Genomic DNA, 107,985 nt, shown 5'->3' with positions numbered 1-107,985 from the left:
ATCCGCCACCTCATGGAGGAGATCATGAAGTCCGCGTCCACCAAATGGCCGGTCTACAGCCCCTTCGCCCGCGAACACTACGGCCGCGGCAAAGCAGAAGGCATGGCCGAAGGCAAGACAGCGGGCCGGACAGAGGGCAAAGCGGAAGAGGCCGCCAGATTGCTGCTGCTCGTGCTGGACGCCCGCGGCTTCACCGTCCCCGACGGTATTCGCGCTCAGATCACCACCTGCACCGACATTGCCCAACTCGAAACCTGGGTCACCCGCGCGGCCACCACCCAGACCCTCCAAGACCTATTCAACGAACCAGGCTGACCGCGTCCAAAAGAGCGACCGCGGCGGGGCTCGCCGTAGAGCGACGGGCCCGCGAAACGCGCGCGAATAAATCGGTTGCGGCGCGCGCCGCACACAAACCGAAAACGATCTTCAGCGATTCTCCAGGCCGACCCGGCGTCCCGAGGCGGTGGGCGACACCGGATAGTCGTCGATGATCATGGAGTTGTAGAGGCGGGCGCTCTTGGTGGTGAGACGGACGAGGGCGCGGCTGGGCCCCGCGGGCAGGGCGGAGATCAGGCGAAGGCCCTGGACCAGTCCCCGCACACCGAGGCGGGACGTGGGGACCAGGGTCTTCGCCGCGCTCAGCGCGACGGCGCGGCTGCCGCGTACGTGCTCCGTCATCGCGCGCTCGTAGGCGGGGAATGCGCGCTCGTGGTCACCGCCCGCCCGCGCCAGCTCCCCGGCGAGGACGTACGCGCCGACGATGGCCAGGCTGGTGCTGCCACCGACGGCAGGGCCGGGGCAGTAGCCCGCGTCGCCGACGAGCGCCACCCTCCCCCGCGACCAGGTGTCCATGTGGAGCTGGGTGATCGAGTCGAAGTAGAACGCCGGGGTGCGGTCGAGCTCGGCCAGCCAGCGGTCCACGTCGGCGTGCAGGCCCCTGAACGCACCGCGCAGCAACTCCTTCTGCCGGGGCACGTCGCGGCGGGAGTAGTCGAGCTCGCGCTCGCTCCGGAACAGGAACATCGCCCGCGCCTCGCCGAGGTGCCGCGCGCCGTACATGCCGGCGGTGCGGCCGACGCCGACGTGCATGAGGAGCTCGCCGTCGAGGTCGGCGGCGTTGGGCAGGGTCAGCACCCCGAGGTAGGCCCCGATGAATGCGCTGAAGCGGGACTCGTCGCCGAAGACGAGGCGGCGCACGTTGGAGTGCAGCCCGTCCGCGCCGACGACGAGGTCGAAACGGCGCGGCGCGGTGTTCTCGAACCGCACCTCGCCGTCGGGCGAGATCGCGGTGATCGAGTCGCCGAAGATGTACTCGACGTCGTCGCGCGTGGCGTCGTAGTAGATCTCGCTCAGGTCGTCGCGCATGATCTCGACGTGCCGGCCTTCGGTGGCGCCGAAGATCTTGGAGAGGTCCACCCGTACGGGACGCCGCGCGCCCTCCCCGTACGCGGTCATCCGGTTCGCGCCGGTGGCCCGCTCCTCGACACGCGGGAGTACGCCCATCTTCTCCGAGATGTTCATAGCGGGCCGGAACAGGTCGACCGCGTGGCCGCCGGTCTTGCGCAGAGTCGCCGCGCGCTCGACGACGGTGACGGAGAAGCCGTGCCTGGTGAGCCAGTACGCCAGCACCGGCCCGGAAACGCTCGCGCCGGAGATGAGAATCCGCATGTGCACGCTTCCTTTCTTAACGATAAGTAAGCGTAACATGGCTACTTACCTATCATTAAGTCAGATAGACTTACGGCATGCCTCGTCCCTCTGACACCAAGCAGCGGATCCAGGACGTCGCCCGCGAGCTCTTCGCCCAGAAAGGCGTGCAGCGGACCAGCCTTCAGGAGATCGCCGACCAGCTGGGCATCACCAAGCCGGCGCTCTACTACCACTTCTCCTCACGCGAGGACCTGGTCCGCAGCATCGTGCAGCCGATCATGGAGGAGGAAGAGGCGTTCCTGACGGGCCAGGAGGCACTGGACGAGGTCGACCCCCGCGCCCTGCTGGAGGGCTACTTCGACTTCCACTACCGCCACCGCGAAGCGATGGTGCTCATGCTCAGCGAGTTGACCACGCTCGCGGACCTGGGCCTGATCGACCTCGTGCTGGACTGGCGCAGGCGGCTGACGAAGCTGCTGCACGGCCCCGAACCCACACTCGAGCAGGCCACCCGGGCCGTGATCGCCTTCGGCGGCCTCCAGGACTGCACGATCCAGTTCACCGACGTACCGAAGGACGAGCTCCGCCAGGCGGCCGTGGACGGCGCCTACGCGGCCCTGGGCATCTCGCCGCAGCGCGAAGCCTGACGAAGTCGACTGCCTGGCGGCTACGAGGATTTGATAGCAGCGAGGTAGGCCGCCTTCAGGCGCTCGCGAACGCTCGGTGATCGCGCTGGGGAATCGGAGCCAAGGTGCGAGTGGCGAAGCTCGTCCATGAACTCTTGCCAAAGCGCGGGGCCGCCTTGTTCGAGCAGCTCGGCACGAACGCGCAGCGCGCGGCTCGTGGGCCGGTGGCGAAGCCCCCAGCTGCCGAGCTGCGCGAACACTGGTACGAGTTGGATCGCGGGTTCGGTCAGGCTGTAGCGCGCCCGCTGGCCGGCTCGCGCGTCCTCACGGGTGAGCAATCCCAACCCGACGAGTCGCTTGAGTCGGTCGGCGAGAATATTTGACGCGATCCCCTCTTCCGAGCCGGCCTGCAGCTCTCGGAAATAGCGGCGGTCTCCGAAGACGATGTCGCGGAGGACGAGCAGGCTCCAGCGATCGCCGAACACCTCGACGGTGGCGTTGATCGGGCACCCCGACCGCGGCTCATACACTTCGCCCATAGTGCTTGCAATCTACCACCACCCGGTACTACGGTCTCAAACCGGTTGCAAACCACAAGCGGAAGGGGCCACCCGTGCTGAAGCAGGTCGCGGAGGGTGTGCTGATCCACGAGAGCGAGTTCTGCCAGAGCAACGCCGTTGTCGTGCACGGCCGGGCCGGCGTGTTGCTCATCGACCCCGGGGTGCAGGGCCACGAAATGGCCTGCCTCGCGAACGACCTGTCCAATTCAAGCCAGACCGTTGTGGCAGGCTTCTCGACGCATCCGGATTGGGATCACCTGCTCTGGCACCCCCAGCTCGGCGCGGCCCCTCGCTACGGCACGGCCCGCTGCGCGGCCAGTGTCCGGGATCAGCTTTCCGACCCGGATGCGAAGGCCCACATCGCCGACCACCTGCTTGAGACGGAAATCGCCGGACAGGTACCGCTGGACCTGCTCGGCCTCATCACCGCCCTGCCCGCCGAGACGGCGCAGATCCCATGGGATGGCCCCCAAGCCCGGATCATCGAGCACCAAGCGCACGCACCGGGCCATGCGGCGCTGTTCATCGAGGAACGCGGGGTTCTCGTCGCCGGCGACATGCTCTCTGATGTCCTGGTTCCGATGCTCGACCTGAACGGCACCGCTGACCCGATCGAGGACTACCTAGCAGCGCTGCGACTGCTGGAGAGCGTGGCGGGCGACGTCGATGTCCTCGTCCCTGGGCACGGGTCAGTCGGCGGAGCTGATCAGGTACACGCGCGGATCGAGCGGGATCGGGCGTACGTGCTCGCCTTGCGTGAGGGCCATGATCCCAGTGACCCGCGGATCGGCCCATCGGCCAAGCCCGGCTGGGAGTGGGTAGGCGATGTGCACAACGGGCAAGCCCAGCGCCTCGCCCGAAGAAGCGAACGCGACGGGACGCCCGGCTAGCGATCCGCTTGCGGAACCGGCCCGGCGTCCCCGAACGCCATGCCGCCTCCCAGCAAGGGGACCGGCCATATTCCTCACTCGGTGAGGGTCATGGCGGAGAGGATGTCGCGTAATCCTCTGCACGCGGCCCCGTACACCGACACCACCGCGGAGGTACGCCCCTGGGCGGGCGCAGGGTAACGGCGAGAACGTCCGGGCGCCGCGACAACGAAAGGCCGGGCAGTAAAAGGGCCTCCCTTGCCCAACGAAAGGCCACGGGCGCTGATGCTGAAATCCGGGCGTCAGCGGTGCCACAGTCCTATTATCCGGCGAGGAGATGGTCGAAGTTGCCGTCCTTCATTCCGTCTATCAGGGCGCGCATTTCTTCCTTGTCGAGGAACACCTTTGGTCCCTCGGGGTCCTTCGAGTCGCGCACGACCACCAGATCGCCATGCTTGTGCAGCCCCGCGTCATCTGGCACGAAGACTTTCCCGAACTCGGCGCAGGCCCCACCGTTGTTGCTGAATCTCGACTTGCACCACTCGACCTGGGACAGGTCGACGTCAACTCCAGTCGCGTCGCTTGTGTCGCTCATCAAAGATCCTTTCCCACCTGGGCAATGAATGCCAGGCTGTCCTCGACCGACAAAGACTTCGCTCGTAGGTGGTTAAAGACCACGTTATACCCTTGGACTACGGCAGGATCCTCCAAATATCGGGCATCCGACTGACTCTCCAGATAGACCACCGGCGGCCAGGGGTCAGGAAACTCGATCGCGATGAACGAGCCGTCCATCGCGGCATGTGACCCGGTCTCAAAGGGCAGGACCTGCAAGGTCACGTTGGGTCGCGTACTGATCTCCATGAGGTGCCGCAACTGAGCCTTCATCGTGGCCCGGCCACCGACCATCCGCCGTATGCATGCCTCATTCATGATCGACCACAGCTCCAGCTCATCCGACGTGGTCAGACGATCCTGGCGGGCCAGGCGAAATTCAATCTTGCGCTCGATGTCCTCGGCGCTGACGGCAGCAGGCGCCGTCCCTAGGTACGCCCCGTAGTAGTCGGCGGTCTGAAGCAGTCCAGGAATGAGTTCGGAGTCGTAGTGATTCAGCCTGGACGCCGCCGACTCCATACCGACGTAAACCTCAAACCACTCGGGGATCGCCCCCTTGCCCTTGTAGCTCTGCCACCAGCCGCGCTTGCGGGCCTCGCGGGCCAGCGTTAGCAGGAATTGCCGCTGTTCGCCTTCGACCTCGTACAGATCGAGCATCACAGAGACGAACGCCTTGCTGGTTGGTCTTGTCCGCTGAGGAGAGGGGACAGCCAGGCTGGCCGACGAGATGGGTTTGGGGGCTTGGGTGTCGGCGCACACAGGTGTGGGCGCGCGTAGGGCGACAAGCCCGCATGGAACGCGGCGCAATTAAATCGGTTGCCGCGGGCGCCAGACGAGGCATAGGGTCAGTGACATGCGCTTTTACCTGTAATTCGTTGGGGTTGCCAATACCCCGGCCACTCGGCCCCGCCCAGCGGTGTGTATGCCCGCCGACCTCGTCCAGACGCGGCAGCTGAGCTTGTCGACCGGCCCTGGCCGCGTCGTGAATTACGTAAAGGAGCTTCCTCATGCGAGTACGTTCAGGCAAGAAGAAACACGGTAAGAACCTCCCCGGGCAGGAGACGCCGCCGGTGCCCCGGCAGATGCCGAGGATGCCGCAGCGGCCCATCGCGCCGCCCAGGCGGATCCCGCCCAAGGGACGCTAGTCCACTACCGGGATGGTAGTAAGTGCGGCGCGCGACCCAACGCCATGGGCGCGCCGCACACAACCCGCGGTGCCCCGGCCCCTCGTTCGAGGGACCGGGGCACCGTCGTTTCAGCACTACCGGGCAGGTTAGAGGCGCTCGATGATGGTGACGTTGGCCTGGCCGCCGCCCTCGCACATCGTCTGAAGGCCGTACCTGCCGCCCGTACGCTCCAGCTCGTGCAGCAGTTTGGTCATCAGGATCGCGCCCGTGCCGCCCAGCGGGTGGCCCAGGGCGATGGCGCCGCCGTTGGGGTTGACCGTGGCCGGGTCGGCGCCGAGCTCCTTCATCCACGCCAGCGGCACCGGCGCGAACGCCTCGTTGATCTCGGTGACGGCGATGTCGTCGATCGACATGCCGGCCTTGTCCAGTGCCCGCCGCGTCGCCGGGATCGGCGCCGTCAGCATGTACACCGGGTCGTCACCCATGAGCGCGAGCTGGTGGATGCGGGCGCGCGGGGTCAGCCCGTGGTCCTTCACGGCCTGCGCCGAGGCGATCAGCACCGCGCCCGAGCCGTCGGAGATCTGCGACGCGGTGGCGGCGGTGATCTGGCCGTCCTCCTTGAGCGTCTTCAGCCCGGCCATCTTCTCCAGCGTCGTGTCCGCCCGTGGCCCCTCGTCGTCGGAGACGTCGTTGATGGGCGCGATCTGGTCCTTGAAGTAGCCGTTCGCGATGGCCTTGGCGGCCCGCTGGTGGGATTCGAAGGCGTACCGCTCCAGCTCCTCGCGCTTGAAGCCCCACTTCTCACACATCAGCTCCGCGCCGCGGAACTGCGAAATCTCCTGCTTTCCGTACCGTTCGACCCACATGTCGCCGAACGGGAACGGCATGCCCTTCTCCAGCGCGGCCGTGATCGACGAGCCCATGGGGACGATGCTCATCGACTCGACGCCGGCCGCCACGACCAGGTCCTGGGTGCCGGACATGACGCCCTGCGCGGCGAAGTGGATCGACTGCTGCGAGGAGCCGCACTGCCGGTCGATGGTGACACCGGCCGTGGTCTCCGGCAGTCCCGCCGAGAGCCAGGCATTTCGCGCGATGTCCATGCTCTGGGGGCCGAACTGCATGACGCACCCCATGATGACGTCCTCCACCGCGGTGGGGTCGACGCCGGTGCGGTCGATCAGCGCCTTCAGCGTGTGAGCGGCCAGGTCAGTGGGGTGGACGGTGGAAAGGCCGCCCTTCTTCTTGCCGACCGGGGTGCGGACCGCCCCGACGATGTACGCCTCTGCCACAGTGCCTCCTGAAACCGAGCATTGTTCGGTTATTAGGGAGAGACTACAACAGAACGATGCTCTACGCCCCGTCACCCTGGGGGCAGAAGGTCCTCCGCCGCGTCGATCCGGAACCGCCACCGGTCCACGATCAGCCCGTTCAACGCGTCCGCCAGACGCAGCGCGAGCGCGCCGACCTTCTCGGGGTCGTCGCCGCGCAGCTCGATAGCGGTCAGTTCGGTGGCGAAGGGCAGGAGCTCCTGTACGGCGGGTGGACGGCCCTTTTCCGGGACCACGAGGACCCGTATGTCGCCGACCGTGTAGAGGAAATCGTCCGGGTTGATGTCGTCCGGCTTGATGTCGTCGCCAGGAGCAGCGGTAACCTCGGCGACTTCAGCGGCTTCGGTGGCTTCGGTGGCTGCTTCAGTCTCGGCGTCGGCGCTCGCTTCAGCTTCAGCGTCAGTTTTGGCGTCGGTTTCGGCTTTCGCGTCCGCGTCGGTTTCCGTGTCGGCGGTCGCACTCGTACCGGTCTCCGCGGGCGTGGCGTCGGCAGTGGTGGTGTCCTCGGGTGCGGTGGCGTCCGTAGCGCTGTCGTCGCTGTCGGTCTCGTCACCCACGTCGGCCTTCGGGCTGTCGTCGAGGCCGCTCAGCACCGCCCGCAGCTCATCCGGCGTCGGCCGTTCCGGAAGGATCACCGCTGGACCGCCACGATCGCTGTCGGCGGGGTCGGTCACCTCGCCCCTGCACACGGCCAGCCCGCCGAGGCGGAAGGCGATCCCCTCGGCCAGGTAGCGGTCGAAGTAGTCGAACGGCAGCGGGCCCTCCGCCACCACCCGGCAGGCCCACACCTGTTCCAGCTCGCCGCCCACCAACTCGGGGTCGGCCTCTACTGGAGCGTGCACCCGGACGTCCACCGCCACGATGTCGGCGCCGTCCTCGCGGGCCTCCGGGTCTGCCAGCCGTACCAGTCGCAGGAGATCTGCCTGGCTCGGTTTGGCGGGCAACGCCGCCGTCGGGCCAGTACGCAGTCTCCGCTTAGCCATCCAGCCCATGACGCGCCTCCGCGTTCAGCCTCGATAGGAGCTTGTCATCGTCGCATAGACGATGATGTTGTCGGTGTAGTGACCGATACTGCGGTTGTACGTGCCGCCGCAGGTGATGAGGTGGAGCTGGGCGTTGTCGTTGGGCTGGTTGCCGTAGACGCGCTGGGTGGGGAACGTCTTCTTGCTCGCCTGCTCGACGCCGCCGACGGTGAACACCGCGGTTGTACGGTCCTGCCGCTTGACCTCGATGGTGTCGCCGTTGCGGATCTCGTACAGGCGACTGAAGACGGCACTGCGCGTCCGGGTGTCCTTGTGCCCGAGCATCACGGCCGGACCGGCTTCGCCGGGGGTGGACATGTTGCGGTACCACCCGACCAGGTTGGGGTTGTCGGCCGCCGGCACCTGGATCGTCCCGTCCTTGGCGAGCCCGAGGGACTCGACCGGCGCGTTGATCCCCAGCCGCTTGATCACGATCCGCTGCGGAGTGGACGGTAGCATCGCAGGCGCCGGGTCCGGCAGCGGCAGCGGCGGCGGCGCCGTGGGGGCCGCCTTGAACAGGGCCTGCGCCGGCTGTCCCGTCGTCTTGCCGTCGGGCTGCACGGTGACGGGCAGCGTGTCACGCTGGCTGGCCAGGCCGTACTCCTCGGGCGAACGGAGCACGATCAGCAGCCCGGCCACCACGGTCACCACCCCGGCCACGGCGGCGAGGATCAGCACCGACCTGAGCACGGTGCTGCCCCTGTCCTGCGGCGGTTCGCCCCCGTAGGGGTACTGTCCGGCCACCTCGATCAGCCTCTGGTGGCGGAACGGCGACGCATGACGAGTCCTCCAACGCCGGCGGCGAGTATCAGTGCGGATCCGGTCAGCACGACCATCCTGCCGTCGGGACCCATGTCACCGCCACCACCTGTGTCTGCTCCGGCCTTGGGGGTCTTGGAGCTCTTGGTGGTGGTCTTCGTCGCCGTGGGGGTCTTGGTGACGTAGGCGGTGTGCGTCTTGGTGGGCTTGGGGGTGGGAGTGGGTGTCGGCGTGGGGGTCGGGGTGGGGGTGGTGCTCGGGGTGGAGCTGCCGGTCGGGGTGCCAGTGGGGGTGCCGGTCGCGACGGTGATCAGGGCCGCAGCGGCGGTCGCCTCGGCCTCGGAGCCGGCCCTGACCGTGCAGGTGTACCGGGTAGTCGCTGTCGTGCCGCTTGTGGGGCCCACCTGTAGGACGAAGTCGTCGGGCACCACAGCGATCACACCGGTCGCCTTGGGCGTGAGCGAGATCAGGACCGGTGGAATGGGCATCGTCGCTGTGGGGGAAACGGCGCCCGGCGTCATGGAGGCGCCAACTGACCGTGTCTCGGTCGGACTGGGATTCGGTGTCCCGGTGACGATCACTGTCGCCTGGATGACCACGCGATCCGCAGCGGCGATCGAGGATGATGCTGTGAGCGATGGAGTGGCGAGTGGCTGGCCAATCTTCCACGTCACCACCGCTGCGGAGCTGGGCACTGGTGCGGTCAGCGGCCCTTGCAGGTCCATCTCGAACTTGTAGTCGGTGCCCGTGCCCGTGCCCGATGTGCACGTATAGGTAACCGGTTTCGGCGCGGCCGCGGAGGCCACCGCCGGAACGACCCAGAAGATACCCGCACCCGCTAAGGCCAGGCCAGATGCCTTGAGGGCGAGGCGGTGCCTCGCCTTGGAGGTCAGCACTGTCCTTCTCCATTTCAGCGCGCAGTATCAACAGGCGTACCAGAATCCCAGCCGTTGGTCACGGTCAGGTAGCGATGATACGAACTCTCCCTGTGAAGTTCGCGTAAACCCTACAAGCAAGCACTTGCCACCCTTACCCCTTCTTCTTGGACAGGGTGGCGTACACGATGATGTTGTCCGTGTAACTGTGGGCCGTCTTGTTGAAGACGCCCCCGCAAGTGATCAGCCTGAGCTGCGCGTTCTTCGTGTTCCCGTAGACCCGAGCCGTCGGGAACGAGGACTTGCTGACCTGCTCGACTCCACTCACCGTGAACCGCGTCACCTTTTTGTCCGACCGGTACACGTAGATCTGGTCCCCCTTGGCCACCTCGGAGAGCCGGTAGAACACCGCCGCGCCCTTCTTGGTGCTCACGTGGCCGTTGATCACCGCGGGCCCGAGCTCGCCCGGGACCGGCGAGAACTTGTACCAGCCCGTGAGGCCGGGCTTGGTCAGCGGCGGGGTCGTGAGGTTGCCCTTGAGGTCGACGGTGACCGAACCGATCGTGGCGTTGACCTTGATCTTGGGGATCTTGATGCGGACCGGCGCCGCCTTCTTGGTCTTGGTCTTGGCCGGTGGGATCGGCGCGACGACCGGGGCGGCGGCCAGCGGCGGCGGCGCGTCGAGGCGGGCGGGGGTGAGCGGCACGTTCTTGCCGCCAGGGCCCACGGTCGGGGGCAGGACGAAGGCGCCCGCCGCGTTCTGGATCTGGACCGTGTCGCCCGGCTGGGCCTGCGGCCCGGGACCCGAGCCGTCGTCCACCGGCGGCGCCAGCGACAGCAGGCCGACCATGATGGCGCCCACCCCGCCCAGCGACCCGGCGATCAGCAGCCCGGGAAGCGCCCTGTTCAGCAGCGGCTTCTGCTCGGTCATGACTCAACTCCTCCGGCATGCTCGGCCTTGCGCCGCCGTAGCAGCAGTCCTCCTGTGGCGCTGCCCATCAGCAGCATCGAGCCGCCCGCGATCAGCCCGTACGACCCGCCGCCCGGCGGCTCGGGCGCCTCACCGGAGTCGACCCCGCCCTTGGGTGTCTTGGCGACCTGCGCCTTGACGTACTTGGTCTTGGTCGTGGTGGGTTTGGGGGTAGCCGTGCCGGTGCTCAAGGTTCCCGGCACCACGCTGACGAGATTGCGGTCCACGCCCGGGTCCACGTGCGGGATCGTGGCCGTCGGGCTGCTCGACGAGCTGGCCGAGCCGGTCGGCCTGGGTGTGGTCGGCGTCTCAGAGGGATTGACCGTCGGAGAGACCGTCGGGGAGACCGTCTCCGTGGGCTTCGTGGGCTCCCGGACCGTGACGATCACCGAGACCGGCCCGCTGATCAGATGGCAGGTCGCGCGGTGGAAGCCGGTCTGCGTCCGCACCATGGTCGAGACCTTGAAGGCGTCGAGCCAGACCGGACTCGCGGACGCGCTCACGATCTTGACAACGTGGCTGCCGTACGCCAGGGTCGGCGACTTCCACAGGGTGTGGCCACCGTCCATGTTGGAGTTCCGCGGCTTGTCGTTGCCGTCTCGCGACGGGTTCACCGTGGCCCGCTTGGTGCCGTCGAGGTAGACATCGACCGGGCCCGCAGTCTTGTCCCACGGGCCGATGTACTCCACCTGGGTGCCGACGAACGCCATCTCGGCCGAGGCGCCCAGCGTGGTGGTCTCGTGCAGGTCGTTGTGCTCGTGATTCTCGGAACCGGGAAGGTCGTCGCGCGGAGTCCATGACCCGTTGTAGACGATCTCCAGGTCGCTCGGATTGTCGGTCTCGTTGCCGTCGTTGACGACGACGCTGCCGTCCGGCGGCGTGAAGTCGACGACAATGTCCTTCGGCGACACCTTGATCGTGCCCGCCTTGTTGATGAGCCCGGGGTCGGTCAGCGCCTCGGGGAGCGCCAGTTCGTTATCTGGCCGCAGCTCCTCCGTCTGGTCGGCGGAGCCCTTCGGCTTGAGAATGCCCTGCCAGCTGCTGTCGAGCTCGACGTTACCGACCGCGTGCAACAGGGCGCCGGCGGGGAAGTAGCCGGGCGACTGGAGCCGGGTGTCGTCGGCGTAGTCGAGCTTCCAGGTGAAGTTGAGCGGATCGCCGACGACGAGGTCCGTGGCGAAGTTGAGCCGGGTGGTCAGCCGTACGGGATCGCGCCGGACGATGGAGTTGGGCGTGTTGGCCGTACACCGATATTCGACCTGGAGATCGGCCGGAGCAGCGGACGCCGAGGGAACGTGCAGCGCCATCAGCCCTACGGCTGCGGGTAATCCGACCGATGCGGCGATCAACGCCTTACGCCACCGACTCACGGCACACTCCGATCAACACAGTAAGCCGAAGGTCGATCTTAGGGTCGATATCCGCCGAACACCGCAACTACCGGCACTTGTGATGAACCCGTGTCCGCCCCCCGCAAACCGGCAACAGAATCGTATTCTGTCCAGCACGACCACCCCCGCTTGGAGGCGACTGATGCGGCGAGACCTCTTCGACGAGGAGCACCTGCTCTTCCAGGAGACCGTGCGCGAGTTCATGGCCCGTGAAGTCGTGCCACACCACGGCCAGTGGGAGAAGGACGGCATCGTCCCGCGTGATGTGTGGAAGAAGGCCGGGGAGATCGGCCTGTTCGGGTTCTCCGTCCCCGAGGAGTACGGCGGGGCCGGTGTCACCGACTTCCGGTTCAACGCGGTCATCGTCGAGGAGATCATCCGGCATGGCGCGTCAGGGCTCGGGTTCGGGCTGCACAACGACATCATGGCGCCGTACCTCGTGGACCTGACCGACGAGGAGCAGAAGCGGCGCTGGCTGCCCGGGTTCGTCAGCGGCGAGCTCATCACGGCGATCGGGATGACCGAGCCGGGCGCCGGGAGCGATCTGCAGGGGGTCAGGACCACCGCGGTCCTTGACGGCGATCACTACCTGGTCAACGGGCAGAAGACGTTCATCACGAACGGGATCAACGCCGACCTCGTCGTGGTGGTCGCCAAGACCGACCCCGCGGGCGGGGCGCGCGGCACCACGCTGCTGGTCGTCGAGCGGGGCATGGAGGGGTTCGGGCGAGGTCGCAATCTCGACAAGATCGGGATGAAGGCGCAGGACACGGCCGAGCTGTTCTTCGAGAACGTCCGCGTCCCCGTGGCCAACCGGCTCGGCGCCGAAGAGGGCCAGGGCTTCTTCCAGCTGATGAACAACCTGCCGCAGGAGCGGCTGTCCATCGCGGTGGCGGCGGTCGCGGCGGCGGAGACGGTGCTGGAGCAGACCATCGAGTACTGCAAGTCCCGTCAGGCTTTCGGGCGAAATATCGGGTCCTTCCAGAACACCCGGTTCGTCCTGGCGGAGCTGGCCACCGAGACGGAGATCGCCCGTCACTACGTGGACAAGTGCATCCGGGCGCTCAACGCCAAGGAGCTGACCGTGGTCGACGCCGCCAAAGCCAAGTGGTGGACCACCGAGCTCCAGAACAAGGTCATCGACCGCTGCCTCCAGTTGCACGGCGGCTACGGCTACATGATGGAGTACCCGGTCGCCAAGGCGTGGATCGACAGCCGCGTCCAGAGCATCTACGGCGGCACCACCGAGATCATGAAGGAGATCATCGGGAGGTCCTTCGGGTTCTAGAACCCGGACGCATGACGCCCTCCAACCGAGGAGGGCGTCTTCGTCCGTGGTCAGCGTTGCCAGACGTCGTAGTTTCTGTTCTGGTACAGGTACGCCGGCGTGAACGAGCACCGGTAGGTGTCACCGGACTTGCGAATCAGGCCCTGGTGGATGCCCATGGCCATGCCACCGTGATACCAGGGGCCGCCGCTGTCGCCGCTGGCACAGTCGGTCGAGTTCGAGACGACCATGTGCCGCAGCGAGTTGACCGAGACGTTGCGGTAGCGCACGCTGGTGCAGACGCGCCCGCTGATCTTGCCGAACTTGCAGGCCGTGTCGCCGACCGCCGGCATGCCTGAACGGGAGTCGGCGTAGCGCTTCTTGCTGAAGTCGTAGTAGAAGGTGCGCGTGGGCGTAAAGCCGCCGGTGTCGTAATACCCGATGTCGCCCCACTTCCCCTGATGGGACCAGATTTCCATGACGCCCGTCGATCCGCCGTCGGCACTGTGATTCTTGTACGTGCTGAACTCGGTGGAACCGCAGTGCCCGGCCGTGCCGATCCGCTTGGTGCTGGTAGTGACGTACTTGAGGTTGAACCCCGCGGTGCATCCGGTCAGGTAGCCGCCACCACGGAGGTAATCGTCCTGCGGGACCGAGGCCGGCATGGAAGAGACCTCGACCTCGACCTTCATGCCCGTGCTGACAGTCCGTGCGGACGCGAGCCGGTCGCGTACGGCGGCCTGCTCGGCTGTCGGCATCTCCGCATCGCGCAATTCCGCGGAGACATGAATCACGCCGGTCTCGATCTCGTAGTACGTGCTCGCCCCCGCGACCGCCGGGTCCGCCATCGCGGCGACGTGCGCGTTCTCCGAAGCCGCCGCCAGCTCCGCCTCCGAGAAGCCTCGCCCGCCGACCAGCCGTACCTCTGCGGGGAGCGTCTTGGCGAGCGCGACCGCCTGCTCGGGGATCGCGTCCTTGAAACCGAACCACGCGCTGGAGCCGTCCTCGGCCCGGACCGCGCCGGAGAACTCCTGCGGGAACGCCTCCTCCAGTTCGGCCGCGACCTTCCGGTAGGCCGACGTCCAACCATGCCGATCGATCGTCTCGGCGAAGCCGGTCCCGGTGTCCCGCGCGAGGGCCGCGAGGTCGTCCAGCTCTATCGCTGACAGGTCGTCGACCATGACGTCGGGGATAGTCGCTCTGCCATCGGGCTGGTTCGCCCAAGCCGTGGGTGAGGTGGCGGCGGTCTCGGCGACGTACGCCTCGACGGCCGCCTCAAGAGTGCCGCGCTGGTTGGCGGCCGCGCGCTTGATGCCGTCCAGGGTGGGGCGCTTGATCTGGGGCTGGGTCTCCAGGGGCAGGACGATCGTGTCGTCGGCCGCCGCGGCTGGGGCATTCGCTCCGACAAGGGGGGTAACCACCAGGGCGGCCACTGCCATGACGCGGATCCACTGTTGACCACGTAATAAGTGCACGGTTGCCTTCCTCGGCAAAGAACGGTCAAAGATCGCCAAGCGTGTCGGGTTCGTCAGGCTCATGTCAAGATCAGCAGCCGGTGAGCCACGCGGGAAGCGCCCCGACACCGCATACTGGTCAGCATGTACGGCGGCCTGATCCTGCTGGTTTTCCTGGCGTTGCTGTTCGCCTGGGGGCTCAACAGCGTGCGCCGCGTGTTGCGCCTGGGGCCGGTCGGCTACGCCGGGGTGATGATCGTCTTCATCATCGTCATGCTGCTCATCTATGGCCAGACCTTCCGCTAGCCGGGAAGCTAGCCGGGGAGCCCTTCGACGAAGCGGGTGAGGAGCCGCGCGAACTCCGCGCGCTCCGCGTCCGACCATCCCGTCATCGCCTCGGCGAACGCCGCCTGCCTGCCGCGATGCGCCTGCTCCAGTGCGATCCGGCCGGCGTCGGTCAGCACGAGCAGCGCCCGGCGCCCGTCGGCCTGATCCGCCCGCCGCTCGACCAGGCCGGCCGCGACGGCCGCCGCCACCAGCCTGCTCGCCCTCGGCTGGTCGACCGAGAGCGCCTCGGCCACCGTGGAGACGGTGGCGGGCGCGCTCGCGGACTCGATCACGTCAAGCACCTCGAACTCCGGGCCCGGCGCGCCCTGCAGCCGCGCCAGCGCGCGCCTGCTCTGCCTGCGCCTGATGGCGACCATCGCGCGCTCGACTGCGGCAATTTCATTGTCATCGTACATATATTTGCTATTATACATCCATGAACCGAAGAATTGGCTTCCTTCTCCAGCATGTCCACGCCCTCCTTGAGGACACGATGGACCGCGCACTCCACGACCATGAGCTCTCGCGCCGCCAATGGCAGGCGCTCAACGCCGTGGCCGAGGGCGATGACCCGTACGAGGCGCTGAAGGCGTTCGACGGCGTCGGCGACGCGGTGCGCGAGCTGACCGCCAGAGGATGGATCACCGGCACCACCCTCACCGACGACGGCAAGGCGACCCACGCGGCGGTCCTCGCTCGCGTGCTGGAGTTCCGGCAACTCGCCACCCAGGGCGTGAGCACGCAGGACTACCAGACCACCCTCGCGGTGCTGAACCAGATGGCCGCCAACCTGGAGGCCGCCTAACCGCCGCTGCCCTCCAGCAGCACCCGAGCCACCAGCCCCGGATCGTCGCTCATCGGCACGTGACCGCAGCCCTTGAGCAGCTTTACCCGCTGCCCCGACCACCTGGCGGCGCGTACAGCCTGGCGGCGCGGCAGCAGCCGGTCGTGCTCGCCCCAGGCGATCGTGATGGGCGACTTGGGCGGCGCGGGCGGCATCACTCCGGCGAACGCCTCCAGGGTCTCATCGAAGCCGGGCGCACCGCCCAGCGCCTGGGTGGCGGCGATCAGCGCCGTCGGCGACAGCCGGGACGGATGGGCCACCAGAAGCCCGGCCGACAGGGCCCGGCCAAGGGGGTTCTCGGCCAGCCCGATGCTCTGCTCAGGCGGCAGAGACCTGGCCGTGGCCCGCAGCGCGCGCAGCACCGACCGGCAGTACAGCAGCTCGGAGCGCGACCAGAAACCCGCGGGCGACAGCGCGGTCGCGGTGCGGACCACGCCGCGCGAGGCCAGCTCCAGCGCGATGTAGCCGCCGAGGGAGTTGCCCGCGACGTGCGGCTCGCGCACACCGAGCAGCGCGCAGAACGCCTCGACCGCGTCGGCGAGCGACTCCGCGGTGTACGGCGTGCCGTCGGGCAGGCCGGGTGAGACGCCGAAGCCGGGCAGGTCGACGGCGATGACGGTGCGTGAGGCGGCGAGGCGGTCCATGACCGGCAGCCATGCCTGCCAGTGGTGCCCGATGCCGTGCAGGAGGATCAGTGGCTCGCCGGTGCCGCGTCGTTCGAAGGCCAGGTCCATGGCGTCGAGCCAATCACTCAGCGGCTACGGGTGGGAATCTCGAACCAGACCGCTTTGCCTTCCCTGGTGGGTCTCGACCCCCAGCGCCTGGCGAGTTGGTCCACCAGGTAAAGGCCCCGTCCGCCCTCGTCGTTCTCCCCCGCGCTGCGGATCCGCGGCAGGCGCAGGTCCTGGTCGAACACCTCGACCCAGACCGACTCCTCACCTCTGCGCAACCGCAGCGTGAACTCCTTGTCGCTCACCACTTCGTCCTCGAAGCCGGGTACGTCCCACGACTCCTCGAACGGCAGCGGCGGCCCCTCGACGACCAGCTCCCTGCGCGGCACGCTTCCGTGGGCCGCGTGGAGCACCACGTTGGTGACGACCTCGGAGACGAGCAGGCAGGCCAGCTCGGCGCGCTCCTCGGGGACGTTCCAGCCGCCGAACGCCTCGGAGGCCATCCGGCGCGCCTCGCCGACCATGATCGGCTGGGCCGGGAACGTGCGCTCCTCGACGTCGAGGTCCGACTCGCTCGACCGGACCACCAGGATCGCCATGTCGTCGTCGATCTCGCCGGGCACCGCGACGGTCGCCGCGTCGGCCACCCGCTCCACCTCGGCGTCGGCCATCTTCGCCAGCTTCTCACAGAGGACGCCCAGCGTCTCCTCGTCGCTCGGCATCCGGCCGTCGCGGCCGGGGCGGCGGTCGACCAGGCCGTCGGTGTAGAGGAGCAGCGCCGCGCCGGGTGGCAGCGTGCGCGTCTCCTCCTTGTAGACCAGGTCGGCGTGCAGGCCCTTGGCGCGTACGCCCAACGGCTGGCCGACCTCCTCGATGTCGAGCTCGACGCACTGGCCGTCGACGAGCAGCAACGGCGGCGCGTGCCCGGCGTTGGCGAACGACAGCTGCCGCGACCAGGCGTCGTAGACGAGGTATTGGCAGGTCACGATCGGCGGGACGCTGATGTCGGCGCCGCTGTCGTCCTTCTCGGGAGTGGCGATGATGCGGGTCCACTCGTCGAGCCTGGCCAGGATGTCGGCCGGTGACTTGTCGTCCTGCGCGAAGGCCCGCAGCGCCGCCCTGAGCTGGCCCATGATGGCCGCGGCCTTGGCGCCCCGGCCCTCCACGTCGCCGATGACGATGCCGACGCGACCGGCCGACAGCGGGATCACGTCGTACCAGTCGCCGCCGACCTGGGTCTGGATGCCCTGCCCGTGGGAGGCGAGCGGCGCCGCCGGGTAGTAGCGCACCGCGATCTGCAGGCCGTCGAGCTGGGGCAGCGCGCGCGGCAGCAGGTGCTTCTGGAAGGACTCGGCGGTGTGCCGCTCCTCCTCGAACAGCAGCGCGTTGTCGATCGCGAGCGCGACCCGGGTGGCGATGGCGCCGACGAAGTCGCGATCGAAGGCGTCGTAGTGGGGGCTGCGGCGGTCGGTCAGGTTGGACAGCCCGAGGTACATCAGGCCGAGAGTCTCGCCGCGTACGCACAAGGGGGCCACGATGGCGGAGGTCATGCCGACCTCGCCGCACAGCTTGGCGCTGCCCTCGCTCGGCGACGGAAAGCTGCTGACGGCGAAGTCCTCGACGAGGATGGTCTCCTGGCGGCGCAGCGCGGTGTCGGCGTAGTGGGAGGCGGGGTAGCGGATCTCCGCGCCCACGGGCTTCCAGGTGCCGGCCGGTGGGCTCCAGCCCTGGACGTGCTGCGAGACCCGCCGGACCAGCCGGTCGCCCTCCATCAACTCGATGAAGCAGTGGTCGGCGAACTGCGGGACGAGCATCTCGGCCACCCGCTTGAGCGTCTCCTCGACGTAAAGAGAGCCGGCCAGCCGTTCGCCGATGCGCTCCAGCAGGCCGAAGCGGTCCTTCTCCCGCTCGTTGCTGCGCAGTGCCTCGCGGGCGGTGACGACGATGCCGGTCACCGACCCCGAGGGGTGGCGCAGCGGCACGGCCTGGGCGCGGACGTAGACGATCGTGCCGTCACCCCGCCGCACGTCGAAGGTGCCCTCCCACACCCCGCCCTTGAGCACATGCTTGGTGAGCTCGATGGCGAGCGGGTGATCCTTCTCCATGATGCCCAGCGACAGCATCGAGGTGTCACGTGACGACTTCGACGGGCGGCCGAAGAGCTTCTCGGCGAACGGGTTCCAATAGAGGAGATTGCTGAAACGGTCGGTCACCACGACCGCCATCTCGGCATGATCAAGCACGGATTCGGCCGCCAGATGATCAGCCTCTTCCTGGGACACATCCCCCCAACGCTTCATCCGGAGACCACTCCTAGGGAGGGCATGTGCGCAATGCGAACCACGGGCACTCCTGCAACAGCGTCGACCGGCCGGGAGTGGAGGGCCTCCCAATAGGGATTCAACCAAGGAGTAGCGGGCGAGTCAGCGCCTGGAGACGAAAACATGCGCGGCAACGTCACGCGGAAGCTCCGCGAGAGTGTCGTTCGCGTCACCGTCACCTGTCACCCGCACACCGTCGTCGCTCGCCGCGAGCGTCACCTCGCGTCCGGGTTGTATCCCAACTTGCTTGAGTTTAAGCATCACAGCAGGATCGCTTTGCACTTGTTCGCTAATTCGCCGCACGACCACGGGTATATCTCTTGGTCCGGCGAGGTCGGACATGGACGTCAAGAGGCTGGGGCCGCCCTCGACGGGCTCTTTGGCGCCCAGCTCGCCCAGCCCGGGGATCGGGTTGCCGTGCGGGCAGACCGTCGGGTTGTGGAGCAGCGTCACCAGCCGGGTCTCCACGGACTCGGACATCACGTGCTCCCAGCGGCACGCCTCGATGTGCACGTCTTCCCAGGGCAGGCCGATCACCTCGGTCAGCAGGCACTCCGCGAGCCGGTGCTTGCGCATCACGCGCGTGGCCAGGGTGCGCCCGAGGTCGGTCATCGACAGGTGGCGGTCACCTTCGACGCGGACCAGGCCGTCGCGCTCCATCCGGGCCACGGTCTGGCTCACGGTGGGACCGCTCTGCTGGAGCCGCTCCGCGATGCGCGCGCGCAACGGGACGATGCCCTCCTCCTCGAGCTCGAAAATCGTGCGGAGGTACATCTCCGTGGTGTCGATCAGGCCGTGTGCGGTCAAGGCTCCTCCCAACTGAATGCTACGCCGGTCAGGGCATGGACTGGACCCGTCGGCGACGGGCACAGAAGTCACACGGGAACCCTATGGGGAGAACGAGCGACGATGGTGATGGACGACAACACCGGGGCAGCCCGGTTCCTTCCCGACCGCCTCGATCTCGCCGCGCTGCGGCGGGCCGCGGCCGGGTGTCAGGGCTGCGACCTGTTCAGGAACGCCACCCAGACCGTGTTCGGCGAGGGCCCGGCCGGCGCGCGGTTCATGCTGGTCGGTGAGGAACCTGGAGACCAGGAGGACCGCCAGGGCGCGCCGTTCGTCGGCCCCGCGGGACGCGTCCTGGATCGAGGGCTGGAGGAGGCGGGCATCGAACGCGACGACGTCTACGTGACGAACGCCGTCAAGCACTTCTCCTTCACCCTCAGGGGCAAGAGGCGCATCCACCAGAAGCCGACGGCCGCCGAGATCGACGCCTGCCACCCCTGGCTGGCCTCCGAGCTGGCCGTGGTCCATCCGAAGGTGGTCGTGGTGCTCGGCGCGACCGCCGCGCGGGCGCTGCTCGGCAAGGACTTCCGGGTGACGAGGCAGCGCGGCGAGCCGGTCCCGCTGGGCGAGGCGCTGGCGGTCGCCACGATCCACCCGTCGGCCGTGCTGCGGGCTCCAGACCGGGACGAGGCGTACGCGGGCTTCCTCGCCGATCTCAAGGTGGCCGCGCGCACCGCCTGATCCCCTCTCAGGGGGCCGCGCGCATCGCCTGGTCCGCGCGTACGGCTAACCGGCCCGGTAGTTCCGGAAGCTCGGCACCGACAGCCCGACGATCAGGACCGCGACGGCGCACGCCAGCCCGCCGCCCACCCACGCCCACGTCAGCCCGAACCACACGGCCGTCAGCCCGGCCCGCAGGTCGCCCAGGCGCGGCCCGCCCGCCACGACGACCATGAACGCCCCCTGCATCCGCCCGCGCATCTCGTCGGGAGCGTGCAGCTGCAGGATGGACTGCCGCCAGACCGACGAGACCATGTCGGCCACGCCCCCAACGGCCATCAGCACGACCATGAGCCAGAGCTGCTGGGCTAACCCGGCCGCGGCCACGCTGAGCCCCCAGAGCGCGATCGTGACCGTCAGCGCCACCCCCTGGCGGCGTACCCGGCCCACCCAGCCGGAGCCGAGCGCGCCGAGCACCGCGCCGATGGCCATGCCGGCCGACAGCCAGCCGAGCGCGATCGGCGAGCCGTCGAAGCGCTCGGACACGGCCTGCGGGATCAGCGCCCTGGGGAGCGCGAACACCATCGCGATGATGTCCACGACGAACGACATCAGCAGGACCGGCCCGGTCGCGATGTAGCGCAGGCCGTCGATCACCGAGCGCCAGCCGGGCCGCTGGATCTCGCCCATGGGGAGCAGCCGGGGCAGCCGGATCGCCGCGTACAGGCTGGCCGTGAAGAGCACCGCGTCGATCCCGTACGCCAGCGCGTAGCCCTGCCAGGCCAGCAGCACGCCCGCGATCATCGGCCCGATGATCGCGCCGAACCCGAACACCAGCGAGTTGAGCGCGTTGGCGGCGGGCACCAGCTCGGCGGGCAGGATCCTGGGGATGATCGCGCCGCGGGCGGGCGAGGTCATGGCGAACCCGGTGGCGCTCACGGCCGCGGCGAGCAGCAGCAGGTAGACGTTGCCCAGGCCGAGGAGGGCCTGGGCCAGGATGAAGAGCGTCGCGCCCCAGGAGATGAGCGAGCTGGTGATCAGCAGCCGGCGCCGGTCGACCGCGTCGGCGAACGCCCCGCCCCACAGCCCGAACACCATGAGCGGGAGCAGGTTGGCCAGACCCAGCAGGCCGACCCAGAACGAGGACTGGGTGAGGTCCCAAACCTGCTTGCTGACCGCGACGACGGTCACGCCGATGCCGATGTTGGCGATGGCCTGACCGGACCAGAGGCGCCGATAGGTGGGAACGGCCAGCGGCCGTATGTCTATGAGATGACGCTTGACCAACTCCCCGATTGCCACTTAAGGCACATTAAGGGGCAAGCCTCTCCAGAACCCATCCGGGGCGGGTTCGCCGGTAGCGCAGCCTGTCATGCATCCTGTCAAGCTGCCCCTGCCAGAACTCCACCTCCAGCGGGCTGACCCGGAACCCACCCCAGAAGTCGGGCACGGGCGGATGTTCCGGCCACCGGGCGGCGAGCTCGTCGTATCGGGCGTCCAGCTCCTCCCTGGACCGCACGACCGCGGACTGACGCGAGGCCCAGGCCCCGATCCGCGAGCCGTACGGCCTGGAGTTGAAGTAGTCGGCCGACTCCTCGTGCGAGAGCCGTACGACCGTGCCCTCGATCCGCACCTGGCGGCGGATCGGGTGCCAGGGGAACAGCAGCGACGCGCGGGCGTTCTCGGCCAGGTCGCGGCCCTTGCGCGACTCGTAGTTGGTGTAGAAGACGAACCCCTGCTCGTCATAGCCCTTGAGCAGGACGGTCCTGGCGCTCGGCCGGCCGCCGGCCGAGGCCGTGGCCAGCACCATGGCGTTCGGTTCCGGCAGGCCGGCCGTGAGCGCCTCCTGGAACCAGGTGGCGAATTGGGTGATCGGATCGGCGGAGAGATCGGCTTCGAGCAGCGGCTCGCCCTCATACGTACGGCGAAGCCCCGCCAGCGCGGGCGGGCGCGAGGTGGCATCCACGAGACGGTATTCTTGCGCGCTTGGTGGCAGATCCCACACAACACTCCCTACCAGCGGCTTTCGCGTTCCGGCGGGTCCGGAGACCGACCACGGGCGGGTAGGGGGTTAAATTGACCCGCCGGTATCTCGACATCAAGGCATTGCCGCAACATGGCAAGAAAGGGAGGCGGCCGAGAATGTCCGACTTCAAACCCGGCCTCGAGGGCGTTGTAGCTTTCGAGACCGAGATCGCGGAACCGGACAAAGAAGGGGGCGCCCTTCGCTACCGGGGTGTCGACATCGAGGAGTTGGTCGGCCGTGTCCCCTTCGGGCACGTCTGGGGCCTGCTGGTCGACAACAAGTTCCAGCCGGGCCTGCCCCCGGCGGAGCCGTACCCCATTCCTGTCCACTCAGGTGACATCCGCGTAGACGTACAGAGCGCGCTGGCCATGCTGGCCCCGGCCTACGGCTTCAAGGCGCTCCTCGACATCAGTGACGAGGAGGCCCGCGACCAGCTCGCGCGCGCCTCCGTGATGGCGCTGTCCTTCGTGGCGCAGTCGGCGCGCGGCCTCGGCCTGCCGATGGTGCCGCAGAGCCGCGTCGACGAGGCCAAGACCATCGTCGAGCGGTTCATGGTCCGCTGGCGTGGTGAGCCCGACCCCAACCACGTCAAGGCCATCGACGCTTACTGGACCTCGGCCGCCGAGCACGGCATGAACGCCTCCACGTTCACCGCCAGGGTCATCGCCTCCACCGGCGCCGACGTGGCGGCCGCGCTCTCCGGTGCCGTCGGCGCCATGTCCGGCCCGCTGCACGGCGGTGCTCCGGCCCGGGTGCTGCACATGATCGAAGGCGTCGAGCACCTGGGCGACGCCAAGAAGTACGTGCAGAGCGAGCTCGACAAGGGCAGCCGGCTGATGGGCTTCGGTCATCGCGTCTACCGTGCCGAGGACCCGCGCGCGCGGGTGCTGCGCCGTACCGCCAAGGAGCTCAACGCGCCTCGTTACGAGGTCGCCGCCGCTCTGGAGCAGGCCGCGCTGGAGGAACTGCACGCGCGCAAGCCCGACCGGGTGCTCGCCACGAACGTCGAGTACTGGGCGGCCGTGGTGCTGGACTTCGCCGAGGTGCCCTCGCACATGTTCACCTCGATGTTCACCTGCGCCCGTACGGCCGGCTGGGCCGCGCACATCCTGGAGCAGAAGCTCACGGGCCGCCTGGTCCGCCCGAGCGCCAAGTACATCGGCCCGGCGTCGCGTCCCCTCAGCGACGTTCCCGGCGCCTCCGAGGTCGTCGGCATCATCTGACGTCTCGATCCCGCTGTTCGTACGGCTGCCGCGTTCTGACGCGGCAGCCGTACTTCATTTCGGCTGCGAGTCGGCGGTGTCGGGCAGGCCGGCGCACACGGCGTCCTTCGGGGGCGGCTCAGTGGCGTCCAGCGAGCCGCAGCGGACGACCGGCTTCGGGTTGCCCGCCCGCGCCACGTCCACCTTCATGATCGCGAAAGCCTTGTCGACCGGGGCGTGCAGATCGGCGGAGCCGAAGTCGATCTTCCCGCTGGAGCCGTTCCAGACCCGCCGGGTCAGCCGGTACAGGATGTCGCCCCGGCTGGGCAGGCCGCCGCCCTCCTGCGCTCCGGCCCGGTAGGCGGTACTGGCCGCCTGGTAGAGCACGTTGGCCGCGTCGAAGGTGAGGATGAGGTTGTCGTCGGAGGACTTCGGGTGCGCGCCCGCGAGCAGGTCGCTGATGAACGCGGTCTGCTTGGTGGCGCTCTGGTTCCACACCGCCCGGTGCGCCAGCGCCACGTAGTAGACCTCCATCTGCTTCATGTGGGCGATCTCACCCGCGTGGTCGGCCATCGCCCTGACGACGTCGTCGCCCGCGAGCACCTTCGCGTCCTTGCAGCCGCTGCCCTCTATCGAGGCCAGGAAGCCCAGGAACTCCGAAGCCCGCCCGGCATAGAGGAACACGTCCGGTTCGAGGCCACAGGCCGCCACAGCGGCCTCCTGGATGCCGCCCGACTCGACGTTGTAGTCCTTCGGCTCCTTGACGGCGATGCCCTGCGCCTTCAGCGCCGTCTCGAAGTCGTCGGCCAGGTTCTTCGTGTACTGGTCGGTGATCGATTCGTCCTGGACGATGACCGCGGACGGCTTGTCCACGTCCGCGAGCAGCATGCGCCGGGCGAACCGCGCGCCCAGCGTCGCCTCACGGAAGTTGGTCGGCCCCACCTGGAAGTAGTAGGGGGACGGCTGGCCGGGCCGCTTGCCGTCGGCGGAGTCGCCGACGTAGCCGATCCGGTCCGCCGTCGCCGTGGTCGCCACCATCGGGATCTTCGCCAGGTGCAACTCCTCGATCGCCTGGCTGACCCCCTCCACGCTGCGCGGCAGGCCGATCACGCCCATCACGTGCGGGTCCCGCGCGGCGAGCTCGGTGATGAGCTGCGCCGTACGGCGGCCGTGGCGGAAGTTGTCACCGGCGTTGGCGATCAGCACCTGCAGCCGGGGCGTGGTGCTGGCGGTCCGCTGCTGCTCCTCCACCGCCTCCAGCTCGGACACGGCGGCCGACAGCCGGATGTCGTTCGCCTCCGTCTTGGTGATCGAGAACTCGCCGAACAGGACCACACTGACGTACCGTCCCGAGCCGATGGCGTAGCCGTTGTTCGCGTCGATCTTCTTGACCAGGTCCTTCACGGCGCCGTCGAAGAGGTCGTCCGGCGTGGCGCCGGCGGCGTTCACGATGCCGACGCATTCGGTGCCGCTCCGCTCCGCCCATTGCAGGCCGCCGCAGTGCGCGGCCCTGTCTCGCTGCACCCAGAAGACCAGGGCGAACGGCAGGACCAGCAGCAGCCCTATGGCCGTCCAGTAGGCCAGGGCCCGTTTCCTGCGCGGCAGCACCGGCGGGTACTCCCCGACGGCGGGCACGTCCGTGGCCCGGATGCCGATCCGCAGGTCAGGGACGCGGAACCGGGCCGCGGCCCGCCACCGCCCGACGACCTCGGGCAGCCGGCCCAGCTCCGCGGACCCGATCGGCGGTCCGGGCGGAACGGAGGACACGGCCGCCAGCACGACCATCGGCGGCAGCAACCCGGTCGTCCTGGTGGTCTCCTCCACCAGCCGCAGGAACCGCGCGTTGACCCCGTCGGGATCGACGACCTCGATCAGCAGCAGGGCGTACAGCCCTCTGCCCCAGCTCGGCCACGGGATGATCCACTTCTTGTACGCCTCGCGTAGATCGCGCATCAGCGCGTGGACCAATAACCGCTCGACGTCCGTGTCGTCACGCTTGACATCCGCGTCGTCATCCGCGCCCTTGGCGTTGGCCAGGCGAAGCGCGTACTTGGCGGGGCCCTCGAACGGATCCCGTCGGATGTACGGCTGATTGCGGAGCCAGCCGGTGAACAGCGTCCCCCTGATCGAGAAGAAGGCCTGGCCGGTGGTGCCGAGCGCGGCCACCAACAGGCCGAGCACCCACGGGGCGAGGCCGACGAGGTCGGCGGGACCGTTGAACCACCAGACGGCCAGCGTGCCGACCGGCACCCAGGTCGTCGCGGCGCGCGCCAGGAAGTCGGCCGAGGTCCTGCGCCCCCGGTCGCTGTCGCGGCTGCTCCGCTGCCAATCCTTGAGCCGTTCCTTGAACATCCGGTAGCCCGTGTGCGTGCCCGGAGCCGGCAGCCAGTCCTCGGACTTGTTGCCCGGCGGCGGCAGGTGCCGCTGCTTCCTCGCCCACAGCACGAACTGCGCCAGCGGGAAGCGCGGCGGCGGCAGCAGCGACCCGCCCACCGGCTTGCCCAGCTCGCCCTGCTCCCCCGCCAGAGCCTCCACGAGCGCCTGGATCGACTTGTGCTCGCCCTCCTTGACGTGGGCGTAGGGCACCGCGTCCTCGAACGGCTTGGCGAGCAGCTCGGCCGCGGCGAGCGCCTCGGGGCCCGTCACGAGCACCGTGGGCAACGGCGGATCGGCCCGCCAGAACACCGGCCGGCGAATCAACGCTTCGACGACATTCCGCAGATCGGCCACCCGGACTCCTCCAGCCGGTCCCCACCCGTGTTGCCGGACCAACGAATGATCGAGGGAAATGGTTCATCTGAATGGTGGCACGGAGACCCGGTCCTTCAGGGCCGGGAGAAAGCGCCACCCTTTCTTTCGAAAACAGTATGGAAAGTCTCGGTTACGTTCGGTAATATGTGCGGTGGGTGAGGCCGCTGTGACAGGAGGTGCGCGATGGCGATCCGCCGCTCCGCCACCAAACGCCAGGGCCTGCCCACGATCGTGCAACTGCGGCTCACGCCCACCCCGGCTCAGGCCGACTCGCTGGCCGCGGCGGTGCTGTTGTGCAATCAGGCGGCCACCGTCGTGTCCCGGCTGGCGTGGCAGCACCGCGTCTTCGCTGTGGTGGAGTTGCATCGGCTGGCCTACTACGAGGTGCGGGCGCGGGTGGCCGGGCTAGGCGCGCAGGCGGCCGTGCGGGCGATCGCCCGGGTCGCGGGGGCGTATGCCAACCGGCGCGCTTCCAAGAAACGCGCTCACATCTTCCGCCCGCACGGTGCTGTGCCTTATGACGCCCGGCTGATGAGCTGGAATCGTGACGCCCGGATGGTGTCGCTGTGGACCCCCACCGGCCGCGTCACCGTGACCTTCACCGGCCGACCGGAAGACCTCAAAGCCGTGGACACGCTGCCGGTGGGCGAGGCCGACCTGATCTGCCGGCGCGGCGTGTGGCTGTTGCAGGTCGCACTCACTCTGCCGATGCCGGTGGTGTGTGAGCCGGTCGGCGGCTTCGTGGGAGTGGATCAAGGGGTGGCGAACCTGGCGGTCACCTCCGATGGTGCGGTGTTGCCTGGCTCCGCCTTGCCGGGGCCGGTCGGCGATAACGGCCACGTTCGCACCCTGCGGGAGCGGCGCCATCGCCAACGCCGGCGCCTGCAGAGGAAGGGGACGTCTGCGGCGCGGCGGGTGCTGCGCCGCCTGTCCGGGCGTGAACACCGGATGATGACCGACCTCAACCACCAAATCAGCACGTTTGTGGTGCGTGAAGCCGAACGCACCGGCCGCGGCGTCGCTCTGGAGGACCTTCAGGGCATCCGCGATCGGGTAAGGGCTCATCGGTTCCAGCGGCGCACCCTGCACAACTGGGCCTTCGCCCAGCAGATCACCTTCACCCGCTACAAGGCCACCCGAGCCGGGATCGCCTTCCTCCTGGTCGACCCCGCCTACACCTCGCAGGCTTGTCCGGACTGCGGGTACATCAGCCGGGCGAACCGGCCGGCGCGGGGCCGGTTCGTCTGCCAGAGGTGTGGCCTCGCTGGGCACGCCGACCACATCGCGGCCCGCAACATCGCCACACGCGGCATAGCGGGCTGGGCTGCCATCAACCAGCCACACGCTACCGGCCTCCCCTCAGCCAGACGGGACCGAGAGAGCAAACCACCAGATTCAACCGGTGGTAGTTGATCCTTTCTCAGGATCCGGACCCGGGTCCAGGCAAGCTCCTCGGGTAAGTACCCTTGGTCAGGTGGCTGACATCGTGATTCCCGCTGACATCAAGCCCGTCGACGGCCGCTTCGGCTGCGGGCCCTCGAAGGTTCGCACCGAGCAACTGGCCGCGCTCGCCGCCTCCGGCGCGAGCGTCATGGGCACCTCGCACCGCCAGAAGCCGGTCAAGAACCTGGTCGGCCGCGTACGCGCCGGCCTCATCGACCTGTTCGCGCTCCCCGAGGGCTACCAGGTCGTGCTGGGCAACGGCGGCACCACCGCGTTCTGGGACATCGCCTCCTTCGGGCTCATCCGGGAGCGGTCGCAGCACCTGTCGTTCGGCGAGTTCTCCTCGAAGTTCGCCACCGTCGCCAAGAAGGCTCCCTGGCTCGGCGAGCCGACGGTGATCAAGTCGGAGGTGGGCACCTACCCGGCCGCGGTGGCCGAGGACGGCATCGACGTCTACGCGCTCACCCACAACGAGACCTCGACCGGCGTGGCCATGCCGATCGAGCGGGTCGGCTCTGACGACTCCCTGGTGCTCGTGGACGCCACCTCCGGTGCGGGCGGCCTGCCGGTGTCCATCGACGAGACCGACGTCTACTACTTCGCCCCGCAGAAGAGCTTCGCCTCCGACGGCGGCCTGTGGATCGCGCTCATGTCGCCACGCGCCCTGGAAAGGGTCGAGGAGATCGCCGCCACCGACCGCTACGTGCCGGAGTTCTTCAGCCTGCCGGTGGCGATCGACAACTCCAGCAAGGACCAGACCTACAACACCCCGTCGGTGGCGACGCTGTTCCTGCTGGCCGACCAGCTCGACTGGATGAACGGCAACGGCGGCCTGGCCTGGACCACCGCCCGCACCGCCGACTCCGCCCAGCGCCTCTACACCTGGGCCGACAAGACCTCCTACACCACGCCGTTCGCGGCTCCCGAGTTCCGCTCGCAGGTGGTCGGCACGATCGACTTCTCCGACGATGTGGACGCGGCGGCCGTGGCCAAGGCGCTGCGCGCCAACGGCATCGTCGACACCGAGCCCTACCGCAAGCTCGGCCGCAACCAGCTGCGCGTGGCGATGTTCCCGGCCATCGACCCGGCCGACGTCGAGGCACTGACGGTCTGCATCGACTACGTGGTCGAGCGTCTTTGACCCGTCACTTGGTCGAGCGCTTTTGACCCGTACGGCGCTCTAGCTCGTCCAGCAGGGCCAGGGCGTCCTCCTCCTCGACGCTCTGCGCGAACCTCGCCAGCACCGGCAGCCGGTCGGTGCTGGCCGCCAGCGCCTCCAGCATGAGCCGCGTGACGTGCTCGTCCCTGGAGTAGGCGGCCGCGTACTTGAAGGCGTTACGGTACGGCGTGCGGACGAGCAGCCCCTTCTTCACCAGCCGTTCGGCGACGGTCTGCACCGTGGTGTAGGCGAGTTCGCGCACCTCGTTGAGCGTGGCGAGCAGCTCGCGCACCCGCATCGGCTTACCGGCATCCCACAGCACGTCCATGATCGCGCGCTCCAGGGATCCCAGGTTCGCCAACAGACCAACCTCCGGCTCGGTGAGTTAGGAAACATTCTTCCCTAAAAGGCCCGCGCGCGACCAGGGCTGATCTCCCTTTGCGCCCAGTTGTGGCGACATATCCTCATGTGACAGGGGTTATACCGGATGAGTATGAGCAGGCGGCCCACTGGCCTGGGCTACCTGATGTTCGCCAGCCGCTGGCTGCAGGTCCCCCTCTACCTGGGGCTCATCGTGGCCCAGGGGGTGTACGTCTGGCAGTTCATGGTCGAGCTCTGGCACCTGATCGAAGGCGTTCTCCACGGCGGCGGCAAGGACCTGGAAGTCACGGTCATGCTGTCGGTGCTGGGCCTCATCGACGTGGTGATGATCTCCAACCTGCTCATCATGGTCATCGTCGGGGGCTATGAGACGTTCGTCTCGCGCATCAACCTCAACGAGCACCCCGACGAGCCGGAGTGGCTGTCCCACGTCAACGCGAACGTCCTCAAGGTCAAGCTGGCCACGGCCATCGTGGGCATCTCGTCCGTGCACCTGCTGCAGACGTTCATCAAGGCCCAGACGATCGAGGACAGCAAGATGATGTGGCAGACGATCATCCACCTGGCCTTCGTCCTGTCGGCCATCGGGCTGGCGCTGATAGATCGCCTGCTGTCCTCCTCCCCGGCCGAACGGGTGCACAGCTCCTAGAGTCGTGGCCGAGGGTCCCTGGAAGGGACACCCCTTCGGCGGGGAGAAGGGCGAGCGTTCGTGGATACCGCGCCGGCTACTCGCCGGTTACCGGGTTCTTCCTGAGGTGCTTCTCCGTGACCAGCAGTCTCACCGTGCCGGCCTGCTCGGGCTCGGCGGCCCAGACGTACCAGTGGTCGCCGACCTTGGCCGACTGGTCCCGGCCCATGCCGAAGCCGTTACCGTCCGGGTTCGGCTCAATGATCCGGAAGACCACCCGCAGCCCTCGCCTGCGCGCCTCGGCGGCGACCTTGCCCACGGTCCGCCCGTCGGCGTCGTAGCCTTCGAGCATCTCGCCCTTCCTGCCGGCCTCCGCGAAAGCCTGGTACTTCTCTCCGGGCTTGGCCGGCCGACCCAGGTAGAAGACACCCCGGCCCTTGAATCCCTTGCTCACCGTGGCAGTGAGGAAGCAGCCTTCCTGGTCGAGCGTGCATCCCTCCGGCTTCAGACCACCGCCGAGCCTGTCGGCCCGGGTGGTGCCGGCGAATCCGTAGCGCACGATTTCGCCCACCCGAGTCGGTGAGGCGGGTATCAGGTCCACGCCGATATTGAGGCCCAGCGCCTGGAAGCCCTCGCCGTACAGGGCGTGGTCGGCGAACGGGTCCTTGATCCTTGCGATGTACTCGTCGCCCCGCAGTTCGATGTCGATGGCGGTGTTCGCGTACGAGGTGGCGGTGCCCGGGATCCGCTCCAGCAGGACAGGCCCCATGACGGCGGCGGCGGCGAGCGCGGCGGTGGCGGCCAGCCCCACGAGCAGGCGGCGGGCACGGCGTGATCTCGGCGCCCGCCGCCCAGCGGCTGCGGCAGCCGTTGCGGTTGCGGTTGCCGGGCCTGGCTTCTCTTCGACGATGGCCGCCAGCAACGCACGGGCCCCCGCACCGGACGCTTGGCCGGCCAGCCGCTCGTCCGTGACCCTGGCGAGTTCGCTGATCCTGGCGAGTTCACCGGCCTCGGCCAGTTCGCTCAACTCGTTCATCTGGACTCCACGGGGAGACGGTTGACGGAGACGCCCGCGCCGGCCAGCGCCTTGGAGAAGCGCTTGCGCGCGCGATGGAGCCTGATGCGTACGGCGTTGCGCGAGCAGTCGAGGACCTTGGCGAGCTGGGCGTGGTCCAGCCCTTCCCAGGCGACCAGCGACAACAGCTCGCGATCGTCCTCGTGCAGCTCCTTGAACGCCTGCGCGATCGCGCCCAGCTCGACGCTGCCCTCGGGCGAGTGGGCGTAGAGGTCGGCGATGTCGGCGTCGAGCTCCACGGTCCTGGACCACCGCCTGACCTGGCCGCGCCGCTGGTTGGCCAGGACGTTCCTGGCGATGCCGTACAGCCAGAGCCTGGCCTCCGCGTGGGGCGGCAGGGCGTCGACGCGGCGCCAGGCGATGGCGAACGTCTCGGCGACCACGTCCGCCGCGTCCTCGGGAGAGTCGCAGCGGCGCAGGGTGTATCCGAGAATCGGCTCGTACGTCTGGGCGTACACGGCCTCGAACCGGCGTCTTCGGTCGTCATCCACCGGCGGTTCCCATGGTGGCCTCCTCATGCGGGGTTGCGGACACCCCTTACATGTCTGAGGCCGTATCGGCATTTCACCCTGATTTTGCGAGCATCAGGGTGAGCGCCGTTCTACACCACTTCGCGCTTGCGGCGCACTCGACGTCGCGCCCGTTTGGGCGTGTTACACGTCGGTTGACGCCGGCTCGTGACGGACCTGGCGACCCGGCCGGGCGGGCTCACCGGTCGGCGGCGCCCAGCACCCAGGCGCTCGCGTCATCGGCCGATCCGGGCGCGTACATGCCCTGCAAGGCGACCGTGTACTCCTCGCGGGAGATGCGCCCGTCGCCGTCGGTGTCGACGCGGTCGAAGAAGCCGTTGGACGTCTCGGCGGACTCGCCGGCCGCCACGTACAGGCGGGCGAGCTCCTCCCGCGAGATCGAGCCGTTCCCGTCGGCGTCGATGGCGTCGAACGCCGCGTCGGCGAGGGGCTTCAGGCCGTTGTCATAGTAGTGGGGGTCCTCCGCCACGCCCGCCTGTACGAGGGCGACGTACTCCTCGCAGCTCACCCGGCCGTCCCCGTCGGTGTCAGCGCTGCGGATCTGGTCCCACCATGCCCGGTAGGCCGCCCGCAGTCTCGTGTGCGAGGGCGAGCTCGGGTCGGGCGCGATCACGGCGCACATCCGATCGGCGAGGCTCTCGAAGTCGGCGGCCTCGAGGTATCCGCTGCCGTTGGCGTCGACGATGGCGAACGCGGCCTTGAGGTTGGCTTCGGCCAGAGGGTTCGACACGGGGAGGCTCCCTTCGTGGACACTTTGCGTAATCATTCCACTACGAAGAGTCTGGCCTGTCGAGATGCGGCCAAGCGTCGATCCAACTAATCGCGTAGGAGGGTGTGCGGCGTCCTACACCACTTCGCGCTTGCGGCGCAGCAGCCAGGCGGCGACGACGCCGCCCACCAGGCCGAACAGGTGGCCCTGCCAGGAGATGCCCTGCTGGTTGGGCAGCAGGCCCCACAGGATCGAGTAGTAGGCGATCCCCACGCCGATCCCGATGACGATGTCGAAGACGCGCCGGTCGAATATCCCGCGCGCCAGGACGTACCCGAAATATCCGAACACCAGGCCGCTCGCGCCCACCGTGATCGTGTCGGGGCTGGTGAACCAGGTGCCGATACCGCCGATCACGATGATCAGCAGGCTGGCCGCGAAGAACCGCCCGAGCCCGCGCAACGCCGCCAGGAATCCCAGGATCAGCAGCGGCAGCGAGTTGGCCATCAGGTGTCCGAAGCCCACATGCAGGAACGGGGCGAAGAAGATGCCCACGAGTCCCGACGGGTCCCAGCCGATGATGCCGAACTCGCGGTCCAGGCTGCCGTTCGTCGTGTAGTCGACGACCTCGACGGCCCACATCACGGCGAGCATCACGACCATGACGAAGGTCGCGCTCAGGGCGCCGGCGAGGAGGGTGCCCGCGCCGCGCTTGGCCGACTCGTACGCGGACCTCGAATAGTCGCTCATGAGCCCCTCCCGCTAGACCTTTCCTTCTTTACCGTACGCAGAAGAAGTTATGCGCGCGCGGCGAAACCCCCTCCCAAAAAGGGGAGGGGGTCGGGAAAAGGACTACTCGCCCTTCCACTGGGGGGCGCGCTTCTCGGCGAAGGCCGCCGCGCCCTCCATGGCGTCCTTCGAGCTGAACACCGGGCTGATGATGCCGCCCTGCTTGGCGAACATCTCCTCCAGCGACCAGTCCTGCGACTCGATGATCACTTTCTTGGTCGCCGCGAGGGCCAGCGGGGCGTTGGCGGCGATCTTGCGGGCCAGTTCCAGCGCCCCGTCCAGCGCCTCGCCCGCCGGGGTGATCCGGTTGACCAGCCCCAGCTCGTACAGGCGCGAGGCCGGGTAGTGAGCGCCGGTCAGGGCGATCTCCATGGCGACGTGGTACGGGATCCGGCGCGGCAGCCGCATGATGCCGCCCGCGCCCGCCACAAGGCCCCGCCTGGGCTCCGGCAGGCCGAACGTGGACTCCGACGACGCCACGATCACATCGCACGACAGCGCGAGCTCGAAGCCGCCCGCGAGCGCGTAGCCCTCGACCGCCGCCACGATCGGCTTCTTGGGCGGCGACTCGGTCAGACCGCCGAAGCCGCGGCCCTCGACCACGGGGAAGTCGCCGGACAGGAAGCCCTTGAGGTCCATGCCCGCCGAGAAGTAGCCACCCGCCCCGGTCAGGACGTAGGCGGAGATGTCGGGGCGAGCCTCCAGCGCGTCGACGGCTGCCGCGATGCCGCGGGCCACCGCGCCGTTGATGGCGTTGCGCGCGGCGGGCCGGTTGATCGTGATCACGGCGACGCCGTCGGACTCTTCGACGAGCACTTCGTCAGACACGTGACCTCACTTGGGCTGGAAGCGGATGCCGCCGTCGAAGCGGACGACCTCGGCGTTCATGTAGTCGTTCTCGATCAGGGACCTGATCAGGTGCGCGAACTCGTCGGGCCGCCCCATGCGCTTCGGGAACACCACCGGCGCCACCAGCTTGGCCTTGAACTCGTCGGAGTTGGGCGAGAAGCCGTAGATCGGGGTGTCGATGATCCCCGGGCAGATGGTGTTCACCCGGACGCCGATGGCCGCCAGGTCGCGCGCGGCGGGCACGGTCATGCCCACGATGCCGCCCTTGGAGGCCGAGTAGGCCAGCTGCCCCGTCTGGCCCTCCAGCGCCGCGACGGAGGCGGTGTTGATGACCACGCCCCGCTGCCCGTCGGCGTCCACCGGCTCGGTCTTGGCGATGGCCGCCGCGCCGATGCGCATGAGGTTGAACGTGCCGATCAGGTTGACCTCGATGACCTTGCGGAAGGAGGCGGGGTTGTGCGGGGCGCCGTCACGGTTGACGGTGCGCTCGGCCCAGCCGATGCCCGCGCTGTTGACCACGACGCGCAGCGGCTTGCCGGTGGCGACGGCCGCGTCGACCGCCGTTTGTACCTGCTCGTCGTCCGTCACGTCGGTCCGGGCGAAGACCCCGCCGAGCTCGTCGGCGATGCTCTTGCCGCGTTCCTCGTTGAGGTCGGCGATGACCACCGTGGCGCCGTGGGCCGCGAGCTCGCGGGCCGTCGCCTCGCCGAGGCCGCTGGCCCCGCCGGAGATGATTGCTGCAGATCCGTTCACGTCCATATCCCGGACCCTAACCCGCCAACCGAATGAAGTTCTACTCGGGGTGGGTTAAATCTCACCTACGGCCGTGTCGACATCGGAATATACCTTGATCCGCCGGTCGAGCCCGGTCGTGCGCAGGATGCGGGCCACCGGGGCCTGCGGCCCGGCCAATGACACGCCGCCGCCCTCTCCCGTGGCCAGCCGCCATGCCTCGATGAGCACCGACAGCCCGCTGGAGTCCATGAACGACAACTGCTGGAGATCGAGCACCAGCCAGGCGCCATCCTGTTTGATGGCGTCGCGCACCTCGTCGCGGAGGAACGGCGCCGTGAACAGGTCCAGCTCACCCTCAACGGCCACCACCACGGCATCGCCAAGGGCATGTCGCGCAAGCCGCAGCTTCATTTGGCCCCTCCTCGATGAGCCACTGTACTTCGACATCCCCGGGTACCGGGCATGCACAAACTCGGATCATCCGTATGTGAGGCCCGAAACAGGAAAATGACCTTCCTGGATCAGCCATGCTCCGCCGGTGCGGGGATGGCGAAGCCGTACGGGAGCTCCAGGCGGTGGCGGGCGAGCAGTTCGGCGTCGGCGAGCAGCTCGCGGGTCGGCCCGTCCGCGACGATCACGCCGTCGGAGAGGATCAGCGAGCGTTCGCAGAGCTCCAGCGCGTACGGCAGGTCGTGGGTGACCATGAGCACGGTCACGTCGAGCGAGCGCAGGACCTCGGCCAGCTCCCTGCGGGCGGCCGGGTCGAGGTTGGAGGACGGCTCGTCGAGCACCAGGATCTCCGGCTCCATCGCCAGCACGGTCGCCACGGCCACCCGCCGGCGCTGGCCGAACGACAGGTGGTGCGGCGGCCGGTCGATGACCTCCAGCATGCCGACCCGCTCCAGCGCGCCCTTGACCGCGCACTCCAGCTCCGCGCCCGACACGCCCGAGTTGGCCGGGCCGAAGGCCACGTCGTCCCTGACCGTGGGCATGAAGAGCTGGTCGTCCGGGTCCTGGAAGACCAGGCCGACGCGCTGCCTGATCTCCTTGAGCGTGTCCTTGCGCACCGGCGTGCCCGCCACGCTCACCGAGCCGTGCCCGGCCGTGAGGATGCCGTTCAGGTGCATGACGAGGGTGGTCTTGCCGGCGCCGTTGGGGCCGAGCAGCGCGACGCGCTCGCCGCGCCGGATCGTGAAGTCCACGCCGAACAGGGCCTGCGTCCCGTCGGGGTAGGCGTAGGCGAGCCGGTTGACTTCGAGGGAGTTGACGGCCGGAGAGTTCACAGTGACAGTCCTTGTACGGCGGACAGGCCTAGTACGGCCAGAGCCATGCCTGGCAGAGCGAGGGCCGTGGCCCATTGCCCCACGGATCCCGAAATTTCGTCCATCATCGGCATCCGTCCGGAATAGCCGCGGCTGAGCATCGCGAGGTGCACCCGCTCACCCCGTTCGTACGAGCGGATGAACAGGGCGCCCGCCGAGCGCGCGATCACCGGGATGTGCCGGAAATTCCGGGCCTCGAAGCCACGAGACTCCCGCGCGACCCGCATCCGCCGCATCTCATCCATGATCACGTCCATGTAGCGGAGCATGAACATGGCGATCTGCACCAGCAGGCTGGGCAGCCGGAGCCGCTGGGCGCCGATGAGGATGACCCGCGGCTCGGTGGTGGCCGCGAGCAGGATCGAGGCGACCACCCCCAGCGTCGCCTTGGCCAGGATGTTCCACCCGGCCCAGAGCCCGGCCACGCTCAGCGAGACGCCCAGCACGGTCGTCCGCTCCCCCAGCCCGATCACCGGGATGAGGAAGGCGAACAGCACGAAGGGCAACTCGACCACCATCCGCCGCAGCACGTACGTCAGCGGCACCCTGGCGGCCAGCGCGACGCCCGCGAGCAGGACCGCGTAGAGCCCGAAGGCCCAGAACCGCTCCCTCGGCGTCGCCACCACCACGATCGCGAAGGCGGCGACGGCCAGCAGCTTGCACTGCGGCGGGAGTCGGTGCACGACCGAGTCGCCTGCCAGGTAGAGCTGATGATGGTGCCCCGCGCCCACCCGACACTCACCGTCTCTCGTTCACTGGCGTCAGACCCGGGCCTTCTCGCGGCCACGGGCGGCATAGGCGACGCCCCCGGCGATGAGCAGCACGAGCCCGACCCCGATGATCCCGGCGACACCCACCGGGATGCCGCCCACATCACCGTAGTCGGCCAGCGCCCACGAGCCGAACACGTGGTGGGTGGCCTGGTCGAGGAATCCATGGTTCTCGGCGACCGCCTCCAGACCGTCGGGATTGGAGGAGGCGAAGAAGGACACGATCCCGGCCAGCACCAGCGTCAGGCCGAGGCCGCCGAGCAGGAACGCCCGCAACGGGCCGCGGGCGGCGGTCACCGGCTCCTCGGCGGCGCCCACCGTGACCGTCGTCCCCGCGGTCGTCCCCACAGTCGCCCCCGCGGTCGTGTCCTCAGTGCCCCTCAGCACGAGAGGCGTGCTCAGCCCGCGCGCGCCGTACACGAGGTCCGGCCGGACGGCCAGCACCGCGCCGACGGTCAGGGCCGTGATGACGCCTTCGCCGATGCCGATCAGCACGTGCACGCCGCCCATCGCGGCCGCCACCGCGGAGACCTCGATCGGCGCGGTGCCGCCGACCCAGAACAGCGCCGAGAACACCAGGGCGGCGGACGGCACGGAGACCAGCGCGGCGAGGAACGCGGCCACCGTCACGCCGCCCTTGCCCTTGGCGAGCCGCGCGACCAGCCGGAAGACGCCCCAGCCGACCAGTACGGTGACGATGCCCATGATCGTGATGTTGATCCCCAGCGCCGTGAGACCGCCGTCGGCGAAGAACACGCACTGCACCAGCAGAACCACGGCCATACAGAGCACGCCCGTATAGGGCCCCACGAGGATCGCGGCCAGCGCCCCGCCCAGCAGATGCCCACTGGTGCCCGCGGCGACGGGGAAGTTGAGCATCTGGACGGCGAAGATGAACGCGGCCACCAGCCCGGCCATGGGCGCGGTCCGGTCGTCGAGCTCGCGGCGCGCGCCGCGCAGGCAGACCGCCAGGCCCGCGGTGGCGACCGCGCCGGCGGAAACGGATACGGCCGCGTTGAAGAAGCCATCGGGTACGTGCACGGCAAAGCCCTTCGTCAAGCGGTGTCGCAACACGCCTACTTTAGGACATTGTCTTGCACCTGCACATAGATGGCAATTAGCGGAGAATTCTACGGAAGACCGTACGGGTGGTCATCTTGAGCACGACTGTGCTCAGCCGTCCCTTGCCCGACGTCGCGTACGGCCGCACGCTCCGCAGCACGGCACCGCCGCGCAACCGCCCCCACAGCCGGCGCGGCGCCGCGACGGTCTGGGCGTCGGTCTCGATCCGGAACCTCGCGGGCGGCCCGCCCAGCTCGACCTCCAGATAGGCGTCCCAGATGCCCGGCGCGAACTTGCCCATCGCGGGCCGGGCCGCGAACCCGCCGCCCGGCAGCGCGACCACCCGCTCGGCCCGTTCGTTGCCCGTACGCCGCTCGCGCCAGACCAGCCGGGTGATCGCCGAGGCCGCCGGGATCACGCCCACGACCGTGACCTCGCCGTCGATGAGCAGCCGCCGCCCGAGCGTCCAGCGGGTCCGGTGGATCCTGGCCCGGCCCGGCACCGTCATCAGGTGCCCGCCGACGTCGATGCTGAGGTTGCCGTTGTCCTTGGTGAAGTACGGCAGCGCCACCACGGCGCCGATGAGCCGGGGTGTCGGGCGGGTGACGCAGCTGTCGCGGTCGGCGCCGAGCCGGCCGTACCGGACCACGCCCTCCATCTCGACGGCCACCCGCAGATCCCAGATGCCGGAGTCGAGCGCGGCCACGTCGACGCTGGCGACGAACGCGGCGCCCTCGCGCTCGGCGGGCACGATCAGCTCCTGCCCGCGCACGTTGCGGGCGCGCAGCACGAGCGCGACACCGTCGTGCTCCGGCATGCCGTCGAGCCCGGCCACCCCGGTCACGACCAGCCGGTTCGCCTCCCAGCGCAGGCCGGTCAGCCGGCGGCGTACGGCGGCGCCCTCGATCTGGGCCAGCCGCACCAGGCGGTGGATGTCGCCGAGTGCGGCGATCCGCTGCTGGTCGGTCCGGCTGAGCTTGGCGTAGACGCCGGGCGTCAGCCACCGGTCGCAGAGCGCGGCCACCTCCTGCGCGATCTCCTTGCGCTGCACCTCGTCCGACTTCAGGAACGGCACACCGAGCTGCTCGAACACGTCGAGCCTGAAGTGCCGGCGGAGCAGGTGGTCGCGCAGCGGCCCCGGCGGGACGTGCTCGGTCATGAGCTGGATCGGCCCGCGGATCATGCCGAGCCAGCCGCGTGGGTCCCGGCTGCCCGGCTGCTGCATGATGCTGCTGCCGTCGGACCTGGAGACCAGGTGGTAGCAGTCGTAGTCGGCGACCACGGAGATCACCTTGGCGTGGCAGTAGGCGTGCACGGTGAAGTGGATGTCCTCGCCGACCAGCATGCCCTCGCCGAACTTGATGCCGTGGCTGATCAGCATCTCCCTGCGGAACAGCTTGAAGCAGCTCAGGCTGTTGTAGACGGCGCTGTCACCGAGCTCGGCCCGCTCGGCGCCGCGGTGGAACATGGACGTCGGAGCGCGCCTGCCGTGCCCGACGACCTTGCCGAGCACGATGTCGGAGCCGTTGCGGTCGGCCATGGCGACCATGCGTTCGAGCGCCTCGGGGCCCAGGTAGTCGTCGGCGTCGCAGAAGAACACGTAACGGCCGGTGGCGTGCTCGATGCCGATGTTGCGCGGCCGCCCGGCGCCGCCCGAGGCGGCGATGCTGACAACCTTGACGTTGCCCTTGTGATAGGTGGCGTAGAGGTCGAGCAGCTCGTCGCTGCCGTCGGTCGATCCGTCGTCGACGACGATGATCTCTTTCCTGATCCGCTGCACCAGCGCGGCGGTGAGACACCGGTCCAGATATTCACGGCAGTTGTGGGCCGGGATGATGACGCTGACGTCCACCGCGTCCTCGTCGCCGTTAGATGTCGCCATAGCCACAACCGCGCCCCTCAGCCGCCATCACTTACCGCAGTCACGTCGTTTCAGTATGTGATGACGACCGGGCATCGCGTGGCCGATCTCGCCTCTTCATCCGCGCCTTTTCCCCAGACAGAAGATTCGCCGCACTCATCGCATAAGCGCAGGTGAACCCGCCAATCCGCACAATCCGGCGGGACCGAACGGGGTTCAGGGACGCTGTTTTCCCACCCGGATGGAGAGAACCCCCTCCGGGGGAAGGATGCCCTACCCCCACGCGAGGTCAGGTGATCCACGGGAGGGGGTGACGCGTCTACAGTGAGGCAACCTTGACCGGGGAGGTGGCGAGAGTGGGATCCGATCTTCGCGGGCCCAGGGTGACCGGCTCGGCCGTACACGATGCGGAGTTCATCGTCTCCTCAGCGCGACTGGGAGAGCTCCATGAATGCTCCGCCCTGCTCCGCCGTACGCGGATCAGGGCGGAAGAGATCGTGGACGAGGCACGAGCGCTGCTCGCCGAGGCCGAGGCACAGGGCGACCATGAGCGGATCGTCATCCGTGGCGCCCAGCTCGACGAGGCGCGCCAGGCGTACTGCAAGGTGCTGAACGCGTACGTGACGATCTGCCGCCGGATCAACGAGGAGCGACAGGAGATCATGCAGGCGCTCACGGGGTTGTCAGGCATTGCCTGACGAGCTAATGTCAGGCCATGCCTGACTGGATGGACAACCTGCGCTGCTCGTTCTGTCACAAGAGCAGCGCCGACATCGCCAAGCTCATCGCCGGACCCGGTGTGCACATCTGCAACGAATGTGTGGGTCTGTGCGCCGACATCCTCAAGGAAGTGGGGCTCGACCCCTCCCCCGAGCCCCGCCTGCCCATGTGGGAGAGCATGAGCGAGGACCAGATCCTCGATCATCTCCCCAAGATCGCCGCCGTGCAGGTCCAGGTCGACGACAATCTGCACGACTGGGTACGACACCTCCGCACCAGGAACGTCAGCTGGGAGCGCATCGGCGCCTCGCTCGGCATGACGCGGCAGTCCGCCTGGGAACGGTTCAGGGAATGACCGTTCAGGGATTGATCGGTAAACCCCTGTGACTTGTGGGGCGTCCTTGATGCCAGGGAGGCCCACCATGCAAGTCCTCGATGGCCTCGCGGCGCCCGATCTGGCCGAGCTCCATCTGGAGCTGATCCTCATCGCGGCGTTGCACGAGGAGGCTGAAAGCCTGTCCACCCGTTGAACGGGCTCCAGCTCCCCGATCGCACCGGGGAGCTGGAGCAGGGGTCAGTATCTCATCGACCCGCTCGGCCTGATCCGGGGAACGGGCGTCAGCAGGTCACCAACCCCACCGGGGAGCGGCTTCAGTGAGTCGCGGACCCGCCGCCCCCGCCGGGGAGCTGGCCGCGGATGGCGCCGTCGGGATACTTCGCGTTGTGCACGTTGACGTAGTACCGATCCGGCGACGTGACGATGCCGTGCAGCTCGTTCTGGGTCAGGACGAGCGCGGCGTTCGAGCCGCTCTGTTGCTTGGCCGCCTTGATGCAGCCTTTCGCGGGACCCTTGGTCGGGGCCTTCAGGGTGACGGTGATCGGACCTGCCACGCCCCTCTTGCCCCGGTGGATGTGGGCGGCCGTGGCGGGCAGGATGCGGTCGGCGGCGATGGTGTAGCAGAGCGTCTCGCCCTTCACCTGGTAGGTGAAGGCGCCATGCCCGTCCGGGTCGCCTGGACCCGGCACCTCCTGCCGACCGGTCATGACGACGCGTTGCCCGCGGTCGGCGGCGCCGGCGGGGCTCGCGGTGGCGGCCTGGCTCGCGGTGCCGGTCGGGCTCGCGGTGCCGGTCGGGCTCGCAGTGGCGGGGCCAGGGAGGGCTGCGAGGCCGGCGACGAGGGCCGCGGTGGTGAGGGTGGCGACTGCCAAGGGTCTGCTCATGGGATGTGGTCCTCTCCCATCACACTTCAGGACACCCTGCCGCACTCATGTGTCGGTATTTCGAGGCGGCGAATCATGGGCGAAGCGGCTTGACGGTAAGCACCTGTACCTGCCGGAGACAGCGCCGGTAATATCCGCATTTATGCTGCGCTGTGCCGTATTGGATGATTACCAGGATATCGCACTCGGCCTCGCCGACTGGTCCCCGGTGCGGGCGACGAGCTTTCGCGAGCACTTCGCCACGCAGGACGACCTGGTGCGGGCCGTACGCGACCACGAGATCCTGGTGATCATGCGGGAGCGCACGCCGTTCCCCGCCGAGCTCTTCGCCCGGCTCCCGAACCTGCGCCTGCTCATCACGACGGGCATGCGCAACGCCTCCATCGACCTCGACGCCGCCCGCGCCCACGGCGTCACGGTCTGCGGCACCGCCGGCAGCTCGGCGCCGCCCACCGAGTTGACCTGGGCCCTCATCCTGGGCCTGGCCCGCCACCTGATCCCCGAGGCCACCGCGCTGCGGACGGGCGGTCCCTGGCAGCACACGATCGGCCTGGACCTGCGCGGCAGCACCCTCGGCCTGCTCGGCCTCGGCAAGATCGGCTCCCAGATGGCCGCCATCGGCCGCGCCTTCGGCATGGACGTGGTCGCCTGGAGCCGCAACCTCACCGCCGACCGCGCGGGCGAGCTGGGCGTACGGTACGCGGCCACGAAGGAGGCACTGCTGGCCGAGTCGGACATCGTGTCGATCCACCTCGTCCTCGGCGACCGGACCCGCGGGCTGATCGGCGCTCCGGAGCTGGCACTGATGCGTCGCACGGCGTATCTGGTCAACACCTCGCGGGCGGCCATCGTCGACCAGGCCGCCCTGATCGAGGCGCTGACGGAGGGCCGCATCGCCGGCGCCGGGCTGGACGTCTTCGACCAGGAGCCGCTTCCGGACGACCACCCGCTGCGCACGCTGCCGAACGTCCTGGCCACGCCGCACCTCGGCTACGTCACCCAGAGCAACTACCGCACGTACTTCCAGGAGGCCGTGGCCGACATCGCGGCATTCCTCGCGGGCGCTCCGATCCGGCTGCTCACGTAACCCCCCTCGCGGGCAGCCCAGTCCAGCTGCTCACGTGGTCTTCCCCCGTGCCCGGAAGGCCGCGGTCTTGACCCGGTTCTGGCAGGCGGTGGAGCAGAAGCGGCGTGTGCCGTTGCGCGACACGTCCACGTAGACCCGGTCGCAGTGCGGCGCCGTGCACACGCCGAGCCGGTCGAAGAACTCGCCGCCGAGCACGATCGCGAGCCCGGTGGCGCAGCTGGCCGCCCAGTCGCCGGCCAGGGTGCCGCCCGTGCCGTGGAAGTGGAGGTGCCACGGCTCGCCGTCGTGCCGTTGGAGCGTCGGCCGGGCGTGCGACTCTTCGAGCAGGCTGTTGACCTGCGTCGCCGCCGTGTCGATGTCGTCCGCCGCGACGGCCTCGAAGACCATGCGCAGACGCGCCGCGATCTCGGCGTACGCGCCGCCCTCCGCCTCGGTGACCTCGGGATGCGTGGGGTAGACGGTTCGGAGCACGTCCGTGGCGGCGGCGGCGAGATCGTGCGGCGCCGGCCAGGGCCGCCCCCGGCTCTCGCCGGGGGTCAGCACATTGACCACCGCGACGGCGACTCGGACGACCGCGTCCGTGTGACTGTTGAAATCCACTTGACCAGTTACATCCAATGCTTTAGCTTGTGACTGTCTAAAGCTTAAACGAGGGTCACAAGGAGACGACGTGCTCACTCACGAGATCGCACTCGACTGGATCGCGCGCTGGGACCGGCAGCAGGAGGGCTACCTGCCCGACCGCGAGGAGCGCTTCACCGCGTTGATCGACGCCGTCGAGGCGCTGGGCCGCCCTGACCCGCTGGTCATCGACCTGGGCTGCGGGCCGGGCTCGCTGTCCGCCCGCCTCCTGGAGCGGCTGCCCAAGGCCACGGTGATCCCGGTCGACGCCGACCCGCTGCTGCTCGGCCTCGGCCGGGCCGCGTACCCGCGGCTCGGCTTCGTCGACCTCGACCTGCGTACACCGGGCTGGACAGACTCGCTGTCCCTGGACCGCCCGGCCGACGTCGCGGTGAGCACCACCGCGCTGCACTGGCTCGCCGTGCCGGAGCTCCGGAAGTTGTACGCCGATCTGGTCTCCGTGCTGCGGCCGGGCGGGCTGCTCCTCAACGGCGACCACTTCGACTCCGACGACGCCACCACTCCGGCCATCGCCCGGCTCGAACGCGCCGTCCACGACCGCCACACCGACCGGGTGTTCGCCGACGGCCGGCCCGAGGATTGGCGGCAGTGGTGGGACGCGATCGCCGCCGAGCCGGCCTTCGCCGAGCTCAACGACGCCCGCACCGCTCGCACGACCGCGGGCGCGAATCACAGCGGCACCGAGTCCGGCCTGCTGTCCCAGCACGTCGAGGCCCTGCGGGCGGCGGGCTTCGCCGAGGTCGGCACGCTCTGGCAGCGCGGCAACAACCGCCTCCTCTGCGCCGTCCGCGCTTGACAGCCGTCCGCGCCTGACCGGGGTTCCTAGCCCCACACCTCCCGCGCGGTCTCGGCGATCAGGGCCAGCTTGGCGAACTGTTGGTCGGCGTCGAGCACGTTGCCCTCGACAGTCGAGGAGAAGCCGCACTGCGGGGACAGGCAGAGCTGGTCCAGGTCGATGAACTTGGCGGCCTCGTCGATGCGCCGCTTGAGCGCGTCCTTGGACTCCAGCTCGCCGTGTTTGGTGGTGACCAGGCCGAGCACCACCATCTTGCCCGGCGGTACGTAGCGCAGGGGTTCGAAGCCGCCCGAGCGCTCGTCGTCGAACTCCAGGAAGAACCCGTCCACCGCCAGCTCGCCGAACAGCGCCTCGGCCACGAAGTCGTAGGCCCCGGAGGCCGCCCAGGAGGAGCGGAAGTTGCCGCGGCACATGTGCGTGGTGATCGCCATGCCCTCGGGCTTGGCCGCGAGCGCGATGTTGATCTGCTTGATGTAACGCAGGTGCATGTGCTCGGCGTCGTCGCCGCGTTCGGCGAGCTCGGCCCGCTGTGCCGGGTCGTTCAGGTAGGCCAGGCTGGTGTCGTCGAACTGCAGGTAGGTGCAGCCCAGTTCACCGATCTTGCGCACCTGCTCGGCGTAGGCGGCGCTGAGGTCGCTCCAGAACTCCTCGACGTCGGGATAGACGTCCGGGTCGATGGAGGCGGGACCGCCGCGGTAGTGGACCATGCTGGGCGAGGGGATGGTCAGCTTGGGCATCGCCGTGGTCACGGTGTCGCGCAGGAACGTGAAGTGGTCGGCGAAGATCGGCTCGGTCAGCCTGATCTTGTCGTGCACCCGCATCGCCGCCGGGGTGTACTCGAGGTCGCCCTGCTCGTTGTGGAAGCGGACCGTGATGTGCTCGCCGGTGGCCTGGCCGATGCCGCCGAGCTGGTAGATGAAGTCCATGTGCCAGGAGGCCCGGCGGAACTCTCCATCGGTCGCCGCCTGCAGGCCCAGCTCCTCCTGCCTGCGCACGACCTCGCGGATCGCCTCGTCCTCCACCTCGCGCAGCGCCTCGCCGGTGAGGCTCTCACGGGCGCTGAGCAGGGCGGGTGGCCGGAGCAGGCTGCCGACATGGTCCGCGCGGAAAGGTGGGGAGGTGCGCATGTGGATCACCTTCTCTAGGCGTACGTAGTACGCCCAAAGTTAGGCCACTGTGCAACGACTGTCACTATTCTGCCCAACGTCCTCCTGATCACAATGTTGGGCACTCTATTGACAGCCGTAAAGGGCCTGCCTACATTCAGGGCCACATTCGCGGTCCTGGAGGTCCTGATGCGCAGGTTTCTCCCGTCTTTGGCCTGTCTCGTTCTCGCCACGGCCGCGTGCGGCAGCGGTGGCGGGGGCGGCGGATCCAGCGCTCAAGACCCGATCAAAGTGGGCCTCATCGTCTCGCTGACCGGCAACTACACCCCACTCGGCAGCGAGGACAAGAAGGCCGTCGAGCTGGCCGTCGAGCAGATCAACAACGGCGGCGGCCTGCTGGGCCGCAAGGTGGAGCTCGTCGCCCGCGACGACAAGACCGCGCCGGACCAGGGCATCGTGGCCTACAACCAGATCAAGGGCGAGATCGACGCGCTGATCGGCCCGGTCTTCTCCAACTCGGCGCTGGCGATCGAGCCCCTGGCGCAGCGCGACAAGATGCCCTACCTGTCGCTGGCCCCCGCCCAGGAGCAGGTCGAGCCGATCAAGTCGTACGTCTTCGTCACCCCCGCGCTGTCCAGCATGTACGCCGAGCGCTACCTGCAATACCTCCAGGCCACCGGCCTCAAGACGGTCGCGGTCGCCTACGACTCCAAGAGCGCCTACTCCGTGTCCGGGCACAAGGCCATGGTCGCGCTCGCCCCGAAATACGGCGTCAAGATCGCCGTGGACGAACCGTACGAGACCACGACCTCCGACTTCAGCCCGCTCTTCACCCATGTACGCGGCTCCGCGGCCGAGGCGCTGGTCTTCTGGGGCTCCGGCGCGCCGGGCGTCACCGCCGCCAAGCAGTACGCCGCCGCGGGGTTGAAGGTGCCGCTGTTCCTGACCGCCTCCCAGGCCAGCAAGCTCTGGCTGGAGCCGATGGGCGCGGCGGCCGAGGGGATGACCGTGCAGAGCGCCATCGGCGTGGTGGGCGAGCAGTTACCCGATGGCAAGCAGAAGCAGGTCATCGAGCAGATGGCCAAGCCGTACCAGCAGAAGTACGGCTACCCGCCGCCGCAGTTCGCGCAGGACGGCTACAGCGCCGGCCTGCTGCTGTTCGAGGCGATCAAGAAGGCCGGCGGCACCGACAAGGCCAAGATCCAGCAGGCACTGGAGACCATGGACCTGGTCACCCCGAACGGCCGGTTCCGCTACTCTCCCACCGACCATTCCGGGCTCTCCCCCGAGTACATCTCGGTCAACACCGTGAAGAACGGCCAGTTCATCACCACGCCGTGGGCCAAGGCGCAGCTCGCCAAGACCGTGGCCGCGGAGTAGCGGTGCTGGCGGTCACCGGGATATCGCGCTCCTTCGGAGGCGTCTACGCCGTCGACGACGTCACGCTGAGCGTCGCGGACGGCGAGGTGTGCGGGATCATCGGGCCCAACGGCGCGGGCAAGTCCACGCTGTTCAACCTCGTCACCGGCCACCTGCTCGCCGACCGCGGCGAGATCACCTTCCTCGGGCGCCGGGTCGAACGGCTGGCGCCCCACAGCCGGGCCCGGCTCGGCATGTCCATCGTCTTCCAGGGCGCCCGGGTGTTCCGCGGCATGACGGTCAGGGAGAACGTCATGGTCGGGACGCACAGCCGTACCCGGGCCGGGTTCGTCTCGGCGGCGCTGCGGCTGCCACGGCATCGCGCCGACGAGCGGGAGATCGCCCGCGAGGCGGACCTCGCCCTCGACCGGGTGGGGCTGGCCGAGTGGGCGGACCGGCCCGCCGACCAGCTCCCGATCGGCCAGCAGCGCGCGCTGCAGCTGGCCCGCGCCCTGTGCGCGCGGCCCCGGCTGCTGCTGCTCGACGAGCCCGCCTCCGGGCTGCGCGGCGGCGAGCGCGAACGGCTCGCCGCCCTGGTCGAGGAGCTGCGCGCGAGTGGGCTGACCATCCTGCTCATTGAGCACGACGTCGCCTTCGTGACCCGGCTCGCCGACCGCGTCGTCGTCCTCGACCTCGGGCGGGTCATCGCGGACGGCTCCCCCGCCGAGGTGCGCGCGGACCCGCTCGTACTCGCCGCCTATCTCGGACAGGCTTCATGATCGACGTCCGCGACCTGGTCGTCTCGTACGGCGCCGCCACCGCGCTCGATCACGTCACACTCTCGGTACGGCGCGGCGAGATGGTCGCGCTGCTCGGCCCGAACGGCGCGGGCAAGTCGACACTGGCCAACACCCTGGCGGGCCTGCTCACTCCGGCCTCCGGGACCGTGCGGATCGATGGCCGGCTGGCGCTCATCCCCGAGGGCCGCCAGGTGTTTCCGGATTTGTCGGTCGCCGACAATCTCGCCCTCGGCGGCTGGCGCTCCCGGCAGCGCGACCCGTCGTTCGTCTACCAGCTGCTGCCGCAGCTGGCCGAGCTGGCCGGCAGGCGGGCGGGCGTGTTGTCGGGCGGCGAACAGCAGATGGTGGCCTTCGGCCAGGCCCTGATGGCGCGGCCCGACGTGCTCGTGGTCGACGAGCTGTCGCTGGGGCTCGCCCCCCTGCCCACCGCCAAGCTGGCCGAACACCTGGTCGAGCTCAACCGTACGCATGGGCTGACGGTGCTGCTCATCGAGCAGAACGCGCGGCTGGCCTTCGAGCTGTGCCAGCGGGCCTACGTCTTGGAATCCGCGCGCGTGGTGGCCGAGGGCGAGTGCGCCGAGCTGGCCGACGACCCGCGCGTGGCCGGCGCGTACCTGGGCGGGGCGATCACATGAGCGCGTTCATCGGTTACCTGCTCAACGGCCTGGCCGTCGGATGCGCGATCGCGCTCATCGCCAGCGGGCTGGTCACCATCTACCGGGTCACCGGGGTGGTCAACTTCGCCCAGGGCACCTTCGCCGTCGTCGCCGGGCTCTGCACCTCCTCGCTGCTGGGGCTCGGGGTCCCCCACGGGGTCAGCGAGGTCGCCGCCGTCCTGGTCGCCGCGCTCGCGGGCCTGCTGACCGGCCTGGCCGCCACCGGCAAACGGGACACCACCCCGCTGTCGTCGCTCATCGTCACGCTCGGCGTGGGCGTCCTCGCGTACGCCGTCGAGATCGTCCTGTGGGGTGACCAGCCGCGCTCGGCCCCCGGCCTGGCCGGTTCGGTGACCATCGCCGGGGCCCACGTTCAGACCCAGCATCTGCTCGTCATCGCCGTCACCGCGGCGACGTTCGTCCTGCTCGTCCTGTTCTTCGGCCGTACGTACCTGGGCAAGGCGCTGACCGCGTGCGCCTCCAACCCCTTCGCCGCCCGCGTCATCGGCATCGACACCCGGCTGATGGGCCTGCTGGCCTTCGCCCTGGGCGGGCTGCTCGGCGGCATCGCCGGAGTGCTGGTCACGCCGCTGCGGCCCATCTCGTTCGACACCGACGTCACGCTCATCGTCAACGGCTTCGCCGCCGCCGTGTTCGGCGCGCTCACCCGTCCCGGCGTCGCGCTCGGCGGCGCGCTGCTGCTCGGCGTCGCCGAGACGATGGCGGCGGGATACGGCTACGGGTCTCACCAGCTGGAGGTCGCTCTGGGTCTCATGCTCGTCGTCATGGTCGTACAGGCGAGCCGCCGATCGACGATTCACCAGGAGACGGTGTGAAGCGGGCGGCCGCCGGGCTGCTGATCGCCGCCGTCACGCTCGTCCTGCCCGCCGTGCTCGACGACAGCTCACTGGCCGTGTACATCCTGCTCGGCCTGGCGGCCATGGTCACGGTCGGGGTCTCCCTGCTCATGGGGTACGCCGGGCAGGTCTCCCTGGGCCAGGGCGCCTTCTACGCCATCGGCGCCTACACCGCCGCCCTGCTCGCGCTGAACGGCGTCCCGCCCCTGGCCGGGCTGATCGCCGCGCCCGTCGCGGCGGCGGCGTTCGCCCTCGTCATCGGTACGCCGCTGCTGCGGCTGCGCGGCCACCACCTGGCCTTCGCCACCCTGGCCATGCAGCTGATCCTGCTCTCCCTGGCCGGGCAGCTGGACTTCACCGGCGGCGACATCGGGCTGCAGGCCATCCCCCGGTTCGGCATCGGCTCGGTCGAGGCGGAGAGCGCGTCGGCGTACGCCTATCTGACGTGGGCGGGCCTGGCCCTGGTGATGCTCGTGACGCACAACGTGATCGCCTCCCGGCCCGGCCGGGCGCTGCGCGCCCTGGCCACCAGCGAGACCGCCGCCGCCTCCGCCGGGATCCCGGTCGGCCGCTACAAGCTCGTCGTGTTCGCGCTGTCGGCCGCCTTCGCCGGTCTGGCGGGTGGGATCTACTGCTTCTACACCGGGTACGTCGCGCCGGGGTCGTTCCCGGTGCTCATCTCGATCCAGTACATCGTCATGGCCGTCGTCGGCGGCCTGGGCACGATCTGGGGAGCCGTCGTCGGGGCCACCGCGATCACGCTGCTCGTGCAGGGGCTGGACCGGGTCGCGAACCTGCAGGGGATGCCGACGTACGCGCCGAGCGTGCTGTCGTACGCGGTCTACGCGCTCGTCCTCATCCTCGTCGTCCTCTTCATGCCCCGGGGGCTGCTGCCCACGTTCGCCCGGCGTAGTTCGCCGAATCCGCGCGGCAATTCCCGGTGAACCTGCCGATGAGGAATAGCGGTGAACCTGGATCGGGGGTCACTGCGTACTTCGTGGCAATCGACTTTCCGGAGACTTGCCATGAGGATCCGCTATTCGGCCATTGTCCTCGCGCTTTTCGGTGTCGCCGCGTGTAATGGCGGCGGCGAACCGGCGGCACCGGCGTTCGCGGGCGGCGCGACCGCGAATCCGCTGCCGGCCGGCGCGTCGGTCTCCCCTTCCGAGGCCAAACGCATTTTCGACGGGTACGAGCGGGTGGCCGAGCAGGCGAGTTCGAAGGGCAAGGGCTGGGAGGCCGCGGAAGCCGGGCTCTCGCTGCAACTGACCAACGCCGACGCCCGGATGGACACGCTGCTCGGCGAGCGCAGGAGAGGCCGCGCCGGGGCCACCAAGACCCGGTTCGCGATCCCGGCGAGTGGCGACTGGTTCCTGGCCGAGTACAAAACCGGGTCGAACTGGACGCAACTGATCTTCCAGCAGACCACCGAAGGGTGGCGCGTGGTCTCCGCCTCCGCGACACAGCCACCCGCCATCGCCAAGGACGGCAACGGCTACGCCACCGCGCTGAACGTGGACGAGCGCGGCGGCCTCGCCGTCTCACCCCGGCAGGCGGCCACGACGCACGCGCGCCTGATGAGCACACTCGGCGCGGACGCGGACGCCAAGCAGCTGTTCGCGGCCGGGGATTACACCACCAAACTCGTGGCGAGCCAGCGGAGTGACCGGAAAAAGGCGCAGGGCCAGTGGAATCTCAAATACCAGCCGCAACTCGCACCGGAGATCTTCGCCCTCAAGACATCGGCCGGCGGTGCCGTGGTCTGGTACGGCATGCGCGAACTGGACACCTTCACCGCCCGTGCCGGCGCCGCGCAATTGGGGCTGTCACAGCCCGGTTGGAAGGCGCTGAGCCGCGGCGCGTTCTACAAATCCAAGGTCACCATGGAGAGCGGGGCCATTTATGTCGCCGTCATTCCTCCGTCGTCCGGAAAGGTGCGGGTGATCAGCCAGTGGTTCGCACCATTCCGCGTTAGCGGATCATGAGCGCATATGGCGGCAAATGTCCCGAGGGAAAGATTCTTTTACCAGCCCTTTACCGTGCGTAGTAGATCGCTTACTGTGTGTGCATCCGGCCTGGTCACGAGCCAGACAGCCCTCCGCACGATGAAAGGTGCACAGCATGCGCGCTCTCCCTCTCGTCGCTCGAACCGCCGCACTCGTCGCCGCGATCTTCCTGGCGGCACCGGCCCTCTCCGCGGCCGCCAATCCTCTCCCGCGACCCGCCGTCCTCGGCGCCCCGCCCGTGGACAAGCTCAGCGCCGTCTGCTTCAAGCTGCCGTACTTCGGTCCGAAGGGGCACGCCAACTTCGATTTCGGGCCGAAGGTCGTCCAACTGCTCAATGACCGGGGCGTCAAGGTGGAAGGAGTCGACCCGATCGAGGCCAAGCCCGGCAACAAGGGCGTCTACATGCCGATCGGCTGGCAGCAGGACCACATCGACCCCTGCAACGGCGTGTACTACCCGGGCGGCTTCACCCTCAACGACGTCAAGAGCGGCCACAAGGTGACGATCCACGACATCCGCCTGCGCGCTGACGGCACTCACGCCGAGGTGACGATCGACGGGGTCGAGCAGGGCGAGCAGCTCGTGGCGACGTACAAGCTGCACGAGTTCCTGCCGACCGTGGCCACGCCCCGCCCGCTGGAGGGCGGCGTCGGGCCGAAGTACTGGCCGTTCTACGTCAGCCCGTACCTCAGCACCACGGTCAAGGACATCACCGGCATCACCCTGAACGCGGGCGAGTACCTCGCCAACCTCGACGCGGTCGTCCAGTACGTGTGACGTAACAGTCCGGCACCCGCGGCGACGGAGAACCCCCTTCGTCGCCGCGGACCGGCCGGAACCGCGTACGAGACCATCCGCGAAGCGAGGGACATGATGCTGAACCTCATCGGCAGACGGCCGTGGCTCATGGCCGCCGCCGCCTCCACCGCCGTACTGACCGGCGCCGTGCTGCTCGGTCCGGCGATGAACGCCGTCACGGCGACCAGCCATTGGGACGCCCCGGGGACGTTCAAGGACAAGGTCATAGACGCCAGCGACCTGTACGCCTTCACCAGCCCGGACAAGCCCGACACGGTGACCATCGTCGCAAACTACATCCCCTTCCAGATCCCGTACAAGCCCTACCAGTTCGACACCAACGTCCAATACGACCTGCACATCGACAACACCGGCAGCGGCAAGGCGGCCATCACCTACCGCTGGACCTTCCGCAACAAAGGGCTCCCGGTGCCCTCGTTGCTGCGGCGCGAACGCCAGAAGGCCGGACCCGAATCCCTGGTGGAGCAGAGCTTCACGCTGACCAAGCTGCGGCCGGGCCAGCCCGATCAGACCCTGATCAGGGATGGTTACGTCGGCCCGTCCGACATGGGCATCCTGATCACGCCCGGCTACCAGAGACTGCGCCAGAAGGCCGTGATCGACCTGCCCGGCGGGGGAAAGGTCTTCACCGGGCAGGCCGCCGACCCCTTCTTCAGCGACAACAAGGCGGTGAACCTGCTCAGGTTCGGCATACCGTTCCCGCCGCTGGCCACCGGCGTGCCGATGAACGTCGACTCGCTCGCCATCCAGGTCCCCAAGTCCGAACTGGCCCTGGGCGGCGACCCCACGGCCAACCCGGTCGTCGGCGTGTGGACCACGGCCGCCCGCAAGTCCTTGAACGGCGAATACAAGCAGGTGTCACGGCTGGGCAACCCCAACTTCAACGAGGTGCTCATCCCGTTCGCCTCGCGTGACCGCTTCAACGGCATGCGCCCGCAGGACGACGCCGGCAGCGGCCTGATCGTCGAGTCCACCCGGGACCCGGAGCAGGCCAGAACCGTCGAGCGGCAGGCCGGGGTCAAGGCGCCCGCCCCGCCGCGCGCGGACCTGGAGGAGATCTACCTCACCGGCCTGACCACCAAGCGGGGCGGCCCGCTGAAGGAAGACCTCAACTCGCAGCTGCTCAACCGGGACGCCTCCGGCTTCACGCCCACGGAGCAGTTGCGGCTCAACATGAGCACCCCCGTCACTGCCAAACCGCACAAGTACGGCTACCTCAAAGGCGACAAGCAGGGCTATCCCAACGGCCGCCGCCTCACCGACGACGTGGTCACCGTCAACCTCCGGATGCTCCTCGGCGAACCGGCGGCACCGGGCGCGCCCAATCTGATCGACGAGAACAACCCGGTCTTCCTCACCGCACCCATCACCGGCAGCTTCCCGTACGTCGCCCTGCCGGTGCACTAGACCGGCCGGGTGCATTAGACCGACAGATCGCCCTGACCGACCGAGGACTGATGAGACGCGTACGGAAAGCGCTACCGCTGCTGGGCTGCGTGCTACTGGGCTGCGCCCTCCTGGCCTGGTTCGCCCCCGGCGCCTGGCTGCGCCGGGACGAAACGCCGCCCACCCCTCCGCGGCGAACGGCGTACGAACCGGCCGCGTTCATCGATCAGGCCCAGGACCACCTGCGCCGCCATCCCGGCGACACGCGGACCTGGGCCGACCTCGGCGGTGCGTACCTGGAGCAGGCCCGCCGCACCGGCGACCCGGCCTTCTACAGCAGGGCACAGGGGGCGTTCCAGCGCTCCCTGCCCGACATCGACGCCGTGATCGGGATGGGCGCCCTGGCCAACGCCCGCCACGACTTCGCCCTCGCGCTGCGCTGGGGCACGCGGGCGCGCACTGCCGCGCCGTACCGATGGCCGCTGTACGCCGTGCTCACCGACGCGTACGTGGAGCTCGGCCAGTACGTCAAGGCCGACCGGGTGCTCCGCCACCTGCTCGACGGCCGTCCGGACCTGGTCTCCTTCACCCGCGCCGCGCACCTGTTCCACCTGCGCGGGCAGAGCGCCCGTGCGCGCGAGGCCCTGGAACGGGCCCGCGACATCGCCTCCGACCCGGCCGACTACGCCTTCTGCGTGTGGCAGCTCGGGGAGCTCGCCTGGAGCGACGGCGACCCGCGCGCCGCCCTGTCCGCCTACACCGAGGCGCTGGCCGCCGACCCCTCGCACACGCCCTCCCTGGCCGGCAAGGCCCGCGCCGAGGCCGCGCTCGGGCGCCTCGCCGACGCGCGCCGCGACTACGCCGACGCAGTCACGCGCAGTCCCTCCTTCGTCGTGGAGTACGGCGAACTGCTCCAGCACCTCGGGGACCAGGCCGGAGCTCGGCGGATGTACGCGGTGTTTCGCGCGCAGGTCAAGCTGCAGGCGGCGAACGGCGTAACGGACTCCCTCGCCGTCGGCCGATACGAGGCGGACCACGGCTCACCGGCCGTCGCCGTGCGGGAGCTGCGGGCGGAGTGGGGGCGGCGGCACAGCGTGGACGTGGCCGACGCGCTCGGCTGGGCCCTGCACCGGGTCGGGCGCCATACTGAGGCCGCCCGGTATGCCGCTTACGCCGACCGGCTCAGCGGGCGGAACGCGCTGTTCGCTTACCACCGTGGGGAAATCTCCCGCGCCCTCGGCCGGACCTCTTCCGCTCACGCCGAGCTGACCAGGGCACTGTCCATCAACCCGTACTTCTCGCCGGACGGCCCGGCAAAGGCCCGCGCGGCGCTGGGCGGCGCGGCATTGGACAGCTCGGCATTGGGCGGCGCGGCACCTCGTGGCCCGGCGAAAGCCCGTGCGGCGCTGGGCGACGTGGAATTGGACGACGCGCCACCCCATGGCCCGGCGCAGACCCGTCCGGCGCGGGGCGGCGCGGCGTGATCGGCGTTGTCGCCGCTGCCGTGATCCTGGCCGCGCACCCGCTGGGGAACCTGAGCGTCAACCACTACGACGGCCTGAGTGTGTTCCTCGACCGGATCGAGGACACGGCGATCATCGACAGCGCCGAGATCCCCACCCTGCAGCAGCGCCAGGACACCTCCGGACCGCCCGACGCCTACGCGGCACGCGCCTGTGGGGAGCTGGCCGGCGCGGTGCGCGGCCAGGTCGGGGAACGGCCGCTGGCCTGGCAGGTCACCAGCGCGTCCTTCGCCTACCGCCCCGGGGCCGCCGGACTGCCCACCAGCAGGCTCACCTGCCGCCTGACCGCTCCCCTACGCGTCGACCGGCCGCTCACTCTGACCTTCGCCAACCCATACCGTGGCGCGGCCGTCGGGTGGCGGGAGATCACGGCGTCCGGCTCCGGTGTCCGGCTCAGCGCGTCCAGTGTGCCCACCCGCAGCGTGTCCGGTGAGCTGCACACCTACCCGGCGGACCTGCTCAGCTCCCCGCTCGACGTCCGCCAGGCCCGCTTCACGGTGGAGCCGGGCAGTGGCGGCCTCGGGACACCGGCCCGTGTGCCCGGTACGGACGTGCTCACCCGCTACACCGGGCTGCTGGCCGACCGCCTCAACAGCCTGGTCGGGGCCGACCGGCTGACGGTCCCGCTCGGGCTGCTGGCCCTGCTCGTGTCGCTGGTCCTGGGTGCCGTCCATGCCGCGCTGCCCGGCCACGGCAAGACCGTCATGGCCGCGTACCTGGCCGGGCGTGACGGCCGCGTTCGTGACGCGCTCGCCGTGGCCGCGACGGTGACGTTGACGCACACGGCCGGGGTGATCGTGCTGGGCGTGCTGCTGTCGGTCTCCACCTCGGTCGCCGGGGAGACGGTGCTGGGCTGGCTCGGGGTGATCAGCGGGCTGCTCATCGCGGCGATCGGCACCGCCCTGCTGCGCTCGGCCGTCGTACGACCCGCGAGCCAGCACGCGCACGGACACGCGCAGGCGCACGGGCACGGGCATTTCGCTCCGTCCGGGCGGGGTGTGGTCGGGCTGGGGGTCGCGGGCGGGCTGGTGCCGAGTCCGTCGGCCCTGGTGGTGCTGTTGGGGGCGATGGCGCTGGGGCGCACGGCGTTCGGGATCGTCACGGTCGTCTGTTACGGACTGGGCATGGCCCTGACCCTGCTCGCCGCGGCCCTCACCGTCCGCCGCCTGGCCGACCTCACCCTGACGAACCGGCTGAACAGGCTGCGCCCGTACACGGCGACGATCACCGCCGCACTCGTCCTGCTCGTCGGCATCGGCATCGCCGCCCGCGCCCTGGCCTCCCTCCTCTGAGACCGCGCCGCTGGTCAGGTGTCAGGTGGCGGTCGCCACCCGGCCTCCGAGACGGCGCCGCGGGTCAAGTGGCGGTCGCCACCCGGCCTCCGAGACGGCGCCGCTGGTCAGGTGGCTGTGGCCACCCGGCCGACGGGAGTGAGCCGGTCGCGCCGGTCCAGCCGTCTGACTGCGGCCGCGGAAGCGAGCCCGGCGACGGCCAGCAGCAGCCAGGGCAGAGCGGCCAACCGCGTCGTACGAGCCGCGTCGAGCAGGGCGCCGGCGACCAGGTTGCCGGCCAGGATGCCCACGCCCGAGGCCAGGTTGTAGATCCCGTAATAGGTGCCGATCAGCCGATCTCCCGCCATGTCGGCGATGGTGGCCATCTCGAAGGGAAAGGCCATCAGCGTGCCGACGGTGAGCAGAAGAGTGCAGGCGAGCACGGGCAGCATCGCCCACACCGGCGCCAGAGGCAGGTTCGCCACCGCGGCCGGTGGCAGGAAGGCGAGCCCCATGAGCGCCAGACCGCGGCTGATCGCCTGGCCGCGGCTCCAGCGCGCCGCGCACCAGGTGGTCAGGTGCACCTGCCCGGCGATGCCGAGCAACGCGGAGAGGGCGTACAGCGCCATCACCCCTGCCTGGCCGCCGCCGAGCCGCTGCACCTGCAGCGGCAGGGCCAGGTACATCTGGTACGACAGCGCGTACGAGGCGATCATCGCCGCGGCGAAGGAGACGAACGCCCGGTTCCCGAACGCCGCGCGCCACTCGCGCAGCACCGGCTGGTGCTCTGCCGCCCGAGGGCGCCGGGCCGGAAGGCACGCGCCTTGCAGGACGGTCAGCACCGCGAAGATCGCCGCCGCGGACAGGCACACGGCCGGGAAGCCGACGCTCATCAGCGCGATCCCGGCCAGCGGGCCGAGCAGGATGCCCGCCTGGTAGAACACGTTGAACACGGCGAAGGCCGCCACCTTGCGCTCGCCGGCCTCGACGGCCAGGTAGGCGCGGGCCGCCGGGTTGAACAGCGCCCCGGCGAAGCCGGTCACGGCGGCTGCCGCGAGGAGCCAGGGCAGTGAGGTGGTCAGCCCGAACAGGGCGAACCCGATCGTACGCAGCGCGCACCCGGCCATGATCATCGGCTTGTAGCCGAGCCGGTCGGCCAGGGTGCCGCCGATCAGGAACATGCCTTGCTGGCTGAAGTTCCGCAGGCCCAGGACCAGCCCGATGGTCCAGGCCGCCAGGCCCGCGGCGGCCGACAGGTGCTGGGCGAGGTAGGGCATGAGCATGTAGAAGCCGAGGTTGATGCCCAGCTGGTTGATCTGCAGAAGTTGAATCGGCCGGTCGAAGGAGCGGAACTGCCGCAGCGCGCCGCTCATCGCGTTCCCGCCAGTGGGTCCATCACGTGGGCGCAACGCGTCCAGCGGTGTACCTCCCGCTCGCTCGGCGCCGGCAGGAGGTCCGGTTCCTCCGCCGGGGTCGTGTCGAGCAGGCCGTGCCGCTGGCAGTACTCGTCGTCGAAGATGGTGTTCCAGTATCGCCAGGGCCCGTCGGGGAAGATCGCGACGATGGTCTGACCGGGGGTGGTACGCGCCAGCCAGCGGGCCACCAGGGTGACCGCGCCGGTGCTCCAGCCACCCGAGATGTAGTGCCGGGCGGCCAGGGCGCGGCACGCCCAGACCGCTTCGGCGGCGCTGACCCAGTGCACCTCGCTGAAGGCGTCGTAGGCGACGTTGCGCGGGTGGATGCTGGAGCCCAGGCCGCGCATCAGCCGGGGCCGGGCGGGCTGGCCGAAGATGGTGGAGCCGACCGTGTCGACGCCGATCAGTCTCAGCTGCGGGAAGTGGCGGCGCAGCACCTTGGAGATGCCCGCGCTGTGCCCACCGGTGCCGACCGAGCACACCAGCACGTCGATGTGCGGCAGCTGGGCCAGCAGTTCGTGGGCGAGACCGGCGTAGGCGTCGACGTTGTCGGGGTTGTTGTACTGGTCGGGACAGTAGGAGCCGGGAAGGTCGGCGAGCAGGCGCTGCACGCGCTCCCGGCGGGCCTGCTGCCAGCCGCCGACCGGGTGCGGCTCGGTGACGATCTCAAGGCGGACGCCGTAGGAGGTCAGGAGCCGGCACATCAACGGCTCCATGCCGAGGTCGCCCACCAGCACGACCGGGTGGCCGAACACGATGCCGGCCAGAGCCAGGCCGAGCCCCAGGGTGCCGCTGGTCGATTCGATGATCGTCGCACCCGGTGCGAGCTCCCCCCGGGCTCGTGCCTGGCGCACCATGTGCAGGGCGGGCCGGTCCTTGATGCCGCCCGGGTTGAAGCCTTCGAGCTTGGCCCAGAATCCCCCTCCCCCCGGTACGAACGGCTCGGAAATGAACGCCAGCGGCGTATTGCCGACGGTGAGCGACAGAGTGGAATAGGCGGCCTCTTGCGGGCGCGCGAACATTGCTGGTGATGACATTGATAAAATCCCCGAAGAATACGCGAAATTCACGGCACGGCGATATGACCGCGAACTTGGGCGGGCAGTGGACGACGAAAGCAGACGCAGTCCTGGCCTATACGCGCATCACGCTTTCCTGATCGGGCCTGACCCCCCGGCCGATATCGGCCGGCGACGAAGCGGCCACGGCGGTCCGCGGTGCCGCCGGGCAGGGCAGCACGACCGCCGGCCCGGCCGGCAAGGTCGGCGCGCCGGTGGGATTGGTGGCTGAGCGGTCCTGCTCGGTTCCGTGTACATGGCCTACGGGCAGGTCACGATGCAGGCAGCGGACGCCGTGCCTGACCGGAGAGACCCCTCGGGCCGCCGGCTGAGCGCCGTGAGCGAACGCAGAAACCCCTCCGCCGGCCGGCTGAGCGCTGTGAGCGACCGGTTCCGACAGTTCCACGGCCGCGCACGCGCCGCCATGGGCGAACACCACGCTGAGGACCAAGGCGATCGCGAACACCGCGTGCGTCAGCAGCCGGCCGGTGCCACGGGCGGCCGGTCGGCGCGAACGGAGCGTTCGTGTCGCAAGCATCACCGGTGATAGTGCCCGAAAGGCAGCCGGACGCGCCCCGCAATAGCAATGCTTCCGGTAAAGCTCGTGCCGTCATCCGGTTTCGCGGGCGCGTCGATGGCCCGCTCACCGACATGGGGGAAAGAGCGTCCTACCGTACGGCCATTTCTCCCGTACCGCGATTTACGGTGGACATTCGCGCCTCGCGTGAATCGCGCGGATATCAGGTGGAGTCCCTCATGACCCTGTCCCGACGCCGGATCCTCGCCGGGCTCGGCGCGCTGGCCGCCGGCGCCGCGACCCGCCCAGCTGTGACGCCCTCGGTCCCGGCCACGACCCGCCCCGCCCCAGCCGCGACTCCCCCAGTCCCGGCCGTCACGCCTTCAGCCCCGGCGGTGACGTGCCCAGCCCCAGCCCCGGCGGAGGCGCTGACCGTACCCGGCGGCGGTCTGACCCCCGAGCAGCTGGCCCAGGACGAGGGTTTCTGGGCCACCGTCGCCCGCCAGTTCCAGGTGAGCGCCGACTTCGTCAACCTGGAGAACGGCTACTACGGCATCATGCCCGAGCCGGTCCGGCTGGCGTACCACCGCAACATCGACCAGCTCAACGAGCGCAGCTCCCACCTGCTGCGCACCGCGTACAAGCCGCGAGCCGACCAGATCCGCGACCGCATCGCCACGCTGCTCGGCGTCACCAGGGACGAGATCGCACTGACCCGAGGCGGCACCGAGGCGCTGCAGAGCCTGATCTCCGGCTACCGCCGCCTGCGCCCGGGCGACGGCATCATGTACGCCGACCTGGACTACCACAGCGCCCAGTACGCGATGAACTGGCTCCAAGCCCGGCGCGGCGTCCACCTCGCGCGGATCGTCATCCCCGAGCCTCCCACCCGTCAGGCGGTGCTGGAGGTCTACGAGCGCGCGCTACGTGAGCACCCGAAGGTGAGACTGCTGCTGCTCAGCCACATGAACAACCGCACCGGCCTGGTCACGCCGGTGCGCCAGATCGTCGCCATGGCCCGCCAGTACGGCGTCGACGTCATCGTCGACGCCGCCCACTCCTGGGGGCAGCTCGACTTCACCCTGCCCGACTTCGACGCCGACTTCGCCGCCTTCTCCCTGCACAAGTGGATGAACGTACCGCTGGGGGCCGGATTCCTCTACATCCGTGCCCAGCGCCTGGCCGACATTGACCCCCTCTACGCCGACGAGACCTATCCGGCCACCGACATCCGCTCCCGCGTGCACTCCGGCACCATGAACGTCGCCCCCTTCCTCACCGCCGACACCGCCCTGGACTTCCACGACACCCTCGGCGCCGAGGTCAAGCAGGCCCGGCTGCGCTTCCTGCGTGATCGCTGGGTCCACCAGCTGCGCGACCTCCCCACCGTGCAGATACTCACGCCGGACGAGCCCGACATGTACGGCGCCATCACCGCCATGCGACTGCGCCGCCGTACCTCTGAAGCCGACAACCAGGCCGTCGCCGACGAGCTCATGACCCGGCACCGGATCTTCACCGTCGCCCGCACCGGGATCACCGGCGGCGCCGCCGTACGCGTCACCCCGGCCCTGTTCACCTCCGCCGACGATGTGGACCGGCTCGCCACCGCACTGCGCGACATCGCCCGCAGAGAGGCGTGATCGGGCCCTGCTCCAGACCGCCGCCGCCCTTCGGAGACCGCCTAGGGGATCAGCGGAAGCTCAGCTCGTACTCGACCTGCTCGATCGGATTGCCGTCACCGAAATCATGCTTGCGAGCCGCACCCGACTCGGTGAAGCCGCTCTTGGCGTAGAAGCGGCGTGACTGGGGTGTGTCGCGCAGCGTCCACAGATGTACCCCGCTGAAGCCCTCCTCGCGCAGCCTGGTCAAGGAGGCGGCGATCAGGGCGCCCGCGCTGCCGGTGCCCCACCCGTCCGGGTGGCTGTAGAAGCCGAAGATCTCCGCGTCTCCTGGGCGCGTCGGCGAGGGACCGAAGTAGGAGAAGGTCAGCGGCCGTCCATCCAGGGCGGCGAGCAGGATGGTGCCTTGCCCGTCCGCGAGCGTGTCGTGCCACTTCTCGCGCCGGCTCCGTACGGCTTCGGCGAAGTACTCCGGGTCGAAGAAGCCGTCGTAGGCCACCTTCCAGGACTCCGCGTGGATCTCCCCCACCACGTCTCCGTCATCCGTGGTGGCCTGAAATGTCGAGATACCTTCTGCCATGAGGTGATTCTTTCATTTTGGGCCTGCCGTCACCGCCCGAGACCACGGCGATCCCGGTGCAGGCGGCGCCCGCCCGGCTCGCTGGACCAAGCTGGCGGGCAGGCGCCGCGGTCATGGGTCAGGCGCCGCGGACGGCCTCGAAGCGTGAGATGACGTCGGTCCAGTTGATCAGGTCCCAGAGCTTCTCGACGTAGTCCGGGCGCACGTTGCGGTACTGCAGGTAGTACGCGTGCTCCCAGGCGTCGAAGACCAGCAGCGGAGTGGTGTTCATGCCGACGTTACCGTGGTGGTCGTAGACCTGTTCGACCACCAGCCGACGCCCCAGCGGCTCCCAGGCCAGCACGCCCCAGCCCGAGCCCTGCACGGTCGCGGTGGCCGTGGTGAGCTGTTTGGCGAAGGCGTCGAAGGAGCCGAAGTGCTCGTCGATGGCCGCGCCCAGCTCGCCGTCAGGGCGGTCGCCGCCGTCCGGGGACAGGTTCTGCCAGAAGATCGTGTGCAGCACGTGGCCGGACAGATTGAAGGCGAAGGTCTTCTCCAAGCCGACCAGGCCGCCGTACTCGCCCTTGTCCCGGGCCTCGGCCAGCTTCTCCAGGGTGTCGTTGGCCCCCTTGACGTAGGCGGCGTGGTGCTTGGCGTGGTGCAACTCCAGGATCTCCCCGGTGATCGCGGGCTCCAGCGCCGCGTAGTCGTAGGGCATGTCCGGAAGGGTGTAGTCCCCCATGTCGGTCTCCTCATGCGGCCATTAATGCATCTAACTTGCAATAACGATATATGTGCAAGTAGATCCAAGGGAACCACAGGGCGCCCGCCCAGACGCGAGGCGCCCCCGGGCAGGCAGCCAGCAGCGGGCGAGCCGCCGAGCAGTTCGGGGCAGGCAGACGGCGGGACCCGGAAAGGCCCGTCAGCCGGACGGTTGGCGGGGGACGGCTGTCTGGGTACATGAAGGCGCAACGGAACAGGACGCCCGTACGTGCTCACGGGACGCTCATGGAAGTCCACGGCCGTGAGGAGATCATGCGGCGCGCGTCCGAATGACGCTACAGGTCGCCGCGCCGCCACCGGCTTATCTCGGCCTCCAGCGCCTGCTCGTCCAAAGGGGACACCGACACATTCTGGGCCCACGCCGCCAGCAGCCGCGCGAGCTCCGCGTCCCCATGGTCGGCCTTGCCGTGGACGTGGAACCACGTGATCAGCGGCGCCGCGTGCGGCGCATCCTCATCGCAGGCAGGGCAGAGCACGACCCCGGTACGGCCGTGCACCCACCCTCCGCCTGCGTTGGCCCAGCCGTACGGTACCCGCGCCGACAGCAGCGCTTCGCCTTCGCAGCGCGGGCACGTGGGCGGCCCCGCGGTCGAGACGACCTCGATCCGCCGTTGGGTCACAGCATGATGGCTTCCGGTCCGAACAGCTGCTTCACGTCCGCGGCGAAGCTGGGTTCGGCGTTGACCGAGAACTCCGGCAGAGCGCACACCAGGGTCTTCCCGCTCAGCCGCTGCACATTGATCCGCAGTGGCACGCTGCCCTGGTGCAGCTTCAGCACGTTACGGAGCTCTTCCACGGTTTGCTGCGTGAGGCGTTCCTCGCGGACCTGGATGGTGACGGGATGCCCGGAATCGCTGGTGATGCCGGACACGTCGAGCGGGGTGAGATCTTGCGCGAAGACGCTGATGGCGCCGTCCCGGTTGTTGATCTGGCCGCCGACCGACACCACGACGTCGCCGCGTAGCTCCGGCGCGTACAGCTCGTAGCTCTTGGGGAAGAACAGGCACTCGATGGCCGCGTCCATGTCCTCGACCGTGACGATCGCCCACACGTTGCCGGCCTTGTTGACCCGCTTGTCGACCTTGGTGATGAGGCCGCACACCCGTACGTCGCCGCGGTCGTCACGGCCGCTTTCGAGGAGTTCGGCGATGGTGGTGTCGCGGTTGCGGGCCAGCAGCCGCTCCGTGCCCGCCAACGGGTGGTCCGACACGTACAGGCCGAGCATCTCCCGCTCGAAGTCCAGCAGCGTCTTCTTGTCCCACTCCATGTCGGGAATCTGTACGGAGAACGCCGCCTCGCCCTCGTCGTCGCTCGGGCCGCCGAACAGGGAGTCCTGGCCGTGGGCCTCGTTCTTCTTGATGTCGATGACCGAATCGACCGCCTGCTCGTGCACCATGAGCAGGGCCTTACGCTGGTGGCCGAGCGAGTCGAAGGCGCCCGCCTTGATCAGCGATTCGATGACTCGCTTGTTGCAGGCCGTCAACGGCACCTTGCTGAGGAAGTCGTTGAAGTGCTCGTAGCGGCCCTTCTCGGCGCGGGCCTTGACGATGCCCTCCACCACGTTCTCCCCGACGTTACGGACGGCACCCATGCCGAAGCGCACCTGGGTGTCACCAACGGCGACGAAGTCGAGCTGGCTGTCGTTCACGTCCGGCGGCAGGACCTGGATGCCCATCTTGCGGCATTCGGCGAGGTAGACGCCCGCCTTGTCCTTGTCGTCACCCACGGAGGTGAGCAGGGCGGCCATGTACTCGGCGGGGTAGTTGGCCTTCAGGTAGGCGGTCCAGTAAGCGACCAGACCGTATCCGGCGGTGTGGGACTTGTTGAAGGCGTATCCGGAGAACGGCAGCATGACGTCCCAGAGCGCCTGGATCGCCTCGTCGCTGTAGTTGTTGGCGCGCATGCCCGCCTGGAAGTTGGCGTACTCGGCGTCCAGGATCTCCTTCTTCTTCTTACCCATGGCGCGGCGCAGCAGGTCGGCGCCGCCCAGCGTGTAGCCGGCCAGTTCCCGGGCCACGGCCATGATCTGCTCCTGGTAGACGAGCAGGTGGAAGGTGGGGCCGAGGATGGGTTCGAGCGCTTCCTTGAGCTCGGGGTGGATGGGCTCGATGTCCTGGCGGGCGTTCTTGCGGTGCGCGTAGTTGGTGTGCGCGTTGGCGGCCATCGGGCCCGGCCGGTAGAGGGCGAGCACTGCGGCGATGTCCTCGAACCGGGTGGGCTCCATCAGTCGCAGCAGCTGCCGCATCGGGCCGCCGTCGAGCTGGAAGACGCCCAGGGTGTCGCCGCGGGCCAGCAGCTCGTACGTGGTCTTGTCATCGAGGGGAAGCGTCAGCGTGTCGAGTTCCACGCCCCGGTTCTGCTTGATGATCTTGATGGCGTGGTCGATGATGCCCAGGTTGCGCAGGCCCAAGAAGTCCATCTTGATCAGGCCCATGTCTTCACAGCTCGGGTAGTCGAACCCGGTGATGATCACCTTGTCCTTGTCCCGCATGTGCATGGGGATCAGGTCCAGCAGGGGCGCCGAGGACAGGATGACCGCCGCCGCGTGCACGCCCGTGCCGCGGATCAGACCCTCGATGCCGCGGCCGGTGTCGATCACCTTGCGCACATCCTGGTCGTTCTCGTACAGGGCGCGGATCTCGGCGCCTTCGATGTAACGGGGGTGACTCTCGTTGAACATGTCCGCCAGCGGGACGCCCTTGCCCATGACGTCCGGCGGCATCGCCTTGGTGATCTTGTCACCCATCACGAACGGGTAGCCGAGGATGCGGGAGGCGTCCTTGACGGCGGCCTTCGCCTTGATCGTGCCGAACGTGTTGACCTGCGCGGTGGCCTCGCTGCCGTACTTCTGGGTCACGTACTGGACCATGCGGTCGCGCTGGCGGTCGTCGAAGTCGAGGTCGATGTCGGGCGGGCTGATGCGCTCGGGGTTCAGGAACCGCTCGAACAGCAGGCCGTGCTCCAGCGGGTCGAGCTCGGTGATGCGCGTCGCGTAGGCGACGATCGAGCCGGTGGCGCTACCACGGCCGGGCCCCACCGCGATGCCGTTGTCGCGGGCATGCCGGCAGATGTCGGCGACGACCAGGAAGTAGGAGGAGAAACCGAGTGGGCCGATGACCTTCATCTCGGTCTCGTAGCGCTCCATGACCTCGGCGGGGACCGGGGTGCCGTAACGCATCTCCAGGCCGCGTTCGACCTCCTTGCGCAGCCAGGACTCCTGCGTCTCGCCCTCGGGGACGTCCGGGTATTGGGGCATCCGGTCCACGTACGCGAACACGTCGCTGTAGTCGCCGACCATCTCGGCCACGAGCAGCGTGTTGTCGCACGCTTCGGGCAGATCGGCGAACAGCCTGCGCATCTCGTCGGCGCTCTTGAGGTAGTAGCCCGACCCGTTGAAGCGGAACCGGTTGGGGTCGTCCTTGTTCTTGCCCACGCCGACGCACAGGAGGCTGTCGTGCGCGTCGGCCTGGTCCTCGGTCACATAGTGGCTGTCGTTGGTGACCAGCAGCGGAATGTCGAGCTGCTTGGCCAGCCGCAGCAGGTCGGCCCGGACCTCCCGCTCGATGTCGATGCCGTGGTCCATCAGCTCCAGGAAGTAGTTCTCCTTGCCGAAGATCTCCTGGTATTCGCCGGCGACCCTGACCGCCTCGTCGTACTGGCCGAGCCGGATCCGGGTCTGCACCGCACCGGACGGGCAGCCGGTGGTGGCGATGATGCCGTTGGCGTATTGGGAGATCAGGTCCTGGTCCATCCGGGGCTTGGAGTAGTAGCCCTCGAACGAGGCCAAGGACGACAACTTGAACAGATTGCGCAGTCCGTTCGCGTCCTTGGCCCACATGGTCATGTGGGTGAACCGGCCACCGCCGGAGACGTCCTTGCCGCCTTCGCCGTCCGCCACACCGGTCTCGGCTCGCGACCCCCAGAAGACCGGCTTCTTCACGAACCGGTTCTCCGGCGCCACGTAGGCCTCGATGCCGATGATGGGCTTGACGGGGCTGTCCTTGGCCACCTTCTGGAACTCGTACGCGCCGAACATGTTGCCGTGATCGGACATCGCGATCGCCGGCATCTCGAGGCGGGCGGCCTCCTTGAACAGCGGCTTCATCTTCGCCGCCCCGTCAAGCATGCTGTACTCAGTGTGGACGTGCAGATGTACGAAGGACTTGCTCACCCGTTCCCCTAACCTTGCCCCGGCCCGACTGCAGCATGAGCCTATTCCGTCCCGCGAGGCTGTTGGAGCATCGAACCGAAGGGGCAGACACCCTGTTGCCGGGGTGTTGCCAGAGTGCAAGGTGGCTCCCGGAAGGTCAGCCCTTGCCGTTGGCGGCGCACCAGCCGGACCACGTGGTGGCGCCCTTACCCAACTGCTTGTTGTAGAAGGAGCTCCAGGAGTTCTCGCTCGGGCCGGGCGCGGTGGGAGCGGCTTTGAAGAGCGGGTAGGCGGTGTCGACCTCCGCCCGCAGCCACGGCTCGACGTCCAGGTAGGAATCCAGCGACCAGCTGCGGGCGTGGTAGGTCAGCTGCCCGCGAACGCCGGTCTCCGGCAGGCACATGAACGGCGCCCACGGGCTCGTCCTGGCCCAGCTGATCTTGGTGTCCATCGCGCCCTTGGGGATGCTGCCCGCGACCGTACGGGCCGCGACCTCGCGATCGTCGACGTAGAAGTCGAACATCTCCTGGGCCGCGTAGACGCCGTTCACCAGGCCGAACTGCTCGCCCAGCGTGGCCCCGAAGTCGGTACGTACCGGGATGTCGCTGGTCCACTCGGTCTCGTCGTGCATCTGCCGCAGGGGCGGGCCGACGTAGGAGGAGGTGACGTTGAACGGGCCGAAGTTCACCGTGTCGTTGTTGATCGGGACGACCGGGTAGGTGCGCTGGTCGATCGGGTTCTTCCACTCCCGCAGGATCTTCGTGGGGTCGGTGGGGTCGGTGTAGAAGACGATCTCGCGGGAGAGCTGGTAGAGCTGCGTGGTGCCGGGCACCCGGTACAGCCGCCGGATGTTGTAGCCCTCGATGTTGAACAGTTTCTGGCCATGGCGCAGCTGCGGGTCGTAGGCGTTGCCCTCGATGTTGGCGTAGACGGCCCCTGAGATCCGGAAGACCATGTCCTTTCCGTCCGGCCGCCCATTGGTCTGCAGGGACAGCAGCCCGCTCTTGTCCGTAACCGTCTTGTAGACCGGTCCCGGATATGTCGGATCCTCTGTCTGCTGGTCCGCCGCTGCTCCAGGGATGGCGACGCACACGAACAGCGCGGCGAGGGCCGCGGACAGGGTTAAGCCACGACGCTTGGACAAGGGTGCTCCTGGGATGCCGAGGGTGACAGTGATCAGGCTGATCATCCCAGGCCGCTGTTCGTGATCATTCCGCGCTTCCCGGCGGTAAGAAATCTGACCACAATTCTTCGACATAACTCGCAGGTACGGGAGGCCAGGTGTCGAGCAGCGTGCTGACCCACGAATTCCACGTGGACGCCACCGGAAAAGGTGTTCGAGCACCTGACGACGCCGGAGAGCTACATCGGTCTGTCCCCCCTCGTGGTGGCCGTCAGCGATGTGGACCGCTCGGAGCCCGACGTGATCCGGTACAGGGCCGTCGAGCGTTTCCGATTTTTACGGATCTTCACGTACGACAACGCGATCGACGTGGCCCTGCACACCGACGGCCTGTCCGTCCACGGCGAGGTGCGGAGCCCGGGACGCATACGCATGGCCTACCGCTTCGACCTTGAGCCGGACGGCACCGGTACACGGATGAGCGATCGGCTCGACCTGACGGCGCCATGGCTCCTGGCCGGGTTCGCGGCCGGCCAGGCGCGCAATGTCCAGCTCGCCCGCGCTCGGATCCTGGCAGCGCGGCTGTCTCGTAGGTAGGCCCTCAGCTGTCAGGCGCAGGTGTATCCGGACGGTAGTGCGGTGTTGCCGTTCGGGCGGGTCGCCTGGAAGCCGACGCTGGTGATGCCGGCTCCGGGGGCGAGGGTGCCGTTGTGGGCGACGTTGTAGACGAATTTCTCCGCCAGCTTTTTGATCTCTTCCCGTCGGCACCGCCAGTCGGACTTGGCGGAGATGCGCGTACCGTCCAGCTTCTTGAAAGGGTCGGGGAGCCGGGAGTTGCTCGGCAGGGATCCCGCGTCGGGCAGGCCGGTCACCACGCAGTCGGCGCCCTCGTCCTCAACTCCGGTTGCCGCCGTTGCCCCGGTGGGGGCTACGGTTAGCGCTCCAGTGAGCGAGAGTGTCACGGCTACCGCCAGCGCGACGGCCCTCGTACGGAGGGTCATTGGGCTCTCCCTTCCAGGTGGGGCGTTGGCGATCAGTCTGAGAACCCGCCTGAAACGTGTCAACGCACATCCGAAATATTTCGGAGATCGGCCGCCTATGCAGCCGTGCAACCTGGGATGACATTCACCTCGTAGCCGAAAATTTCGGAAATTAGCTGAAATGGAGCCACTCCTTCACCCGACGGTCTGGGGAGAACGGCGAGGAGCCGCCCCCAAGGACCGGGGACGGCTCCACTCAGGTGGGCGATGTCATCTACGCCCAGGATTGTTCGACGATCCAGCTCACGTCGTTGGCCCATGAGGTGGCGCTGTCGAAGGCGTTCGAGCCGCCGTTGCTGGCGATGTAGACGATGTTGTTGTAGTGGCGGATGAACCGGGTCGGGAAGTTGTAGGAGGCGAGCGAGGAGCCCTGGCCGCTCTTGCCGGCCTGCGGGCAGAAGGTGGCGTCGGCGGCGAACAGTGAGCTGCCGTCGTTGTGCTGCCGGTACAGCTGGTAGTTCTGGTGCCGCAGGAAGTCGCCGGGGTAGTTCCTCGACTCGAACGACACGCACGAACCGCTGGCCAGGCCGCTGCGTACGATCCACGAGGCGTCGCTCTTGTCGAGAGACGAGCTGCCCGAGGTGATCACCGACGTGATGGCCTGGTCGTTCTGGTGCCGGATGTAGCGGTCGGTGCAGCAGACCGTCGTCGCGCGCAGCGAGATCGACGAGCCGGGGGTGAGCGTTCCGCCGGGGTTGCCGCCGCTAGACGGCGCGTATCCGGCGGCGACGATGCCGGCCTGCACCGAGTTCTCGGTGGCGTCCGACGGGTAGCCGGAGGTCATCACGCCCTCGTAGAAGGTGCCAGCGGAGCTGTTGCTGTTGTCGCCGCCGATCCCGAGGATGATCGCCCCTTCCTTCTTCATCGGGTTGTAGCCCGCGACGTTGGGGCGCGCTCCGTTGTAGTACGTCGACAGGTTGCCCGACTGCGCGTTGCCGGCCCGGATCGACCAGTGGTTCGGCTCGCCCTTGATGATGGCGGTCAGGAACCGGTGGTTCACGGTCGGGTCGTTCGCGTTGTAACCCGGGTTCACTCCGGAGAACAGGCCGTTCTCGAGGTCGGCCATGACCCAGGGGCCGTTGCCCGGGCCGTAGCCCCAGACCTTGATGTTCCCGAAGTAGATGGCCTCCATGGTGCCGTTGCCGTTGTCACGGCTGTTGGTCTCGGCGTTGCCGTAGTCGAAGCAGCAGCCGCCGTTGTAGTGCGTGCCGTCGAAGACCGCGTACATTCCCTCGGGCTGATCGCCCTTCGCGACGCCGTTGGTGTTGTTGTTGCGGTAGCCGGTGCCGGGAGCCACGTAGACGCCGTACGCCTTGTGACCGTTGATCATCGTCGGCGCGGCGGTCGCGTTCGCGAGGTTGTCGTACCCGCCGGGAGCCGGGCCGGAGAACCCGCCGGGGGGCGCCTGGGTGAGGTTGTTACCGCGACCGGACTGGTCGTAAATGATGGTGATGAGGCAGGTCGTACCCGCGCAGAACGAATCCTGTGCCGCGGCGTTGGCGTATCCGCCCGCGCTCAGGAGGCCGATGTTCCTGGTGGTGTTGTCCGAGGTGCGGCGCACCTGGTAGAGCGAGCCGTTGTAGGCGCCGTACAGGGCGCGGGTCGTACTGTGCGCCGCGACGCACGGGGTGCCGCCGGCGGCGTAGATGTCACACGACAGCGACGTGGCGGCCTGTGACGGCGTGGAGACCCCGGCCAGGAGGCCGGCGGCGAGCGCGACGGCCGCACCGGCGGACAGCAGGACCTTTTTAAGCTGCCGTAATTGGGACCGAACAATCATGATGAACCTCTGCCTTTCAGGGGGGGCGTCGCTATATTCCAGGCACAGGTCATTAAACGAAAGACGCGAAGGACGCCGCCGTGCGACTGTGCGCACAGCGACATGCCTGCCGACCTGCGACATTGCGACAGGGACGGAAAGGAGGTTACATTGTTAGCGCTAACATTCTTGCGTGCTATAAGACCTCCAGAGACGCGCTTATGGGGTGACTGGCTCACTATGGATCGGAAGCCTATGTTGCGTCAAGGTTTCGGCGGAGTTATGAAAACGCGGCGCGGCCAGAACGATCACAGCTTGTCGCCCTAACAGCCGGGCACCCCTACCGCTTTGTCTGGTGATGCCGTGCACACGGCCGGCTCCTCCACGTGGACCGGGCCGCCTCGATCTTTGGTGACGAACGCGATCGCGAGGGCGACGAATGCCGCCACGATCACGCCGTAGGTCCATGCGCCCGCCTTGTTGTTCAGCGCCAGACTGGCGATGAAACCAACCGGCGGGGCGCCCAGCCCGAGGATCAACATGGCTATCCCGCACACCAGGAAGAGGATTTCGTTCGCCGATGTGCCCTCGGTCACGGTGAAGCCGTACGAGAACGCCAGAACACCCAGGGTGGGTGTGCCGATGAGCCATAGGAGACCGAGAAGCAGGAGCGCTGTCCCGCCCTTCGGCTGCTGATCCGGCTCCATGATCGGCTCCGTCATGCCTATTGGTCGCCGACAGCAGCTGGCGAGTTCGAGATCTGTCGCAAGGGTTGCCGAGCCGTTACCGATCAGTGGAGCGGTTGTCGTAGGTTCCGCGGGCCGCGACGGTCAACCCAGCGCGTCCTCTGCACGCGGTCGGTCGGCCTGGGTCGGGTACGAGGTGGTGGTCCAGTGCTGGCCCAGGCTCAGGTGCGCCAACCAGCGGGGATCGGTTACCCACACATCGTAATCGGTTTGGACCAGCAACTCTTCGTCGGTGAACCAATGCAGGTCGTAGCGTCTGGTTGGCAGGTTGGCGATGTCCGTCTTTGTAAATGACACGTTCTTCGACATCACGGCTTCATACCGCTCGATGAACCGCCAGGTGTTGCCATCAACCCAATCGTCGTCGAGGATCTCATCCAAGCTGACCTGCTCGCCCAGCGGACCGGCATCCTCGACCTCGTCCCATAGCACGCGTAAGAAGAAGCTCGTATCTCCATCCAACAGCGCCTGGTCGTACTCATCGGCGTCGTAATACGTGACGAAGACGCGCAACCGGACGCGCCGCTGCCCCGGTTCCAGCGCCATCACGCGAATTCCGTACAGGTCTGTACTCATCACATTCCCCGTCACGATCAAGGGCCACCGGCGGCAACGCGAAGAGCCAGTCATGACGACAGAGCTGGTCGACCACTACAGGCACTCGAAGGCGTTGTCCCTACCCGTCGAGGCACCTGTAGCCCTTGCCGTCCCAGCAGTCGTCGGCCGCCGAAGCAACAAACATGGTCACGCTATAACGTCCCTCGACCGACACGGCGACGACCCGCTGCCCGAACTTCTTGGTCAGGTCGTATGCCTCACACCGGTCCGCTGGGCAGTCTCGAGAGCGTTCGGAGGCCGGACGGCTGCTCCACCCCGCCTTCACAAAGGCCGCGACAGCATCCTTCGGCTCCGCCTTCTCAAGGTTGACATCAACCCATGAACCGTACGTAGATGAATCGCAGTCGCTCATATCCTGCATGGACGCGACCAGCCCCGCCTGAGAGAAAGTGGGGCCCAATGCCTCCCGGACAAGGGCGTTCTCGTAATCCGCCCGTTTCTGACACAGTCCCCCGCCGGTAGCCGTGTCCCAGAACCCTCCGCAACCCGCAAGGAAGACCGTGCTCAGCACGATGAGAACTAGTGTCAGCCAGCTCTTTCTCGCCGTTCCCAGTGCCGGATGTAAATTGATCACTGCGCCAGTCAACCACAGACCAGCGCAATTGACGCTTGCTCCCGCGAGTCGAACACTCACATCACCGGCCTGGCCGTCACGCATTGCGCATGGCATGAATGATTACGGATAATTCCGGAGCTGGGTGCCTCCGCGGAAGGCATAGGTTTGTCTGTCGCTGCCGCTACAGTCGGCGGCGTGCCATACGACCCTGCGCCGCTTGAGCAGCTCACCGCCCTTGTTCCCCCGCCGCCCTCACCGGTCTTCGGCGTTCGTGCCTGGGATGAGGTTTTCGCGGATATCGGGATGCGGCTTCCGGATGATTACGTCGCTTTCATAGAACGCTACGGGAGCTGCGACTTCGCTCGTTGGTTGTATGTCTGCGACCTGCGTCTGCTCACCAAAGAGCGATGTGCTGGGTTGCCTGAGGAAATGGACTACTACCGAGACCTCAGAGAGGACTCTCCCGAAGACTTCACGCTCGCCATGTGGCCCGAACCCGGGGGGTTCTTCCGCTGGGGCAGCACCATCGACGGCGATGACATCGGCTGGTTGACCTTAGGCGAGCCTGAAGCCTGGCCGGTGATCATCGTTCCGCACGAGGCCGGGCAAGAGCCGCCCATCGCGGAGACCATGACCGAGTGGCTGGTGGGTTGGGCCTCCGGTGCTCGATACGACACAAGTGGGTTCGCGCAAGGCACCGAAGGCCATCCGCTCGTCTGTGAGCCGCTGTCATAGGGAGTCAGGTGGCAGACAAGCCCAGACCGTACCGGAGCGGAGAAGGCGCTAGATCCTGGCCAGCTCAAGGTCGGTGCCGCCGGCGCGGATCCCTTCGGCGGCCGCCTCCGTAAGTGCGGCGTCGGTGATCACCATGTCGAAGGCGCTCAGCGGCGCGACCCGGTACATCCCGAAACTTCCGTACTTCGACGACCCGGCCACCAGCACCGAGCGTGACGCCGCTTCCATCGCCGCCTGCTTGATCTCCACCTTGGCGGCGGCCGGGGTGGTGACGCCGCGGATGAGGTCCCACGAGCCAGCGCTGATGAAGGCCAGGTCGAAGGCGAGCTGCCGTACGGTGGCCGCGGCCAGCCGCCCCACGCTGGAGCGGTTGTCGGGCTCGACCTGGCCGCCGGTGTGGATGACGGACAGGTGCCTGGCCGCCTGGAGCTCGTCGACCGTGGTGAAGTCGTTGGTCACCACGGTCAGCCTCTCGCGCGGCAACAGGAACGCGACCATGGACAGGATGGTCGTTCCCGCGTCGAGGTAGACGGTCATGCCGTCCTTCACCAGCTCGGCGGCGGCCCGGCCCATGGCCCGCTTCTCAGGCTGCTCGATCAGCGACTTGTCATGGAACGTCGGCTCGGTGTGCACCTGGTGGGCGATGCGTACACCGCCCGGGACGGAGAAGACCCGCCCCTGCCGCTCCAGCTCCGCGATGTCGCGCCGCACCGTCATGTGCGAGACGCCGAAGATCTGGGTGATCTGCTGGACGCTCAGCACACCCTCGCGCCGTAGCTGCTTGAGGAGCCTTTCGCGGCGCTGGTCCGGGATGAGTGGAGGCTCCTCCGGGGCGGTCATCGTGCTTTCCCTCCCTGGTCGGTCCACAGGCAGTGGTGCGATTTAACAGAAGCTAGTCATCGATTCACATCTACGTCAAGTAATGTACTTTATCTTCACATCAACGCTGTCGTCACACGCCCGGAGGGCTGATGCCGTACCTAGGGGCCGTCGCCGATGACTTCACAGGAGCGACGGATCTCGCCACGATGCTGGTCGCCCGCGGGTTCCGCACCGTGGTGGCCGTCGGTTCCGGCGGCCTTGTCGACTCCCAGGCCGATGCCGTGGTCGTGGCGCTGAAGTCGCGCACGGCGCCCGTCGCCGACGCCGTGCGCGACTCGGTGGCGGCGCTGGAGGCGTTGCGCGCCACGGGATGCGAGCGCTTCTATTTCAAGTACTGCTCGACCTTCGACTCCACACCCGAGGGCAACATCGGCCCGGTGGCCGAAGCGCTGCTGGACGCCCTCGGCGAGACGCGTACGGTGGTGGTGCCCGCCTTCCCGGCGACCGGCCGCACCGTCTATCGCGGCCGGCTGTTCGTCCACGACGACCTGCTCGACGAAAGCCCCATGCGCGACCACCCGCTGACGCCCATGCGGGATTCGCACCTCGGCCGCCTGCTGTCCCCTCAGACGCGGCGGCGGGTGCACTTCATCGGTCACGACACGGTACGGGCAGGCGCCTCGCACATCCGTACGGCCCTGAACGCCCAGGAGGCCGACGGCGCGCTGACCGTCGTCGACGCCACCACGGACGCCGACCTGCGCGCCATCGCGGCGGCCACCGCCGACCTACGGTTGGTGACCAGCGCGGCCGGTCTGGCGCTCGGCCTCGAACGCGAACCTGGACGCGAACCTCGGCTCGGACCTTGACACCGACGCGGGCCTGGGCACGGACGCGAACCTCGGCCCGGACCTTGATACCGACGCGGACCTGGGCACGGACGCGGTGCTCGTGGAACGCGCGCTCGCCCGGTGCGCGGCCGACCTGGTGGCGGCCGGGGCCCACCACCTGCTCGTGGCCGGTGGCGAGACATCGGGAGCCGTGGTCACCGCACTCGGCGCCCGGACCCTGCGCATCGGCGCCGAGATCAGTCCCGGCGTGACCTGGTCGCGTACGGAAGCGCGGTTGAACGAACGTTGCCTGCCGATCAACCTCGCCCTCAAATCCGGCAACTTCGGGGAGACGGACATCTTCCCCACCGCATGGGACAAGCTGTCGTGAGCGCCGAACTGATCGAAGCGAGCGCCCACCTGGCCGCCCTCGGCCTGAGCCCTGGCTCGTCGGGCAACCTCAGCGTCCGAGAGGGTGACCGCCTGCTCATCACCCCAACCGGCGCCGACCTGGCCGCCCTGGACCCCGAGGGGCTGTCGGTCCTGGACGAGCACGGCACGCACGTCGCCGGGCCCATGCCGTCGAAGGAGTTCCCCCTGCACCTCGCGCTCTACCGGCGCGATCCGGCCGCCAAGGCGGTCGTCCACCTGCACTCACGGCACGCCGCGGCCGTCGCCTGCCTGCCGCCGTGGTCACCGCGCAGCGCGATCCCGCCGCTCACGCCGTACTTCGTCATGCGGGTCGGACAGACGCCACTGATCGGGTACGCCGCTCCGGGGGACACGGCCCAGGCCGGGGCACTGGAACGGCTCGACTTCCCGTTCCGGGCCGCACTCCTGCAGAACCATGGCCCAATCGTGACCGGCTCGTCGATGCGCGCGGCGGTGGAGGCGGCCGTCGAGGTCGAGGAGGTCTGCGCGCTGCTCCTGCTGCTCGGCGACCGTGAACCCCGCCTCCTCGCCGACGCGGAGATCCGCGAGCTCACCGGCAAGTACGGGACTCCCTGGGGCGCGGGCGCGGACGAACATGGGCCCACGTCTTTGCGGAAAGATGTGACGCATGTTCGGCACGCCGCTGTCCGCCCGGCTTGAGCGTTCCAGCCGGATCCTCGTCGCCGGCGCTGGCGGAGGCTTCGACGTGTACGCCGGGTTACCCCTGGCCCTGTCTCTTCGGGAGGCCGGCAAGGAGGTGCACCTGGCGAACCTGTCGTTCAGCCACCTCGACGCCCTCGACCTGGGCGTCTGGCTGTTCGAGGACGTGGCGGAGATACGCCCGGACACCGCGACCCGCGACTGGTACTTCCCCGAGGGCTGCCTGGCCCGCTGGCTGGCCACGCACGGCCAGCCGTCGACTGTTTACGCCTTCCCCAAGGTCGGCGTCCGCCCGCTGCGCGCCGCGTACGCCAAGCTCGCCGAGCACCTCGACCTGGACGCGGTCGTCCTGGTGGACGGCGGCACCGACATCCTCATGCGCGGCGACGAAGCCGGCCTCGGCACCCCAGCCGAGGACATGACGAGCCTGGCCGCCGCCCACGCTCTCGACGTCCCCGAGAAGATCGTGGCCTGCCTGGGCTTCGGGGTGGACGCCTACCACGGCGTCAACCACGTACAGGTCCTGGAGAACCTGGCGGCCCTGGAACGCGACGGCGCCTACCTGGGCACGTCGTCGGTCTCCAGGTCCACGAAGGCGGGTGCGCTCTATCTCGACGCCGTCGCGCACGCCCAGGCCGAGCTGCCGACGTACCCGAGCATCGTGAACGGCTCGATCGCGGCGGCCGTACGCGGCGAGTTCGGGGACGTGCGCTTCACCGACCGGACGAAGGGCAGCGAGCTGTTCGTCAACCCGCTCATGGCCATCTACTTCGCCGTGGACCTCGACGCGCTGGCCCGGCGCTCGCTCTATCTGGACCGGCTCCGGGACACCGAACTCATGCGCCAGGTCGTCTCCGTCATCGAGACGTTCCGCGACGAGGTGACACCCCGTCCGCCAAAGGCGTTCCCGCACTAGGGACTCCGGCCCGAGCAAGTCGTGCTGTCCAACGGGAGTGTCGAACTGATGGGTCGCGACGTCCGTCTTCACACGCCGAGCTGTGGTTGCTGCGACTTCGACGATCGACCGTACAGCTCGCGGTACGCCTCGCGTAGTTCGACGACTTCGGCCAGGCCGTGCCCCTCGATGCCCGCGATGACCTCCTGGGCCCGCCAGTAGTTCGAGGGTACGAGTAGGCCGCTCATGACCGCCTGGAGGGTGATGTGACCAGCCTCTCCCGGTTCGTCCGTGGCGAGCAGGGCCAAAGCCAGATCGAGCCGAGCGGAGGCGGCTCTGCGCGGGCGCGGCCCACCGTCCTCCGTGGACTCCAACCGAGCGAGTACCTGCCGTGCGTAGCCCACGGCCGCAGGATCGCCCAGCCACGATAGCGTCGTCGCGGTGTATGCCTCGCTCTTGGCGGGGTCATATCGGAAGTGATGCTCTGGCTGGTCCGGGATAGGCATCGGAGAGACCATCTGGTGAATCCGGTTCAGCGCGGCCCTGGTCTCGGTTCCCTTCCCCATCCGCGCCCACGCCCGGCCTTCCTGCCCGGTCGCCTGGACGTAGGCCGAACTCCTGCGCGGAGCGACGTCTTGCGCTCCCTGGGAGAGGATCATCGCGTGCTGGTACTCGCCCTCGGTGAGAGCCTGCCACGCCTCTGTTTCCAGGCACCACGCCTTGATCTCGGAGTGCTCGGCGTGGCCGGCCAGCTGTCCGGCGGTCCGCAGGCGTGCCGCCGCAGCGGGGTATTGCCGCAGGTCGATGTGGCAGGTTGCCGCAAGCAATGACAGCCAACCGCCGGCCACGAGCAGGCGTCGATGCTCGGCGATGGTCTTCTTGCCGTCGAAGAGCCGCACGACGTACTCCAGGTGCCGCTTCACTCGTACAAGCAGCTGGCCCGGAGGCGTGCGAGGGTAAGCCGACGACAGGTCATCCACGGCGAGTTCCAGCCGTTCCAGGGTCTCCCGGCCGACGTCGCTGGCCCCCGCTCGACGGGCGAGCTCGATCGCGTCGATCTCGTCGCCGAGGTACGTCGCTTCGTCCTCGTCGTGGAAGAGAGCGTGTTCGCTCAACCCGTACACGCGGCAGTACAGCTCGGCGTACTCATCGTCCGGCCGGTGCTTCCCGCACTCGTGGTCCCGAATTCTGCGAATTATGCTCTCCGGCTCAGGCAGGACCCTGTCTGCGACCCTGGACAGTTGCCGGGCAAGATCCCGTTGAGACCATCCTCGCCTGGTCCGCTCGATGCGTAGCCGACCGGCCCAGGCCGGAACCTTGCTCATCACACGCACCTCCGGGGGACGAGCGGACACAGGCGGATGGCAGGGTGCGCCACCGGTGTCCTCTCCCGCAGTCGTACCACAGGCGAGTGTGATGGAACCGTGCACTGGGACACGAACAACCGCGACGCGATGACCGACACCGGCGCGCACGCGCTCATGGCCACTGACCCGAACGTCCGCGAGGTCGTTGCCGATGCCGCTCTCCTGCTGGACCTCCGCGGCCGTCAGCTCTCGGTGCTCCGCAACACCTATCCGGGCTGGGACATCGACTATGAGAGCGATGCGTCCGGGCGGATGTGGTGGACAGCCGAGCTCCGCAGGACGCTCACTTTGGAGATGGCGACGGAAGGCGTCATGCGGATCGTCCGGCAGGAGGACGCCATCGCGCTCGCGTCCACGCTGGCCTGGCAATCAGCCCTCTTGCACAACACGCGGTCAGGCATCAGTCCGCCGAACACCCCGTCCACTAGTGACCCCCCTAGTCCCCCGTTACGCTGCTCCGCATGAACAAAACGGCCATGATCGAGACCTGGCGTCGTCTACTGGACCCCGCCAAGTCCTGGGTGCTCTTCGCCAACGGAACCTGCGTCATCTTGATGGAGCCGACCGACGATCTCGGCCAGCAGGCGACCTCGCTCTTACGGGAGTACGGTCCCGTTCACGCGGGCACCCCGGCCGGAGACTTCGACATCGTTGACCTGGACGACGCACCCGGTTGGGCCGTAACCGGCCATCATCCCGACGTTCTCACGTACGTCGATCCCAGCGAGTTGGAGAACCACGATGATCTCACGGTCGGCCTCTTCGGCCGTAGCAAGCGCGATCAAGACGGGCACGATTTGATCGTCATTCACATCGAAGATAAACACACCGCCTGAGGCAGAGCCAGATTGAGATCTCCCTTGGAGCCCTAACCTTCGGCTGACCAGCTCACCCCCCACAAACCGGCCCCATCGTCCATGGAAATCCATGACTCTCCGTAGCTGTTGTTAGCACACCCGTTAGCAAGATCAACTGCGCGCTCAGCCCGGATCGGTCACACTGGAGGCATGGATGCGAAGGGATACGGAGAAGTCCGCCCTTACGTCATGCCCGACACGTTGGAAGAGCTCACCGGGCCCGTCAGGGGTGTCATCGTGCTTCCCCATCACCTCGGCTGGGGACCAAGGCGTAGCTGCGACCTGGAGCAGACCGCCGATGCCCAGCTGATGTATATGCGGGTGATCCGGGAAAGTGCCACGCCGGATGACCTGCGGCGCTTCCTGAACGCCTCGCTCCTGCGGGCCCTCTGGCCCGAGTTGGTCCTGCCTCCACAGGTTCGCGCCCTGTGGACCAGCCGTTTCCCCGAACTGCAGCGTCAAGCCGCATAAATGGACAACTGCCGCCCGGGAAGTGCTGGCCCGGCTGCGGATGCTGCATCCACAGTTGACGCTGATATGGGGCGACAGCGCCTACGCCGGGGTTCTGGTGGGCTGGGTCCGCCGTTTCCTCCGCCTCACCTTGAAGATCGTGACCAAACGGCCTGGCCAGACCGGGTTCAAAGTACTCGCGAGGCGAAGGATCGTCGAAAGAACGCACCCCTGGATGATGAACGCCCGCCGCAACGTGATCTTCGAGCGCAAGCCCTCGCACAGCGAAGCTCACCTGACCGTAGCCGCGATCACGCTCATGACCAGGCGGTTGACCAGGAAAAGGCCGCAGGCGTGGACCCGGAGGCCGGCATCCACTCCGCAGGCCGCCTGAGAGCGCGCCGTTGCCCACGAGGCGGTGCCGTCGCCGCCCAGATCGCTCCTACATCGATCTGCGCGACAACTATGCAGAACCTTGGTGGGTACGTTGAGTGTGCCGTTCCGCCACTCGTTGATCACCAGTCGTCGGTGATGAGGTGTTTGGGCGGGGCCGTGATCTTGACAGGTTTTCCCCATCCTCGGTAGATGATGTTCATCGTCATGGTGTAGGTGTCGCCGCCCTCCGGCCGGGTGAACCTCATGATGGCGTGGAAGCGTCGCGGCAGATGGTCCGGGCCTACCCAGAGTTTCCAGGTGATCGGCCCGCCATACACGAACTCCTCCTCCCGGGTGCCGAAGTACATCCCAGCCTGCCTCTCATCCAGCTTGGGAACCGTCACCGTGCCACTGTGAAGGGTCGTCTTCGCTCCCTCGAAAGTTCCGCCGTCGGTGCTGGTTGTTCCGTGGGAGGCGCCCAGTTTGAGGAAGCCCGGGTTGATCCCGTTGATCAGGTCCTCTCCCCAGATGACCCCGGGGAGGTTCCGCCCGCCGTAGGTCCATTTCCCCACTGTCGAAGGCGACTTCCAGGTGTACTTGCCGTCTTTGGAACGCACGTAGGCCTGCGAGTAGAAGTCCGGGCCGATGCTGATTTCCCGGGACCGGCCTGTCCCTCCTGGTTCATGGGAGATCGTCGTGGTTTCGGTGGCGTACACGCCTGAAGCACTGAAGCGGTACGCACCGGACGCCCTGATGTCCCAGGTGGCTGGGGGCCCGCCGCGTCGCTTGACGGAGAAGCGCACGCTGCTTTTCTTCGCGAACTGCTTCTTGATCGCTTTAACGACCGAGTCGAGAGTCTCCGATTCGGGTGCCGCGCGCACGGCGCCGCCGGGAATCGTGACGCTCAGCAGGCTGGCCACCACCAGCACGACGCTCATGCGTTTCATGCGCTGATCATCACAGAGGATGATCTCCATCTCATCACGGCAAGGCGCTGGGCTGGCCATCATCCGACTGTTGCGTTCACCGGTTGCTAGAAAGCCCCACGGGCCCTCCTGGCTGACGGGAAACGATCGCTTCCGTCCGTGATGTGCGATGAATTGCCCCATGGGCCCATCGGCAATTCAGCTCCACTAGTGTGCACTCCCCAACTACAGCTGACTGATCAACGGTGCAGGTTCAGAGACAACCTCCCAGAGGTCTTGGAAACCGGGGAAGAACGAGCTATCGGAAAAAGACCCAAGCCGAGTTCGGCAAGGCCGGAGTGACCGGCACCGACGTCAGGGACGTCGCCAGCCCCGAGACCCCTGACGATCCCCCGCGTTCCTCACGTTCAAGGCCGGACGGACTGCCAGGGCTGGATCAGTCCCGCTCCCGAGGGGAAGACCTGGGTGCTCCTCTCCGAGGACGAGAAGACCCGTCCCTTCCTGCATTCCGGCGGGATCGATCTCGCCGGTCCAGAGACGCTGAAGGCGATATTGGGCACAACTGATATCAAGCGACCCGGCGGCACCTACGACAACACCCGTACTACTGTCTACCAGGGGACGCTCACTTTCAGCCAGCTTTACAAGGCGTCGGCCGCGTTCCGGGCTCAGCACGACGGGAAGTACGCAAAGACCGAACTCTCGTGGCGGCTGTGGCTCGGAGAGGACCAGTTGGTGCGCAGGGTCCGTACCTCCCTGCCCGAAGGCTCGGCAAGCGCCTGATCTCCCACGTCGTCGACGCTCGCCTGACCGGGTGGGGCGCCAAGACAGACATCGCGGTCCCCTCCGCCGACGAGACAGCGGGACCGGACGACTGGAAAGACTCCCGGTACTGAACCTCGCCGCCGAAAGACCCATGTCAGCTCGATCCCGAGATCGTCCTATAGTCAGGCCAGTTCCGGCGTGCCCATCAGCTTGCCGAGATCGGTGACCGCCGTCCGGAGTTGGCCGGTCAGCGACTCGCCGTCGTCCGTGGACCAGCCGAGGGCGTACCCGGCCCTGGCCCAGTTCGCGGTCAGTGGCGGAAGGCGGCAGCCGGCCGCGGCGAGTTGCCGGACGATCTTGACGTCCGGCAGGCCGGCGAGCACCTCCACCGGGGCGACGTTCCGGCGGACGATGCCGGAGGCCAGCAGAAAGCGCACCTCGGCCCGGCGGGCGCGGGGTGGGCGGTCCGCCGCGAGCGGCCGGCCCAGCGCCAGGTGCGCCTGGTCGAGGTAGAGGTCGCGGCCATGCACCGCGGACACCAGTTCGGTGATGTAGTCGCCTGCCGGTCGTATCGTCCCCTCCAGCAGGACGGGGCGGCCGCCGTCGAGCTTCACCTCGACGTGCAAGATGGCCGATTCGACCTGCCAGGCGGCGATCAGGTCGTGGACGAGCGCGCTGACGGCGGCGTCGGGGCGTTCGGCCTGGTCGGTGGTGTGGGCGACTTCGAGAAAGCCGGTAGGGCCACCTGTCTGCTTGCGGGTCAGCGAGCAGAAGACCAGCTCGCCGCCCCGCACCACGGCCTCGACGCTCGCCTCCGCTCCGGGCAGGTACTCCTCCACGATGCCGGTACGGCTCGGCGAGATCGCCCGTACTCGCGGCCACCGGTCCAGCGCCTCTTCGACACTGTGTACGGCGAACACGGCGGCACTCGCGGAGGCGTCCGGCGGCTTCAGCACCGCGGCCTGGACTCCGGCGGCGAAGAAGCGGACGAGATCGTCGGGGCCGGTGACGGCCGAGTGCCGGGGGCCGGTCAGGCCGTGCCGCTGACCGGCCCAGCGCTGGCGGATCTTGCTGCGGGCGATGCGCGCCGCGCCGACTCCCGGACCCGGCAGGCCCAGTTCCCGCGCCACTGTCGCGGCGGTGATCAGCGATCCCTCGGCCAGCGTGGTCACCCCGTCGTGGCTGGCCGCCATCCGTACTAGCGACTCCACATCGGCCTTCTCATCGCGGACCTCGACCGGATGGAAACGATCGACGGCGTGCTCGAAACCGCCGCCGCTGACCCCGTCCGCGAGGGTGACCGACAGGCCGGCGCGCAGCCAGGCGGAAAAGGCCCACTCGCGGCGCGGGTCCGCACCGATGACGAACAACCTCACTGGCCCGCACTCCTAACTATGCCGATGACGAACAACCTCATCCGTCGCCGCTCCCAACTGTCCGGCCCGCGCTTTCGGCGAACCGGTCGAGGTTTGCGATGGTGCTCTCCCAGAGCGCGAGGACGTCCGCCTCGCTGTAGCGTTCGGGCTTGTACCGCAGGGCCGCCCGCAGGCCGCCGACGTCGTCTTCCGACCAGTACGTCAGGAGAGCCCCGTCCGGCCGGCCGAGGTGGACAGGGAACTCCTCGATCTCGGTGCCGGCGAAGGCGGCCTGGCGCAGGGCGGGGCCCATCCGCCGTGGCTGGGCGTTGAACGAGATGTACGGCAGCGACATCGAGTGGGTGAACCATTCCGGCACGGTGTCCGCGACGACCAGCGCCCATGGAACGCGCGCCGAGTCCAGCGCCGCGACGACCGCCTCGCGGAACGACCGCAGCTGCTCCTCTGGGTCGGCATGCCTGCCCCGGTTGACGACGGCGACCTGGTCGGCGAACCAGCCCACCGAGCCGTGCAGGTCGGGGCGGGGACGACCGGCGACCGCCATGATCGTCGCGGCGGGGAAATGATCACCCAGTTCGGCCGACGCCGCGTCCAGGGCGGCCAGGACGAGCTGGAGCCGGGTCAGCCGGAACCGCTTCGCGGCCGGCAGCAGGCGCTCGTACGAGTCCACGTCGAGCTGCCGCTCGATCCGCGGGACATCGGCCTGGTCAGCAGGCCCCTGGTCGGCGGTCCTCTGGTCGGCGGTCCCGCGGCCGACGGGCCTCCGCTCGACGGTCCCCCGGTCAGCAGGCCCCCTGTCGGGGAGGAGAACGTGCCGAGCGAGCTTCCGGCGCAGGTTGAGGCCGGCTGTGGACTCCAGGTAGTCGTTCTGGCGTTCCACCCAGCCGACGTACGCGGCCGGCGCCGGGGGCAGGTTCCCGGTCGACGCACCGATCTCCAGGTCGTAGAGGCGGTACAGGTCGCCCAGGAGGATCCGCCGCGACCACGCGTCAGAGACCAGGTGGTCGGTCACCAGCCCGAGCAGCGTCTCCGCGGCATCCGGAAGCGGGATGGCGACCAGCCGGGTCAGCGGTCCCCGCTCTATGTCGAACGGCCGCTCGGCCTCCCGCACCAGCGCCTGCCGAGCGTCGGCGAGGCGCGGCAGCCGTACCAGGTCAACCGGGTCGGCCGGGTCCAGCCGCCACAACGGCTTGTGCGGGTCGAAGGACGTGAGCAGGATCGGGTGCCGCCGTTGCAGCCGGAGCCAGGCCAGGTTCAGCGCGGAGAGGTCCAGTGAACCGCGTACGCGCAACGCGGAGATCGTGTGCTGCGGCCGGTAGAGCCCGGCCTCCGCGTCCTCGACCAGCCGGAGCAGGCGGCTGCGCTGAGTCCACGACGGGGTGATCGGGCCGGTCACCCGAGGCTCCGGTCGGCGAGGTAGCGGGAGATCTCTTCGACGGTGGGGTGGTCGAAGACCAGACCGTACGGGATCTCCGCTTCCAGCGCGTCCTCCAGCCGGGCGGCGATCTCCATCGCGGACATCGAATCGACGCCGAGCTCGAAGAGATCCGCGGTGAGCGAGATCGATTCGACGCCCAGGACCCGTCGGCAGGTTTCGACGACCAGCACGTTCCCCCCAGATTCGCTGGGCTTAACCGAGGCCGGGGCCAAGGCCGGGGCCGGGGCGCTGGCCTGGGAGCGCAGGTCCGTGCGGTCGATCTTGCCGTTCGGCAGCAGTGGCAGGTCCGTACGTACGACGAACTCATCCGGAACCGCCGCGGCCGGCAACTCCCGCAGAACCGCCTCCCGCAACACCCGAACCGGCGGCACGGCCGGTTCCCCCACGAGATAGGCGACAAGCCGTGCATCGCCCGCGACGACCACGGCGGCCTCCCGGACGCCGGCCACACCGCGCAGCACCCGTTCGATCTCTGGCAGTCGCAACCGGACTCCGCGCACCTTGACCTGCTGGTCCAGTCGGCCGAGCAGATGCAGCAACCCTCGCTCGTCCCACCGCCCCAGGTCGCCGGTGCGGTACACCTGCTCACCCGTGGGACCCGTCTCGAACGTACTGTCCGTGCCGAGGTAGCCCAGTGACCGATACGGCGTTGTCAGCACCACCTCGCCGACATCATCGGGCTCCCAGGACCCCGGCCGCAGTACGCCGACCGAGCACCCGGGCAACGGCCGCCCGACCGGCAACGGGCCGGTGCCCGGCTCGTCGGGCACTTCGAAAGCGCACTGGGCAAGGGTGGTTTCCGTCGGCCCGTACAGGTTGACCACCCGGCAGCCGGGCGCCACCCGGCCGCGCCAGTCGTTCACCAGCTCCGCGTGCAGCGGCTCCCCGGCGAAGAAGGCGACCCGCAGGGTCGGCACGGCGGTGTCCACGGCGGCGGTCGCCAGCCACCGCCGGACCAGCGACGGAACCGTGTGAACCAGCGTGATCCCGTACGTCCGCGCGAACGAGAAGACCCGTCCGGCGTCCCGCGACCGCGATCCCGGCAGGCAGAGTGTGGCGCCGCTGATCAGCGAGGTGAAGATGTCGCGCAGCACCACGTCGAAGGACCAGCTCGTCAGTTGCGCCATACGGTCGCCCGGCCCGACCTCGAAGGTGTCCCGCTGCCAGCGGAAGAAATGGGCCAGCGAGTCGTGCGCGCCCAGCACCGCCTTCGGACGCCCGGTGCTGCCGGAGGTGAAGCAGAGGTACGCGGGCGAGCGGGCGTCCAGCTTGGCGGGCTCGGCAAGCGGCGCCACCTGGTCCGGGACGGCCATCGGCCGGGTCTGCCCAGGCTCGAAGAGGCCGTCCGCGCGGACCAGAAAGCGCGCCACGCTGGTCATAGAGTCACGGAGCTCCGGCGACAGCACCGGATCGATGGGGAGGATCACGCAACCGGCGTAGAGCGTGCCACGGCATGGCGGCCCTGGACGCCTTGGGCCGCGTGTCGACAGACTTCGCCGTCTCCCTGCTCGACCAGGGCTTTGTTCCGGCATACTCGACCCTGCTCGGCCCAGACCAGCCGTGGACGATGGTCCCGGTCACCGCCACCGAAGGCGGCCGCCTCAACGACGGCTTCCGCGCCACGGTACGACTCAGACACCGCTAAGCACCCTGTCCAAATCACACTATTTCCCCACAAGTTACATCTGGTCACTACCATTTCCCGATGTGTCCCCTGAGCATCACCACACGACAGCCGTCTTCGTCGACCAGAGCGGTCGCCGGCGACGGCTGATCATGATCGGCTCGACCGCGTCCGGCGTGCTGGCCCTCGCGCTGCTCGCCGTCGTCATCGGCGGCTTGTTCTCCAACACGACGCTGTCGGTGACCGGGTGGCCGGGCGATCAGAAGGGCGGGATGGGCAGCACGGCTTCGCCCGACCCTTCACCGACGCCTCGGACGAGCCGCACCAAGCGACCCACCCCTTCGGTGACCCGCATCTCGTCGCGGCCCACTCCAAGCAGCACCCGGTCCGCCGTACGGTCGCAGGACCCTGCGACCGTACGGACCCCGTCGTCGTCGCCCAGCGTGAAGCCGAGCACGGAACCGGCACCGGAGCCGACCACCGAGCCCACGGTCGGGCCCACAGTCGAGCCCACCGACCTACCCCCGGGCCAGAACAAGACGCCGCCGGGGCTCGACCCGGACCGGACCAAGGGGCCGAAGAAGTGAGCGACCTGGCCGACCAGGGCAAGCAGGTCTGGCCGCGTCCGGCGGTCGCCGCCTGGCAGGATCCCACTTCGGCCCAGGCTGAGCAGGACCGACCGATCGCGCCCACGCCCCCTTCCGCCAAACGAGCCGACCCAAGAGGGCACTGGTTCCTGCTGGCCATCGGCATGCTGCTGGCGGCCGGCGCCCTCGTACTCAACGGGTACGTGACCAACGTCGTCGGCGAGACTCGCGCCGCTCCGCCCGCCACCGACCACCCTTCCGCACAGCTGGCGGAGATGCGGCGGGGCGGACCCGTGCTGAACCTCACGGGCAGCGAGCCCTCCAGCGCGCACCTGCCGAACAGGACGATCGCTCTCACCTTCGATGACGGCCCGGACCCCGCCTGGACGCCGGCGGTGCTCGACGCCCTGAAGAAGCACGGTGCCAAGGCGACGTTCTTCGTCGTCGGCTCGAAGGTCGCGAAATACCCCGATCTGGCTCAGCGGATCGTCGCGGAAGGCCATGAGCTGGGCAGCCACACCTACACGCACGCCGAGTTGGCGACGGTTCCCGGATGGCGGCTCAGGCTGGAGCTGTCCCTGACGCAGAAGGCCCTGGCGGGAGCGACCGGGCTGCACACCGCTCTGGTCCGCCCGCCGTACTCCTCCACGCCCGAAGCGATCACGGGCCCGCAGTGGGAGAGCATGAAGGCGCTGGCGGCCGAGGGGTACCTCGTCACGCTGACGGATCTCGACACCAAGGACTGGAGCCGCCCCGGCACGCGGAAGATCGTGACCTCGTCGCTTCCGGCCGGGGGCCGGGGCGCGATCGTCATGATGCACGACTCGGGTGGCGACAGGCGGCAGACCGTCGAGGCCGTCGATCTGGTCCTGAAGGAGATGGCGGGCAAGGGCTACCGGGCGGTCACGGTGACCAAGGCCCTCGGCATGCCACCGGCACAGCAGCAGGCCGGCGGAGTGGACCGGTTCGTCGGCTCGGCCTTGAACGTGGCCCAGCGCGTATCCGGATGGTTCACCGACGCGCTGATGTGGGTGCTCGTCGCCGCGGGCGCGCTCACGCTGGCGCGGCTGGTCTTCTTCGCCGTGCTCGCGTGGGTGCATGCCCGCCGTACCAGAGGTGGAAAGCGGCGAAGGGGACGCGCGCCCGCGTGGCCCGCGCCCCCGCCGGTGACGGTGATCGTGCCCGCCTACAACGAGGCGGCGGGGATCCAGGCGACGGTACGCTCACTGGCCGACACCACCTACCAGGGCCGGTTGGAGATCCTCGTCATCGACGACGGTTCGACCGACGCGACCGCCGAACTGGCCGCCGAGCTGGGATTGGCCAACGTACGGGTGATCCGGCAGCGCAACGGCGGCAAACCCGCGGCGCTCAACACGGGCATCGCGGCGGCCGGGCACGAGTTGCTCATCATGGTGGACGGCGACACCGTCTTCGAACCCGCGACGATCGGCCACCTGGTACGCCAGCTCTCCGACCCCACGGTCGGCGCGGTGAGCGGCAACACCAAGGTCGGCAACCGGCGCGGCATGATCGGGCGCTGGCAGCACATCGAGTACGTCATCGGGTTCAACCTCGACAGGCGCGCCTTCGAGCAACTCGACTGCATGGCGACCGTACCCGGCGCGATCGGGGCGTTCCGGCGCTCGGCGCTGGTGGCGCTGGGCGGCGTCAGCACCGACACGCTGGCGGAGGACACCGACCTCACGATGGCACTGTGCCGGGCCGGATGGCGGGTGGTCTACGAGGAGAAGGCCCTGGCCTGGACCGAGGCCCCGACCACGCTCGGCCAGCTGTGGAAGCAGCGCTACCGCTGGTGCTACGGCACCATGCAGGCGATGTGGAAGCATCGACGCGCCGTGCTCGACCAGGACCCGTTCGGCCGCCGCTGCCTCGGCTACCTGGCGCTGTTCCAGGTGCTGCTGCCGCTGCTCGCACCCGTCGTCGATCTCATGGCGATCTACAGCACGGCCGTGGGCGATCCCCTGCCGGTGGTCGCGGTGTGGGCCGGGTTCGTCGCGGTGCAGGCGGTGACCGGCTGGTACGCGCTCCGCCTGGACGGCGAGCGCGCCTCGGCCCTGTGGGTGCTCCCTTTGCAGCAGTTCGTCTACCGCCAGCTCTTGTACCTCGTGGTGATCCAGTCATTGGCGACCGCGGTGCTGGGCGTACGGCTGCGCTGGCACACGGTACGCAGGGAGGGCACGTTCAGCGCACCCACCGCTCCCGGTCTCTTGCGCTGACGGCTTGACTCTTCCTCTGTGGGAGACCCCATGCTGCACACACCGATCGCCCGGCTACCGAGGAGAGCGACATGACCACCGTGCACGGCATCGAGGGCCGTGGCCTGCAGCACTGCGAGACGACGGCCCTGGGAGTGTTGCTGCGGCATGAGGGACTTGATCTGTCCGAGCCCATGCTGTTCGGGCTCGGCTCGGGCCTGTCCTTCATCTACTGGGACAGCAAAAGCATGCCGTTCCCCTTCCTCGGCGGGCGCGTCAAGCCCTTTGAACTCACCAGAAACCTGGCTGCCAGGCTCGGGCTGACGCTGTCGGTCGATGAGACCACCTCACTACGCAAGGCGTGGGAGAACGTGGCCGCCCAGATCGACGCCGGTCGTCCGGTCGGCCTCCAGCTCGACTCCTTCCACTTGGCCTACTTCCAGTCCAAGGTGCACTTCGGCGGCCACATCGTCGCCATGTACGGCTATGACGAGCACGATGCCTACCTGGTGGACACCGCGCAGCAGGGAGGGGCCGTACGTACGAGCCGGAACAGCCTGGCCATGGCGAGGGCCGAACGAGGCCCGATGACCGCCAGGAACCGCTCGTTCTCCATCACCCTGCCGGCGCACGCGCCCTCCTGGCAGGACCGGATCATCCCCGCGATCAAAGCCTGCGCCGACGCCTTCCTGGCCCCTCCCATCGCGAACCTGGGCCACCGCGGCATCGAAAAAGCCGCGAGCCAGGTGCCCAAGTGGCTGCTGCGTACGGACGATCCGCAGCGTGACCTGCCGCAAGCCGCCGTACTCATGGAGAAGGCCGGCACCGGCGGCGCCCTGTTCCGCGCCCTCTACCGTGATTTCCTCGGCGAGTGCGCCGAACTCATCGACGATGACCGCCTGCGCACAGGTCACCGGCTGTACGCCGAGGCCGCCGCCTTGTGGACAAGCGTGGCCGAGTGGATCGCGAAGGCCGGAGAGAGCGGCGACGCGGCGCAGCTTGAGCAGGCCGGCGCCATCCTCCACGACCTTTCACGGATCGAGCGGGACGCCATGCACGTGCTGAGTGAGCTCTAACACCCGCCGCGGCCCTCCACCAAGACGGCGAAACCATCGAGATGGCGTGCGAGGGCGTACTCGAACAGTCCGTTCAGGTCCGACGCCGCTTCCTCTGGGATCGCGGCCAGCAGTGGGAAGCGTCCGCTGTGGAGGAGTTCGTCGGTTCGCTTCCGCTGGGCCAGCCACCAGCGGTCGAGCGTCACGCCGGTCTCCTGCTCCGCTTCGACCTCATCCGCCATGGACAGAGCGATGGTGAGGACCAGCGTGTGCAGCGTGAGCGCCTCTTGGATCCCGGTCGCCGCGGGCAGCCCGAGCCCGTCGAGTGCGCGCAGGGTCCACTCTGTGTGCTCCATCATGTTGGGGACGAGCGACGGGCGAGTGAACGAGATGGCCCTCGGCAGCCAGAGGTGTCGCCGGCACAGCTCCCACTGACTGCGAGAGATCAGTTCGAGCTTGGCTCGCCACCCCTCCGGCCCCGGGATGGGCAGATCCGGTTCGCCGAAGGCTTCGTCGACCATCTGCGTCACCAGCTCGTCCTTGTTCGCCACGTGCCGGTACAGCGACATCGGACCGACGCCGAGCTCGGCCGCGAGTCGCCGCATGGAGACGGCGTCGAGTCCCTCGGCGTCGGCGGTCGCGATGGCGGTGCGGAGAACCTGCTTCCGGTTCAGCCTGGTGATGCCGCCCTGACGCGGCTTCAGTGACGCGCTCGGGCCGGTCGGCTGCTGCCGGGCCGCGCGTGCGCTGACCACCGCGCCAGAACCGACCTTCGTCTCGACCAGCCCGTCGTCGCGGAGCGTCGCCATCACTTTGGTCGCGGTCGCGACCGCGACGCCCCATCGCTGGGCGATCTGCCGGATGGACGGCATCCGCTCGCCGGGCCGCAGGTCGCCGGTCAGGATCCGAGTACGGATCTCCGCGACGATCCGCCGGTATGGCGGGTCCGGTCGCTGCGTTGACGACGACATGTGCCCCCGATTCGTTTGGTGAGATCGCTACAGTGTACTAGTTCGATCGCTACAACACTAGTTCACTTTATTTGTCTTAAGCGCAGAATAGTGCGGCTTTCATGCCCTGCGTAGCTACTCTGTACGCATGACACTTAATACACCGTACGCACCGGCCCGATCGGAGGACCCGATGTCCTTCTCGTTAACCGAAGTGCGGTCGTGGCATCGACCATTGATGATCATGGTGGCGGCGATGTCCGCGCTCATCGTCGTCGCGCTCTTCGGCCTCCTCACAGACGGCCGCGAGCTCATGCAGCAGTCGATCTGGGTGAAGCCGCTGAAGTTCGGGGTGTCGTTCGTCATCCATGGCGCGACGCTCGCCTGGCTGTTGCCGAAGCTTCGCAAGGCGAAGCGCACGATGTGGAACCTCGGAACGGCCTTGGCCGTCGCCGGGATGATCGACGTCGGCTTCATCGCGGTACAGGCCGCTCGCGGCACCTACAGCCACTTCAACACCGGCGCCGACACGTTCAACACGATCGGACAGGTGGTCTTCTCCACAGGCGTGGTCGGGCTGTTCGGGGCGAACCTGCTCATCGCCATCATGCTGCTGTTCCAGCGGATCGGTGAACCGGCACTCACCTGGGCCCTGCGTGCCGGGATCGGGCTGGCCGTCATGGGCATGGGGCTGGCGTCCTTCATGGTCGGGACGGCCAACAGGACGCCCCGGATGGTCGAAGATGCCTATGGGAACCCGGTCCCGCTGGTCGGGGGCCACGGGGTGGGGGTGCCCGACGGCGACGGCATGCCGATCACGAACTGGAGCACCGTAGGTGGCGACCTGCGCGTTCCGCACTTCATCAGCCTGCACTCCATGCAGGTGTTCGTCCTCGCGGTGCTGGTTCTCACCGCCCTCGCGGCCCGGGTCAGCTGGCTGCGTGGCGAACGCGCCCGCGCCCAGCTGACCGGGGTCGTCATCGTGGGCTACGCCGCGCTGTTCGCCATCACGGCGTGGCAGGCGCTGCGCGGCCAGTCGCTGATCCACCCTGACCCGGCCACGTGGATCGCGCTCGGGGCGTCGGTTGCCGTGACCGCCCTGCTGGCGGTGCTGGCCATCTTGGCGGCCCGCCGCAGGGAGATGTCACCCGCCCGCCATGGGCGCACGCCCAACGTGCAGCACCTGTCCGGCAACCCCCGCTAGACCCAGCAGGCATAAAGGCGTGGGCCGACCTCAGGGGCGAATCGTATGACCAGCTGAACCTGTATCCCGCCGATGTGCGCGGGCCGCTCACGGAGCTGCTTCACACCTGACCCCGGCGCGCAGGACCGGGGCGGGGCAATTTCTGAGTAGGGGTTACTCATGGCGTCCCCGAGATGTGCGTCGACACTCGGTCCATGCGTATCCGCCGGGTGATCATGCCGCTCGTACTGACCGTCGTCGCCGTCATGCTCGGTGCCCCACCAGGGCACGCCGCAGGGTCGGTCCGTGGTGACTGTGAGTTCCTCGGGAGCTCGCCCCTCTCGGTCGCGGAAGGCGGGCGGCCTCGGGCCAGGATCACCTTTGTCAACGACAGCCAGGAGAGCGGGTGGTTCACCGCCACGGTTGAGGCCGGGTTCCACTACTGGCACACCACGCCGTTCTACCGGCAGTTGTTATCCGCCGAGACAGGGCTGGTGCAGGGTGAGTTCGACCTGCCGCCGGCGTACGGCGAAGGCCTCGGCGAGGCGAGCGGCGTACGGATAAAGATCACCTCGACGCTGTCGGGCGACACCACCATCGGCACGTGCGCCACCCAGCTGAAGGTGCACACGGGCCGTGACTCCGACCAGGACGGGCTGCTGGACGACTGGGAGACCAACGGCATCGACTACGACCAGGACGGCACGGTCGACCTCGCGCTGAACCAGCCCCCGTACAACGCCGACCCGAACCGGAAGGACATCTTCGTCGAGCTGGACGCGATGTTCTGCGTGGCGTCGTACTGCCCGCGCTCCAGGGAGCTCGACCCGACCGCAATCGGCCAGGTGGTGGCCGCCTTCGCGGCGCACGGCATCACCCTGCACGTACGCACCGGCGAGCGGGCCGCCGAGGTGGAGCGGATCTCCTTCGACACCGACACCCCGGGCGCGTTGAACGACTTCGCCGACCTCAAGTTCGGCGACCCCGATCTGCCCTGCGACGGGAACTTCGGCGACGTGCTCGACCGGCTCTCACGCAACTGCGAGAACATCCTGGGCGCCAAGCGGCTGGTGTTCCGCTATGCCCTGTCGGCGCACGGACTGACCGGGCTCGGCACCACGTCGGGGCAGGCCGAGGTCGGAGACGACTCCCAGTTCACCGTCGATGCCTCCCGCCTCGGCCGCATCGCCCTGCCTGGCGGCAACGACTTCGTCATCACGCTCGGCGCTTGGGACAACAAGCGGATAACCGACAACGGCGGCCAGGTGGCGGCAGAGGCGGGCACGTTCCTGCACGAGCTCGGCCATACGCTCGGGCTCCAGCACGGTGGCATAGACAGCATCAACTGCAAGCCGAACTACCTGAGCGTCATGAACTACTCCTACCAGTTCCCCACGGCATCCACCGCGACCCGCCCCCTGGACTACCAGCCCCAAGAGCGCGCCCCCATGGCCGAGAACAACGGGCTCGACGAGGTGGGCGACGCCGTGCCAGGGGCCAGCGGGCGGACAGTCGTGTACGGGCTGGGAGGCGTCTGGAATACCACGCCGGCCAACAAACCGGTCGACTGGAACGGCGACGGCATCAAAGCGACGGGCCAGTCCGGGGACGTCAACCACATCATCCTGGGCCCCGACACCAAATCCTGTCCCGTCTCACTGGGCCAGACCCTGATCTCATGGAACGACTGGGAGCACCTGAACCTCAACTTCCGCGAGAGCCTGTGGTTCGAGGACGGCGCGCACAAGGGCGTACTCGGCCTGGGCGACACCGAGATCACCGCCGAGGCCGCGGCGAGTCTCAACCCACCGATCGACCTCACCGCCACCAAGACCGTGGACAGGCAGGACGCCTCTCCGGGCGACATACTCACCTACACCGTGAACGTGGGCAACAAGGGACCCGCCACCGCCACGGCAGTGAAGATCGACGACACGATGCCCGACGGCACCGTCGTCCGCCGTACGACGCCCGACATCAAGACGGGGGACTCCGCACGGGAGACATTCACCTACGAAATCCCCTGTACGACTGCGGACGGAACGGTCCTGACCAACAAGGCGACAGTGTCCGGCACCAACGAGCGCGGATACGCCGAAACCGGCACCCTCTCCGACAACACCGCCGACGCGTCCACCACCGTACGAAGGCCGCTGATCGGCGTGGACGCCACCGCGCCCGCCACCGTCAACGCCGGCGAGGCCGCCGCCTATACCCTGACCTACCGCAACACCGGTGGCGCCCCCGCGCCCGCTGCCACGCTCACCGCGACGCTGCCCGCCGGCGTCTACTACAGCACCGCGCTCGACCAGGGCGCCGGACCCCGTCCCGGCTCCGTGACCAGGAACGCCGACGGCACCACCACGCTGCGCTGGAACACCGGCACGCTGCCCGCCCGCACCGGAACCGGCACGATCGTGTTCACCGCGCGACCGAGCCTGCTGCTCCTGGAGGGGGCGAAGATCACCGTACCGGTCTCGCTGAGCGTCGCCGGCTCGGGTCCGTGCCCGATCAGCCCTGTCACCGCTACGGCGGAAACCCAGATCACGACCGTCTCCCCGAGCCACGACCCCAGGCTGGTCACATTCTGGGCACTGCGGCCCGACCTGCGCACCACCGAGACGCTCGCCCGCGTCCAGGCCACCGACAGCCGCTTCGACGGCGCCGACGGCTCGGCCGCCGACGGCATGCTCTCCCGGCCGGAGTCCTCCGCGGTCCTCACGCTGCCGGTGACGCAGCCGCGCACGCTGCTGGCCGAACTCCTGGCCACCCAGCTCAACCTGGCCACCCGCCGGATCAACGCCGACACCGCTGTCGACACTCTCACCGCGCGCGCCCTGGGGTTGACGACGGTGGGCGACGCCGTCCGCCACGCCCAGGCCACCCTCACCCAGCCACCCACGCTGGACAACCTCATCCGCTACACGAAAGCCACCCAACTGCTCGCCGAGATCAACTCAGGTCTGGCGGTTTAGTACGCCTAGCCGGCCTCCCCGCGCCAGCTAGGGCACTCACCTTGCGAGTCAGGCGAGGGCCGGGTAGTGCGACCCAGGCCCTCGCCGGAGCGGTCACTTGATGTCCTGGGCGCTCCGCAGGTTCGTGAACGGGTTGAATGCCGGTGCTTTCGCCTGCAGCAGGTAGGCCTTCATGTCGCCCCCGTAGAAGGCGTTCGGGTTGGCCATCATGAAGTTCTTGCGGCGCCCGGCGTCCTCGTCGTTGCCGAGCGACAGCAGGTAGTTGATGGAGACGAAGTTGCAGAAGCCCTCCACGTAGGGCTTTTTAGAAAGCTTGTTCTCGTAGAGCCAGATGTGGGTGAGTTCGTGGACCAGGGTCTCCATGAAGGCCGCTTTGCGCATCCCGTTGAGAATAAAGATCGTGTAGCTGGTGATCTTGTTGTCCACACCCTGAGCCTTGCACAGGCCCAGCAGGGTGCCCTTCTCACCCAGCCCGTGACCCTCGGCCAGGATGACGTTCGCGGGCACCACCTTGACGCTGAAGTTCGGGACCTCCTTGGGGAAGGTCTCCTTCTTACTCTCGAACCACGAACGGATCCAGAACAGCCCGTCCTTGACGCAGGCTTCGACGTCGAAGGCCGGGCCGGAAGCGCAGAACGCGCACCGGGCGTCGTTCTCGGCCAGCAGCTTGGCCCCCCGCAAGGGGGTCTTGGACTCCGCCAGGTAGGCGGGAGTGCAGCAGGCCCGGCACGTCTGCGCGACGGAGCAGGGCTTGCAGAAGGAGAGTTCGGAGAACGTCCACGGACCCCAGACGGAGGTCATCGTCGTGGGTTTCACGGTGAATCTGATGATCTCGACGTACTCTTCCTTGCCCACGGTGAGCAGCGTCGTGCGCTCAGGACAACCGTCGCACCTCTTCGGCTGCACATCTTGCATGTCGCTGTGTTGGCTTCCATGGCGTACAGCGTCAGGTGGGCCGCTTGCCGTCCGATGCACGCGCAATTTACGCACCAGCGCAATGCCGGGATTGGGCCAGGGCGCGGCGCGGCTGCAGCACCTGGGCCTGCTGGAGACCGTCCGTGGTCGCAGTGGCGGGGTACGCCTCGCCGCCACGGCCCGCACTGCCTCGATCGGCGGCCTCGTACGCGAACTGGAGGGCGGGACCGAGGTCGTCGACTGCGACGGCGACCCGATACAGCCGCAGCGCGCAGGCGACCGGCGAGCAGAAGCACGCGCTGGCCGGTGCGGTCGCCGCGTTCGCCGGGCACCTGGTCGGCGCCGGCCCGGACGCCCCGGTCTTCGACCACATCGTGGAGCGCATCGCACAGCGACACTGCGCCCTGGGCATCCGCCCGGAGCAGTACACGGTGGTCGGCGCACCGAGGCGCACGACACAGCGTCGTTCATCCTCACGCCGGCCGACGGCGCACCCAGCCCACCCGCGACGTCACGGCCGTGCACGCCGACCGCAGCATGGAACGCCACCCGCTACGCGCCGACATGATCGCCAACGGCTCCCGGCTACTTTCCTTCCGCAACCTCGTCTGGTACGAGCAGACGGTCCCAGACGGGCCGGATGCCTTCACCGGTTTCATCGACACCGACGCGATCCCCCTGCACCCCGAGGCGGATGTCTACCTGTGCGGTCCAGTCCCGTTCATGCAGATGGTCCGGGCCGGCCTGCACCGCCGCGGCGTACCGGACGAGCGGATCCGCTACGAGGTCTTCGGCTCCGAACAGTGGCGCCCGGCCCCCGTACCGACGCCGGCCTGACCGTACCAGCCCGTGCCTGAGGTCCCTGAGAGCGCCATCAACCACCTCATCATCCGCGGGACGACCGGCGCTGCCCGCCGTCCCACCGAACCGTGATCGAATCCACCAGTGTGCTGATTCTCGACGGTGCAGTATCTGCTCAGCCGGAACGCACGCCACCGATCGTTCCGGATATTTCCGGATCATGGAGTGTGCCGCCCGAATGAGGAGGGTGGGACGAGAAGCGCTTCCGCGCCGATCGGAACGTAGCCGGCGGCGAGGAATGTTCGGACGCTCGCCGCATTGCCCGGGGCGATTTGAGCCCAGAGAGGGTGCGTGATGAGATGCCTGGCGGCGCGGGCGAGGGTTCGGCCCAAACCGCCTCCTCGGCTGGAAGGGTCGACCTCGATCGCGACCTCCCATCGAGCGGCGACGCCTCGTCCGATGACCAGCAAACCTCCTGGACAGGTCCAGACGCGTACATCGTCACGATAGCGATGGGCGCGCCGGACACGAGGATGGGCCGCATCCGTGACCTCGACCAGTTCGATCGGTGGAGGACCAACGCAAGGGACAGCCACAGCGAGCATGTCGATGTTGTTGACTCTGCGCCCCATAGCTTCCTCTAGTTCCATGAGGAAGGGCGGGTTCAGTGGCGCCGATAGGTCTCCGTCGGGAAGCCGAGATCTGATCCAGTCCTCATCGAGGTCGGCGTAGATCACATTGTGGGCGGTGAAGGCGATCACTCCCGCGTCACGTGGGGACGGCTGCGGGACGATCGTGGGGCCAGCCCCAGGCTGGGGCATATGTCCGCTAGCCGCATCGGCAAGGATGTCCTGCAAAGCGATCATCCGCAGACCGTAGTCGCTGGCCCGGCGTACTTTCAAGGGCCGTCAAATCCACACCAAACGCGCCCCCGAGCACGTACGGGAGGCTCACGGGGCCTCCCCGAAATCGGCTTGCCTTTGGTCTCGACACCGCGGAGATCGACATCACGTGGCAGCTTCAGTGGCGCTGAGCCTGGGGCCCGTCGTGCGCTCGACGACCTGCCCGGTTCCCCGGTCTCAACAGTCGCGATCTCCGGCTTGGTCCGCACCGGACACGCCGGCCGCCTGCGCGGCGATGACGGCCGCGACCTGCTCGACGACCGTCCGCGTGTGCGCCGGCCGTACCGTCCAAATGATCATGGGAAGGGACAGCCCGGCCAGCGGGCGCCATGGCCACTCGAGGAGCTGGCGGGCGGCGGTGTGCGAGCCGACGACGACAGCGTCGGCTTCCGCGGCCTCGGCGCAGGCGAGCGCGCCTCGTCGTCCGTGACCGTCCGGCCCCGTCTGTGGCCGTCGTCACCCAGCTGGTCACCCAGCCGGAGACGCCCGGCGCAGGGCTCACCTGCGCAGGCCGTCTCACTATTCTCACGGCATGACCACCGAAGATCAATGCGCCATCATAAAGGACCTGCTCTCCCTCCCCTTCCCGCAGGAGCGAGCACGGGTGGGAAACCGATCCAGCGGTCCGGGCTACCACATGCGTGTTCTCCAGGCCAGCCAGGATTTCTGGGACGATCGCAGTGAAGAGACCGTCGAAGCCGCTGAGGAGGTGATCGACACCGCTTACAGGGAGCTGGAGACCACTCTGACGGCACGCTGGGGCAGCCCCGAGACGGTCGATCTGGAACCGTACCTGTGGGCCGAGGACCCAGCCCCGGAACCGATCGACGAACTGTGTCAGCTCAGCGGGCAGATGCTCGTCTGGCGGCGACCGGAAGCGGGCCGATGGGTCGCGCTCGCCATCGGCCAAGCCGATCGGGAGTTCCCCATCGAGTTGCTGGCGGCGGTTGGAGCCCTCTCTGCCCCTTAACTCCTATGGTCGGTCGTGTCCGGTGTTAGCGCGAGCACTCCGGTTCCCCGTGCCCTCGTCTCGCGCGTCAGGGTGTACAGCTGACGCCGTACGCGGCGGCGATCTCGGGAGCCAGGTCGAAGGCGATCTCCGTCCACTCCTCGATCTGCTCATCGCTCCCGCTTCATATGCCGTCGACTCACCGCGTAGCGGCAACGGGCAGGGGACGGAGTGTCAAGCTCAGCTTGGCGTGTACGTTTGCCGGTCGCCGTTCCTCGATCATGCGTTGTCCTGCGGTCAGAGCCGGGCTTGATACGGAAGAGTCGGTCTGCTGGGCTTGCCTGAGTCGATGGTGTGCGAGGTGATCAGCCCCAAGCCACCCATCGACGTTCAAGGCCGTGTGGCGATCACCTCGGTGCCGGAGCGCTTCCGCCGGAGGCTCTGTTCTTCTTGCTTCGAGGTCCAGCGGGGTCCTCGGGCGGCCCGCTGGCGGCGAACACCGTAAAGCACGTCCACACGGTGCTCCGTAAGGCCCTCACGGACGCTGTGCTCGTGGACGAGCTGCTTCTGTTGTGGCGCGCATGTGGCAGATGGGATTTAGTACGCCCCCGCCGCCACCCGGCGGGTGACGTCCGCGCTGGACCCGCAGGGCCACTTGCCCAGCGCGCATCGCTCGGCGATGCCCAGACGCAGCAGCAGCCTGGCAAGAACGCGGGCAGGCTGGGGAACCGTCTCCACACCGCCACGCCGGCAACCAGCGCATGCGGCCTCCTCGCCTCGCGAGGTCGGCGGTGTAGCCGCAATTCCGGCAGTCGGGGCGGTCATATGGGTGAGGACTACGGCCAAGTAGCGACCGGACCAAGTGGGCATTGACTCGTGATCTTGCTGGCTGTATAAATGGTGTATTTATGTGGCATTCGTCCTGGGCGGCACCATCGACATCCGATATGGGAATCGCTTGCCTCGCATTTCTGCCTTATTGAAAGGAGGATGCTGAACATGCGCCTCCGCACAGTTTTTGTGGGTACAGGATTCTCCGTAGCCGCGGTCACGGGAGTTGGGGCTCCGGCCCACGCGCCAGCCCCACCCAGGCGACCAGGCGCATCAACCACCACTGCATCGAGCCTTGCCGGCCGACAGTGAAGGCGGCCCCGCCATCCGTCGGCGTAGATGCTCCGTTAGTGATTGCGAGCGGTTGCTGTAGATCATGGAGATGAGGAACATCGCCGCCGACGATGTGGCCCATGCGCGGATACTGATATTCGACCCGGAGAGCTGGATCAGCGCGGGGAAAGGCGTCCGGAAGGCCGCTGATGATCTGGCCGAGGGCGTGGACGAGTTCTGCCGGGCGGTGGATGAGCGCCCCTTCGGTCAGGACGATCTAGGCCGGGCGCTGTTCGAGGGCGATCCCGAGGCGGGCATGCCGGGGTTCGCCCGACTACGTGACGACCTGCTGAAAGACCTGGTCGGAGCGGTGAACCTGCTACGCGCGATGGCGGCCGGGATGGTCGTCGCCGGGTGCAGGTATGCCGCAACCGAGGACTTGAACGCCAGGATGATTGCCGGGAGCAGGTACGCCGAGGCCGAGGAGGCGACCACCGAGATCCCGTACGCGCAGGGGTACCCGGGATGGCTGACGGATCCGGATGTGTACAAGCCCCGGCTGAGCCTGAGCGGTCTGCCGACGACCACACCAGCGCCTGACTTCGTGAGCCAGGCGATCTGGTTCCTCGAATCTGTAGGAGTCGGGTCCGCGTGGCCGGATGGTGATCTCGACGGTGTGGCGCGGCTGCGGGATGCCGCGACGACGATGGGACGCGTGGTCGCTGACGTCCAGGAGCAGGTCGCCGGGCAGGCCGGGCGGGTGACCGGGGCCGGGTCCGGGCTGGCCACGGCTGTGTTCGGACGTACCGCACGGGTGGTGCACGGCGAGAATGGGCAGCTGGCCGACCTGCATCGGCGCTGCGCGCATCTCGCCGACAGCGGCCAGATCGGCTACGACGCGATCGTGGAGGCCAGACGGCGATTCCTGGCATCCGCGGCGTTCGTGGTGGCACTGATGCTCATTGCAAAGCTACTGGCCCCCCGGCTCGGCCCCCTCCTCGACGCCGTGGTGAAAAAGCTGCTCCGAACCGAGGGCCAGGTACTGCGGATCACGTTGCTGATCATCCGTCAGGCAGCGTTGGGCGCGATGTACTCCGGCGGACTGAGCGCGATCGACCAGCTGTTCGCCACCGGCACCATCAATGTCGGGAAGCTGGTTCGGGATATGTTGCACGGAGTGCTCGCCGGCGGGTTGATGGCCGGTGCGCACGGCGCGCTGCCCGCATTGCTACGCCGAGGCGGACCCGCGCTCACGGGCCTGGCCGAGGCCATGGAGTCGGCCACATGGGAGCGGGCATTCTCCCGGATCATGGTCGGCGGTGCGGTGAGCTCAACAGTGCTGGCAACCACGGGATGGGCGAGCGGCGCCGGCTGGGATTGGAAGCGCGCCGCTGAGATGGGCTTCGGCATGGCCGCACTCAGCACCGGCGCGGGTATCGCCGCTCGGTCCTGGCCTGCCCCACCCTATGCGAGCCTGAGGGGCAGAGAATGGAAGCAGAGCCCGGCCAAGCGGTGGCATGACGTCAAATGGGCCACCGGGATTGTCATGATCACCACTCCTGCGAACGCCATCTTCGCACTCGCAAAGTTCGCCGAGGACGGAAGAAATCCCTTCTTCTTCCAGAAACGGGTTGGCCAGTTCGGCCGCGAGTTCGACATGGCCAAGGGCCGTACGATGAAGATAACCGACGGCATGAAAGGCGGCAGCGGCGAACGTACGAGCGTCGGTAATGGGTGGTCGCGAACCACCCTCGACGAGACCGTCCAAATGCTCTACAACGTCATCATCAAGGGAAACATGTCGGTCGTAAACGACCGACCGCTATTGACCCCCGACAGACAGAGAACAGTAGCGGCACTCGGGCCCATCCTGGGGCCACGCTGGAACGAAGCGGATCTGGCCGGAAAGCCTGGGTGGCTCGGCCCATTCCCCAACAAGACCGTCGAGCTCAATCTCAAGCAGGGGACATTCGCGTACGACCTTCAACGAGGCTTCACGGGCCTCTGGCATGACCAGCACGCGAGCCTGAAGTTGGACCGGGAGATCGCCCGGAAATTCCTCTCCACTTACTGGAAGCGCATTCTCTAGGCTCGATCTTCCGTGCGCGTACTCCGCGACACCCAGGATCCCATCCTTGCCGAGTGGAACCCTCCGCTGCTGTGGCCACTGGGGCGAAGCAGTGTGCCCAGGGACCCCGCCCCTCGTCTCATTGATCTCAACGGACAGCGCGGCGATCGCCGAGAACAACGCCGGGCTGATCTGGGGATCCGCCAACAGCTCCGCAACACCCTCGGAGAAGTAACAGGGCCACCCCTCCGCTTCATGCTCACTCAAGCGGCAGGCCCTGCCGCTCACGGCGAGCGAGGATGTCCTCCATCGTGACGACCGGCAAGGTGCCGTCCATTGCGGCCCGGCGAATCTGCTCGGCCTCGGGGTCGGTATCCAGCATCGCCTCACACCACCACCGGCGCAGGATCGCCTCAGCCTGATCCAGCGGCGCCGTACCGAGCTCGCGGTAGAACTCCATCCGCCGGCCACCTTGAAGCGCGTCGGCGATCCCGTCGACGGTACGCGGCACCCGCGGCACCCGAGGAACTTGTGGATGGACAGGCTGAGCGCTCATACCGTGAGGATAGCCGCCAGACGCGACAGCGCACTGGGAGGAGACCAGGTGAAGCTCGCCATAGGGAAATCAAGAGGCCCTCGCGAAGATCGCGAGGGCCTCCCGCCTGTGAGCCGACGAGGGGAATCGAACCCCTGACCTTCTGTTTACAAGGTCCACAAACGATCTTCAGGACCATTCAGGTCCGTTCGCTGCGCCAGTAGGAGGTCGCCTTGCCGTTCAGGCTCGTACGGCTCAGTTCATGATCGTCCGTTCGGGTGGCTCCCCACGTAGCTCCCAAACCGGGGCCGCCGTCCTGGCCGAGATCACCCGTGTGCACTCATGAGCAAGCATGAGGCCAGGTTGATGTATTAGGCGTCACAGACCTTATGACTTCCATCCGCCCCATTCCCGTGGGTCACTGTTGCAAGGCCGTCCTCCACGGGCCACGAGGACATGCCATGAGCGATATTCTCCGTGCATGGGACGTGATGAACGTGGTGTGACTCCTCAGAATGAGGACTTCTCGGCCTGGTACAACGAGCTGGTTGCCAAGGCGCAGCTCGTTGACAGGGGACCCGCCAAGGGCACCATGGTCATCCGACCATACGGCTACCGCCTGTGGGAGCTCATCCAAGAGGAACTTGATCGCCGGATCAAGGACACCGGTCATGAGAATGCTTACTTCCCTCTACTGATCCCAGAGAGCTACCTTCGGCGAGAGGCCGATCACGTCGAGGGATTCTCCCCTGAGCTCGCCGTTGTCACTCACGCTGGCGGTAAGGAGCTCGAAGAGCCGCTGGTCGTTCGGCCGACCTCAGAGACAATCATCGGCGAGATGATGGCCAAGTGGGTCTCATCCCATCGAGACCTTCCGCTCCTGCTGAATCAGTGGGCCAACGTCGTGCGCTGGGAATTGCGGCCCCGCATGTTCCTGCGCACGACGGAATTCCTCTGGCAAGAGGGTCACACAGCACACGCCGACGAGGCGGACGCCATGCGCGAGACGATGCTGGCACTGGATCTCTACACGGAGGTTGCGCGGGACATCGCGGCGATCCCAGTAGTACCTGGCGAGAAGACACCTGGGGAGCGGTTCGCCGGCGCAGTGCGTACCTTCACCATCGAGGGCATGATGAGGGACGGCAAGGCGCTCCAAGCTGGAACCTCCCACTACATGGGCACGAATTTCGCCAAAGCCTTTGACATCCAGTACACCTCCGAAGCTGGTCGTCTCGAACTGTGTCACACCACTTCATGGGGCATGTCGACGAGGATGATCGGCGGCGTCATCATGACCCACGGCGACGACAAGGGCCTGGTCCTACCACCTAGACTCGCCCCCTATCAAGTTGTAATCGTGCCGATTGGACGTGGCGATCAGGGCGCGCAGACCTCGGCCGCGGCACTGGAGCTTGCAGGGCGACTTAAGGCGGCCGGTATACGTACCCATGTCGATGATCGCGCACAGCTTTCACCTGGCTTCCGGTTCAATGAATGGGAGCTGCGCGGCGCCCCTATCCGGCTGGAACTCGGTCCGCGTGATCTTGAGTCTGGCACTGTAGTGATGGCCAAGAGGCTGGGCGACGAAGGCAAACAAAGCATCTCGCTGTCTTCTGCACCGGAGCTCATTCCTGGCGTACTGGAGGAGTTCCAAGCCTTCCTTCTTCAGCGGGCTACCGAATACCGCGACAGTCACACTATGAGAGTGGACACCTGGGACGCCTTCACGAAGGCGGTGGCATCGGGATGGGCGTTGGTCTTGCACTGCGGCAGACCCGCCTGTGAGGACGACATCAAGGCCAAGGTCGCAGCAACTCCACGCTGCATTCCGCTCGACGGTACTCCGGAGACCGGATGGTGCGTGCATTGCGGTGAAGCATCGGCATATGGCAAGCGTGTCATTTTTGGGCGGGCTTACTGATCACGGTTACCACGATGCTCCGTGAGCCGGGGCTGAGGAACGAAGTCCCGGCTCGTCGATCGCCCCAAGCACGTACGGCGTCCAGCCATGCAGTGGCGATCGTAGGGCTGCATCTGTGCGGCGGCGCGGCAACCCCGGCCAGAGCGTCCGGTCAGTACGGCGGGGCGGGCGTGCGGTGCCCGGCCCGGTGTCCCGCCGCTGTCCGGGACCGGCCCCCAGGCCGCACGCCCGGACGGCGGGCGGGCGGAGGGCCGGTGGTACGGCGGCGCGCCGCGCCGCCGCTTGATACCTATGAGATCAATTCGGCAAGTTTTCCAGCGCCAAAGCCCAGGGGTAGCTGTCGATGCGTTTCCCGCCAGAGCTGGGCGGGTGTGGCTCGAACTGAGCTGGGCCGAGTAGGACTCGGACTCCTTCAGACCTGAGCTGGTCAACACTGCGTTGGAAGGGGGCTCGTGAGGCTAGGGCGGTGTTGACGAACGGCAGGATGACTACTGGAATGCCGAGTTCAGGGGCCTCGGAGAGCAGGCCGAGCGCGTAGGTGTCGGCGATGCCTGAGGCGAAGCGCTGCCGTTGCCTGCCGGGCTCTCTGTTAGCAAGGGTGTTAGCAAGATCTCGACTTTGTCCTGACAAACAGATGGCCTCTGAACAAGAAATCCCTGTTCAGAGGCCATCTGACGGAGAGCCGACGAGGGGAATCGAACCCCTGACCTTCTGTTTACAAGGGCAAGGCAGCACCCTGGCGGACGTATCACCGGCCTGGCCAGATGGCTGATGGTGGCTGGCGTCGAACGGCTTTGTGAGGCTGCGTTGCTGTACTTCTGTGCTGTACAGAAACGGCGAGAACCCGAATGCCCGGTGGCAAGCGGACCCGTACCGCAGGGCCGCCAGGCCCGAGGAACGGAAGCCGCGCGGCAGCCTGACCTTCCGCTTTTCAGGCGGAGCGTTCACCCTGCTCCAGTGATCAAGACCATAGTCAGGTGCGTGTGGACGGTGGCGCGGATGCGTCGGCGTGTGGGGACGTTGCTGTCAGCGCTGCTGTCACCTCTCCCATGGCCATCGGGAGGCGACGAAGAAGGGCCGCTGCAGCAATCGCCACGGCCCTCGACTACGGGAACCGAGGCCGGCGATCGTCAGGGCCTCACCGGTGACTGGTCGACAGACAGGTCATCCGTCGCCGATAACCTCTTCATGAACCTGGGCCAGGTGCTGGACTGAAACGTCCGTTGCCAGGCATCAGAGTGCGCCGACGGCTGAATCATGGGGAGTTTGTGGCATGGACTCGGCAACGCTGCACACGGCGGCACGACGGTACCTGATGGAGCGGTACGACGAGCTGACCGACAAGTACGCCGCACTGCCCAACGAGGGACGGTCCGCGTTCGGGTACAGCTACCGTCGCGAAGCGTGGCGCATCTTCCCTCACTACAACGTGATCGCAGCGATCCTGGAACACGTGGAGCGGCTCGATCCAGACCGGCTGCCCGAGTTCACCGACCTCGTCGACGCCCTATCCGAGGCTGCCGACACGGCCCAGTCACCGTTCACACAACCGGCATCAAACAAGACCGAGGCCAAGGCAATGGCCGAGGAACGCCGACTGTTTCAGTCGACCCTGCAAGACTGGGTAACGCGGGCCGACCTTCCGGCGGAACCGCTACCGTACCGACGCGTGTTGGCGCCCGCCGAGTCGTTCGAACGACAGAAACAGTTGGAGCAGCGGTGGGGGCTAGCGGGCAGGTCGTGGCACCCCATGCTCGCCGGGCCAACTCCACCCGACGTCCTCGTGCTGTCGGAGGCATCGATGTGGGACGAGCAAGGACTCGCCCAGGTGCGCGCCGCAATACGCGACATGGGCGGCGGCCGCGTGACAGAACTGCGCGAGTACGGCGCGGACTACCTCGTAGATGCAGAGGTGTTCGAACCCCAGTACACCGGCGCTGAAGGCGTGTGGAGCGATGACACGCTTACCTGGATCGCGTTCGCATCCCACGAGGGAACGGTCGCCTTCGGAGGCCAACTCGCCACCGCCCTCGAAGCAAAGTGGACCGAGCTCGACCGGTGGCGCTGGTCAGCCTAATTGAGTCATCGCACGATGCCGCGCAAAATCGAACACGGCGGCAAGTGCGCGGTAGACTCTTTACATGACAACCCCCGCGCAACAGGAGGCTTCTACCGGAACGGCTGTCAAAATGGACAATTCGATTGTCGTGGCACGAATAAGCGCGTACGCGGCCGTTCTGGTAGCAATCATCACGGTAGTGGGGCCCAAGGTGGCAGAGTACATTCCTCAAATCGCCGACTCGCTAACCAGGGCAACAGCGCCCGCCAGATTTATGTGCGCCAGAGACATTTCCCATAATCCAAGAGGCGAAATATCGGCTTACCGGCCATGTTCCGCCCCTACGGACCTGACTAGGGACCTCTGCCTGAAAGACATCTCAGCGCTATGGCCGGGTGAGGGTGCCTCGGCTTACGTCCGATGCAAGGAGACTGTCTAAAGCAGGGCGCTCGGGTCGGCGGGTTCCAGGTGTACAGCGGGGTGGCCGTACGACGATGCCCCGCGCGGCGCTCGTGCGAGAACGGCCCCCAGGCCGCACGCGCAGCCGTAGCGCGGGACGGCAGCGCGGGGCGTACTGCGGCGCGCCGAGCCACCGCTTGAGGGGCAACGCGAGTCGGACCGTGTCAGCCCCGTGACAATCACCGCTAGGAGTACGAAGAATGATTAGAGCACTCCAATTGCATGTCCTATTGTTATGGCGACGGCTAGAAGAAGATCACTCTTCTCTGTTTATGTCGGAACCATCACAGTTCAAAAATACAGTCGTATCGGCGGCGAGAATGCCCCTACGCTTTGCGGTATGACTGTGAGCGTTGCGTTGGCCTTTCTGGATCTATGGAGACTTGCTCTTGTCGGACCTCCAACTCCCGCTCCCACGCCCGTTGGTAGTAGCGCCACTGATCCTTGGCAAATTTTTTTGGGCATAGGGGCAATTCTCGGCGCCATTGCGGCCGTCCAGCAACTGATAGCGGCCGTTGCTAAATATCGTCGACGCAAAGAAGAATCCCGGCTGTTTCAAATCATGAAGGATCAGCTCGACGCGGAGCATGCGAGGTCTGAAGCGCAAACCGCTAAACAGGAAGCTGACAGCCTCTCCGAGATGCGCGAGGTTCTGCGCAAGCAAATCGAAGAAGACGTCCCACGCGAGGCTCGACGCCTATACATAGAACACAGGTTAAGCGTACTAGGCCGAGAAATTGCGGAGCAATATAGAGAGTATATATCTCTACAGAGTGAATTGAACACAGAAGTTCGCACTCAGCTGGATGAGCGCCTAGCCACAGTGATCGAGGAAACAATTGTCCCTGCCCAGGTGTCCCGCAGTAGACGCGAGAGATGGATACTGGCGCTCCTGGTAGCCATTGGGCTGTTCACTTTTACGCCATTCGATTTGCAGCGCATCTTCTCTTACTATATAACGCAACCATTTTTCATTATTAACCATTCATACCGGTTCACTGAGTCGGCCGTAGGTTGGTCGCTCGCGGGAGCGATCCTCATTTGGACGTCAGCAATTTTCCTACTTGCAAAGATTCACTGGGTGCGCAAGACCACGGCTCGTTTCATCCGCGCGCCCAGGGCCATCGTCAGAGCAGGATTGATTATGGGACCTGGCGCAAGCTTCTTGCTGTTGGTGGCGGGCTACTTTCTCGTGGCTGATGCTCGCCGAGCTTATATTGGTACCGGAAACTCCGATTGGTATGAAGCGGCCGACCGGGCGGCTATCTGTTTTCATCTCGCATCCTTTATCGTTGGCGCCCTCGTTGCCTACGGTTTCCTGTCGCATTTTCTGAATCGAATATTCCGCCTCGGCAAGAAACGCGAAAACCGGGCTTCGATTAAAGGCCGATAAGCTGCGTCGCACCCCTGCGGCGTCAATACCCTTGTTGTATTCGCCGAACCGTTTGTGCGGAGCTTATGCAAGTAGGATCATCCTGTGCGCCACGATCGCGACTTATGAATGGCGCGCCCCGCTATTCGGTGGTCCAGGGCTGAGGAACGAAGCCCTGGACCTTCGATCGCCCCTGGCCACGTGCGCTGATCAGCCACGATGTGGCGATCGTAGTGGTGCATTTGCACGGCGGGTATGGTCTGCCCCGAGTTTTAAGAGTGCTGCCGTCAATTGCGATGCGCGGCTCGCAGCCGCTGCCATCCGGGACCGGCCCCAGGCCGCACGCCCGGACGGCGAGCGGGAGGCTGCGGTGTCCTCAGCGGTCTGGTGCTGAGACACCAGGTCCAGACGGTCGAGGGCTTGGCCGTGATACGCCTTTCGACGTTCTAGCTGTTCGCCGTATTGCTGATAGCGCGTGGGTGGTGCTGGCCGCGACCGGCCGAAGAGCCGCAGCGCGGCCAGCGACCGCCCCACGCGCGCGGGACGCCACAGGCGGCACGCGCCTTGATGACGTGTAGATAAGTTGCTTTCGGCGCTGTCCGTAGGTGTGTCCTGTCTCGCTTGATGGTTGACACTCTGGCCTCGCTTGATGCTTGACACCTTGATCGTCTTCTGTGCCTGCTCGTGGCGGTATCGACGCTTC

General features: G+C 67.9%; 105 protein-coding genes and 2 pseudogenes. 51 read left to right on the top strand and 56 right to left on the bottom strand.

What is annotated here, in order from left to right; translation table 11 throughout:
• Positions 1-315 (top strand): annotated as a pseudogene (locus AB0C30_RS54590) (hypothetical protein); the annotation flags it as partial.
• A gap of 111 nt (positions 316-426) precedes the next feature.
• Here AB0C30_RS54590 and AB0C30_RS54585 read toward each other — a convergent pair.
• Positions 427-1,668 (bottom strand): FAD-dependent monooxygenase, encoded by a 1,242-nt coding sequence (locus AB0C30_RS54585; protein WP_357959877.1) that lies wholly within the window; start codon positions 1,666-1,668, stop codon positions 427-429.
• A gap of 77 nt (positions 1,669-1,745) precedes the next feature.
• Here AB0C30_RS54585 and AB0C30_RS54580 point away from each other — a divergent pair, with 77 nt between their 5' ends.
• The gene (locus AB0C30_RS54580) at positions 1,746-2,297 is read left to right on the top strand and encodes a TetR/AcrR family transcriptional regulator (protein WP_357959875.1); all 552 of its coding nucleotides are present in this window, start codon (positions 1,746-1,748) and stop codon (positions 2,295-2,297) included.
• A 20-nt stretch (positions 2,298-2,317) separates the two neighbouring features.
• Here AB0C30_RS54580 and AB0C30_RS54575 read toward each other — a convergent pair whose 3' ends face one another.
• The gene (locus tag AB0C30_RS54575) at positions 2,318-2,815 is read right to left on the bottom strand and encodes a helix-turn-helix domain-containing protein (protein ID WP_357959872.1); all 498 of its coding nucleotides are present in this window, start codon (positions 2,813-2,815) and stop codon (positions 2,318-2,320) included.
• A gap of 74 nt (positions 2,816-2,889) precedes the next feature.
• Between AB0C30_RS54575 and AB0C30_RS54570 the strand changes: the two genes are divergently transcribed.
• On the top strand, positions 2,890-3,726 hold the full coding sequence (locus AB0C30_RS54570; RefSeq protein WP_357959869.1) for an MBL fold metallo-hydrolase: 837 nt from the start codon (positions 2,890-2,892) through the stop codon (positions 3,724-3,726).
• 301 nt (positions 3,727-4,027) lie between these two features.
• Here AB0C30_RS54570 and AB0C30_RS54565 read toward each other — a convergent pair whose 3' ends face one another.
• Together AB0C30_RS54565 and AB0C30_RS54560 are read right to left on the bottom strand one after the other, a co-directional pair.
• Positions 4,028-4,300, bottom strand: coding sequence for a DUF397 domain-containing protein (locus AB0C30_RS54565; RefSeq protein ID WP_357959867.1), 273 nt, complete (start codon positions 4,298-4,300; stop codon positions 4,028-4,030).
• On the bottom strand, positions 4,300-4,977 hold the full coding sequence (locus AB0C30_RS54560) for a DUF5753 domain-containing protein (RefSeq protein ID WP_357959883.1): 678 nt from the start codon (positions 4,975-4,977) through the stop codon (positions 4,300-4,302). The genes AB0C30_RS54565 and AB0C30_RS54560 overlap by 1 nt, the downstream gene beginning before the upstream one ends.
• A gap of 350 nt (positions 4,978-5,327) precedes the next feature.
• Between AB0C30_RS54560 and AB0C30_RS54555 the strand changes: the two genes are divergently transcribed.
• On the top strand, positions 5,328-5,465 hold the full coding sequence (locus tag AB0C30_RS54555; protein ID WP_357959864.1) for a hypothetical protein: 138 nt from the start codon (positions 5,328-5,330) through the stop codon (positions 5,463-5,465).
• 128 nt (positions 5,466-5,593) lie between these two features.
• On the opposite strand, the gene AB0C30_RS54550 is transcribed toward AB0C30_RS54555, so the two are convergent.
• The 6 genes from AB0C30_RS54550 to AB0C30_RS54525 all read right to left on the bottom strand — a co-directional run bounded on the left by AB0C30_RS54550 (position 5,594) and on the right by AB0C30_RS54525 (position 11,774).
• On the bottom strand, positions 5,594-6,739 hold the full coding sequence (locus AB0C30_RS54550; RefSeq protein ID WP_357959861.1) for an acetyl-CoA C-acetyltransferase: 1,146 nt from the start codon (positions 6,737-6,739) through the stop codon (positions 5,594-5,596).
• Between the two features lie 71 nt (positions 6,740-6,810).
• Complete coding sequence (locus tag AB0C30_RS54545) at positions 6,811-7,761, bottom strand: hypothetical protein (protein ID WP_357959859.1); 951 nt, start codon at positions 7,759-7,761, stop codon at positions 6,811-6,813.
• Positions 7,762-7,785: 24 nt separating this feature from the next.
• A complete protein-coding gene (locus AB0C30_RS54540) occupies positions 7,786-8,544 on the bottom strand; it encodes a class F sortase (RefSeq protein WP_357959857.1) in 759 nt (252 codons plus the stop codon).
• 5 nt (positions 8,545-8,549) lie between these two features.
• The gene (locus AB0C30_RS54535) at positions 8,550-9,047 is read right to left on the bottom strand and encodes a hypothetical protein (protein WP_357959854.1); all 498 of its coding nucleotides are present in this window, start codon (positions 9,045-9,047) and stop codon (positions 8,550-8,552) included.
• Positions 9,048-9,588: 541 nt separating this feature from the next.
• Positions 9,589-10,365: a class F sortase gene (locus AB0C30_RS54530; protein ID WP_357959851.1), complete on the bottom strand. Its 777-nt coding sequence runs from the start codon at positions 10,363-10,365 to the stop codon at positions 9,589-9,591.
• Positions 10,362-11,774, bottom strand: a complete 1,413-nt coding sequence (locus tag AB0C30_RS54525) for a hypothetical protein (RefSeq protein WP_357959848.1) — start codon at positions 11,772-11,774, stop codon at positions 10,362-10,364. The genes AB0C30_RS54530 and AB0C30_RS54525 overlap by 4 nt, the downstream gene beginning before the upstream one ends.
• Positions 11,775-11,937: 163 nt before the next feature.
• On the opposite strand from AB0C30_RS54525, the gene AB0C30_RS54520 reads away from it, so the two are divergent.
• Positions 11,938-13,083, top strand: a complete 1,146-nt coding sequence (locus tag AB0C30_RS54520; protein WP_357959845.1) for an acyl-CoA dehydrogenase family protein — start codon at positions 11,938-11,940, stop codon at positions 13,081-13,083.
• Between the two features lie 50 nt (positions 13,084-13,133).
• Here AB0C30_RS54520 and AB0C30_RS54515 read toward each other — a convergent pair whose 3' ends face one another.
• Positions 13,134-14,501 carry a S1 family peptidase gene (locus tag AB0C30_RS54515; RefSeq protein WP_357959840.1) on the bottom strand — a complete coding sequence of 456 codons (1,368 nt, stop codon included), beginning with the start codon at positions 14,499-14,501 and terminating at the stop codon, positions 13,134-13,136.
• A gap of 159 nt (positions 14,502-14,660) precedes the next feature.
• Between AB0C30_RS54515 and AB0C30_RS54510 the strand changes: the two genes are divergently transcribed.
• Positions 14,661-14,822 carry a hypothetical protein gene (locus AB0C30_RS54510; protein WP_357959838.1) on the top strand — a complete coding sequence of 54 codons (162 nt, stop codon included), beginning with the start codon at positions 14,661-14,663 and terminating at the stop codon, positions 14,820-14,822.
• Between the two features lie 8 nt (positions 14,823-14,830).
• Here the strand turns inward: AB0C30_RS54510 and AB0C30_RS54505 are convergent, their stop codons facing one another.
• Positions 14,831-15,259, bottom strand: coding sequence for a MarR family transcriptional regulator (locus tag AB0C30_RS54505; protein ID WP_357959835.1), 429 nt, complete (start codon positions 15,257-15,259; stop codon positions 14,831-14,833).
• 20 nt (positions 15,260-15,279) lie between these two features.
• On the opposite strand from AB0C30_RS54505, the gene AB0C30_RS54500 reads away from it, so the two are divergent.
• Complete coding sequence (locus AB0C30_RS54500; RefSeq protein ID WP_357959833.1) at positions 15,280-15,648, top strand: MarR family transcriptional regulator; 369 nt, start codon at positions 15,280-15,282, stop codon at positions 15,646-15,648.
• Here AB0C30_RS54500 and AB0C30_RS54495 read toward each other — a convergent pair.
• From AB0C30_RS54495 to AB0C30_RS54485, 3 genes are all read right to left on the bottom strand, one after another.
• Positions 15,645-16,421 carry an alpha/beta fold hydrolase gene (locus AB0C30_RS54495; protein WP_357959830.1) on the bottom strand — a complete coding sequence of 259 codons (777 nt, stop codon included), beginning with the start codon at positions 16,419-16,421 and terminating at the stop codon, positions 15,645-15,647. The two genes, AB0C30_RS54500 and AB0C30_RS54495, sit on opposite strands and share 4 nt — an antisense overlap.
• A 17-nt stretch (positions 16,422-16,438) precedes the next feature.
• Positions 16,439-18,658, bottom strand: coding sequence for a SpoIIE family protein phosphatase (locus tag AB0C30_RS54490; RefSeq protein WP_357959827.1), 2,220 nt, complete (start codon positions 18,656-18,658; stop codon positions 16,439-16,441).
• Positions 18,659-18,781: 123 nt separating this feature from the next.
• The gene (locus tag AB0C30_RS54485; RefSeq protein WP_357959824.1) at positions 18,782-19,486 is read right to left on the bottom strand and encodes a metal-dependent transcriptional regulator; all 705 of its coding nucleotides are present in this window, start codon (positions 19,484-19,486) and stop codon (positions 18,782-18,784) included.
• Between the two features lie 102 nt (positions 19,487-19,588).
• Here AB0C30_RS54485 and AB0C30_RS54480 point away from each other — a divergent pair, with 102 nt between their 5' ends.
• Complete coding sequence (locus AB0C30_RS54480; protein WP_357959821.1) at positions 19,589-20,206, top strand: UdgX family uracil-DNA binding protein; 618 nt, start codon at positions 19,589-19,591, stop codon at positions 20,204-20,206.
• 45 nt (positions 20,207-20,251) lie between these two features.
• On the opposite strand, the gene AB0C30_RS54475 is transcribed toward AB0C30_RS54480, so the two are convergent.
• Positions 20,252-21,487 (bottom strand): MFS transporter, encoded by a 1,236-nt coding sequence (locus AB0C30_RS54475; protein WP_357959818.1) that lies wholly within the window; start codon positions 21,485-21,487, stop codon positions 20,252-20,254.
• Positions 21,488-21,497: 10 nt separating this feature from the next.
• The gene (pdxH, locus tag AB0C30_RS54470; protein ID WP_225294082.1) at positions 21,498-22,151 is read right to left on the bottom strand and encodes a pyridoxamine 5'-phosphate oxidase; all 654 of its coding nucleotides are present in this window, start codon (positions 22,149-22,151) and stop codon (positions 21,498-21,500) included.
• A gap of 176 nt (positions 22,152-22,327) precedes the next feature.
• On the opposite strand from pdxH, the gene AB0C30_RS54465 reads away from it, so the two are divergent.
• Complete coding sequence (locus tag AB0C30_RS54465; RefSeq protein WP_357959815.1) at positions 22,328-23,434, top strand: citrate synthase 2; 1,107 nt, start codon at positions 22,328-22,330, stop codon at positions 23,432-23,434.
• Positions 23,435-23,488: 54 nt separating this feature from the next.
• Here the strand turns inward: AB0C30_RS54465 and AB0C30_RS54460 are convergent, their stop codons facing one another.
• A complete protein-coding gene (locus AB0C30_RS54460) occupies positions 23,489-26,143 on the bottom strand; it encodes an ABC transporter substrate-binding protein (RefSeq protein ID WP_357959812.1) in 2,655 nt (884 codons plus the stop codon).
• 204 nt (positions 26,144-26,347) lie between these two features.
• Between AB0C30_RS54460 and AB0C30_RS54455 the strand changes: the two genes are divergently transcribed.
• Positions 26,348-27,577, top strand: a complete 1,230-nt coding sequence (locus AB0C30_RS54455; protein ID WP_357959809.1) for a transposase — start codon at positions 26,348-26,350, stop codon at positions 27,575-27,577.
• A 61-nt stretch (positions 27,578-27,638) separates the two neighbouring features.
• Positions 27,639-28,748, top strand: coding sequence for a phosphoserine transaminase (gene serC / locus AB0C30_RS54450; RefSeq protein WP_357959807.1), 1,110 nt, complete (start codon positions 27,639-27,641; stop codon positions 28,746-28,748).
• A gap of 4 nt (positions 28,749-28,752) precedes the next feature.
• Here the strand turns inward: serC and AB0C30_RS54445 are convergent, their stop codons facing one another.
• Positions 28,753-29,127 (bottom strand): BlaI/MecI/CopY family transcriptional regulator, encoded by a 375-nt coding sequence (locus AB0C30_RS54445; protein ID WP_357959804.1) that lies wholly within the window; start codon positions 29,125-29,127, stop codon positions 28,753-28,755.
• A gap of 132 nt (positions 29,128-29,259) precedes the next feature.
• On the opposite strand from AB0C30_RS54445, the gene AB0C30_RS54440 reads away from it, so the two are divergent.
• On the top strand, positions 29,260-29,796 hold the full coding sequence (locus AB0C30_RS54440) for a TIGR00645 family protein (RefSeq protein WP_357959802.1): 537 nt from the start codon (positions 29,260-29,262) through the stop codon (positions 29,794-29,796).
• 76 nt (positions 29,797-29,872) lie between these two features.
• Here AB0C30_RS54440 and AB0C30_RS54435 read toward each other — a convergent pair whose 3' ends face one another.
• The 11 genes from AB0C30_RS54435 to AB0C30_RS54385 all read right to left on the bottom strand — a co-directional run bounded on the left by AB0C30_RS54435 (position 29,873) and on the right by AB0C30_RS54385 (position 39,498).
• Positions 29,873-30,811, bottom strand: coding sequence for a hypothetical protein (locus tag AB0C30_RS54435; protein ID WP_357959799.1), 939 nt, complete (start codon positions 30,809-30,811; stop codon positions 29,873-29,875).
• Complete coding sequence (locus AB0C30_RS54430; protein ID WP_357959796.1) at positions 30,808-31,341, bottom strand: RNA polymerase sigma factor; 534 nt, start codon at positions 31,339-31,341, stop codon at positions 30,808-30,810. Before AB0C30_RS54430 ends, AB0C30_RS54435 begins: the two co-directional genes overlap by 4 nt.
• Before the next feature lie 217 nt (positions 31,342-31,558).
• Entirely contained in the window at positions 31,559-32,110 is a 552-nt protein-coding gene (locus tag AB0C30_RS54425) for an EF-hand domain-containing protein (protein ID WP_357959793.1), read from the bottom strand.
• A gap of 114 nt (positions 32,111-32,224) precedes the next feature.
• Entirely contained in the window at positions 32,225-32,839 is a 615-nt protein-coding gene (locus tag AB0C30_RS54420; protein ID WP_357959790.1) for a rhomboid family intramembrane serine protease, read from the bottom strand.
• A 102-nt stretch (positions 32,840-32,941) separates the two neighbouring features.
• Complete coding sequence (locus tag AB0C30_RS54415; RefSeq protein ID WP_357959788.1) at positions 32,942-33,706, bottom strand: crotonase/enoyl-CoA hydratase family protein; 765 nt, start codon at positions 33,704-33,706, stop codon at positions 32,942-32,944.
• A 6-nt stretch (positions 33,707-33,712) separates the two neighbouring features.
• On the bottom strand, positions 33,713-34,486 hold the full coding sequence (locus AB0C30_RS54410) for an SDR family NAD(P)-dependent oxidoreductase (protein WP_357959786.1): 774 nt from the start codon (positions 34,484-34,486) through the stop codon (positions 33,713-33,715).
• 48 nt (positions 34,487-34,534) lie between these two features.
• A complete protein-coding gene (locus AB0C30_RS54405; RefSeq protein ID WP_225294105.1) occupies positions 34,535-34,873 on the bottom strand; it encodes an STAS domain-containing protein in 339 nt (112 codons plus the stop codon).
• A gap of 110 nt (positions 34,874-34,983) precedes the next feature.
• Complete coding sequence (locus tag AB0C30_RS54400; protein WP_357959783.1) at positions 34,984-35,745, bottom strand: ABC transporter ATP-binding protein; 762 nt, start codon at positions 35,743-35,745, stop codon at positions 34,984-34,986.
• Positions 35,742-36,515 (bottom strand): cobalt ECF transporter T component CbiQ, encoded by a 774-nt coding sequence (gene cbiQ / locus AB0C30_RS54395; protein ID WP_357959779.1) that lies wholly within the window; start codon positions 36,513-36,515, stop codon positions 35,742-35,744. Before cbiQ ends, AB0C30_RS54400 begins: the two co-directional genes overlap by 4 nt.
• A gap of 30 nt (positions 36,516-36,545) precedes the next feature.
• Positions 36,546-37,595 carry an energy-coupling factor ABC transporter permease gene (locus tag AB0C30_RS54390; protein WP_357959776.1) on the bottom strand — a complete coding sequence of 350 codons (1,050 nt, stop codon included), beginning with the start codon at positions 37,593-37,595 and terminating at the stop codon, positions 36,546-36,548.
• 76 nt (positions 37,596-37,671) lie between these two features.
• Complete coding sequence (locus AB0C30_RS54385) at positions 37,672-39,498, bottom strand: glycosyltransferase family 2 protein (protein WP_357959773.1); 1,827 nt, start codon at positions 39,496-39,498, stop codon at positions 37,672-37,674.
• A 335-nt stretch (positions 39,499-39,833) separates the two neighbouring features.
• On the opposite strand from AB0C30_RS54385, the gene AB0C30_RS54380 reads away from it, so the two are divergent.
• Both AB0C30_RS54380 and AB0C30_RS54375 read left to right on the top strand, forming a co-directional pair.
• Positions 39,834-40,175 (top strand): hypothetical protein, encoded by a 342-nt coding sequence (locus tag AB0C30_RS54380; protein ID WP_357959770.1) that lies wholly within the window; start codon positions 39,834-39,836, stop codon positions 40,173-40,175.
• 17 nt (positions 40,176-40,192) lie between these two features.
• Positions 40,193-40,327, top strand: a pseudogene (locus AB0C30_RS54375) (ClpX C4-type zinc finger protein); the annotation flags it as partial.
• 521 nt (positions 40,328-40,848) lie between these two features.
• On the opposite strand, the gene AB0C30_RS54370 reads toward AB0C30_RS54375, so the two are convergent.
• Positions 40,849-41,418 carry a CHRD domain-containing protein gene (locus AB0C30_RS54370; protein ID WP_357959767.1) on the bottom strand — a complete coding sequence of 190 codons (570 nt, stop codon included), beginning with the start codon at positions 41,416-41,418 and terminating at the stop codon, positions 40,849-40,851.
• 160 nt (positions 41,419-41,578) lie between these two features.
• Here AB0C30_RS54370 and AB0C30_RS54365 point away from each other — a divergent pair, with 160 nt between their 5' ends.
• Positions 41,579-42,505 (top strand): D-2-hydroxyacid dehydrogenase family protein, encoded by a 927-nt coding sequence (locus AB0C30_RS54365; protein ID WP_357959764.1) that lies wholly within the window; start codon positions 41,579-41,581, stop codon positions 42,503-42,505.
• Positions 42,506-42,535: 30 nt separating this feature from the next.
• Here AB0C30_RS54365 and AB0C30_RS54360 read toward each other — a convergent pair whose 3' ends face one another.
• Positions 42,536-43,105, bottom strand: coding sequence for a CGNR zinc finger domain-containing protein (locus AB0C30_RS54360; RefSeq protein WP_357959760.1), 570 nt, complete (start codon positions 43,103-43,105; stop codon positions 42,536-42,538).
• A gap of 70 nt (positions 43,106-43,175) precedes the next feature.
• On the opposite strand from AB0C30_RS54360, the gene AB0C30_RS54355 reads away from it, so the two are divergent.
• Positions 43,176-43,943 carry a class I SAM-dependent methyltransferase gene (locus AB0C30_RS54355; protein WP_357959757.1) on the top strand — a complete coding sequence of 256 codons (768 nt, stop codon included), beginning with the start codon at positions 43,176-43,178 and terminating at the stop codon, positions 43,941-43,943.
• A gap of 26 nt (positions 43,944-43,969) precedes the next feature.
• On the opposite strand, the gene AB0C30_RS54350 is transcribed toward AB0C30_RS54355, so the two are convergent.
• The gene (locus AB0C30_RS54350) at positions 43,970-45,070 is read right to left on the bottom strand and encodes a 5-methyltetrahydropteroyltriglutamate--homocysteine S-methyltransferase (RefSeq protein ID WP_357959754.1); all 1,101 of its coding nucleotides are present in this window, start codon (positions 45,068-45,070) and stop codon (positions 43,970-43,972) included.
• 168 nt (positions 45,071-45,238) lie between these two features.
• On the opposite strand from AB0C30_RS54350, the gene AB0C30_RS54345 reads away from it, so the two are divergent.
• The 10 genes from AB0C30_RS54345 (at position 45,239) to AB0C30_RS54300 (ending at position 55,748) form a co-directional block, all read left to right on the top strand.
• Positions 45,239-46,429, top strand: a complete 1,191-nt coding sequence (locus AB0C30_RS54345) for an ABC transporter substrate-binding protein (protein ID WP_357959751.1) — start codon at positions 45,239-45,241, stop codon at positions 46,427-46,429.
• Between the two features lie 2 nt (positions 46,430-46,431).
• Entirely contained in the window at positions 46,432-47,187 is a 756-nt protein-coding gene (locus AB0C30_RS54340; RefSeq protein WP_357959748.1) for an ABC transporter ATP-binding protein, read from the top strand.
• The gene (locus AB0C30_RS54335; RefSeq protein ID WP_357959745.1) at positions 47,184-47,843 is read left to right on the top strand and encodes an ABC transporter ATP-binding protein; all 660 of its coding nucleotides are present in this window, start codon (positions 47,184-47,186) and stop codon (positions 47,841-47,843) included. Before AB0C30_RS54340 ends, AB0C30_RS54335 begins: the two co-directional genes overlap by 4 nt.
• Complete coding sequence (locus AB0C30_RS54330) at positions 47,840-48,700, top strand: branched-chain amino acid ABC transporter permease (protein WP_357959742.1); 861 nt, start codon at positions 47,840-47,842, stop codon at positions 48,698-48,700. The genes AB0C30_RS54335 and AB0C30_RS54330 overlap by 4 nt, the downstream gene beginning before the upstream one ends.
• Positions 48,697-49,665 (top strand): branched-chain amino acid ABC transporter permease, encoded by a 969-nt coding sequence (locus AB0C30_RS54325; RefSeq protein WP_357959739.1) that lies wholly within the window; start codon positions 48,697-48,699, stop codon positions 49,663-49,665. The genes AB0C30_RS54330 and AB0C30_RS54325 overlap by 4 nt, the downstream gene beginning before the upstream one ends.
• Before the next feature lie 21 nt (positions 49,666-49,686).
• Entirely contained in the window at positions 49,687-50,706 is a 1,020-nt protein-coding gene (locus AB0C30_RS54320) for a hypothetical protein (protein WP_357959736.1), read from the top strand.
• 136 nt (positions 50,707-50,842) lie between these two features.
• Positions 50,843-51,505: a hypothetical protein gene (locus AB0C30_RS54315; RefSeq protein WP_357959733.1), complete on the top strand. Its 663-nt coding sequence runs from the start codon at positions 50,843-50,845 to the stop codon at positions 51,503-51,505.
• A 93-nt stretch (positions 51,506-51,598) separates the two neighbouring features.
• On the top strand, positions 51,599-52,954 hold the full coding sequence (locus AB0C30_RS54310) for a DUF4331 domain-containing protein (protein ID WP_357959730.1): 1,356 nt from the start codon (positions 51,599-51,601) through the stop codon (positions 52,952-52,954).
• A gap of 50 nt (positions 52,955-53,004) precedes the next feature.
• Positions 53,005-54,417: a tetratricopeptide repeat protein gene (locus AB0C30_RS54305; RefSeq protein WP_357959727.1), complete on the top strand. Its 1,413-nt coding sequence runs from the start codon at positions 53,005-53,007 to the stop codon at positions 54,415-54,417.
• Positions 54,414-55,748, top strand: a complete 1,335-nt coding sequence (locus tag AB0C30_RS54300) for a sulfite exporter TauE/SafE family protein (protein WP_357959724.1) — start codon at positions 54,414-54,416, stop codon at positions 55,746-55,748. Before AB0C30_RS54305 ends, AB0C30_RS54300 begins: the two co-directional genes overlap by 4 nt.
• 107 nt (positions 55,749-55,855) lie before the next feature.
• Here the strand turns inward: AB0C30_RS54300 and AB0C30_RS54295 are convergent, their stop codons facing one another.
• Both AB0C30_RS54295 and AB0C30_RS54290 read right to left on the bottom strand, forming a co-directional pair.
• A complete protein-coding gene (locus AB0C30_RS54295; protein ID WP_357959721.1) occupies positions 55,856-57,100 on the bottom strand; it encodes an MFS transporter in 1,245 nt (414 codons plus the stop codon).
• Positions 57,097-58,179: a PLP-dependent cysteine synthase family protein gene (locus AB0C30_RS54290; RefSeq protein ID WP_357959718.1), complete on the bottom strand. Its 1,083-nt coding sequence runs from the start codon at positions 58,177-58,179 to the stop codon at positions 57,097-57,099. The genes AB0C30_RS54295 and AB0C30_RS54290 overlap by 4 nt, the downstream gene beginning before the upstream one ends.
• 777 nt (positions 58,180-58,956) lie before the next feature.
• Here AB0C30_RS54290 and AB0C30_RS54285 point away from each other — a divergent pair.
• Positions 58,957-60,360: an aminotransferase class V-fold PLP-dependent enzyme gene (locus AB0C30_RS54285; RefSeq protein WP_357959715.1), complete on the top strand. Its 1,404-nt coding sequence runs from the start codon at positions 58,957-58,959 to the stop codon at positions 60,358-60,360.
• Between the two features lie 49 nt (positions 60,361-60,409).
• Here AB0C30_RS54285 and AB0C30_RS54280 read toward each other — a convergent pair whose 3' ends face one another.
• The 5 genes from AB0C30_RS54280 to AB0C30_RS54260 all read right to left on the bottom strand — a co-directional run bounded on the left by AB0C30_RS54280 (position 60,410) and on the right by AB0C30_RS54260 (position 66,975).
• Complete coding sequence (locus AB0C30_RS54280; RefSeq protein ID WP_357959713.1) at positions 60,410-60,919, bottom strand: GNAT family N-acetyltransferase; 510 nt, start codon at positions 60,917-60,919, stop codon at positions 60,410-60,412.
• Positions 60,920-61,037: 118 nt separating this feature from the next.
• Positions 61,038-61,640 (bottom strand): superoxide dismutase, encoded by a 603-nt coding sequence (locus tag AB0C30_RS54275; RefSeq protein WP_357959710.1) that lies wholly within the window; start codon positions 61,638-61,640, stop codon positions 61,038-61,040.
• 316 nt (positions 61,641-61,956) lie between these two features.
• On the bottom strand, positions 61,957-62,301 hold the full coding sequence (locus tag AB0C30_RS54270) for a DUF6300 family protein (RefSeq protein ID WP_357959707.1): 345 nt from the start codon (positions 62,299-62,301) through the stop codon (positions 61,957-61,959).
• Positions 62,298-65,852, bottom strand: coding sequence for a DNA polymerase III subunit alpha (gene dnaE, locus AB0C30_RS54265; protein ID WP_357959704.1), 3,555 nt, complete (start codon positions 65,850-65,852; stop codon positions 62,298-62,300). The genes AB0C30_RS54270 and dnaE overlap by 4 nt, the downstream gene beginning before the upstream one ends.
• A 136-nt stretch (positions 65,853-65,988) precedes the next feature.
• Positions 65,989-66,975, bottom strand: coding sequence for a DUF1838 family protein (locus AB0C30_RS54260; RefSeq protein ID WP_357959702.1), 987 nt, complete (start codon positions 66,973-66,975; stop codon positions 65,989-65,991).
• Between the two features lie 189 nt (positions 66,976-67,164).
• Between AB0C30_RS54260 and AB0C30_RS54255 the strand changes: the two genes are divergently transcribed.
• On the top strand, positions 67,165-67,551 hold the full coding sequence (locus AB0C30_RS54255) for an SRPBCC family protein (RefSeq protein WP_357959699.1): 387 nt from the start codon (positions 67,165-67,167) through the stop codon (positions 67,549-67,551).
• Positions 67,552-67,562: 11 nt separating this feature from the next.
• On the opposite strand, the gene AB0C30_RS54250 is transcribed toward AB0C30_RS54255, so the two are convergent.
• The 5 genes from AB0C30_RS54250 to AB0C30_RS54230 all read right to left on the bottom strand — a co-directional run bounded on the left by AB0C30_RS54250 (position 67,563) and on the right by AB0C30_RS54230 (position 71,691).
• Complete coding sequence (locus AB0C30_RS54250) at positions 67,563-67,955, bottom strand: hypothetical protein (protein ID WP_357959696.1); 393 nt, start codon at positions 67,953-67,955, stop codon at positions 67,563-67,565.
• 253 nt (positions 67,956-68,208) lie between these two features.
• Positions 68,209-69,774, bottom strand: coding sequence for an alpha-L-arabinofuranosidase B (locus tag AB0C30_RS54245; RefSeq protein ID WP_357959693.1), 1,566 nt, complete (start codon positions 69,772-69,774; stop codon positions 68,209-68,211).
• A 302-nt stretch (positions 69,775-70,076) separates the two neighbouring features.
• A complete protein-coding gene (locus AB0C30_RS54240; protein WP_357959690.1) occupies positions 70,077-70,460 on the bottom strand; it encodes a hypothetical protein in 384 nt (127 codons plus the stop codon).
• 123 nt (positions 70,461-70,583) lie between these two features.
• Positions 70,584-71,075, bottom strand: coding sequence for a hypothetical protein (locus tag AB0C30_RS54235; protein WP_357959688.1), 492 nt, complete (start codon positions 71,073-71,075; stop codon positions 70,584-70,586).
• A gap of 100 nt (positions 71,076-71,175) precedes the next feature.
• On the bottom strand, positions 71,176-71,691 hold the full coding sequence (locus AB0C30_RS54230) for a hypothetical protein (protein ID WP_357959685.1): 516 nt from the start codon (positions 71,689-71,691) through the stop codon (positions 71,176-71,178).
• A gap of 177 nt (positions 71,692-71,868) precedes the next feature.
• Here AB0C30_RS54230 and AB0C30_RS54225 point away from each other — a divergent pair, with 177 nt between their 5' ends.
• On the top strand, positions 71,869-72,408 hold the full coding sequence (locus AB0C30_RS54225) for an SMI1/KNR4 family protein (protein ID WP_357959683.1): 540 nt from the start codon (positions 71,869-71,871) through the stop codon (positions 72,406-72,408).
• A gap of 48 nt (positions 72,409-72,456) precedes the next feature.
• Here the strand turns inward: AB0C30_RS54225 and AB0C30_RS54220 are convergent, their stop codons facing one another.
• Positions 72,457-73,248: a DeoR/GlpR family DNA-binding transcription regulator gene (locus AB0C30_RS54220; protein WP_357959680.1), complete on the bottom strand. Its 792-nt coding sequence runs from the start codon at positions 73,246-73,248 to the stop codon at positions 72,457-72,459.
• 131 nt (positions 73,249-73,379) lie between these two features.
• Here AB0C30_RS54220 and AB0C30_RS54215 point away from each other — a divergent pair, with 131 nt between their 5' ends.
• From AB0C30_RS54215 to AB0C30_RS54200, 4 genes are all read left to right on the top strand, one after another.
• Positions 73,380-74,099, top strand: coding sequence for a four-carbon acid sugar kinase family protein (locus tag AB0C30_RS54215; RefSeq protein WP_357959678.1), 720 nt, complete (start codon positions 73,380-73,382; stop codon positions 74,097-74,099).
• 82 nt (positions 74,100-74,181) lie between these two features.
• The gene (locus AB0C30_RS54210; RefSeq protein WP_357959675.1) at positions 74,182-74,451 is read left to right on the top strand and encodes a nucleotide-binding domain containing protein; all 270 of its coding nucleotides are present in this window, start codon (positions 74,182-74,184) and stop codon (positions 74,449-74,451) included.
• Positions 74,448-75,152 (top strand): class II aldolase/adducin family protein, encoded by a 705-nt coding sequence (locus AB0C30_RS54205; RefSeq protein WP_357959672.1) that lies wholly within the window; start codon positions 74,448-74,450, stop codon positions 75,150-75,152. Before AB0C30_RS54210 ends, AB0C30_RS54205 begins: the two co-directional genes overlap by 4 nt.
• Entirely contained in the window at positions 75,121-76,068 is a 948-nt protein-coding gene (locus AB0C30_RS54200; RefSeq protein ID WP_357959669.1) for a DUF1152 domain-containing protein, read from the top strand. Before AB0C30_RS54205 ends, AB0C30_RS54200 begins: the two co-directional genes overlap by 32 nt.
• Positions 76,069-76,136: 68 nt before the next feature.
• Here the strand turns inward: AB0C30_RS54200 and AB0C30_RS54195 are convergent, their stop codons facing one another.
• Positions 76,137-77,372 (bottom strand): helix-turn-helix transcriptional regulator, encoded by a 1,236-nt coding sequence (locus AB0C30_RS54195; protein WP_357959667.1) that lies wholly within the window; start codon positions 77,370-77,372, stop codon positions 76,137-76,139.
• A 99-nt stretch (positions 77,373-77,471) separates the two neighbouring features.
• Between AB0C30_RS54195 and AB0C30_RS54190 the strand changes: the two genes are divergently transcribed.
• The 4 genes from AB0C30_RS54190 (at position 77,472) to AB0C30_RS54175 (ending at position 79,115) form a co-directional block, all read left to right on the top strand.
• A complete protein-coding gene (locus tag AB0C30_RS54190) occupies positions 77,472-77,879 on the top strand; it encodes a hypothetical protein (protein WP_357959664.1) in 408 nt (135 codons plus the stop codon).
• Between the two features lie 11 nt (positions 77,880-77,890).
• Positions 77,891-78,250, top strand: a complete 360-nt coding sequence (locus tag AB0C30_RS54185) for a hypothetical protein (RefSeq protein WP_357959661.1) — start codon at positions 77,891-77,893, stop codon at positions 78,248-78,250.
• Positions 78,251-78,421: 171 nt separating this feature from the next.
• Positions 78,422-78,742 carry a hypothetical protein gene (locus AB0C30_RS54180; RefSeq protein WP_357959658.1) on the top strand — a complete coding sequence of 107 codons (321 nt, stop codon included), beginning with the start codon at positions 78,422-78,424 and terminating at the stop codon, positions 78,740-78,742.
• A gap of 22 nt (positions 78,743-78,764) precedes the next feature.
• A complete protein-coding gene (locus tag AB0C30_RS54175; protein ID WP_357959655.1) occupies positions 78,765-79,115 on the top strand; it encodes a hypothetical protein in 351 nt (116 codons plus the stop codon).
• Between the two features lie 121 nt (positions 79,116-79,236).
• Here AB0C30_RS54175 and AB0C30_RS54170 read toward each other — a convergent pair whose 3' ends face one another.
• Entirely contained in the window at positions 79,237-80,073 is an 837-nt protein-coding gene (locus AB0C30_RS54170; protein ID WP_357959652.1) for a hypothetical protein, read from the bottom strand.
• A gap of 414 nt (positions 80,074-80,487) precedes the next feature.
• Between AB0C30_RS54170 and AB0C30_RS54165 the strand changes: the two genes are divergently transcribed.
• Positions 80,488-80,805 (top strand): hypothetical protein, encoded by a 318-nt coding sequence (locus AB0C30_RS54165; protein ID WP_357959649.1) that lies wholly within the window; start codon positions 80,488-80,490, stop codon positions 80,803-80,805.
• 164 nt (positions 80,806-80,969) lie between these two features.
• Here the strand turns inward: AB0C30_RS54165 and AB0C30_RS54160 are convergent, their stop codons facing one another.
• Genes AB0C30_RS54160 through AB0C30_RS54150 form a run of 3 tightly spaced genes read right to left on the bottom strand, consistent with a single transcriptional unit; the run spans position 80,970 to position 85,028 of the window.
• Positions 80,970-82,163: an ATP-grasp domain-containing protein gene (locus AB0C30_RS54160; RefSeq protein ID WP_357959646.1), complete on the bottom strand. Its 1,194-nt coding sequence runs from the start codon at positions 82,161-82,163 to the stop codon at positions 80,970-80,972.
• A gap of 37 nt (positions 82,164-82,200) precedes the next feature.
• Positions 82,201-83,559 (bottom strand): condensation domain-containing protein, encoded by a 1,359-nt coding sequence (locus tag AB0C30_RS54155; RefSeq protein ID WP_357959643.1) that lies wholly within the window; start codon positions 83,557-83,559, stop codon positions 82,201-82,203.
• A complete protein-coding gene (locus AB0C30_RS54150; protein WP_357959640.1) occupies positions 83,556-85,028 on the bottom strand; it encodes an AMP-binding protein in 1,473 nt (490 codons plus the stop codon). Before AB0C30_RS54150 ends, AB0C30_RS54155 begins: the two co-directional genes overlap by 4 nt.
• A 26-nt stretch (positions 85,029-85,054) precedes the next feature.
• On the opposite strand from AB0C30_RS54150, the gene AB0C30_RS54145 reads away from it, so the two are divergent.
• The 4 genes from AB0C30_RS54145 to AB0C30_RS54130 all read left to right on the top strand — a co-directional run bounded on the left by AB0C30_RS54145 (position 85,055) and on the right by AB0C30_RS54130 (position 89,107).
• The gene (locus tag AB0C30_RS54145) at positions 85,055-85,246 is read left to right on the top strand and encodes a hypothetical protein (RefSeq protein ID WP_357959637.1); all 192 of its coding nucleotides are present in this window, start codon (positions 85,055-85,057) and stop codon (positions 85,244-85,246) included.
• Positions 85,247-85,308: 62 nt separating this feature from the next.
• Positions 85,309-85,812: a hypothetical protein gene (locus AB0C30_RS54140; RefSeq protein WP_357959634.1), complete on the top strand. Its 504-nt coding sequence runs from the start codon at positions 85,309-85,311 to the stop codon at positions 85,810-85,812.
• Positions 85,809-88,052, top strand: a complete 2,244-nt coding sequence (locus tag AB0C30_RS54135; RefSeq protein ID WP_357959631.1) for a bifunctional polysaccharide deacetylase/glycosyltransferase family 2 protein — start codon at positions 85,809-85,811, stop codon at positions 88,050-88,052. Before AB0C30_RS54140 ends, AB0C30_RS54135 begins: the two co-directional genes overlap by 4 nt.
• A gap of 71 nt (positions 88,053-88,123) precedes the next feature.
• Positions 88,124-89,107 carry a BtrH N-terminal domain-containing protein gene (locus AB0C30_RS54130; RefSeq protein ID WP_357959629.1) on the top strand — a complete coding sequence of 328 codons (984 nt, stop codon included), beginning with the start codon at positions 88,124-88,126 and terminating at the stop codon, positions 89,105-89,107.
• On the opposite strand, the gene AB0C30_RS54125 is transcribed toward AB0C30_RS54130, so the two are convergent.
• A complete protein-coding gene (locus AB0C30_RS54125) occupies positions 89,104-90,057 on the bottom strand; it encodes a GntR family transcriptional regulator (protein WP_357959626.1) in 954 nt (317 codons plus the stop codon). The genes AB0C30_RS54130 and AB0C30_RS54125 overlap by 4 nt on opposite strands.
• Positions 90,058-90,274: 217 nt before the next feature.
• Between AB0C30_RS54125 and AB0C30_RS54120 the strand changes: the two genes are divergently transcribed.
• Both AB0C30_RS54120 and AB0C30_RS54115 read left to right on the top strand, forming a co-directional pair.
• Positions 90,275-91,240, top strand: a complete 966-nt coding sequence (locus AB0C30_RS54120; RefSeq protein WP_357959623.1) for a hypothetical protein — start codon at positions 90,275-90,277, stop codon at positions 91,238-91,240.
• A gap of 194 nt (positions 91,241-91,434) precedes the next feature.
• Positions 91,435-94,194, top strand: coding sequence for a hypothetical protein (locus AB0C30_RS54115; RefSeq protein ID WP_357959620.1), 2,760 nt, complete (start codon positions 91,435-91,437; stop codon positions 94,192-94,194).
• A gap of 93 nt (positions 94,195-94,287) precedes the next feature.
• On the opposite strand, the gene AB0C30_RS54110 is transcribed toward AB0C30_RS54115, so the two are convergent.
• On the bottom strand, positions 94,288-95,109 hold the full coding sequence (locus AB0C30_RS54110) for a hypothetical protein (protein WP_357959887.1): 822 nt from the start codon (positions 95,107-95,109) through the stop codon (positions 94,288-94,290).
• On the opposite strand from AB0C30_RS54110, the gene AB0C30_RS54105 reads away from it, so the two are divergent.
• A complete protein-coding gene (locus AB0C30_RS54105) occupies positions 95,021-95,677 on the top strand; it encodes an Rrf2 family transcriptional regulator (RefSeq protein WP_357959880.1) in 657 nt (218 codons plus the stop codon). The two genes, AB0C30_RS54110 and AB0C30_RS54105, sit on opposite strands and share 89 nt — an antisense overlap.
• A complete protein-coding gene (locus AB0C30_RS54100) occupies positions 95,629-95,946 on the top strand; it encodes a hypothetical protein (RefSeq protein ID WP_357959884.1) in 318 nt (105 codons plus the stop codon). The genes AB0C30_RS54105 and AB0C30_RS54100 overlap by 49 nt, the downstream gene beginning before the upstream one ends.
• Positions 95,947-96,989: 1,043 nt before the next feature.
• Here the strand turns inward: AB0C30_RS54100 and AB0C30_RS54095 are convergent.
• Complete coding sequence (locus AB0C30_RS54095) at positions 96,990-97,112, bottom strand: hypothetical protein (protein WP_357959617.1); 123 nt, start codon at positions 97,110-97,112, stop codon at positions 96,990-96,992.
• A gap of 232 nt (positions 97,113-97,344) precedes the next feature.
• On the opposite strand from AB0C30_RS54095, the gene AB0C30_RS54090 reads away from it, so the two are divergent.
• Entirely contained in the window at positions 97,345-97,782 is a 438-nt protein-coding gene (locus AB0C30_RS54090) for a hypothetical protein (RefSeq protein ID WP_357959614.1), read from the top strand.
• A gap of 576 nt (positions 97,783-98,358) precedes the next feature.
• Here the strand turns inward: AB0C30_RS54090 and AB0C30_RS54085 are convergent.
• Entirely contained in the window at positions 98,359-98,499 is a 141-nt protein-coding gene (locus tag AB0C30_RS54085) for a hypothetical protein (protein ID WP_357959611.1), read from the bottom strand.
• Positions 98,500-98,974: 475 nt separating this feature from the next.
• Between AB0C30_RS54085 and AB0C30_RS54080 the strand changes: the two genes are divergently transcribed.
• On the top strand, positions 98,975-100,954 hold the full coding sequence (locus AB0C30_RS54080; RefSeq protein WP_357959609.1) for a sugar transferase: 1,980 nt from the start codon (positions 98,975-98,977) through the stop codon (positions 100,952-100,954).
• A gap of 238 nt (positions 100,955-101,192) precedes the next feature.
• On the opposite strand, the gene AB0C30_RS54075 is transcribed toward AB0C30_RS54080, so the two are convergent.
• Positions 101,193-101,489: a hypothetical protein gene (locus AB0C30_RS54075; protein WP_357959606.1), complete on the bottom strand. Its 297-nt coding sequence runs from the start codon at positions 101,487-101,489 to the stop codon at positions 101,193-101,195.
• Between the two features lie 460 nt (positions 101,490-101,949).
• Between AB0C30_RS54075 and proS the strand changes: the two genes are divergently transcribed.
• From proS to AB0C30_RS54060, 3 genes are all read left to right on the top strand, one after another.
• Positions 101,950-103,392: a proline--tRNA ligase gene (proS, locus tag AB0C30_RS54070; RefSeq protein WP_357959603.1), complete on the top strand. Its 1,443-nt coding sequence runs from the start codon at positions 101,950-101,952 to the stop codon at positions 103,390-103,392.
• 1,273 nt (positions 103,393-104,665) lie between these two features.
• On the top strand, positions 104,666-105,469 hold the full coding sequence (locus AB0C30_RS54065) for a hypothetical protein (protein WP_357959600.1): 804 nt from the start codon (positions 104,666-104,668) through the stop codon (positions 105,467-105,469).
• A gap of 676 nt (positions 105,470-106,145) precedes the next feature.
• Positions 106,146-107,303 carry a hypothetical protein gene (locus AB0C30_RS54060; protein ID WP_357959597.1) on the top strand — a complete coding sequence of 386 codons (1,158 nt, stop codon included), beginning with the start codon at positions 106,146-106,148 and terminating at the stop codon, positions 107,301-107,303.
• The last annotated feature ends 682 nt before the right edge of the window (positions 107,304-107,985 follow it).

Source organism: Nonomuraea sp. NPDC048901, from assembly GCF_040649695.1.
Classification (GTDB): Bacteria; Actinomycetota; Actinomycetes; order Streptosporangiales; family Streptosporangiaceae; genus Nonomuraea.
This window is presented reverse-complemented; position numbering and strand designations above follow the sequence as displayed.

Coding starts and splice junctions, on each gene's coding strand:
- AB0C30_RS54585 (WP_357959877.1), bottom strand. CDS start 1,668: ATGCGGATTCTCATCTCCGGCGCGAGCGTTTCCGGGCCGGTGCTGGCG.
- AB0C30_RS54580 (WP_357959875.1), top strand. CDS start 1,746: ATGCCTCGTCCCTCTGACACCAAGCAGCGGATCCAGGACGTCGCCCGC.
- AB0C30_RS54575 (WP_357959872.1), bottom strand. CDS start 2,815: ATGGGCGAAGTGTATGAGCCGCGGTCGGGGTGCCCGATCAACGCCACC.
- AB0C30_RS54565 (WP_357959867.1), bottom strand. CDS start 4,300: ATGAGCGACACAAGCGACGCGACTGGAGTTGACGTCGACCTGTCCCAG.
- AB0C30_RS54560 (WP_357959883.1), bottom strand. CDS start 4,977: ATGCTCGATCTGTACGAGGTCGAAGGCGAACAGCGGCAATTCCTGCTA.
- AB0C30_RS54555 (WP_357959864.1), top strand. CDS start 5,328: ATGCGAGTACGTTCAGGCAAGAAGAAACACGGTAAGAACCTCCCCGGG.
- AB0C30_RS54545 (WP_357959859.1), bottom strand. CDS start 7,761: ATGGCTAAGCGGAGACTGCGTACTGGCCCGACGGCGGCGTTGCCCGCC.
- AB0C30_RS54535 (WP_357959854.1), bottom strand. CDS start 9,047: ATGCCCATTCCACCGGTCCTGATCTCGCTCACGCCCAAGGCGACCGGT.
- AB0C30_RS54530 (WP_357959851.1), bottom strand. CDS start 10,365: ATGACCGAGCAGAAGCCGCTGCTGAACAGGGCGCTTCCCGGGCTGCTG.
- AB0C30_RS54520 (WP_357959845.1), top strand. CDS start 11,938: ATGCGGCGAGACCTCTTCGACGAGGAGCACCTGCTCTTCCAGGAGACC.
- AB0C30_RS54515 (WP_357959840.1), bottom strand. CDS start 14,501: ATGGCAGTGGCCGCCCTGGTGGTTACCCCCCTTGTCGGAGCGAATGCC.
- AB0C30_RS54510 (WP_357959838.1), top strand. CDS start 14,661: ATGTACGGCGGCCTGATCCTGCTGGTTTTCCTGGCGTTGCTGTTCGCC.
- AB0C30_RS54505 (WP_357959835.1), bottom strand. CDS start 15,259: ATGTACGATGACAATGAAATTGCCGCAGTCGAGCGCGCGATGGTCGCC.
- AB0C30_RS54500 (WP_357959833.1), top strand. CDS start 15,280: ATGAACCGAAGAATTGGCTTCCTTCTCCAGCATGTCCACGCCCTCCTT.
- AB0C30_RS54495 (WP_357959830.1), bottom strand. CDS start 16,421: ATGGACCTGGCCTTCGAACGACGCGGCACCGGCGAGCCACTGATCCTC.
- AB0C30_RS54490 (WP_357959827.1), bottom strand. CDS start 18,658: ATGAAGCGTTGGGGGGATGTGTCCCAGGAAGAGGCTGATCATCTGGCG.
- AB0C30_RS54480 (WP_357959821.1), top strand. CDS start 19,589: ATGGTGATGGACGACAACACCGGGGCAGCCCGGTTCCTTCCCGACCGC.
- AB0C30_RS54465 (WP_357959815.1), top strand. CDS start 22,328: ATGTCCGACTTCAAACCCGGCCTCGAGGGCGTTGTAGCTTTCGAGACC.
- AB0C30_RS54455 (WP_357959809.1), top strand. CDS start 26,348: ATGGCGATCCGCCGCTCCGCCACCAAACGCCAGGGCCTGCCCACGATC.
- AB0C30_RS54440 (WP_357959802.1), top strand. CDS start 29,260: ATGAGCAGGCGGCCCACTGGCCTGGGCTACCTGATGTTCGCCAGCCGC.
- AB0C30_RS54435 (WP_357959799.1), bottom strand. CDS start 30,811: ATGAACGAGTTGAGCGAACTGGCCGAGGCCGGTGAACTCGCCAGGATC.
- AB0C30_RS54420 (WP_357959790.1), bottom strand. CDS start 32,839: ATGAGCGACTATTCGAGGTCCGCGTACGAGTCGGCCAAGCGCGGCGCG.
- AB0C30_RS54410 (WP_357959786.1), bottom strand. CDS start 34,486: ATGGACGTGAACGGATCTGCAGCAATCATCTCCGGCGGGGCCAGCGGC.
- AB0C30_RS54405 (WP_225294105.1), bottom strand. CDS start 34,873: ATGAAGCTGCGGCTTGCGCGACATGCCCTTGGCGATGCCGTGGTGGTG.
- AB0C30_RS54385 (WP_357959773.1), bottom strand. CDS start 39,498: ATGGCGACATCTAACGGCGACGAGGACGCGGTGGACGTCAGCGTCATC.
- AB0C30_RS54370 (WP_357959767.1), bottom strand. CDS start 41,418: ATGAGCAGACCCTTGGCAGTCGCCACCCTCACCACCGCGGCCCTCGTC.
- AB0C30_RS54350 (WP_357959754.1), bottom strand. CDS start 45,070: ATGCGCACCTCCCCACCTTTCCGCGCGGACCATGTCGGCAGCCTGCTC.
- AB0C30_RS54345 (WP_357959751.1), top strand. CDS start 45,239: ATGCGCAGGTTTCTCCCGTCTTTGGCCTGTCTCGTTCTCGCCACGGCC.
- AB0C30_RS54335 (WP_357959745.1), top strand. CDS start 47,184: ATGATCGACGTCCGCGACCTGGTCGTCTCGTACGGCGCCGCCACCGCG.
- AB0C30_RS54330 (WP_357959742.1), top strand. CDS start 47,840: ATGAGCGCGTTCATCGGTTACCTGCTCAACGGCCTGGCCGTCGGATGC.
- AB0C30_RS54315 (WP_357959733.1), top strand. CDS start 50,843: ATGCGCGCTCTCCCTCTCGTCGCTCGAACCGCCGCACTCGTCGCCGCG.
- AB0C30_RS54310 (WP_357959730.1), top strand. CDS start 51,599: ATGATGCTGAACCTCATCGGCAGACGGCCGTGGCTCATGGCCGCCGCC.
- AB0C30_RS54305 (WP_357959727.1), top strand. CDS start 53,005: ATGAGACGCGTACGGAAAGCGCTACCGCTGCTGGGCTGCGTGCTACTG.
- AB0C30_RS54295 (WP_357959721.1), bottom strand. CDS start 57,100: ATGAGCGGCGCGCTGCGGCAGTTCCGCTCCTTCGACCGGCCGATTCAA.
- AB0C30_RS54290 (WP_357959718.1), bottom strand. CDS start 58,179: ATGTCATCACCAGCAATGTTCGCGCGCCCGCAAGAGGCCGCCTATTCC.
- AB0C30_RS54285 (WP_357959715.1), top strand. CDS start 58,957: ATGACCCTGTCCCGACGCCGGATCCTCGCCGGGCTCGGCGCGCTGGCC.
- AB0C30_RS54280 (WP_357959713.1), bottom strand. CDS start 60,919: ATGGCAGAAGGTATCTCGACATTTCAGGCCACCACGGATGACGGAGAC.
- AB0C30_RS54275 (WP_357959710.1), bottom strand. CDS start 61,640: ATGGGGGACTACACCCTTCCGGACATGCCCTACGACTACGCGGCGCTG.
- AB0C30_RS54250 (WP_357959696.1), bottom strand. CDS start 67,955: ATGACCCTCCGTACGAGGGCCGTCGCGCTGGCGGTAGCCGTGACACTC.
- AB0C30_RS54245 (WP_357959693.1), bottom strand. CDS start 69,774: ATGATTGTTCGGTCCCAATTACGGCAGCTTAAAAAGGTCCTGCTGTCC.
- AB0C30_RS54240 (WP_357959690.1), bottom strand. CDS start 70,460: ATGGAGCCGGATCAGCAGCCGAAGGGCGGGACAGCGCTCCTGCTTCTC.
- AB0C30_RS54235 (WP_357959688.1), bottom strand. CDS start 71,075: ATGAGTACAGACCTGTACGGAATTCGCGTGATGGCGCTGGAACCGGGG.
- AB0C30_RS54220 (WP_357959680.1), bottom strand. CDS start 73,248: ATGACCGCCCCGGAGGAGCCTCCACTCATCCCGGACCAGCGCCGCGAA.
- AB0C30_RS54215 (WP_357959678.1), top strand. CDS start 73,380: ATGCCGTACCTAGGGGCCGTCGCCGATGACTTCACAGGAGCGACGGAT.
- AB0C30_RS54200 (WP_357959669.1), top strand. CDS start 75,121: ATGTTCGGCACGCCGCTGTCCGCCCGGCTTGAGCGTTCCAGCCGGATC.
- AB0C30_RS54195 (WP_357959667.1), bottom strand. CDS start 77,372: ATGAGCAAGGTTCCGGCCTGGGCCGGTCGGCTACGCATCGAGCGGACC.
- AB0C30_RS54185 (WP_357959661.1), top strand. CDS start 77,891: ATGATCGAGACCTGGCGTCGTCTACTGGACCCCGCCAAGTCCTGGGTG.
- AB0C30_RS54180 (WP_357959658.1), top strand. CDS start 78,422: ATGGATGCGAAGGGATACGGAGAAGTCCGCCCTTACGTCATGCCCGAC.
- AB0C30_RS54170 (WP_357959652.1), bottom strand. CDS start 80,073: ATGGAGATCATCCTCTGTGATGATCAGCGCATGAAACGCATGAGCGTC.
- AB0C30_RS54145 (WP_357959637.1), top strand. CDS start 85,055: ATGGCGGCCCTGGACGCCTTGGGCCGCGTGTCGACAGACTTCGCCGTC.
- AB0C30_RS54130 (WP_357959629.1), top strand. CDS start 88,124: ATGACCACCGTGCACGGCATCGAGGGCCGTGGCCTGCAGCACTGCGAG.
- AB0C30_RS54125 (WP_357959626.1), bottom strand. CDS start 90,057: ATGTCGTCGTCAACGCAGCGACCGGACCCGCCATACCGGCGGATCGTC.
- AB0C30_RS54120 (WP_357959623.1), top strand. CDS start 90,275: ATGATCATGGTGGCGGCGATGTCCGCGCTCATCGTCGTCGCGCTCTTC.
- AB0C30_RS54115 (WP_357959620.1), top strand. CDS start 91,435: ATGCGTATCCGCCGGGTGATCATGCCGCTCGTACTGACCGTCGTCGCC.
- AB0C30_RS54105 (WP_357959880.1), top strand. CDS start 95,021: ATGATCTCGACGTACTCTTCCTTGCCCACGGTGAGCAGCGTCGTGCGC.
- AB0C30_RS54110 (WP_357959887.1), bottom strand. CDS start 95,109: ATGCAAGATGTGCAGCCGAAGAGGTGCGACGGTTGTCCTGAGCGCACG.
- AB0C30_RS54095 (WP_357959617.1), bottom strand. CDS start 97,112: ATGATCATTTGGACGGTACGGCCGGCGCACACGCGGACGGTCGTCGAG.
- AB0C30_RS54090 (WP_357959614.1), top strand. CDS start 97,345: ATGACCACCGAAGATCAATGCGCCATCATAAAGGACCTGCTCTCCCTC.
- AB0C30_RS54080 (WP_357959609.1), top strand. CDS start 98,975: ATGAGGAACATCGCCGCCGACGATGTGGCCCATGCGCGGATACTGATA.
- AB0C30_RS54075 (WP_357959606.1), bottom strand. CDS start 101,489: ATGAGCGCTCAGCCTGTCCATCCACAAGTTCCTCGGGTGCCGCGGGTG.
- proS (WP_357959603.1), top strand. CDS start 101,950: ATGGGACGTGATGAACGTGGTGTGACTCCTCAGAATGAGGACTTCTCG.
- AB0C30_RS54065 (WP_357959600.1), top strand. CDS start 104,666: ATGGACTCGGCAACGCTGCACACGGCGGCACGACGGTACCTGATGGAG.
- AB0C30_RS54060 (WP_357959597.1), top strand. CDS start 106,146: ATGGCGACGGCTAGAAGAAGATCACTCTTCTCTGTTTATGTCGGAACC.